Source organism: Arthrobacter sp. NQ4, from assembly GCF_029077345.1.
Lineage (GTDB): Bacteria > Actinomycetota > Actinomycetes > Actinomycetales > Micrococcaceae > Arthrobacter.
Map to the genome: position 1 here is coordinate 1 of NZ_JARETC010000011.1, position 113,042 is coordinate 113,042.

Below are 113,042 nucleotides of genomic sequence, written 5' to 3' on the forward strand. Positions count from 1 at the left end.
CTCTTCACCCCCGCCCAACGCACCGCCCTCACCACCCGCGACCAAGGCTGCGCCTTCCCCAACTGCACCATCCCCGCACCCTGGTGCGAAGCCCACCACATCACCTACTGGTCCCACGGCGGGCCCACCACCACCAACAACGGCGTCCTGCTCTGCAGCCACCACCACCACCTCGTCCACAAAGAACAATGGACCATCACCACCACCCCCGGCACACCGGCCTTCATCCCCCCACCCCACATCGACCCCACCCAAACACCCCAACAAAACCACTACTTCAAACCACCCCCGCCACCCCACCCACCACGCGAAGAGTGTCCAAAGACAGTCCGTTAGGCTTCACCCATGACCGAAAACAGCAGCGCAAAAGCCTCCGAACTTCTCCACCTCCACCAGGCCCCTGAGATCCTCCAGGTGGTCAACGTCTGGGATGCCATCACGGCCAAAGTCATCACGGACATCCCGGGCACCACTGCCCTGGCAACGGCAAGTCACTCGATCGCCGCGACGCTGGGCTACGAGGACGGCGAGAACATTCCCGTCGACGAGATGGTCAGCTTTGTGGGCCGCATCGCCGCAGCCACCCACCTGCCGGTCAGCGCTGACCTTGAGTCCGGCTACGGGAACCCTGGGGAGACAACCCGGAAGGCCATCGGAGTCGGAATCGTTGGCGCCAATATCGAGGACCAGATGCGCCCGCTCGAGGACGCGGTGAACCAGATGGCAGCCGTTGTGCATGCGGGCGCTGCAGAGGGAATCGACTTCGTCCTGAACGCGCAGACCGACGCCTTCCTCAAGGGCAAGGACCGGGACCCCGAAGACGTTCTTGCGGATGCCATCGCGCGCGGCAAGGCCTTCCTGGACGTCGGCGCCACCACGGTCTTCGTCCCCGGCCTTTTGGACGAGCCCACGGTTACTGCCCTGGTGGAAGGCATCGGCTGGAACAAGGTCTCGGTCATCAATGTGCCCGGGTCCCTGCCGCCGGCGACGCTGCAGGAACTGGGCGTGGCCCGTATTTCGTATGGTCCCTGGACCCAGAGGGTGGCGCTGACTGCCCTGGCTGACACCGCTGCGAAGCTTCTCGCCGGTGGCCAGCTTCCCGAAGACACACGCCCGCTGAACTGAGAGCTGCGGGGCGGAAGCCAGGAGCTTCGTCACCCAAACCGAGCGAAGGAGTGGGAGGACCTTGACCGGAAACCTATATGCCGCGGGAGTGTGGCCGCGGCCGCCGGCACTTCCAAGGCCGGTATTTTCCGACCAGCGGTGGCTTGATGCCGTCTTCCTTCACTGGCGCATTCCGGAGGCCACTGCCGCGGCGTTCATGCCGGACGGGGTTCAACCCGATGTGTTCGACGGCAGTTCCTGGGTTGGCCTGATCGGCTTTCGCATGGAGCAGGCAGCGCTTGGGCGAGGCCCCGGCATCCCGTATCTGGGGAGCTTCAACGAGGTGAACGTCCGGCTTTACTCCCGCGAGCCGGACGGCACCCGCGGAGTGGTGTTCCTCAGCCTGGATGCAGACCGGCTGCCCGTTGTCCTCGCGACCCGGGCTGCCGGGATTCCCTACGTGTGGTCGCGCATCCGGCAATGGCCTCCCTTTCCGGGGTACGGCGGGGGACGGCAGCACGCCACCGGCGCGGCCGGAACACCCGGCGGCGAGAATGGATCTGCCGTTGGTTACTCCGTACGCCGGCTGGGCGCCACTGCCGCCCGCAGCACCTTTGGGGTCATCCCCAAGCTGCACGCCGCGGCAGCCGACCCTTTATCCATCTTCCTGACCGCCAGATACGGCATGCATGGCCGCTTCTACGGCAGAACCATCTACGTTCCAAACACGCACCACGAGTGGCCGCTCTTCGGCGCTGAGGTCCACCAGCTCAGTGATGGGCTGGTAAGAGCCGCCGGGATCAGTGTCAGCGGTCCGCCAGAGTCCGTCCTTTACTCCCCGGGAGTCCGGACAAGGTTCGGCAGGCCGCGCGTGCTGGAAACTACCGGCTAGAGACCTCGGTACCGCCAAAAGACCCGGTGGAAACTACTTGCCCAGGCCGGCCTTCCGAAGCGCCTCGGCCATGGCCGTGTTGACGGGTTGGGGTGCGGAAGTCGACCTGGCACTCCCACCGGACGTGCCCGATTCCTGCTTCCCCTGCTGTTGGCGGTCCGGACGCCCGGCACGCTCGGTCTTTCGGCTCCCGGAATCGCGCCGGCCGGACCCTGAATCGCGCCGGCCTGAACTTGCGCCGCCGCCGGCGGGTTCGTCGTCGAGCCTCAACGTGAGCGAAATCCGCTTCCGTTCCGGGTCAGCCTCAAGTACCTTCACCCGGACCACCTGGCCGGACTTCACCACCTCGCGCGGATCGGACACAAAGCGGTTAGACAGGGCGGAAACGTGGACCAGGCCGTCCTGGTGGACTCCAACATCCACGAACGCCCCAAAGGCCGCGACGTTGGTTACCGTTCCTTCGAGGATCATGCCCGGCACCAGATCCGAGATCTTCTCGACGCCTTCCGAGAACGTGGCGGCGGCAAAGGCGGGCCGTGGGTCACGCCCGGGTTTGTCCAGTTCAGCGAGGATGTCCTTGACGGTGGGCAGGCCGAACGTGCCGTCGACGAACTTCTGCGGGTCCAGGGAGGAAGCCGGGGCGGAACCGGCGGCCACGAGGATCTTCCTTGCCACGGCGTAGGACTCCGGGTGCACGCTTGATGCGTCCAGCGGCTCGGCCCCGCCGGTGATCCTGAGGAATCCTGCGCACTGCTCGAACGCCTTGGCGCCCAACCGCGGCACTTTCTTGAGGTCGGTCCGCTTGTTGAAGGGTCCGTGCTCGTTCCGGTACGCCACGATGTTTTCGCTCAACAGGGGCCCAACGCCGGCAACCCGGCTAAGCAGCGCAGGCGAGGCAGTGTTGACGTCAACACCGACTGCGTTCACGCAGTCCTCCACCACCGCGTCCAGGCTCCGGTCCAGTTTCGAGGCAGTCACATCATGCTGGTATTGGCCTACGCCGATGGACTTGGGATCGATCTTGACGAGTTCGGCGAGGGGATCCTGCAGGCGGCGGGCAATGGACACGGCGCCGCGAAGCGAAACGTCCATTCCCGGCAGTTCAGCGGCGGCGAGCGCGGAGGCGGAATAGACTGACGCGCCGGCCTCGGACACCACGATTTTCTGGGGTTTCCGGTCCACCTCGGGAAGCAGCTTGATCAGTTCGGCAGCGAGTTTGTCCGTTTCGCGTGAGGCGGTCCCGTTGCCGATGGCCACAAGTTCGACGGCGTGCTGCCGCGCCAAACGCACCAAGGTGGCCAGCGCTTCGTCCCATTTCCGCGCCGGGGCGTGCGGGTAAACGGTCTCGGTGGCCACCACTTTCCCGGTGCCGTCCACTACGGCGACTTTCACCCCGGTCCGCAGTCCCGGGTCGAGGCCCAGCGTGGCACGGTTTCCGGCGGGGGCGGCAAGCAGGACGTCCCTGAGGTTGGCGGCGAACACCCGGACCGCTTCGTCCTCCGCTGCGGCGAACAACCTGGTGCGAAGGTCGGACGTGAGGCGGGCCAGCACGCGTGAACGCCAGGCCACCTGGGCTGTCTGCATCAGCCATGCGTCGGCGGGACGGCCACGGTCGGCGACCCCGAGGAACCTGGCAACTGCGGACTCGTAGCGGGCGCGGGCGGCGGTCAGGGCGTCGTCGTCCGATGGGTCGGCTTCGGCGAGGTCCAGCTCAAGGACGCCGTCCTTCTCCCCGCGGAACAGCGCGAGCACTCGGTGGGATGGCATCCGGTCCGGCGCCTGCGCGAACTCGAAGTAATCGGCGAACTTCTGGCCTTCGGCTTCCTTGCCCTTTTTGACGCGGGAGACCATCCGGCCCTGCGTCCATATCCTGTCCCGGAGGGTTGCGGCGAGGTCAGGGTCCTGGGCCACGCGCTCCACAAGGATGGCCCGGGCACCGGCGAGCGCGGCGGCGGGGTCACCGATGGCGTGGTCACTGTTGAGGTACTTCCCCGCCTCGTGTTCGGGGTCCAGGTCCGGCCGCTTCAGCAGCGCATCGGCGAGCGGCTCCAGCCCGGCCTCCCGGGCAATCTGGGCCTTGGTCCGGCGCTTGGACTTGAACGGGAGGTAGATGTCTTCGAGCCGCGATTTGGTGTCCGCGGCCAGGATCGCCTTGCGCAGTTCAGGCGTCAACTGGCCCTGCGCCTCGACCGCTTCGAGGACTGCGCGACGGCGGTCTGCCAGTTCGCGGAGGTAGCGCAGGCGTTCGTCGAGGTCACGGAGCTGGGTGTCGTCCAGCGTGCCGGTGGCTTCCTTGCGGTACCGGGCGATGAACGGAACCGTTGCCCCGCCGTCGAGCAATCCAACCGCGGCCTTTACCTGCCAGGCCGTGACCCCCAATTCGGCAGCGATCTGGGCGAAGATCGCATCGTCCTCCGATGCGCGGGAGGGGGCGGAGGCAGCGGAAGGTGCAGGCAGTTGAGTCACCAGAACATCTTGCCTTACCGCGCTGCAGGGCTCCACCGGGCGCCGTGCGGTTGGGGATTCAGCAGGGGACGGGAGGGTATTCCGCTGGGCCCGGCAAAGTGCTGTAGTGGACATGCCGTTACTGGCGCCCATGCTCGAGGAAGAGGCCATCATGCGGGAACTGCTTGTGGTGTTTCAGGAGGGATTCGATGAGGCTAACGTCACCGTGACCGTCAACGGCAAGGAGGTGCGGCGGGACCTGGGAATCTCGACCAATCCGCTGCTCGGCATTGCATCCGAGGTGTCCGTGGAGTTGCCGGCAAAGGGCGCACAGGTGGGAGTTGAGGTCACGAATCGGGGGTTGAAAGCCATTACCAAGGTCAGCGGGAAACCCAAGAGCGTGCTGGTTTCGATCGAGGATGGGCGCCTGCTGATGAAGGAAGGCACAGGCCGCGAGGCCGTTCTGTAGCTAACTTCCCAGGTGGCAAAACTGGCTCTGGTAAGAGTCCATTCGATGGAGTAGCATCTGATCACCGCCGGCTTCCAGTGGAGTCCGGCGGGCCACACAAGTCTTCAGCCGGGGGTCGTCGGATGGCCTCCGGCGCCGCTGTCCGGGACCAGCACCCCTGACAGCCAACGACGGCGGCACCCATGATGGGTGCCGCCGTCGTTGTTTCATCCGGGTTGGCCGGTAGGCCGCCGCTTAGCCCTGGTACAGAGGGTAATCCGTGTAACCGGTGGCGCCCTCCGCGTAGAACGTGGAGGCGTCGGGCTCGTTGAGCGGGAGGCTTTCCTTCCAGCGCCGGGCAAGGTCCGGGTTGGCGATGGCGGGGCGTCCCACCACAACGGCGTCTGCGTGGCCTTCCGCCACCAGGTTCACGGCTTCTTCGCGCGTGGTGATCACGCCGAAGCCGGTGTTCACCAGGAAGGTTCCGCCGAAGCGTGCACGAAGGTCCTGGACAAGTTCGCCGGTGGGCTCGTGGTGCAGGATGCTCAGGTATGCCAGGTTGAGCGGTGCGATGCTGTCCACGAGGACCTCGTAGGTGGCCCGAACGTCCGCTGCGTCCGTCTCGGCGATGCCCTGCACGTTGTGCTCGGGGGAAATGCGCACACCCACGCGGTTCGCGCCAAGGGCTGCCACCACGGCGTTGATGGTTTCGATGACGAAGCGGGCGCGGTTTTCCGGTGAACCGCCGTAGCTGTCCGTCCGGACGTTGGAGTTCGGCGCCAGGAACTCGTGCAGGAGGTAGCCGTTGGCCGCGTGCAGTTCCACGCCGTCGAACCCTGCCTCGATGGCGTTCAGCGAAGCGTTGACGAATTCCTGGATGACCATGGGGAGTTCGTCCGTGGTGAGGGCGTGCGGCACGGGGTACGGCTGCTTGCCGGCCGGTGTCCGGACCACGCCGTCGATGGCTACGGCGCTGGGAGCGACGATAGGCAGCCCACCGGTGATGTCGGAGTGGGAAACGCGGCCGCCATGCATGATCTGTGCGAACATGCGTCCGCCTTCGGCGTGGACGGCTTCGGTAACCGTCTTCCACCCGGCAACCTGTTCTTCGGTGACGATACCGGGCTGGCCCGGGTAGGCCTGGCCGGCCGGGGTGGGGTACGTGCCCTCGCTGACGATCAGGCCCAGGGAGGCGCGCTGGCGGTAGTGCTCGGCCAGGAGCGGTCCGGGGATGCCTTTCTCACCTGCGCGGAGGCGGGTGAGGGGTGCCATCACCAGGCGGTTGGGAAGTTCAAGTTCGCCGAGGGTGAGTGGGGAAAACAGCATGCGCAGTTCCTTTCGAAGGCTTAAGACGTACTGTCTTTGCCAACTGTGGGGCGCGTGCAACTATTCCGTACTTCCGCCGGTGCGACGGGGATCACAGGTTTCCTTCGGCCCCGCGCTATCCTCCGACCCCGGGGCAGCCCTGGCCCTGCGGATTGGCGTTGCAGTCGTCGGCATAGTTGCGGGTGAGCGAACGCCACACACTGATGCTTTGCGGTGGGGCGTTGAACTGGCCTTGACCGGGGATCGGCAGCGGCGGCCCGGAGTTCACCGAGTACGTGCCCTGGAACGAGGTGGTCAGGACAACCTGGAAATCGCCTGTGGAGGCATACGCGTGGCTGGTGCGGGTCTTTTCGCCCCACCGGTCCTGCGGCAACGGGCCGCCCATGGAAGGCTGCGGGCCGAAGACTGTGCCATCTCCGTAGTTCCACGTGTACTGCACCGGAGTGGCCACCACGTGGACTTTCTGGCCGAACATGGTGATGTCGAACTGCTGTTCAGCCGCTTCCGCGTAGAAATTCGTCTCAGCGCCCCGGAGGGTGTTGGGGCTGGGCTGGGCCACGACCGCCCCGGCACTGACAGGGAGGTTCTGGAACTGCCGCTGGATATCCGCGGCGATCCTGGGCAGGAGGTCCTCGGGCTTCGGATCGTAAAGGCAGGTGGGGCCCGAGTGATGCGCCCAAACAGCCCCCGGCACACCCCGGGGCCGCGACAGCCACATGACCGGAATGCCCTTGGCGCCGTCCTCACGGTCTTTGCAGTCGAGCTGGCGGGCGAGGCAGGGCGTATCGAAGTCGCCTCCGCCAAGGTGGCACTGAAGTTCGTACTTGTATTCGTTGGGGTCGGTACTCACAGTGCCGGGTTCAGGCCTCGAAAAGTCGCCTGTCCCAGGATCTAATTGCCATCCAGAGACGTCCGCTCCTCCGGAATTCCAATGACCCTTCGGTGGTGCGCTTCCCATTTTCGGCGGGGATGAACCATCGTTTTCGCGACCGATTATGGGCGCGTTGCCGTGCTCTGTAGCCGCACTTGCTGCGGCCGGTACGAGGAAGGACCCCAGTAGAAAGCCCAGCACGCAAAATTGGAACAGGACTTTCATATCGTCAACCGACGATCGGCTCAACAGTTTGGACGAACCATGACCCCTCGCGGAACACGACCAACATCAGGCTGCCCGAGTCTGCAGGCTTGGGATCAGTACTATCGAGGGACTTGTCTGCGTTGTAGTAGCTCAGCGCTTCCTGCGACACCTGCACGGCGACTTGGTAGTTACCATCAGGCGCCACGACAAATGTCGTGTTAACGGATGGCGTTGTCACCCTGCCACCGACCAACCACCGCCCCTCTTGATGCCAGCCTTGTTGAACCTGCTTTGCTCGTTCGCACATGGTGCACGCCGGACTGGTGAGCGCGGATACGGGCTTTGTATCCCCGGTTTCGTATCCATAGCTGAGGAGCTGGAACCAGTACTTAGCGAACGCCTCGAGCCCTTCCTTCGTCTCGGTCTTAGCTACCTCGGGCAGCACGGGCACGGGAACGTTCTGGGCGGGTCCGGAGGCGTCGGCAGGCTTGTAGACGGCACTCGGCGTTGGGGTGGGAGTGGCCGTGGCGCTGGCAGTAGGCTTTTCCTCCGCTACCTGGGACGAAGTGCCGCCCGGCCCCGGCGACCCTCCGGAGTTACAGCCGGACAAAGCGAGCGCCAAACCAACAAAAAGGGCTGCTGCTCCCGACGGCACAGCGCGGGACGTAAAGGAGTTCTGTGATGTCATGGGCCGCTATTCCCCCAGTAGTTTCAAGACGGCTTGCTCCGAACAGTGCCTTAAGGGTAGCCCACGTCACAATATGGCGATCAAACTTATCCACAGGCACCGCCCACCGTTCTACCACCGGGTCCGGCCAGCAAAAAGTCATAAAGGGAGCCGGTGCATAAAGCGCACCGGCTCCCCCGTCAATAAAGAATCAAGAAAGCAAAACCCTACTTCTGTGCGGGCAGGACCAACTCCCCCGTCTTATCCGTGGACAAGGCGAGCGACGAAACATACTGCGGTCCACCGTCGGACGCGTCCTGTGTGGACCGCACCATGTCCGGACGTTCGAACTCCAACCCCGTCACGTGGCACAGGAGCTTGGCGTCGCTGGGGTTCCCGTCGGCGTCGAACATGGGCAGGTCGATCCCGTCGTCGGTCCGGCGGAGGTAGTAGCGGCCGCGGGTCAGGACCGCGAGCGCCGGTGGCAGGACCAGCGCCAAACCCACCGCGAAGATGGGCGAGTACGGCTGGATCGCAGTTCCAAATGCCCCGAAGAACACGGCAATCGAAATTCCTGCGGAGACCAGCATGGACACGAAGCCAACAGGGTTCACGGCGTACAGCATGCCGCGGCGGAACTCAGGCACCTTGGGTGAAATCTTGAGCAGGTACTTGTTGATGGCAATGTCGGACGCCACGGTGACAACCCACGCCATGGCGCAGTTGGCGTAGAACCCGAGGATGGTGTTGAGGAAATCGAACATGTTCGCTTCCATCAGGACCAGCGCGATCAGCAGGTTCACCACCACGAACACCATCCGGCCCGGGTAGGTCTTGGTGATGCGCGTGAAGGAGTTGGTCCAGGCCAGCGAGCCGGAGTAGGCGTTGGTGACGTTGATCTTGATCTGCGAGATGACCACCATCACCACGGCCAGCGTCATGGCCAGCCACGCGGGCATCATCTCCTGGTACACGCCCAGGAACTGGTGCACGGGCTCATTGGCCGTGGCGGAGGCGGCAGGATCCAGCGTGGCGATCAGGTAGATGGCGATGAACAGGCCCACGATCTGCTTGAGGGCCCCGAAGATCACCCAGCCCGGGCCGGCCAGGATCACTGCGCGCCACCAGGCGCTCCGGTTGGCCTCGGTGCGCGGCGGCATGAACCGGAGGTAGTCGATCTGCTCGGCAATCTGCGCCATCAAGGACAGGCACACCCCGGCGGCGAGCATCACGGACGCAAGGTTCGGACCGCCGTCGCCCGTTGCTCCGGTGTAGGCGAAGAAGCTGTCGATGCTCTCCGGGTGCGAGACCAGCAGGTATCCCACAGGTACCACCATGAGGAGCAGCCAGAGCGGGGTGGTCCACACCTGGAGTTTGGCCAGCGTGTTCATGCCGTAGATGACCAGCGGGATGATGATCACCGTGGACGCGGCGTATCCCATCCACTGCGGAATGCCGAGCCCCAGCTCCAGCCCCTGCGCCATGATGGAGCCCTCCAGCGCAAAAAAGATGAAAGTGAACGTGGCAAAGATGACGTTGGTGACCACCGACCCGTAGTATCCAAAGCCCGAGCCCCGGGTGATCAGGTCCAGGTCGATGTTGTAGCGCGCGGCGTAGTACGCCAAGGGAAAGCCGGTGGCGAAGATGACCACGGCCGCCACCAGGATTCCCAGGATCGCGTTGACCGTCCCGTAGGAGATGCCGATGTTCGCCCCGATCGAGAAGTCCGCCAGGTAGGCGATGCCGCCCAGCGCACTCGTGGCCACCACGCCCGCACTCCACTTGCGGTAGGACCGCGGCGCGAACCGCAGCGTGTAATCCTCCAGGCTTTCCTTGGTGGCGTTGAGGGCGGCAGTGTTGCCCGCCGTAGGGATTGCCGGAGAACGTCCGACGACGGCGGCACCAGCGGGTGCCGCCGGTTCCAGCAGTTGCGTTGTGTCTGTGTCGTTGCCCATTGGGTGCGTCGCTTTCGTTTGCCTTCAGCCGTCATGGCCCTGCGTGCGACGCTATCCAGCGGGAAATACAGCCCGGTCACAGACCTGTTTCCGAACTGTTAAGCCTTGACTCTGCTGTCATAAAGCGGGGGAAATGGGGGCACAAAGCCTCTGGCGTATTTCTACTCCACGTAGAAGAATGGCCGCATGATGTTTGAACACGCGGACGGCAATCCTGTCCTTGAACTCGATGATGAGCAGTCGTGGCGGCTTCTGGCGGCAACGCAGCATGGCCGGCTGGTGGTTTCCGTCGCAGGGGAACCGGACATCTTCCCGGTGAATTACGTGACCTCCAACCGGAAGCTCTACCTGCGCACGGCACCTGGAAACAAACTGGCACAACTCACAATCAACGCCAAGGTACTGTTCGAAACCGACGGCATCCTGTCGCAGGAGGCCTGGTCCGTTGTCCTCCGGGGGACGGCAAGGGTCCTCAGCAACTCGGACGAGCTCGCTGCCATCGAAGAACTGGGCCTGAAGACCTGGGTCCCCACGCTCAAGGACTTCTACGTGGAGATCGACCCAACCTCCGTCAGCGGCCGGCACTTCGTGTTCGGCGAACAGCCGGAACGGGAGATCTAGGCCCTCCTAGACTGGAAGGATGCCGGACGATTCCAGCGCTGCCAAGCCCACTGCAGACAGGCTCACTCCTGAGCAGCGCAGCTGGAACATGTCCCGGATCCGCGGGAAGAACACCAAACCCGAGCTGCTGGTGCGGCAGCTGCTGCACGCCAGGGGCTACCGGTACCGGCTGCACGGCAGGTCCGGCAGCACCAGGCTGCCAGGCAATCCTGACCTCGTCTTCGCCTCCCGGCACAAGGTGATCTTCGTCAACGGCTGCTTCTGGCATTTCCACGACTGCAGGGTGGGTCTGCACGCTCCAAAAGCCAACGCCGAGTTCTGGGCAGCGAAACGGAGCCGGACCCGGGAACGCGACGCCGGCCAGCGCCGGAAGCTGGAAGACGCCGGCTGGGAAGTGCTGACGGTCTGGGAGTGCGAACTGAAGGATCGATCAGCACTCGAAGCCCAGTTGGTGCATTTCCTCGAAGCCGGCGCATGAAGGCTTGTAAACAGCCAATCTTGAGGAAATCTTTCGCTGCTCCGGCCACTGTCCTTGATCCTGGCGCGGCAGGATAAACGGGTTGCCGGCGATCAGGCAGCCGCCACTGACAGTTTCGGAGCAGCTATCCCCTATCCCCTAGCTTCTTCGAGCCAACAGGGCGGACTTGAACGCCGACGCCGACGAGTCACTGCTGTTGATGCGCCAGTCTGTTTCCTTTTGCATATGGAACCAGACAAAGCCCATCACGTCCGGCTGGGCGGCAAGGTAGGACACCAGGTCCGTATTCCAGGTCGCTTTGGAACCGCCCAGTTCGCTGGACGCCGTTTCCGCGATCAGCACGGGTTTCCCGGGGGCCAGGCTGCGGAGCTGGGAGATGCCGGGGCCGAGGAGGTCCACGGGGGAAACCCAGCTGCTCCAGGTTTGCGAGGTGCCCCAGTTGTAGCCGTCCAGGGCCACGATGTCCGCGTAGCCCGGGCCCGGGTACAGGCCTGCCAGGTCAGTGGAGCCCCAGTAAGGCACGTTCGGCGACCAGACCCACTGGACGTTCGCGGCGCCCGTGCCGGCAACGACGTCGTGCACGTGCCGCCAGGCGGCTATGTAATCTCCTGGCTGGTTGCCGTTGACGCCTTCGGCCCAGGGATACCAGTTGCCGTTCATCTCGTGGGCAAAGCGCAGCATGACCGGTTTGCCCCAGGCCGCGAGGGACTGGCCCCACTGGCTGATGTACCCGTCGAAGTCCCCGGCAGTAATCCGGGCAAGCGAATACGCCGGCTGGTTGACGCCGCCTCCCCATGCCCACGGCTCCCAGGTCACCAGGGGCGTGGCTCCGCGGGAGCGGACAGCGTCCAGCTCAGTGATGGGCGGGGACTGTAGGAAATCCTTGTAACTCATCACGATGGAAGGGATTTCCCCGGACACGGTGGCAACCTCGTCCAGTTCCGAACTGGCCAGGGGTCCCCCCGGCGTTGCCGCTCCAAAGCGCAAGGCGGCGGAACTGATGGCCGGCGCCGGTGCGGGCGCCGGAGCCGGCGCCGCCTGGACCACGAATGTGGCGGATGCCTTGATGGACGACGTCTTGGCGGTGATGGTGAGGTTCCCGGTAGCCGCCGCCGGAATGGTGATGCCTGTGCTGAACGCACCCGTCGAGGTTGTTTGGAACGCGAACGTGGTGGACCCGACGATCACGGTGCCTGTGGTGGAGGCCCTGAACCCGGTTCCGGCGACCGTCACGGCGGAACCGGCCGGTCCGGAGGTGGGATTGAGCGAAACTTGCGGTGACGTGGCTGCTGCGCTGGCCGGCTGGATGACGGAAACCGCCAATCCAACCCCGATTATGAGCGCGACAAATAAGGACCTAAGCATTCGGAACACGGCAATCTATCCCCAGATTGAGAGGCGGCCGCGGCCGCCGGTGGCGTCAATGCAGAAAGCACTGGCCTTGATTTTATGGGCAAAAATCCGCACTCCCATCAAGAAAACCACAATTCTTGCCGAGTCTTCTGCGAGGTCCTGGGAACAGTCCTAACCTGAAAAAGAGCAAGCGTTCCGGGCTCAGCGCCCAGATTCCCGAGTCTACAAAACCAGCAGAAAGGAGTGTCATGAGCACATCAGATGATGCCCCCAGGCCGCTGGTAGACCAGTCCGTCCTGGACCGGCTGCGGGATGAACTCGAGGAGGAGGAAGGCTACAGCCGCGTCTTCGTGGGGAACTTCATCGAGTACCTGCCCCAGCGGCTGGGCCGGTTGCGGCTGGCCCTGACCACGGGGGACCTGGAGGGCTCCATGGACGCGGTCCTGAGCCTGAAGACGTCAAGCCAGATGGTGGGAGCAGAGCGCCTGGCCGGACTGGCTTTGGAGCTGGAGAACGAGATCCGGGCCGAGGCTCGCCACGCTGACATGGCGGTGGCGCTGCCCAGGCTGGCCGCCACCTACCTGCGGCCCATCACCCAGTGCAGCAGGCAGACCATGCACCGGCTGCAGGCTCAGTGCTGCCCCGGGGCCAAACGGTAACCCACCCCGCGAACGGTTTGCAGCCACCGTGGCTGCTGCGGTGAGTCGCCCAGCTTTTTGCGCAGGTTCCCCATGTGGACCTCCACGGAACGTTCGTCTGCTTCGCTGATGTAGCTGCCGACGTCGTAATCCTCGTCGCGGAGCCGCCGCACCAGGTCGGACTTGGTCCTGACCGTCCTTCCTGCTTCCAGGAGCGCGTAAAGGAGTTCGAACTCCGTACGGGTCAGGTTCATCTCTATGCCGTCAACGGTGACGGTGCGGGAGGCGTAGCTGAGCTCCAGGCCGTTGTGGGTGAAGTTTCCGCGCTCCGGATGGGCCGCGCTGTCCGCGGAGGCATCCACCGAAACTTCGTGCGGGTCAGGAACGGACCGCGGCCGGCGCATCATGGCCGCAACCCGGGCGCGGAGCTCCCGCGGGCGGAACGGCTTGGTGAGGTAGTCATCGGCCCCCGATTCGAGCCCGATCAGGGTGTCCAGTTCCTCGGTGCGCGCCGTCAGCATCACGATGTACGCATCCGAGAACTCGCGGATCTGCCGGGAGACTTCAAAGCCGTCGATGTCCGGCAACCCCAGGTCCAGGGTAATGACATCGGGATTAAGGCTCTTGGCCATCAGGACGCCCTCGGCGCCGCCGCTGGCGACGGTTACCTCAAATCCAGCCTGGGTCAGCACAGTGCGAACCAGTTCCCGAATGTCGTGGTCATCTTCGATGACCAGACCCACACGTGCCTCACTCATAGAGCCCCCTCAATGCCAACGTCTGAAGTATAGCTGGCTGCGGATATCCTGCTGGTATGGTCCCGCACACCCCCACATCCGCGTCCCCCGCGCCATGAGCGACCCCACTGCCTGGTCCTCGGGCCGGCTGCGGTTTTTCAAGCGGCCCTTCCATGAGTACCGGCTGACGGACCGGGTGGCCCTGAGCCAGATGCCGTTGTTCGTGACCACGCTCCTCACGGCTTTCCTGGTGTGGGCGTTCTTCCCGGACACCATGGGCAATCCCCTCTTTGTTACGTTCCTTGTTTCGCAGCTGGCCATCATGGCGCTCTGCTATGTGATCCCCTGGGACCGGCTGCCCTACACCAGCTTCCTCGCCATCCCGCTGCTGGACTTCATCTCCATCGGCGCAGGCCGCGAAGGTGGCCAGGAAAGCCTGACGGGAATCAGCCTGCTGGCCGTGTTTCCCGTCATTTGGCTTTGCGCGTCCGGCTACTATCCGAGGGCCGCGTTGTGGTTCTCCTTCCTTGGACCGCTGGCCATCATCTGGGTGCCGCTGCTCCTGAAGGGCAACTTCACGCCGCAGGACTTCGCGCGCTCACTGCTGCTGCCCGTCATGATGCTGGGCATCGGCGTGTCCGTGAGCGTCCTGACCTTGAGCATGATGCGCCAGCAGAAGCAGCTGGAAGAAAAGGACGAGCAGCTGCGGGCCAACCTGCGGACCAGCAAGCGCCAGGAATCGCTGCTGAACACTGTGCTGGATACCGTGCATCTGGGCGTGCTGGCTATTGATGCCGACGGCCATGACATCCTGATGAACCGGAAGCAGCGGGCCAACCATGAACTGGCCCGGCCAAAGAACATTGCGGACCCCAACGAATCGCAGCTGCTGGTCTACGGCCCGGACCGGAAAACCCTGATCCCCGTCCAGGAGCGTCCCGTGCGCCGCGCCGTCCTGGGCGAAACCTTCACCGATTACCTGGTCTGGCTGGGTGACGGGAAGGACCAGCGGGCACTCGTGACCACGGCCCGGGCCATGAAGGACTCCGACGGCAACTTCACCGGCTCGGTGATTGTCTTCAGCGACGTCACGGACCTGGTGAACGCGCTCACCGCCAAGGACGACTTCGTCTCCAGCGTCTCGCACGAATTCCGGACCCCGCTGACGTCCATCCTGGGCTACGTTGAGATCCTGCTGGCCGATGATCCGGACGAGCCTGAGCGGGAGATGCTGGAGATCATCCGCCGCAATTCCGAGCGCCTCCTGACCCTGGTGTCGGACCTGCTGGCCAGCCGGAACGGCCAGCTGATCGTCTCGCCCGACGCCGTGGATGTTGCCGAACTGGTTCGCAGCAGCGTGTCCTCGGCGTTGCCCCGCGCAGCCGCAGCCGGCGTGGAACTGCGGGCTGAAACCCCGGAACGACTGGAGGCCCGCGTGGACAGCGCCAGGATCTCCCAGGTCCTGGACAACCTGGTGTCCAACGCCATCAAATACTCCCCTGACGGCGGCGAGGTGGTGGTGTCGCTGGCGCGGGAAAACGGCCATTTGGCCTGCCGGGTCAAGGACACGGGGATGGGCATGAGCCCGGAGGACACCTCCGAGGTGTTCGCCAAGTTCTTCCGAACCAGCAACGTCCGGCGCACCGCCATCCCGGGCGTCGGCCTGGGCCTGCCCATCAGCAAGGCGATCGTGGAAGCCCACGGCGGGACCATCGACGTCGAGAGCATGCTGGGCGAGGGAACGACGTTTACGTTCCGGGTTCCGGTGCAGCGGTCCTGAGCACCTCGCCCCAGGATTGGGAGGCAAGGTCCCGTATGGATTCCAGGATGGCCGACGGCGGCTGGCTGAGATCCAGCGGGAACTCCACGATGTCGATGTCGGTGTTCAGGATGCGGCGGAGCTTCATCTCGCCTTTGCCCGCGTAGACCAGCCAGGCGGTGGGCACGGCGAGCGCGGTGCAGTGGGCCAGCATTTGGTAGTGGTCGGCAGTCAGCGACGCGCCGGCATCCGAGGCCGCCCGGTACTTGGCGTTGTAGGCAACCACCGGGCGTCCGCCGAGCATGTGGACGGCATCAGGGCGCACGGACAGCCGGTCGGAATCGCGCACCGCCTCGCTGAGGAGGGCGTTGTAACGCAGCCGCAGCTCCCCCGGATATGACGCCATCGCACTGCGCAGTGCCGTTCCCACGAAGTCTTCGAAAACCTGGGCCATGTCCACCACGAACGACGCTGTCTGTTGCCTGCCCTCCCCCGCCTCGGCGGACGCGTTGCGCAGGACCAGCTCCGCGAGGCGCAGCACTGCGTGGTAGCGCAGGTTCATCCTGGTGGGCGTCCACGGCGGCACCGGGGCGCCTGCTGGAAGGCGGGTAACGGCGTCGAGCTTTCCCTTCAGCTGGCGCAGCCGCCCCAGCACCTCGGGCCGGACGCCGGGCACCTGCCCCATCCGTTCCAGGGCGGCGCGCAGGATCCGGTTCTCGGCGATGTCCTCGGTGAACTCGTCGTAGGAGACCTCCAGCGGGACCAGCATGCCGGGGCGGCGGGATATCTGGTCCGAGATCCGGATCCGGCCCTTGACCGTGCGCAGGGATTCATCCACGGTGAGGTAGCCCTGCAGGACCCCGCGGCCCAGGGCACGCTCGGCCAGCTGCGCCAGGGACTCCGCCAGCGCACTCCACAGCTCCCGGTCCTCGTCCGCCGCCACCAGCTCCGGGCGGAACCCCTGCTCCCCCGCGTAGCTGAGCAAAAACAGGAGCCGGCTGAGCCCCAGCCGGTCCTTGGGCCGGACGTCCAGCTGGAGCGTGGGGGTGCGCACCGAGCCCACCTTGCCTACCGGCTCGATCCGGTACAGCCCCATGCCCATGGGCGAGGCCTTGGCCAGGCCACTGGAATTCAGGAAGGAAGCGCTTGGCGCATCCAGCCGCTCAACCAGCCCGGTGGACAGCTCGTCCAGGACCAGGTGCCGCACGGACGCCCTGGGGTCAGCGCGCTGCAACGCGTCCCAGCAGCTGGTCCAGCCCGAACCGCTCCTCCAGCTGCGCCCGCGTCAGCTGGCCGTGGTAATGCTCCTCCAGCAGCGGCATGAGCTCGTACTTCCAGATCCGGCGCAGACCTGCAGGGGTTTGGGCTGCCGGCTTCATGAAGTAGGACGGGCCGATCATCAGGTCCCGGTCCCACTCGTCAATCGCCCCGTTGAGCGCGTCCAGCAGCAGTGCCGGGGTGGTATCCAGTTGGCGGGCCTCCAGGAACCGGAGCAGGGAGCCCTTGACCGGCTCCGTCTGCGGGTGCAGCTCGATGAAGGAGAAGCGCCGGCGGATAGCCGCGTCCATCATCGCGATCGACCGGTCAGCGGTGTTCATGGTGCCGATGATGTAGAGGTTGTCCGGCAGCGTGAACGGCTCGTTGGGGCTGTACTGCAGGTAGATCCGGTCATCGCGGTACTCCAGCAGGAAGTACAGCTCGCCGAACACCTTGGCCAGGTTGGCGCGGTTCATCTCATCGATGATCAGGAAGTACGGCTTTTTCTCGTTGCCGGGCTTGGCGGCTTCCTCGGCGAGGCGGCGCAGCGGACCGGCCACCAGCTTGAAGGACACCTGGCCTTCATCCGTCTTGTCCGGCCGGTAGCCCTCGAAGAAGTCCTCGTAGGCGTAGGACGGGTGGAACTGGACCAGCTTGACGCGTTCGTCCGTGGTGTCGTCCGCCAGTTCCGCGGCGAGGTGCTTGGCCAGGTAGGTCTTGCCCGTGCCGGGAGGGCCGTAGAGGACCAGCTGGCGGTTTTCCTCCAGCAGGTCGGCGATCTCCTGGAGGGGCTCCAGTTCCATGTGCAGCGAGGCTGCGAATTCCTGCGTCAGAGGGCGGAAGCCCTCCTGGACAGGGGGGACGACGGCGGCGCCGTCAGTATCGCCGTCGGGCTCGGTTTCCGCCTCCGCCGGAAGCAGCGCCTGCAGCGCCTGGACCACGCGGGTCACGTCCACCACGATGCCGGGGGTGGCGAGCTGTCGCTGGACGTGCCGGGGAAGGCTGGTGGCGGTATGGCCGTCGTCGAACCAGCGCACCTTGCGGCGCAGGCGCCGGTTGTCGTCGTTGTACTGGGGCTCCCCCAGCACGCCGCCCAGCCGTACGGTTCCGGCGTGCTGGTACAGCACCAGGTCCCCGGGCTTCATGACGGTCAGGAAGGCAAAGACCGCGGTTTTGGTGTCTTCGCGTTCCACGTAGCCGAGGTGCTTGTAGTCCTCGTCCACGGCGTGCTGCACCAGGCCGGCGGTGACGCCGGGGTCCAGCGTGCGGAGATGCTCGACGTCGAGGGTCACCTTCTCCTCGCCGTGCCAGGCGGTGAGCAGCTCGGCATGGTCGCTGTGGGTCCGGAGCAGCCAGGCGCGCCGGCCGGGGTCACCCACCTTGCGCCACTGGCTGACCAGCTGGCGGGAGTACCAGTCGATCCGCTGGCCGGCCTGCTCGTCCAGGTACAGCCGGATGCGGTGGATGTCCGCGGTGATGTCCTCTTCCCCGTCGCCCTTCGCGCCGCCCACCAGGGAGGCGAAGGCGTCGCGGATCTCCTGCCGCTCCACGTCCGCCACGACTGGCTCGAAGTAGCTGGGCCACGCCAGGAATTCGATGCTCCGGCGGATGGCGGGCTGGTCGTCGGGGGTGGATGCGGCGAGGCGGTGGAACTGGAGGGGGTCCTTGATGGCCGCCTGCACCACGGCAGCCGGCCGCTGGGCAACGTTCCGCACGAACCGGCACAGCCACTTCAGGTGGTCCCAGATGGTCCAGTTGAATTCGGCGGTCCGGTCCCGGATTACGCCGTGGTCGGTCATCCCGGCGTACAGCTCCTCTGGCAGTTCCAGCGGCGGTTCCAGCCAGCCGGCGGCTTCGGCCACGCGGGCGCGCTTGACCTTGAGGGACTTCACTTCGTGGGCCAGCGGAAGGGACTGGAGGAAGAGCAGCTCCACGGCCAGCTGTTTTGCTCCGCGGGTGGCACCCTCCAGGTTTTCGCGGAGGTTCGTCATCATCGGGGCTTTGGGGTCAGCGATGCCGCGGTCCAGCCGGTCGAGCAGCTCCGCGGCCGCCGGAACGGACCATGTCCTGGTGCGGCCGTCCAGGGGCGAGGCCTTGCCTTGGAGGCCGGGACCCAACACGAACCATGCCGCGTCCTCGATCTCCCTGGAGATGCCGAGGGCGCGGGTCATGGCAACAGTGGCAGTGGGGGTCATGCCCTCAAATTTACAGGGTCAAGCTGGGCGGCCGCTCCACGGGTGCCGGCCGCCCTCCTGCCAGCGGGGACTACTTGCCCGTGGCGGAGTGCTTCCGGCCGAAGATGAAGTAACCCATGGGGCCGATGAAATTGACGAAGGACGCCGCCCGCCACGCGGCCTTGGGCCCGTTGATGAGTTCTGCCGGCCGCCGGGAGATGTCGCGCTGGGCGGCAACCAGCAGGGACACCTGAACCAGGCCCGTCACAATGGTGCCCATCTTGGCACCCGGTGACATTTCCTTCCAGGTCTTCTTTTTCCGGGCGGTGCGGTTCTTGTTGCCGGCCATGAGCGCTTCCTTTCGGTGTACAACGTGGTTCCAGTCCAGTAGGTCCGGTGCCGGCTGTCCAGAGTCTTAGTGCCTGTAGGGGGCCATCCGGTCTTTCTGTTCCTGGCTGAGCCTTTGTACCCGGCCCGTGGCTTCATCCACGAACGCCAGATGGCTGCTCGCCTTCACGCAGTCCTCCCGGGTAACGGGGTCCTGGAGCAGGTAGTGGATGTCGAAGCTGGCGCCCTTGACGGCACCGATCCATACCTGGACCACCGCAGGAACGTTGCGGTACTCCAGTGTCCGGACGTAACGGATCTTGTGGTCCACCACCAGGGCAAGAGTCCCGGCCGGGACGTCGTTGAACAGCGACACCGGGGGCTCAATGCCCGGAAGGCCCGCGCCCCGGGGCGGTCCGAAGGCTGCGATGCGGGCTTCCTCCAGCATCCGCACGATCTGGACGTTGTTGATGTGGCCATAGGCGTCCATGTCGCCCCAGCGCATCGGCACCAGCACCTCGATCCGCTGGCCGCCGTGCGCGCTCAGCTGCGCACCGCCGTCGAATCGTCAACCGGGAAGTCCCCGGCGTCCGCCCCGGCAAACTGCGACATGTAGAGGCGGTGGTAGGCCCCGCCGGCAGCGAGCAGCACCTGATGGTTGCCCTGTTCCACGATTCGTCCGTTCTCCATAACCAGGATCGTATCCGCATCACGGATGGTGGAGAGACGGTGCGCGATGACGAAGCTGGTCCGGTCTGAGCGCAGCGCCGCCATGGCCTTCTGCACCAGGAGCTCGGTGCGGGTGTCCACGGAACTGGTGGCTTCGTCCAGGATCAGCAGCGACGGGTTGGCCACAAATGCGCGGGCAATGGTGATCAGCTGTTTCTCGCCGGCACTGACGTTGTTGCCCTCTTCGTCGATCACGGTGTTGTAGCCCTCGGGGAGCGCCCGGACGAACCGGTCCACAAAGGTGGCCTTGGCGGCCGCCATGACCTGTTCCTCTGTGGCGTCGAGGTTGCCGTAGCGGATGTTGTCGTAGATGGATCCGCCGAACAGCCAGGCGTCCTGCAGCACCATGCCCACCTTGGAGCGCAGTTCGGAGCGGCTGAGGTGGGTGACGTCCACACCATCCAGCATGATGGAGCCCGAGTTGAGCTCGTAAAAGCGCATCACCAGGTTCACCAGGGTGGTCTTGCCGGCTCCCGTGGGCCCGACGATGGCCACGGTGTTGCCAGGCTCCGCCGTGAAGGACAGGTTCTCGATGAGCGGCTTGTCCGGGGTGTAGCTGAAGGTGACGCCCCTGAAGTCCACGTGCCCGTCGGTTTTGGCCGGCAGGTGTTCGGTGGCGGTTTCGGCATCCTGTTCGTCGGCGTCCAGGAATTCGAAAACGCGTTCCGAGGACGCTACGCCGGTCTGGAGCATGTTGGCCATTCCGGCCATCTGGCCCAACGGCTGGGTGAACTCGCGGGAGTACTGGATAAACGCGGTGGCATCGCCCAGGGACATGGCGCCGGAGGCCACCCGGAGTCCGCCCACCACGGCGATGCCCACGTAGCTGAGGTAGGACACGAACTGCATGACGGGGAAGATGATCCCGGAGACGAACTGCGCCCCGAAGCTTGCCTTGTACAGGGCCTCGTTGCGTTCCTCGAACCGGGCCAGCATGTCAGCGTCCCGGCCGAAGACGCGGACCAGGTCGTGGCCGGAAAAGGATTCCTCGATCTGGCCATTCAGCGACCCGGTGTTTTTCCACTGGGCTGCGAACAGCTTCTGGCTCCGGGCCCCGATCACCCCGGCCGCCACCCCGGACAGCGGGAGCGCCACCAGGGCGATCAGCGCCAGTTGCCAGGAGACGATGAACATCATGATCACAATGCCCACCACGGTCAGCACGGAGTTCACCAGCTGCGCGAACGCCTGCTGGAGCGCCTGTTGGATGTTGTCGACGTCGTTGGTCACGCGGGACAGCACGTCGCCGCGCTGCCGGGTGTCGAAGTAGTTCAGCGGCAGGCGGTTCAGCTTGCTTTCGGTATCGTCGCGGAGCCGCCGGATCACTTTCATGACGATGCGGTTCAGCACGTACCCCTGCAGCCACATGAAGATGTTGGCCACGAAGTACATGAGCAGGACGATGGCGATGAGCATGCTGAGCCTGCTGAAGTTGATGCCGGTGCCCGGTACCAGTTCCATCCTGGAAACCATGTCCGCGAAGTTGTCCTGGCCCTGCTGGCGCAGGCCTGCCACGAACTGCTCCTTGCTGGCGCCGGCCGGCAGCTGCCTGCCGACTACCCCGGCGAAGATGACGTCCATGGCCTGGCCCAGGATCTTGGGAGCTATGACGTTCAGGACCACGGAGATGACCACCAGGCCCACCACCGCGTAGATGCCCATGGCCTCGGGCTTCAGGAGGCCCATGAGGCGTTTCGCGGAAGGCCAGAAGTGCTGGGCCTTCTTGGCGGGCATGCCACCGAACATGTCCCCGTCCGCCTCGGAGGGCGTGAATTCCTCTTCGAAGTAGTCGTCGTCCTGCGGCGGGGCGGGCTGTGTGGCCTGTTCCACGGAATCGGCATCCTTCCTGCGGGGACTCATGCCACTTCCTCCACGCTCAGCTGGGATTCAACAATTTCCTGGTAGGTGGGCGAGGTTTCCAGGAGTTCCTCGTGCGTGCCGCGGTCCACGATCCGCCCGTTGTCCAGCACCAGGATCTGGTCGGCCTCGGTGATGGTGGAGATCCGTTGGGCCACGATGATCACGGTGGCGTCCGACGTGGTGCGCTTGAGGGCTGCGCGGAGCCGGGCGTCAGTGGCGACGTCAAGGGCGGAGAAGGAGTCGTCGAACAGGTAGACCCGCGGCTTGGTCACCAGGGCGCGTGCGATGCAGAGGCGCTGGCGCTGTCCGCCGGAGACGTTGGTGCCGCCCTGGGAGATCCGGGAGTCCAGGCCGTGCTTCTTCTCGCGGACGAACGACTCGCCCTGTGCGACCAGGAGGGCGTCCCACAGTTCCTGGTCTGTGGCCTCGGTCTTGCCGAACCGGAGATTGTGCCCGATGGTGCCGGAGAACAGGTAGGGGCGCTGCGGTACCAGGGCCACGCGCCGAGTGATCTCTGCACGGTCCAGCCTGTCCACGGGGACCCCGTCCAGCAGCACCTGGCCTTCCGCGGGGTCATACAGCCGCGGCAGGAGGGACAGGAGGGAGGTCTTGCCGGCGCCTGTGGAGCCGATGATGGCGATGGTCTGGCCGGGCCGGGCGGTGAAGCTGATGTTGCTCAGTACGGGCGACTCGGCTCCGGGGTAGGCGAAGGTCACGTTGCGGTACTCCACCACCCCGGCAAGGGCGGCCGGGGCCTCGGGGTTTAGGGGGTCGTGGATGGAGGGCTCGACGTCGAGCACCTCGCCGATGCGGTCGGCGCAGACGGAGGCGCGCGGGATCATCATGGCCATGAAGGTTCCCATCATGACGGCCATCAGGATCTGCAGCAGGTACTGCAGGAACGCGGTCAAAGACCCCACTTGCATGGCACCGGCGTCCACGCGCTGGCCGCCAAACCAGAGCACGGCGGCGGTGGACAGGTGCAGGATCATGCTGATGGCCGGGAACATGAGGACGAACAGGGCACCGATGCGGAGCGAGACGTCCGTGAGTTCCTTGTTGGCGCCGCCAAAGCGGTCCGTCTCATAAGGTTCCCGCACGAAGGCCCGGACCACCCGGATGCCGATGATCTGTTCGCGCAGCACGGCGTTGATCCGGTCGATTTTCCGTTGCATGGAGCGGAACAGCGGCATGAGCCGGACCACCAGGTATCCCACCACCACGGCCAGCAGCGGGACGGACACCCAGACCAGCCAGGACAGGTTCAGGTCCTCGCGCAGCGCCATGATGATGCCGCCAATGCACATGATGGGCGTGGCCACCATGAAGTTCAGTCCCATCAGGAGGAGCATCTGCACCTGCTGGACATCATTGGTGCCCCGGGTGATCAGCGTGGGCGCGCCGAACGCATTGACGTCCTTGGCGGAGAAGCTGGTGACCTTGCCGAACACGGCGCGGCGCAGGTCCCGGCCAACGGCCATGGCTGTCCTGGAGCCGAAATAGACGCCGGCGATGGCCGCAGCCACCTGGGCGAAAGCCACAAGGAGCATCAGCGCACCGGTTCGCCAGATGAAATCGGTGTCTCCGCGCGCCACGCCCTGGTCGATGATCTGGGCGTTCAGGCTGGGCAGGTAGAGCGCGGCGATGGTGGCGGCAAGCTGGAAAATGACCACGGCGGCGATATACGGCAAATACGGTTTGGAGTAGCGCCGTATGAGGGTGAGGAGCATGGACTCAACTCTAATAACGCCCACCGACATTTGGGCTCCGGCGGAGCATCTTTTCCCGCGCCCACCCGCTGGTGACGGCGGGGGCCCGGCACACCGCCCCGGGCCGGCATGATGCAGGAAAGCCGCAGCCCCCACCCGGAGGGTTTTCCGGGTGCGGGCTGCGGCTTTGTTGCTATCCGTCGGGGGCTTGGCCGGCCCCGGCAGGGACGGCTTACTGCTGGCTTGCAGGCCGGCTACAGTCCCTGGTTCGGCTCCGAAGAATCATCGGCGGACGGAGTGGCAGTCGGGGCTGCGGCACTGTGCCGGCCGTGACCGGCCAGGTACAGCGCGGCTGCTGCCTGGATCTTGCGTTCCTTCAGCAGCTTGCGCTGCAGCCGGCTGAGCTCTGCCGCCGTGGCGGCCTGCCTGGCAGCCACCTCCTGCTGGGAGCGCAGCTGTTCCTGGATGTCCAGCACCATGGTTCCCAGTTCGGCCTGCTGGCGGGCCAGAAGATGCTGGGTGTCCTGCAGCTTCTGCAGGGTGTCAGCGGCGCTGGCAATCGCGTTGGCGGCTTTGTCCACGTTGTCCGCGGACCGCAGGTCCAGCTCTTCCGAGCGGAAGCTGCGTGCAAAGACTTCCTCGAAGTCTTCCGTGGCAACCCTGCCGGACGCTGCTGCCGCCGCGGCAGCACCGGCGTCGTACATTTTTGCGGGAGCCGCGGCAGTCCGCACGGCGCTCCGGGGGGTGATCTCCCCGGCGGGGGCGCCTCTGTCCGGCGCGGCAGCGGAGACCATGGGCAGCTGGCCGGTCATGGCCGTCATGCCCGCTTCACCGGCCGCGTTGGCCTGCAGCGTGGCCTCGGGGGTGATGTCCACCGTCTTGCGCAGCGGCACTTCGTTGATGAAAATCACGGCGATGAGGGCAACGGCGCTCACCACGGCGGAAATCATGAAGATGCCGGCCGTGGCATCACCGTAGGCGGCGCGCATGACCTCCGCGATCGGTGCAGGCAGGTCCTTGAGGTCCAGGGTGGCACCGCTGTTGCCGCCGGGCTGGATGCCCAGCTTGGCGAGCCCGTCGGTGGCCAGGTCCTTGACGTGGTTGGCCATGACGGCGCCCAGGACGGACACGCCGATGGCACCGCCCACGGAACGGAAGAAGGCCACGGAGGCGCTGGCGGAGCCGATGTCCTTGGCCTGGACGGTGTTCTGGACCGCGAGGACCAGGTTCTGCATGAGCATGCCCAGGCCGATGCCGAAGATGCCGGTGTAAAGGCCGGTCAGCCAGAGTTCGGTGGTGTGGTCCATGGTGCCGGCGAGGGCCAGGCCGCCGATCAGCAGGATGGTGCCGCCGATCAGGAAGCGCTTCCACTTGCCGTAGCGGCTGATGAGCTGGCCGGAGACCACCGAGCCGACGAGGTTGCCGGCGATCATGGGCAGGGTGAGCAGGCCGGCCTCGGTGGGCGTTGCACCGCGGGCCACCTGGTAGTACTGGCCCAGGAAGGTGGAGGAACCGAACATGGCAACGCCGACGGCCACGGAAGCCACGATGGCCAGCGCCGTGGTGCGCTCGGAGATGATCTTCAGCGGGATGATCGGTGCGGACACCTTGGACTCAACCAGGACCAGCAGTGCGAGCAGCAGGACGCCGCCGCCCACCATGACGGCCGACTGCCAGGACCACCAGTCGTAGTAGTCGGCCTTCCCGGCGAAGGAAACCCAGATCAGGAGCAGGCTGACGCCGGAGGTCAACAGGATGGCGCCGAACCAGTCGATCTTGGCAGGACGGCGGACGTGGGGGATCTTCAGCGTGACCTGGAGCAGGATCAGGGCGACGACGGCGAGCGGCACGCAGACGAAGAAGGTCCAGCGCCAGCCGAGTGAGCTGTCCACGATGAAACCGCCCAGCAGCGGGCCGCCGGCGGTGCCGACGGCCATGACGGCGCCCATGTAGCCGGAGTATTTGCCGCGTTCGCGCGGCGGGATGATGGAGCCGATGATCGCCTGGGCCAGGGCGGTGAGGCCGCCCATGGCGATGCCCTGGATCACGCGGGCGGTGAGCAGGAACGGGATGTTTTCGGAGAAGCCTGCCATGACCGAGCCGGCCACGAAGATCACGATGCTGAGCTGGACCAGGACCTTCTTGTCGAAAAGGTCTGCCAGCTTGCCCCAGATGGGGGTGGTGGCCGCGTTGGCCAGCAGTGCCGCCGTGATGACCCACGCGAAGTCCGTTTGCGTGCCCTTGAGCTCGGACATGATGGTGGGCAGCGCGTTGGCAACGATGGTGCTGCTGAGGATGGCGGTGAAGAAGGCAGCGAGGAGGCCGGTCAGGGCCTCCATGATCTGCCGGTGGTTCATGGGCGCGCCCGGTTCGTGGCGCTTGGATTGCCGCGATTCCTGTCTGGCGGTGCGTTCGCGCTGGCGCTCCTGCTCCTGGTCCGCGGCGGCGGCGGTGACGTTAGCCATTAATGGACTCCTGCGTTTTCTGTTCGGTGGTGGTTCCGGCCGCCCTTGCCCGGATGGAATTCTTCAGGGATGCAGTGAGCTTGTTCAGCATCGCGGCTGTTGCAACGGCATCGTCCTCGTTCCAGTCCGACAGGTACGCCTGGAGCGTTTCCGCCCGGTGCCGCACCAGCTCCGCCAGCTTCTCCTTGCCCCGCGGGGAAAGTGCCAGCAGCTGGGCCCGGCCATCGTCCGGATCCGGCATGCGAAGCACCAGGCCTGCGTCAGCCAGCTCGGCCACGTGCCGGCTGAGCACCGGCGCGCTGACCCCCAGGCGCTCGGCCAGGTGCGCTGCGCGGGTCTCCCCTTCGCCGATGAACCTGAGTACGCCCTGGAGGGCGATCCCGGTGTCCTGGCCTTTGACGTTGATCATGGTCACGCAGCGCAGTGCACGCTGGAGGTCATAGATGTGGCTGACGAGGTCGGCTGCGGTGGCCGGTGCGACAGACATGATGCTCCCTAAAGAATTAGTTGCTGCAAGCAACTGTATCAGGAAAAGGTTGCTTAGGGAAACGAAGTTAGTGGCGTTGCCGGCTTAAACGCCAAGCTCCCCCACTTCAGCCGGAGGTGATCCGGTAAGCGGGGGAGCTTGCAGGCGGCGTTGGAGTCAGGGCGCCAGATGGGTGGGGCCGAACATCTTCAGGAGGGTTTCGACCACGACGACGTTGGGGCCGTCCGCAGCGAATCCGGCCCTGAGCGCGTCCCCCACATCTTCCGGGGCAACCCGCGTTGCAGGCACACCAAAGGATTCGGCGAGCTTCACGAAGTCGGGCCGGGCCAGTTCGGTGGCGGTGGCCTTGCCGAACGCACCCACCATGTATTCGCGCAGGATGCCGTAGCCGCCGTCGTCCACAATCAGCCAGGTGACCGGCACGTTGTGCTGCTTCGCGGTGGCCAGTTCGGCAATGGAGTACATGGACGAGCCATCGCCGGAGACAGCGAGGACGCGGGCAGAACCAGCCGGCTTGCCCAGCGTCTCCAGCCCCACGGCAGCACCGATGGCCCCGGGAAACGCGTAGCCCAGGCCGCCGGCGCCCTGGGCGGAGTGGAACTGGCCTTCACGGGCGTCCCAGCAGGACCAGCCCCAGTACGCGGCGATGGTCATATCCCAAAAGGTCTGCATGTCCGCCGGCACGGCCTCGCGGATATCCGCCATGAACTTCAGCTCCTTGGCCAGGTCCTGCGATTCCAGCCGGGCGCGGACCTTGGCAAGTGACTCTTTGACCAGCTCTTCCGGGGTGCTGCCGTGCCAGTCCGGCGTGGTTGTCCTGCCCGGCTCGAGGGCCGCGTCAAGAGCCTCGTCCAGCGCCGCGAGCGCCTGGCCGGCGTCGGCGCGGATGCCCAAGCCTGGCCGGTTGGACTCCAGGACGCGGGGTTCGGCGTCGATCTGGATGATCCTGCCGCGCGGCTCAAAGGTGAAGTAGTTGGAGGTGACCTCGCCCAGGGATGACCCGATGACCACCAGGACGTCGGCGTCCTCGAGGAGGTCGGTCATGTACCGGTCCTCGATCCAGGACTGCAGGGACAGCTCGTGGTTCCAGGGGAATGCGCCGTTGCCGCCCGGGGTGCAGATGACTGGAGCCCGCAGCTTCTCCGCAATGGAGAGCAGCGACTTCTCGGCCCGGCCGCGGCGCGTGCCGCCGCCGGCGATGATGGCCGGGCGCTGTGCTGATTCCAGCCACTTCACGGCCTCGCGGACCAGCTCGATGCGCGGCGGGTTGTCAGCCGCCTCTGCCAGGGCATCCTCCACCGGCGGGACCATAATGGGGTCCAGCAGCACGTTCTGCGGGATCTCCAGCCATACCGGGCCCTGCGGGGAGGAGATGGCCTCGGTCCAGGCGTCCTGAATGGCCGAGGGGATGCCTGAGGCGTGCTGGATCAGCCGCTGGCTTTTGGTGACGTTGGCCGCGGAGGCCTTCTGGTCATCGAGCTGGTGCAGCATCCCTTTGCGGCGTGCACCCAGCCCCTCCAACGGGATCTGGCTGGCCACCACCACCATCGGAACGCCGGTGGCGTAGGCTTCCTGGAGTCCGGCCAGCGAGGTCAGCGCGCCGGGGCCGGTGGACAGGAACAGCACGCCCACCTCGCCTGTGGCGCGGGAGTACCCGTCCGCGGCGAAGGCGCTGTTGTTCTCCACCCGGGAGGAGACAAAGCGAAGGTTCCCGCGGCCCATGGCGTCGAAGAGTCCCAAGGCGTGCTGGCCCGGAATGCCGAACACAGTCTTGGCTCCCAGCGCTTCCAGGGTTTCGACGACGAGGTCCCCGCCGTTGCGGGCACCGCTCCCCTGCGCCGGGACAGGGGCAGCGCCGGATTCCGTCATGGCCCTACTCCTTGCCGGCGGCCGCGAAACCGGCGGGGCGCCGGGCCTCCTGGCCGAGCGCCTGGGCCTGGTACCCGGTCTCTGCCCCGAACCGGCTGCCGGGGACTGCGTTGTCCGCCATGAGGGTCACCAGTTCGTACGCGACGTGGCTCGCCGCCACACCCGTGATCTCGGCGTGGTCATAGGCGGGCGCGACTTCGACGACGTCGGCGCCCACCAGGTTCATTCCACGGAAGCCCCGGATAATTTCCAGGAGTTCACGGCTGGTAATGCCACCCGCTTCGGGGGTGCCGGTACCGGGCGCGTGGGCCGGATCCAGGACGTCGATGTCCACCGAGATGTAGAGCGGGCGGCTGCCGATGCGGTCCCGGACCTTGGCCACGGTCTCCAGGACACCCTGGTAGTAGACGTCCGCGGAGGTGACAATGCCGAAGCCGAAGCGGTGGTCGTCGTCGAGGTCCTTCTTCCCGTACAGGGGGCCGCGGGTGCCGATGTGGCTGATGGCTTCGGTGTCCAGGATGCCCTCTTCCACTGCGCGGCGGAAGGGCGTGCCGTGGGTATATTCGGCGCCAAAGTAGGTGTCCCAGGTATCCAGGTGGGCGTCGAAGTGGAGCATGGCGATGGGTCCGCCGGCACGCTCGGCGGCGGCACGCAGCAGCGGCAGGGCGATGGTGTGGTCGCCACCCAGGGTCAGCAGCTTGCTCCCGGCCGCCGTGAGGTCCAGTGCGTTCTGCTGGATGGTCTCAATGGCTTCGTTGATATTGAACGGGTTCACCGCCATGTCCCCCGCGTCAGCCACCTGGATGTTCTCGAACGGGCTGACGTCCCAGGCGGGGTTGTAGGGGCGCAGCAGGCGGCTGGCCTCGCGGACGTGGTTTGCGCCGAAGCGGGCGCCCGGACGGTAGGAAACGCCCGAGTCGAAAGGCACGCCCACCACCGTCACATCAGCCTTGGCCACCTGGTCCAGCCGCGGAAGGCGGGCATACGTGGCAGCTCCGGCATAGCGGGGGATCCGGGATGAATCGATGGGGCCAAGGTTGCCGTTGGCTTCAATGCGCAGCTCTTCCAATGGAGGCCTCTCCTTCGAGGAGTTGAGGGGACTGTGTGACTGCCATCATACACCGCGGTTTTCTAATGAGCATCAGGTGTTTACTAAGCCATCCCCGCCCTGGGATGCCCCGTCACGCAGAGCACGTTTTGGGCAGCCGAAAGCTGCGGGAAACCCGGATTCTAAAGGAAAGCCAGGCAGGCAACGGCTTAAAGAGTGTTCCACGTGACGCCGGACCAAAGCCGGCAGGAGCGTGCAATCAGCGGGTCAGCGGCTCGCGGCGGGCACCAGGACCCAGAGCACCTCGACCGGCTTGTCGCTGGGGTTGACCCAGGTGTGTGGTTCCCGTCCCGGGAAGGTCACGGTGTCGCCCGTCTCGAGGTCGTATTCCTCGTTGGTGAGGATGAGCTTGATGGAACCCTTGATGACGTGCAGGACATCCACGTCGCAGTCCACGGCGTAAAGCTCGGACTCACCGCGGCCGTGCGGCTCGATCACCGCTTGGATGATTTGGACCCGCCGCTCCGAGCGGGCCGTCAGGAGCCGCTCCACGATGCCCTGGCCGCCAAGCGAGATCCGGGGACCGTCGTTGCGTTTGGTCAGGTGGGTTTCGGGTGCCACGAAAAGGTCGCCGATGGAGATGGAGAGCACCTGGCACAGCGTCACCAGGGAGGCAACGGACGGTGATGTCAGGTCCCGCTCCACCCGACTGAGGAAGCCTTTGGTCAGGCCGGTGGCATCCGCTACCTGCTCGATGGTGAGCCGCTGGGACTGCCTGGCGGCCCGGATCCTGGAGCCGATGGCAACGGGGACATTGCTCGGCTCAACTGGCAGTGCCTTCATCTACGAACCTTTCACGGCCGGCAGTCCGGCTCCACTCTCGAGCCATACTAATCGGCACCGCTTTTGTGACGCGCGCATGCCACACCCGCGCGGCTGCAGGCGCGGCCTCCTTGACTGTCACGCACGTCACACCCTAGTCTTTGGAAACTCCTGTTGCCTATAAGGCAATTGCAGGACCCTCTCCGTATTCGTCCGCGGCGGTTCCGGGCGTTCCTGCCCAAGGTCCCACACCCGGCCCCAACAGCTCCAAGGAGCCATTTATGGATGCAAGTGCCATCAACATCGCCATTGTGGTGGTGTATCTTCTCGCGATGCTGGCCTTCGGCTGGTGGGGCAAGTCCCGCACCAGGAACAACAGCGACTTCCTGGTGGCCGGACGCCGCCTGGGCCCGTTCCTGTACACGGGAACCATGGCCGCCGTCGTCCTGGGCGGAGCGTCCACCGTGGGCGGCGTGGGGCTTGGCTACAAGTTCGGCATCTCCGGGATGTGGCTGGTGGTGGCCATCGGTGCGGGCGTCCTGCTCCTGAGCCTGCTCTTTGCCGGAACCATCCAGAAGCTGAAGATCTACACGGTGTCCCAGATGCTCACGCTCCGCTACGGAAGCAGGGCCACCGAGGCGTCCGGCATCGTCATGCTCGCCTACACGCTGATGCTCTGCGCCACCTCCACGGGCGCCTACGCCACCATCTTCGTCGTTCTTTTCGGCCTTGACCGGGCACTGGCCATCGGCATCGGCGGCGCCATCGTGCTGGTGTACTCCACCATCGGCGGCATGTGGTCCATCACGCTGGCGGACCAGGTCCAGTTCGTCATCAAGACCGTGGGCATCTTCTTCCTGATGCTGCCCTTCACGCTGAACGCCGCCGGCGGCCTGGACGGGATCCGCAGCCGGGTGGACGCCAGCTTCTTCCAGATCGACGGCATCGGCATCCAGACGATCATCACCTACTTCGTGGTCTACACCCTGGGCCTGCTGATCGGGCAGGACATCTGGCAGCGCGTGTTCACCGCCAAGACCCCCAAGGTGGCCCGCTGGGGCGGCGCCACTGCAGGCATCTACTGCATCCTCTACGGTGTTGCCGGCTCCCTGATCGGCATGGCCGCCAACGTTGCACTATCCAACGTCAAGATCGCCGCGAAGGACGACGTCTACGCCGAGGTTGCCCAGAACATCCTGCCCATCGGCATCGGCGGCCTGGTCCTGGCGGCTGCCGTGGCGGCCATGATGTCCACCGCCTCCGGCGCCCTGATCGCCGCCGCCACCGTTGCCCGCGCCGACGTCCTGCCGTTCGTGGCCGGCTGGTTCGGCAAGACGGTCAACACCGGAGACACCGAAAACCCAGAACACGACGTCAAGGCCAACCGGATCTGGGTCCTGGCGCTGGGCATCGTGGCCATTGTCATCGCCATCGTCACCAAGGACGTTGTCGCGGCCCTGACCATTGCGTACGACATCCTGGTGGGCGGCCTCCTCGTGGCCATCCTCGGCGGGCTGGTGTGGAAGCGCGGCACCGGCCCGGCGGCCGCGGCATCCATGGCGGTCGGCTCCGTGGTGACCCTGGGGACCATGATCATCCTTGAGATCAATGCCGAGGTTCCGCTGGACGGCATCTACGCCAACGAACCCATCTACTACGGCCTGCTCAGCTCAGCCGTTGTGTACGTTGCCGCCTCGCTGCTCACGCGCCCCACCGATCCCGCGGTCATGCGCGCGTGGCAGCGCCGCGTTTCCGGGCAGGAACAGGAAGGCACTCCGGAGGAAGTCCTCGCCGGCCGCTGACCTGCAGGGATTGAAGCACGACGACGGCACCTCCTTTCGCCCTGCAGCGAAAGGAGGTGCCGTCGTCGTAAGTCCTACTCCCCCGTGTCGCGCTCGTAGTCATCCAGCGGGACCTCACGGTCCTCGGCGTCGATGACTACCGGGGCCGGCTGGACCACCGGCTCTTCCTCGTCGATGAACTCGTCCTCCGCGTCCCAGTCCGCGTCGTCTACCGGTGCATCCTCGGCGTAGTCGTAGGCGGGGTCCGCTTCGACGGCGTCCAGGTGCGGCATGTCCGGGTGCTGTCCGGTGGTGCTCATGATTCAACCTCCGTATATTCGCCTGACGTGCTCTTTCAGGTAGGGCGCAGCCTGCGCCACACCTTCATCAGAGCACCGGCCGGGCGGACGGGTCAATAGCCGCAGCGGACCCGGAGAAGAGCCTGCAACCCGGGCGCGGGCACCGCCGGTTTTAAGGTAAACCGAAACTTCCCAGCGAGGTTTGCCAGCCAAAAAACCGCGGAAATCCGCAGTAGGCTGGCAGGGCAAAGGCGCGAGTTCATGCCCTTTCCAGCCCAGGAGTTACAGTGTCGCAGCACGCCCAGCCCGAATCCCATGCCACGCCCCCGGAGGCCGCCAACCCAACCCAGCCCTCGCCGTCGAACATCAAGCGGTGGCGCCAGTACCTGGCCGATGAGCGCGCCGAAGCCGCCGTCTACCGGGACCTGGCCCAGAACCGCGAGGGCGAGGAACGGTCCATCCTCCTGGCCCTGGCCGAGGCCGAAGGCCGGCACGAGGCCCACTGGCTCGCACTGCTGGGCGAGCACGCCGGCAAGCCGAAGAGTGCCTCCGCCCGCAGCCGGTTCCTCGGCTTCCTGGCCCGCCACTTCGGCTCCGTGTTTGTCCTGGCCCTGGCCCAGCGCGCCGAGGGCCGCTCCCCCTACGCCAAAGACCCCAACGCCACCGCTGCGATGGCCGCCGATGAACAGATCCATGAGGAAGTAGTGCGGGGCCTGGCCACCCGTGGCCGCAACCGCCTGGCCGGCACCTTCCGCGCCGCGGTCTTTGGCGCGAACGATGGCCTGGTCAGCAACCTCTCCCTGGTGATGGGCATGGCCGCGTCCGGCGTGGCCAGCAGCGTGGTGCTGCTCAGCGGCATCGCCGGGCTCCTGGCCGGCGCCATGTCCATGGGCGCGGGCGAATTCATTTCCGTCCGCTCCCAGCGGGAACTGCTGGCGGCCACCCGGCCCACGCAGGTGACGCTGGCGGCCGCGCCGCAGCTTGACCTCGAGCACAACGAGCTGCTCCTGGTGTACCTGGCCCGCGGCATGTCCCGGGAAGCGGCCGAACACCGGGTGGCCGAGCGCATGGGCCTGCTGCCCTGCGACTGCGATCCCAGCCTTTCCCTGCAGCCGGACCTGCCGGAGGAAGAGGACCAGCATGAAGCAGTGGGCACGGCCTGGGGTGCGGCGCTGTCCAGCTTCTGCTTCTTCGCCTCCGGCGCCATCGTTCCCATCCTGCCGTTCCTGTTCGGCCTCACCGGTGTCGCTGCCCTCGTAGTGGCGGGCGCCCTGGTGGGAATCGCGCTCCTGGCGACCGGTGCCGCCGTCGGCCTGCTGTCCGGCACGTCCCCGCTCACCCGCGGCCTGCGGCAGCTTGCCATCGGCCTGGGCGCGGCAGCCATCACGTACCTGCTGGGCCTGCTCTTCGGCACGGCCGTCGGCTAGCACCAGGCAAAGGACCCTTCGTGGAGGTCCTCCGGCAGCGTTCAGCGCTGCCGGAGGACCTCCACTGCTTCATCCACCGTGTCCACCAGGTGGATGTAGTCCGCCATGGCCCTGCCTGCAGCCAGGCTCCTGAGCATGGGCCAGGCCGGGTACTCCTGCTCCCAGTGCCGGCGGCCCACCAGCACCATGGGTGCGACCTTTTCGCGGGCACCGTAATAGTTCTCGCAGGCGTCCTGGAAGATCTCCTGGACGGTGCCGGCCGCTCCCGGCAGGAAGACGATTCCGCCATGGCACAGCTCCAGCAGGATGGCCTCGCGGATGGCATTGGCGAAGTACTTGGCGATGTGCGTGGCGAAGTAGTTGGGCGGTTCGTGTCCATAGAACCAGGTGGGGATCCCGAGGGACGGCGTCCCGTCCGGATGGCGTTCGACGACGGCTGCCGCCGCACGCGCCCACGCCGACACCGAGGGACGGAAGCCGGGAACAGCGGCGAGCGCGGCAAGTGCTGCCTGCACCTCGTCGTCCGAGGCCCGGCTGAGGTACGCCCCGAGGTTCGCCGCCTCCATGGCCCCGGGGCCGCCGCCCGTTGCCACCGAGTGGCCGTCGAGGGCAAGGAGCCTGCCCAGCCGGGCAGCGTCCGCAAATTCCCGGCTGCCGCGGGGCGCTGCGTGGCCGCCCATCACGCCGACGATTGAGCGGCGGGGCCACGCTGCAGACCGGGTCAGCTCATCCAGCGCATCACCGATGGCGTGGTCATGCAGGGCCGAGGCCAGCGTTGAGTCCACACGGTGGCGCTGGCCAGGCTGGATGCTCCAGTGATAGATGCGCGCATCCGGCAGCTCCTCATACGGCGCGGTTGCCAGTCCCGCGTACAGCTCGGCCGGCGAGTACAGGACGGCCCGGTACGGGTCGAAGGGGACGCCCTCCAGGCGCGGGAAGATCAGGGCGCCGCGGCTGCGGAGGTTGGCTTCCATGCCGTCGTCGAAGAGGCAGCCCAGGAACATCGCGCCCTCGACGCTGACGTTTTTGAGTGCCGCCGACCGGCCCCGCAGGTCCAGCGACTGCGCGTGCCAGCCGTGCAGGTTGACCGCACCGCCGGCCACCAGGCTGTCGAAGCTGGCAAGGTCCTGGACTTCGAGGTTGCGGGGGCGGGGACCAAGGCTTCCGGCGAAATTCATGGTTGCTGCCCCGCGCTCCACATCATGGAGCCAGCCTAGGCCACCCCACGCAAAAAGCGGGGCCGGACCGTGCCCGTCCGGTTGATACCGGACGGGCACGGTCCAACCCCGCCGTGAGCCGCGCGATGCCGCGGTAAGGCGTCGCTAAGCGGAGACCTTTGCCGGAACCTCACCATCGCGGAAGTGCGCTTCGAGGTCCTCAAGGGAGTGGCCCTTGGTTTCCGGCACGAACTTGATGACGAACGCGAGGGAGGCCAGGTTGACCAGGACGAAGAGTCCGAACGTACCGGTGGATCCCAGGGCATTGACCACGATCGGGAACAGGAAGGAGATGGCCGCGTTCACGGTCCACAGCGCGAAGACCGCAATGCCCATGGCGAAGCCGCGGATGGCCAGCGGGAACATTTCGGAGAGCAGGAGCCAGACGCAGGTGCCGATGAAGCACTGGACGAAGGCAACGAACAGCATCATCGCGGCCAGGATGGTGTAGCTGGCAAGGTCGGACTGCGGGAGGAGGAAGACGATGGCCAGCAGGGCCTGGGAGCCGACCACACCGGAGAATCCGATGACCAGCATCCGGCGGCGCCCGACAAAGCCGAGCAGCCAGATGCCCAGGATGGTCATGAGGACTGAGGTGACGCCGACGCCGATGGTGGCCACAAGCGAGGCACTGACGCCAAGCCCGCTCTTTTCCAGGATGGTGGGGGCGTAGTAGTTCACGGTGTTGATGCCTGTTGCCTGCTGGACGGTGGCCAGGCCAATGCCGATCCAGAGCAGCCGGCGCATCCAGGGGTTGTTGCGGAGGTCGCGGAGGGCGTGGCCGCGTTCTTCCTTGGCGGTGCGTGCTGCGAGGGCAATTTCCTCGAATTCGGCCGCTGCCTCTTCCGGGCTGCGGCTCAGGTTCAGGACGCGGCGGCTGTCTTCCAGGCGGCCGCGGATGGCGTACCAGCGCGGGGATTCTGGAAGCAACAGCATGCCGGCGAGCAGTGCGAGTGCAGGGATGGACGCGATGCCCAGCATGCTGCGCCAGACCTCATTGTCGTGGATCAGGGCGTCGAGAAGGGCGTTGATGGCAAAGGCGAGCATCTGGCCGGTGACGATCATGAGTTCGTTGATGGTGACCATCCGGCCGCGAAGATGGGCGGGAGCCATCTCGGCCAGGTACAGCGGGCATGTCACGGCGGCGGCACCAACCCCGAGGCCCAGCACGATGCGGGCGGCAATCATGAAGGTCACGGTGGGCGCAAGGGCGCAGCCCATGGCACCGAGCAGGAAGAGCAGTGCGCAGACCAGCAGCGAGCCGCGGCGGCCCAGCTTGTCGGCCATGCGGCCGCCGGTGAGGGCGCCGACGGCGGCACCCGGGAACAGCAGCGCGCTCACCACGGTTGCTTCCTCGACGGCGCTCATGTTGAGGGAGTCGTTCATGTACAGCAGGGCGCCGGAGATCACGCCGGTGTCGTACCCAAAGAGCAGGCCGCCCAGGGTGGAGATGACAGTGAGCCGGGCGAGGTACCCGCGGCGCTTGCTGCCGGTGGCGCCCATGGTGTGTTTCTGCAACAGCATTGTTGCCTCTCAAATTCTCTCGGGGACCGGAAGACCCGGTCAGGAATGTGATGCGTGCCACTAACGTTAGAGCGCTCTAATTGTTCCCGTCAAGAGAAAGTCTTAATGTCAGCACAATTTAATTTCGCCCCTCCTTCGCCCCTCCTTACTGACACCCCTCTTGACCCCCCTGACCTGCCTGCTACGATCGAGAAGGAAAGTATGTCCTATCAAGCGAACATATAGCGGCAAAGTGTCCGCTGGCGCAGCCTCCCACGAGGGGAATGCGCAGACACCGAAGACAAGGGAACGCACCGTGGCGAACAACCTGGGACTCAACATCGACCGCTCCTCCCCCGTGCCCCTGTACCACCAGGTGGTCCAGGGCATTGAGGCGGCGATTTACAGCGGGGTGCTGGAGCCAGGCAGCAGGCTGGACAACGAGATCGACCTTGCCGCCCAGCTCAACCTGTCCCGGCCCACCATGCGCAAGGCCATGGATGAACTGGTCCGGTCCGGCCTGCTGGTCCGCAAGCGGGGCGTAGGAACCCAGGTGGTGTCCAGCCAGGTCCGCCGGCCGTTGGAGCTGTCCAGCCTCTACGACGACCTGACCAACAACGGCAAGAAGCCCACCACCGAGGTGCTGAGCTTCTCGCATCTGGAGGCGGACGACGCCACGATCACCACGCTGCAGCTTCCCGCGGGCTCGAAGGTGTACCACTTCACCCGGCTGCGGAGGGTGGGCGGCAAACCCCTGGCCCTCATGGAGAACTGGGTGCGTGATGACATCGCGGAGATGGATGAGGCCATGCTCAAGGCTGAAGGCCTCTATTCGATCCTTCGCCGCGGCGGCGTGAACTTCCGGCTTGCCACCCAGCGCATCGGTGCCATGACCGCCAATGACTACCAGGCATCCATGCTGGACACCCCGGAGGGCTCGGCGCTGGTCACCATGGAACGCACCGCCGTGGACGATACCGGCCGCCGGGTTGAAACCGGCCACCACGTGTACCGCGCCGATTCCTACAGCTTTGAAATGACACTCGTACAGCGCTAACCAAGGAGCCAACTCCATGACCAATTGGGTCTATCCCCTGGGCACCGCCGCCGACGGCGCCTGGGACGTGTCCATCGGAACCTCCGATTCCTCCCTTGCCGTGGACGGCTGGGCGCACACCGGACTGAAGGTGGCCACCCTGTCGGCGGGCGCCGCCGTCGAACTTCCCGCCGCGGATGAGGAGCGGATCGTGGTGCCCCTCAACGGGTCCTTCACGGTGACCGTGGACGGCACGGACTACCCGTTGGCGGGGCGCCGCTCGGTGTTCGCCGGCCCGACGGATGTGCTGTACTGCGGCACCGGCCGCGCCGTCAGCATCAGCTCGGCCGACGGCGGCAGGGTGGCGGTTGCCACCGCGCCGGCCCAGGCGTCCCACCCCACCCGCCTGGTGTCCGCGGCGGAAACGCCGGTGGAGCTGCGCGGGGCGGGCAACTGCTCGCGCCAGGTCCACAACTTCGGCACCCCCGCCGCACTGGAAGCCGACCGTTTCATCGTGTGCGAGGTCCTCACCCCGGCCGGCAACTGGTCCTCCTACCCTCCGCACAAGCATGACGAGGAGAAGGACGGCGAGACCTCCCTTGAGGAGATCTACTATTTCGAAACCCAGGTGGGAGCTGGATCCGGCGCACCTGCCGACGCCGATGCCATCGGCTACCAGCGCGTCTACGCCTCCGATGAGCGCCCCATCGACGTTTCCGCAGAAGTACGGACCGGGGATGTTGTCCTGGTCCCCTACGGCTGGCACGGCCCGGCCATGGCCGCACCCGGCTACGACCTCTATTACCTCAACGTCATGGCCGGCCCTGGGCCGGTACGGGAGTGGCTGATTAGCGACGACCCACACCACGGCTGGGTCCGGCAGACGTGGGAGAGCCAGAACATCGACCCCCGGTTGCCGTTCGGGGCGTAGGCAGCCCGGCAGGCTGCCAGCGACTGGCATAGTGGAGTTCTGTGAAACAGATTTCCCCTTCGCCGCGGTCGGTGACCATGGAGGACGTGGCACGCGACGCCGGGGTGAGCCGCGCCTTGGTGTCCCTGGTGATGCGCGATTCCCCCAAGGTTTCGCCCGCAAAGCGGACGGCGGTGCTGGAAAGCGCCGCCGCCCTGGGCTACTCCCCCAACAGGCTGGCCAGCCGCCTGGCGAGCCACCGCACCAACACGCTGGGCGTCCTGTTCCTGGACCTGCACAACTCCGTCTTCGCCGATATTTATGACGGCATCACCGACGGGCTGGCGGGCAGCGGCAACCAGGTGATGGTCGCCGTCGGCTCCGCTGATCCCGGAACGGAACTGGAGGCCGTCCGTTCCTTCGTGGACCTTCGCGTGGACGGCGTGCTGCTGGCCGGTTACACCGGCAGCTCGGAGGAGCTGGCCGGGGCCCTGCGCGGGACGCCCGCCGTCGTCATCACCCGGGAGCTGGAGGCCGACGGCGTGGATTCCGTCCTGACCGACGACTTCCGTTCCGGGTCGCTCGCCGTGGAGCACCTGTACCACCTGGGGCACCGGCGGATTGCCCACGTGGACATCTCTGACTGGCTCCCCTACACGGCCCGGCGGGAGGGCTACCTGCACGCCATGAAGCAATTCGGACTGGAGCCGCAACTGGTCCACAGCGACATGACCGAACGCGGCGGCCGGGCCGTGATGGAGCAGTTCCTCGATTCGGGTGCCACGCCTCCCACGGCAGTCTTTGCACACAATGACCTCACCGCCATTGGCATCATGGAGGCCCTGGCGTCCCGGGGACTGTCCGTCCCGGGCGACATGGCGATCGTTGGCTGCGACAACATCGAAGTGGGCGCCTCACCGCTGATTGGCCTGACGTCCATCGACCAGCATGCCGGACAGTTGGGCCGGCTGGCGGCGCAAACCATGCTGGAGCGGATTGCCGGGACGGCCGGACCAGCCGTGACCCGGAAGCTTGAACCCGCCCTGATGGTGCGCCGCTCGTCCGACCCCTCCGCCTAGCGGCTGACCAGCTCCTCCGCGGCCTGGACCGTGCCGCGGCCACCGCGGCGCTGTTCGCTCCGCCTGGCGCCTGCCGCGGCGAACGCCATGACGGCAACGCCCGCAAGGGTGATGAGGGCGCCGGCCCAGATGGGCGACGTGTAGCCGAACCCGGCGGTGATGGTGACGCCGCCCAGCCAGGCGCCCAGGGCGTTGCCCACATTGAAGGCACCGATATTGGCGCCGGAGGCGAGTGTGGGAGCACCGGAGGCGTACTTCATGACCCGCATCTGCAGGCCCGGTACGGTGGCAAACCCGAAGCCGCCCATCAGGACCAGCGAGATGACCGTCAGGACGGGATTGGCCGCCGTCAGGGCAAAGGCCACCATGACCACGGTCAGCGCGGCGAGCACCACGAGCAGCGTCCGGTCCACGTTGCGGTCGGCGGCCTTACCGCCCAGGGTGTTGCCCGCGAAGAGGCCCACGCCGAAGACGATCAGCAGCCACGGCACCGTGGAGGCAGCGAATCCTGATACCTCCGTGAGGGTGTAGGCGATGTAGGTGAACGCTCCAAACATGCCGCCGAAGCCCAGGACGGTGACCACGATGGACAGCCATACCTGCCCGGAGCGGAAGGCGCGAAGTTCGGAGCGGAGGCTGCCTGCCTCGTCGGATGCACCAGCCGACGCGGGGACGAGTGCAAGAATGCCGGCGAGCGCGGCTACGCCAATGACGGTGATGGCCCAGAAAGTGGCACGCCACCCGGCGGCCTGGCCCAGCAGGGTTCCGAACGGTACTCCCAGGACATTGGCCGCCGTCAGCCCGGTGAACATCAGCGCTATGGCACCCGCCTTCTTGCTGGGCGGAACCATACCGGCCGCCACCACGGCCCCAATTCCAAAGAAGGCGCCATGCGAAAGGGCTGCGATGATGCGCCCCAGCATCATGGCCCAATAACCGTCCGCGGTGGCGGAGAGCAGGTTTCCGGCAATGAACAGGACCAGCAATGCAGCCAGCACGGGTTTGCGCGGGAAGCGGGTCACCGCGGCGGTTAGGCCCAGCGCTCCCACCACCACGGAGAGTGCGTAGCCGGAGATGAACCAGCCTGCGGACGCTTCACCGACTGCAAAGTCCGCGGCAACCTGCGGAAGGAGGCCGGCGATCACGAATTCCGTGAGTCCAATGCCAAACCCGCCCAGGGCGAGTGCTATCAGGCCAACAGGCATGAGAATGCTCCTTTGAGCTGTTCGTGGTTGTTCCCGAGGCGGGAAGGCGCCTAAGATAGTTGCAGACGCGGTATTTATTGTTGCACATGCAAATATGCCGCGCAAGCAACTATCTATGACCGGAGCAATGGATGGCGTCCTACGCCATCTTCGAAGGAGCAACCATGGGCATCAAGGACGACGCCGTTGAGGTCCGTGCCCAGGGCTGGCGCACCCTCGCAGCCCTGCACGGGCTGATCGAAAACGAACTGGAACGCAGCCTGCAGGCGGAGTCGAAGCTCTCCGTGGTGGAGTACACGGTGCTGGATGCCCTCAGCCGGCAGGACGGGTGGCACATGCGGATGCAGCAGCTGGCGCGCGCCACGGCGCTGAGCCCCAGCGCCACCACCCGGCTGGTCAACCGCCTGGAGGACCGTGGCCTGCTGACCAGGATTCTGTGCGACGACGACCGCCGCGGCATCTACACCGAGCTCACCGCCAGTGGAAGCAGCCTGCTCGCGGAAGCGCGGCCGGTCCACGACGCCACGCTGGAGCGTGCCCTGGACGCGGCCCTGGCCATTCCGGAACTGGCACCGCTGGTGGATGCGCTGCCGCGGCTGCACGCACGCGCCTAGGACAACAACAACGCCCCCGCGAGGATCCTCATGGGGGCGTTGCTGTGGGGAACCGGGCGTGCTGGTCCGGTCAGGAAACCTGTGCGGCGGACACCTCAGCTTTGCCGCCGGCTACGTTCTTGAAGTAGTGCTCCAGGTCCTCCAGGCTCTTGTCCTTGGTCTCGGGAACGTATTTCGCGGCGAAGGCAATGGCCCCCACGCCCAGGACTGCGAAGACGAAGAACGTGTTGGAGATGCCGATGGCGGCCAGCAGCTGCGGGAACCCGAACCCGATCAGGAAGTTCACGATCCACAGCAGGAAGGCCGAGGCTCCCATGCCCAGGCCGCGGATCTTCAGCGGGAAGATTTCCGAGAGCATCAGCCACGTCACCGGGGAAATGGCACCCTGCTGGAACGCCAGGAACGTTACGGTCAGGGCCAGGATAACGAAGCCCCGGGCGGAGCCTTCGGGCAGGATCAGCGAGAAGAAGCCGATGAGCAGCAGTGCCGTGGTGGTTCCCACCTGCCCGGTGATCAGCATCCTGCGCCGCCCCACCTTGCCCAGCAGCCAGATCCCCACGAACGTGGCCAGTACCGAGATGACCCCGTTGGCGATGTTGGCCGTCAAGGCAGCTTCCCGGCCGAAACCGGACTGCGAGAGGATCTGGGTGCCGTAGTACATGATCGAGTTCACGCCCGTGATTTGCTGGATCACCGCGAGGCCCAGGCCCACCACGAAGATCCGGCGGAGCCACGGGATGCCCAGGTCCTTCCATGAACCCATTTTGGACTTGTAGTCCTCCACGGCCATGGCTTTGACTTCCTCGAACTCCTTACGGGCCTCCTCCTGCGACCGGATCCGCTGCAGCACGCTGAGCGTCTCGCCGAAGCTGCCGATGGAAGCCAGCCAGCGGGGACTCTCGGGCATGAAGTTCATCCCGATCCACAGCGCGATGGCCGGCAGGGTGGCAATGACCAGCATCCAGCGCCAAATGCCGTGCGATTCACCGAACGAGTTGCCCAGGTAGGCGTTGAAGATGAACGCGAGCAGCTGTCCGGTGACGATCATGAGTTCGTTTTGGGTGACGATCCGGCCGCGCCGGTTGCTCGGCGATACCTCCGCCAGGTACACGGGCACGGTCACCGATGCCCCGCCCACGGCGAGTCCCAGGATGAAGCGGGCGGCGATCATTACCTCGGTATTGGGCGAGAACGTGCAGCCGATGGTGCCCGCGAGGAAGATGACCGCCAGCACCATGATCATTTTGCGCCGGCCGTTGCGGTCTGCCAGGCGTCCGCCGAACAGGGCGCCGAAGGCGGCGCCGAACAGCAGGGATGAGGTGACCAGGCCTTCGGTCAGCGGAGTGAGGCCCAGGTCCTCCTGCATGTACGGCAGGGCGCCGTTGATCACCCCGGTGTCGTAGCCGAACAGCAGGCCGCCGAAGGTGGAGATGATGGTGACGGTCCGCAGGGCCCGCTGATGGTTGCCTGGCTGCTTGACAGCTGCCTTCCCGGAAACAGGCGAACTCATAGGCTTACCTTTTGGACGTACTGCTTCATGGTCTCCAGCTGGTAGCGGGACACTTCTTCGGCGTTCTCGTCCTCAGCGAAGACGCTGGACACCATCACCGTGTCCTCCCGGTCGAGGAAGCCGATTTCCTTCAGGCCGCCGAAGAATTCGTCCCAATTGACGTCGCCGTCGCCGATCTTCAGGTGCTGGTGGACGCGGACCGGGTTGCCCGGCGGGTTGGTGATGTACCGCAGTCCGTGCGAGGCGTGGTGGTCCATGGTGTCGGACACGTGGACCAGGCGCAGCTTGTCCCCCGCGGCCCGCATGATGTCCAGCGGAGAGTTCTTCATGTGGAAGCTGTGCGAGGCCACGTAGACCATGCCCACGTTCTTCGAGTTCACGCCCCGGATCACGCGGATGGCGGCCAGGCCTTCCTCCACGAAGTCGTCCGGGTGCGGGTCAATGAGCAGGTCGATGCCTTCACGCTCGATGATCGGCAGCAGTTCCTCCATGGACCGGTAGAACGCCCGCTCGGACTCCTCCGCCTTCTCGGGCCGGCCGCTGAACTCGGTGTTCATGGTGCTGACCCCCAGGTCCACGGCGATCTGGATGGCGCGCTTCCAGTAGCGGACGGCGGCTTCGCGGGCGTCCTCGTCGGGCCCGGACCAGCGGAGCACGGGGAGGATGGAGGCGATTTCAATCCCGGCGTCCTTGCAGGCCTTGCCCAGCTGGCCCACCAGTTCGTCGTCCGCTTTGGGATGGTTGTAGAACGGGATGAAGTCCGCGTGCGGGGTCATCTGCATGTACTTGTAGCCGAGGTCGGCCACCACCTTGGGGAACTCCAGCAGGCTGTGCGAGTGATGGAACGGGGTGGGGTCAAGTGCGATTTTCACGTAAACACTCCATTGTGGATCAGGAAGGGTGGAGACACGAAAGGGGACGGATGGCTCCGCCCCCTTTCCGGTCCTGGTTACTTGTAGAGGTCGGGTTTCGGAGCCAGCTTCACGGCGACCTTTTCGCCGTTCTTCTGCGCTTCGACGCCTGCCTCGCAGCAGGCGGCGGTGGCGTACCCGTCCCAGGCGGAGGGGCCGCCGATTCCGCCCTTAAGTGCCGCGTCCACCCAGGACTGGATTTCGACGTCGTACGCCGCTCCGAAGCGCTCCTCGAAGCCGGGGGTGACGTTGCCGCCCCAGCGGCCGGAGCTGCGGGTGTAGGGGCCCTTGTCGCCGCCGATGCTGACGATGCCGTCTTCGAAGGAGGCCTGGGTAGCCACCTCATAGCCAAACTTGGCGTTGACGTAGATTTCGACGTCGGCCAGGACGCCTGATTCGGTCTCCAGCAAGACGTGCTGGGGGTCGTGCTGGCCGGACGGCGCGTTCTTGGTGGCCTTGCCCAGGCGGACCTGGACGCTGGTGATTTCCTCGCCGGTGAAGAAGCGGATGGCGTCGAACTCGTGGACCACGGAGTCGTTGATGAGCATCTCGTTGGTGAAGCCCTCAGGGGTGCTCGGGTTGCGGTGCTGGTGGTGCAGCATCAGCAGCTCGCCGAGTTCGTGGTTGCGGATGATCGAACCCAGCGTGGCGTATTCGGCGTCGAAGCGGCGCATGAAGCCCACCTGGATCCGCTGGCGGCCCAGCGCCACCTCGGCTTCGACGATCTTCCAGGACGATGCGGCGTCGGGCGTGAGCGGCTTTTCGCAGAGGATCGGGATGTCCCTGGCGAGGGCCTTGAGCAGGATGTCCTCGTGCAGGAATCCGGGGGTGGCGATCAGGACGGCGTTGACGTCGCCGTTGTTCAGGGCCTCGTCAGCGTCCGCCAGGGCCACGGCGCCCGGGATGCCTTCAATAGCGGCCTGGGCGCGGGCAAGGTCCACGTCCACGACGGCGGCAACTTCGGCTCCGTGGATGCGCTTGCTGATGCGCTGGATGTGGTCGGCGCCCATGCGGCCTGCGCCGATGACGGCAACGCGGAGGGTTTCAGTCATTGTTCTGTCCTTTGTGGTGTCTGTGGGGCGGGTTAGCTGACGGCAGTGCGGGAACCGCAGGACAGCAGGTAGTTGCGGGTGCGCTTGGCGATGGGCATCGGTACATCGAAGGCCACGGGGTACATGTCCTGTTCCACGATGCCGAAGATGGGCCGGTTGAGCGCTTCCACGGCTTCGATGACCGCGCGCAGGTCAGGGAGTCCGTTGGGCGGTTCGGTCATGACGCCGGCCAGGTTGGCAGCTGCCCAGGTCATGTTCTCCTCGTTGACCTTCCTGAGGATGTCCGGGTTGATCTGCTTCAGGTGCAGGTAGCCGATCCGGTCCGGGTAGTTCTTGATCAGTTCCAGGCTGGAGGCGCCGCAGTACTCGGCGTGGCCGGTGTCCAGGCAGAGGTTCAGGTACTGGGGATCGGTGGCGGCCAGCAGCGTTTCGATGTCCGTCTGCGCGCCAACGTGGGAGTCGGCGTGGGAGTGGAACTGCTGCTTCAGGCCGAAGTCTTCCAGCAGGGTCTTGCCCAGGCGGTTGTGGCCGGCGAACAGGTCGTCCCAGGCCTTTTCACTCAGCGTGCCGCTCTCCACGGCTTCGCCGGTGACGTCGTCCCGCCACATGGCCGGGATGACCACGATGTGGCCGCCGCCCATGGCCGCGGTGAGCTCGGCAACCTTGCGGGCCGGTTCCCAGGCGGTTTCCCACTGGTCCAGGCCGCGGTGGAAGGCGGTGAAGACGGTGCCGGCGGAGATCTGCAGGTCGCGCTGCTTCAGTTCTTCCGCCAGGCGGGTGGGGTCGGTGGGCAGGTAGCCGTACGGGCCCAGTTCGATCCACTTGTAGCCGGACTCGGCCACCTCGTCGAGGAAGCGTTCCCACGGGGTCTGCTTGGGGTCGTCCGCGAACCAGACGCCCCAGGAGTCCGGCGCCGTGCCGATGATCAGCTTGTTCTCAGTCATTGTCTTTTCCTTTGCATCGGCTGCTCCGTAATTGTCGTTTTGGACGCTCAAAACGACAATTACGGAGCAATCGACGGGTAGGGCCCACGCCGCCAGGGTTCCCTGGCCGAGCTTGCGAGGCGAGGGCGGCGGTGGGGACTAGTTGGAGGGGAAGTTGTAGGAGGCGCCGGAGGCGTGGTGGGTTTCGGGCCAGCGGGAAGTGACTACCTTGCCGCGGGTGTAGAAGCTGACGCCTTCGGGTCCGTAGATGTGCTTATCGCCAAAGAGGGAGGCTTTCCAGCCGCCGAAGGAGTGGTAGGCCACCGGCACCGGGAGGGGGACGTTGATGCCGATCATGCCCACCGTCACGGAGCGCTGGAACTTGCGGGCGGCCGCGCCGGAGGAGGTGAAGATGGCGGTGCCGTTGCCGTAGGGGTTGGCGTTGATCAGCGTGATGCCGTCCTCAAGGGTGTCGACGCGGACCACCACCAGGACGGGTCCGAAGATTTCCTCCCGGTAGGCGCTCATTTCGGTTTTGACGTGGTCCAGGACGGTGGGGCCAACCCAGAAGCCGTTTTCGTGGCCGGGGACCACCAGGTCGCGGCCGTCCACCACCATGGCGGCGCCCGCGGTTTCAGCTTCGGTGACGATCTTGACGATGCGTTCCTTGGAGGCGGGGGTGATGACCGGGCCCATTTCGGCGCCGGGTTCGGTGCCGTTGTTGACCTTGACGGCTTCGGCGCGTTCCTGGACCTTGGCGACCAGGGCATCGGCGGCGTCTCCGACGGCGACCGCGACGGAGATGGCCATGCAGCGTTCCCCGGCGGAGCCGAACGCGGCGGCCGCGAGGTGGTCGGCGGCGTTGTCCAGGTCGGCGTCGGGCAGGATGATCGCGTGGTTCTTCGCACCGCCCAGGGCCTGGACGCGCTTGCCGTGCTTGGTGGCGGTTTCGTGAACGTACTGCGCGATCGGGGTGGACCCAACAAAACTAATGCCGTCCACGTCCGGGTGGGTCAGCAGCCCGTCAACGGTTTCCTTGTCGCCGTGCAGGACCTGGAACACACCGTCCGGCAGCCCGGCTTCCTTCCACAGCTTGGCCAGCAGCAGCGAGGCGGAGGGGTCGCGTTCGGAGGGCTTGAGGATGAAGGCGTTGCCAGTGGCGATGGCCATCGGGGCCATCCACAGCGGCACCATCACGGGGAAGTTGAACGGCGTGATGCCGGCGACCACGCCGAGGGGTTCGCGGAAGGAGAAGACGTCGATGCCGGTGGAAACCTGGTCGGAGTAGTCGCCCTTGAGCAGGGTGGGGATCCCGCAGGCGTACTCGACCACTTCCAGGCCGCGGCCGATCTCGCCCTTGGCGTCGGAGAGGACCTTGCCGTGCTCGGCGGTGACCAGCTGGGCGAGTTCGTCCACGTGGGCGGCGACGAGTTCGCGGAACTTGAACAGCACCGCGGTGCGCTTGGCCAGGGAAATGTCACCCCAGGTGTCGGCGGCCTTGCGGGCGGCGGCGACGGCGGTGTCCAGGTCAGCGCGGTTGGCCAGGCGCAGTTCGCCGGTCACGGCGCCGGTGGCCGGGTTGTACACGTTCGTGGTGCGGTCGCCTTCGCCGGCGGTCTCGGTGCCGTTGATGAAGTGGTTGATGACCGTTGTTTCGGTGGTGGTGGCAGTCATGGGACTCTTCCTTGAGTAGTGAAAAAGCGTGGTTAGCCGAGCAGTTTGCGCTGGCGTGACTTGTGGTCGACGTAGGTCTGGAAGGCCTGTTTGGTGGAGTCCAGTTCGGAGACCTGGGAGACAGGGACGTCCCACCAGGATTCGGAGGACGGTGCGTCCAGGAGGGGGTCGGATTCGACGTGGATCAGGATCGGGCCACTGTTCTCGGGGGCGGCCTTCGCATCCCGGATGGCCTGTTCGAGTTCGGCGATGACCTTTTCCCCCGGTTCGATCCGGATGACCTTCACGCCCAGGGACTCGGCGTTCAGGGCCAGGTCCACGGGCAGGGTCTCGCCCTCGTCGAAGCTGTGCTGTTCCTCGTTCAGCGCCCGGTACTGGGTGCCGAACCGCTGTGAACCGAGGGATTCGGACAAGGAGCCGATGGAGGCGTAGCCGTGGTTCTGGATCAGGACCACGATCAGCTTGATGCGTTCGGCGACGGCGGTGACCAGTTCGGTGTGCATCATCAGGTAGGAGCCGTCCCCCACCATCACGACGACGTCCCGCACCTGGGCCGCTTCCCCACCAACTCCGCCTGCCGCCGTCGTGCCGGCCGCTTCGGCGATTGCTGCACGCTTGACGCCCAAGCCGCCGGGGATCTCGTAGCCCATGCAGGAGTAGGCATATTCGACGTGGTAGCCGAACGGGTCCCGGACCCGCCACATCTTGTGCAGGTCACCGGGCAGGGACCCGGCGGCGCAGATGACCACGTCGCGGGCGTCCATGGCCCGGTTGGTGGCGCCGATGATCTCGTTCTGGGCCGGCAGCGGGGTGTAGCGGGTGTCGAAGGCTTCGTCCACCGTGGCGTTCCAGCGCTTCTTCTCCGCGGCGATCTTCTGTTCCAGGTCTGCGCCGACCCGGTAGCCGCCCAGGGCGGCGTTGAGCTTGACCAGGGCCTTGCGGGCGTCGGCGACGATCGGCAGCGTGGTGCCGTGCTTGTACGCGTCGATGGGGGCGACGTTTATGTTCACGAAGCGCACGTCCGGGTTCTGGAACGCGGTCCGGGACGCGGTGGTGAAGTCCTCGTAGCGGGTGCCGATGCCGATGATCAGGTCCGCCCCGGCAGCGATGGCGTTGGCCGCCGTCGTGCCGGTGGAGCCAATGGCACCGAGGGAGAACTGGTGGTCCCACGGCAGGACGCCGACGCCTGCCTGGGTGTTGCCCACCGGGATCCCGGTCAGTTCGGCGAACTTCGCCAGTTCGTCGTTGGCGTAGGCGTAGAGGACGCCGCCTCCGGCGATGATGAGCGGGCGCTTCGCGGCCCGGATGGCTGCGGCGGCGCGGGCGATGTCCTCGTCGTCGGCGTCCGGGCGGCGGATCCGCCACTCACGCTCGGCCAGGAACTCTGCCGGGACGTCGAAGGCCTCGGCTTGGACGTCCTGCGGCAGGGAGATCGTCACCGCGCCCGTTTCGGCCGGATCGGTCAGGACGCGCAGGCCGTGGTGGAACGCCGAGAACAGCTGCTCCGGCCGGTTCACCCGGTCGAAGAACTTGGACAGCGGCCGGAACGCGTCGTTGACGGTGATGTCGTAGGCGTACGGCTGTTCGAGCTGCTGAAGCACGGGGTCGGCGGCGCGGGTGGCGAACGTGTCGGACGGCAGCAGCAGGACAGGCAACCGGTTGGTGGTGGCCAGCGCGGCACCGGTCAACAGGTTGGAGGAACCCGGGCCGATGGAGGTGCTGATGGCGTAGGTCTGTCGGCGGCGGGTGTGCCGGGCGTAGCCCACGGCCTGGTGGACCTGGGCCTGTTCATTCCGGCCCTGGTAGTACGGCATCAGTGCCGGGTCCAGCTGCTGGTACTGCTTCAGCGCTTGGCCCACGCCGGCCACGTTGCCGTGCCCAAAGATCCCGAACGTGCCCGGGATGAGCCGCTCACGGTAGTCAACGCCGCCCACCGTGTCCACGGTGTACTGCCGGGAAAGGTATTCGACGACGGCCTGCGCCACCGTCATTCTGCGCGTTCCTGTTGGTGTGCCCATGGCTAGTTCTCCGGAAGTTCTGTGGTGTGGTGCAGGAGCGAGGCTGCCGCGGCAACGGCGCCGGCGACGTCCCCGTCTGCGGGGTAGAGCAGTGTCCGGCCCACCGTCAGGCCCTGGACACCGGGGAGGGCCAGCGCGGCACCCCAGGTGGCGAAGACCTCGTCCTGGGACCCGTCCGGGTCACCGCCCAGCAGGACGGTGGGCATGGTGGTGGCGGCCATGACGCGTTCCATCTCCGCCACCACGGGAAGCTTCATCCAGGTGTAGGCGCTGGTGGATCCCAGGCCCTCGGCGATGGCAATGGACTTGATGACGGCGTTGGGCGACAGATCGTTGCGGACCCGGCCGTTCTCGCGGACCGACAGGAACGGCTCCACCATGGCGATCAGCTTCCGCTCCGCCAGCGAGTCGATGGCCTTGGCGGTCGCTTCCAGGGTCACCACGGTGTCCGGGTCGCCCAGGCAGATACGGGTCAGCATCTTGCCGCCGTCCGCACCCAGGGCCGCCAAAGCGGCGGCGGTGTGGCCGGTGAAGCGGTCATCGAACTCGTTGACCAGGCCGGACAGCCCGCCGCGGTTCATCGATCCGAACACCAGCTTCCCGTCCAGGGCGCCCAGCAGGAGCAGGTCGTCCATGATGTCCGGGGAGGCCAGGACACCGTCCACGGCCGGGTTGGCCAGGGCGATCTGCAGCCGGTCCAGCAGCTGCCGGCGGTCCGCCATGGCCACCGGATCGCTGCCGACAGCCAGGGCGCCGCGGGCGGGGTGGTCGGCGGCGACGATGAAGTTCTGGCGGCCGGCCTTAACACCGGGGTGGCGGCGGCGTGCCTTCGCGGCACGGGCCACGGCGTCCGGGTCTTCGAGGCGGATGGTGCTCAGGTGCTCATAGCGGCGGGGATCATCATCCACGGCGTGGTTCGAGGCGAGGGGTGTGAGGGTCACAGTGCTGCTCCTTCGGGAATGGAAGCGCCGGAGACCGTACCCGGCACGGTACGTCCGCGTTCGGCCAGCAGCGAGGTGACCTCGTCCGGCGTCGGCATCGCATCGGCGCAGGACAGGCGGGAGGCCACAATGGCGCCGGCGGCGTTGGCGTAGTCCAGTACCTGTTCCAGCGGCCAGCCGGACAGCAGTCCGTGGCAGAACGCGCCGCCGAAGGAATCGCCGGCGCCGAGGCCGTTAAGGGTTTCAACCGGGACGGGGGCGGAGACCACGCGCTCGGTGCGCGTCTTGGCCATCACGCCTTCAGCACCAAGCTTGACGACGGCGATTTCCACGCCGGCGGCCAGCAGCCGGTCCGCCTGCTCGTCAGGGGTTCCCTCCCCTACGGCGACGGCGCATTCCTTGTCATTGCCGATGGCGACGGTGACGTGCGGGAGGACCCTGGCCACTTCTGCGCGGGCTTCCTCTTCGGACGCCCAGAACATGGGACGGTAGTCCAGGTCCAGGACGGTGAACTGCCCTTCGGCCAGTTCGGTGCGGGGACGGGCCTGGTGCGCGGCGATGTGCGCGGACCGGGAAGGCTCCTGGCACAGGCCGGTCACGGTGGACCAGAAGATACCGGCCCCGCGGATGGCCTCCAGGTCCAGTTCTCCAGCCTTGATCTGCAGGTCCGGAGCGGTGGGGAAACGGCCGTAGAAGTACAGAGGGAACTCGTCCGTGGCGGGCTTGATCGCGCAGAATGTCACCGGTGTCTGCAGGCCGGCGACCGGCGTAACGAAGGTGTCGTCGACGGTGAACTTGTGCAGTTCCCGGTGGAGGTAAGTGCCGAACGCATCGTCCCCGGTGCGGGTGATGACGCCGGTCCGGCGGCCGTGCCGGGCAGCGGCAACGGCGACGTTGGACGGTGAACCGCCAAGGTATTTGCCGAAGGAATTGACGTCCTCCAGGCCAACCCCGATGTCGTTCGGGTAGATATCAACGCTGATGCGCCCGATCGTAAGAAGCTCGTGGGTCACGGGAATCGTGGACCTTTCTGGTGTGGAACTCGGATCCTTTGAGGAGCAGGAGTTCCGGGACTGGCAGGCCGTGGCGTGGGCCACAGGAACTACTTTGCCCTAGATCGAATGTCCTGTCAAAGGTTTGTACTGACATACTTACAACAAGCGTTTAAACGTGCCCATCCCGCCACGGATGGGCACGCCCGCACTACTTCCGGGGAACGGCCAACTCGCCGGTCACGTACTGGGCGCGGCCAAACCCGAAGGACCAGTCGCCGGCAGTGTTTTCGACATAGCCAATGAAGACGTCCTCGCCGGCGACCCCCGCTGCTGCAAGCTTTTCAGCCACCGCGGCAAAGAGCCGCTGCTTTGCCCCCTGGGACCGGCCACCCTGAGTGAAGATCTGGATCATCACCACTCCCCCGGTGCGCTCAAAGCCGAGGCCGGCGTCCTGGGCGAAGATCTGGCCCTGCGGGTGTTCGGTGAGGATGTGGAAGTAGTCCCGCTCCGGGATGCCGTACTCCGCAAGGATGGCATCGTGGATGCCGCGGCTCAGCTGCTGCAGCTCATCGGCAGTGCGGCCTTCGTTGACGTCAATGCGAACCAGTGGCATGAAGCTTCTCCTCTAATAGTTTGTACTGACATACTAACAAACTTAATTTTGACACCGCAAGATCCCCTTGCGCAGGTAAACGGAGCGGGCGTAGTCTTAATCAATCAAGAGGTTGATCAAGTTCTAGGTTGATTAGAAGAAAGGCGGGAATGGTGGCAGATGACGACGCGGCTTTGGACGGGGCTTTCCTTGCCCTGGCCGACCCCGTTCGTCGACGCATCATTGCCCGGCTAAGCCGTGGCCCGGCCACCGTTAACGAGCTGGCCGAGCCGTTCGAGATTTCCAAGCAGGCAGTCTCGAAGCACATCCAGGTACTCGAGCAGGCGAATCTGGTCACCCGCAGCAGGGACGCCCAGCGCAGGCCCGTCCACCTGAACCCCGCACGGCTGGAGGCGCTCACTGCCTGGATCGACCAGTACAGGCTGGTCCGGGAAGGGCAGTTCCGCAGCCTCGATGCGGTGCTTGAATCCAGCGCCGGGCAAACGGCGCCTAAGGCAAAGGACAGGAAATGACCAACCAACTGAAGATCACGGCCCCCGAGGGACTCCCCTACATCGACTTCGAGCGGGAGTTCGACTTTCCGGTGGCGGACGTGTTCCGGGCTCACAAGGACCCGGAACTGGTGGCCCAATGGCTGGGTCCGCGGGGCATGAAGATGGAAATGGACCACTACGACTTCCGTACCGGCGGGAGCTACCGGTACATTCACACGGGTCCGGAGGGGGTGCCGTACGAGTTCCGTGGCATCTTCCACACGGTGCGCGAGAACGAGTTCGCCCTGCAGACCTTCGAGTTCGGCGGCTATCCGGACTCGGTCAGCCTGGAGTCCATGACATTTGAGGAGCTCGACGGCGGCCGGTGCAGGCTGCGCGGCCACGCCATGTACCAGAGCATGGAGGCGCGGGACGGCATGCTGCACTCAGGCATGGAGGGCGGCATGTCCGAAGGCTATGAGCGGCTGGACGAACTGTTGGCGGGCGCGTCGGTCTGACGCAGGAGGAGGGCTTCGTCCAGCACGCGGCCAAGGTTGGCGGCATCGTGGGCGAAGCGGCCCAGGAAGAGTCCGTCCGCGGCCGGCAGCCGGGGAAGCAGCCCGGGCCCAGCGCTGCCGCCGTAGATCAGCGGGCAGGCAGGGCCAAGGGCTGCGCGGATCTGCGCCAGGACGGCGTTGACGTGATGCGGTGGGGCGGGCTCCTGCGCACCGATGGCCCAGACCGGTTCGTAGGCCAGGACCAGGCGGTTCAGCAGGGCCGGGTCGCCGTCCGTGGCGGCACGGACCTGCTGGACGCAAAAGGCGGCGGCAGCTCCGGCGTCGAGCCTGTCCGGCTCGCCGATGCAGAGCAGCGGGGTGAGGGAATGGCCGACGGCGGCACGCACCTTGCGTGCCACCACGGCGTCGTCCTCGCCAAACAGCCGGCGGCGTTCGGCATGGCCGATCTCGACGAGTGAGACGCCGAGTTCGGCCAGCATACCGGGGCTGACTTCACCGGTCAGCGGCCCGTCGCCCCAGGCGCAGTTCTGGGCGCCGAGGAGTACGGGCGAACCTGCCAGGATCCGCGCGGCGGGCTCCAGGACAGGGAAGGACGGGATGGCGAAGACCCGGACCGGGGACTCCTTGGCGGATTCCATGCCCAGTCCGGGCCTGTCATCGACGATGGAACGCACCTCCGACAGCCAGCGCAGGCTTGCCTGGTAGCCCAGGTACATCTTGGTGCTGACACCGATGTAGAGGGGACCCGTGCCTGTGCTGCTGCCGGAGGTGCTCATGGTTTCCTTGCGTGGGTGGTGGTGTGCTCAGTCGAGCAGGTCGTCGGCCTTGTTCTTGAACCGCCTGGTGGCGAACATCATCGCTGCCGCCACGAACGGCAGGACACCCAGGGCATAGACGCCCATGGACCCCGTTGGTGATTGCGTGGCTTCGTTGACTGCGGTCCGCAGGATGGGCGCCACAAAGCCGCCCAGGTTGCCCAGCGAGTTGATCAGCCCAATGCCTGCCGCGGCAGCGGAACCGGCGAGGAACGCAGTGGGATAGGACCACACCACGGGGCCGACCGCCAGGAAGCTGCAGACTGCCAGGGTTATGAAGATCATGCCCAGGACCGGCTGGTGGTTGGTTCCCGCCCAGGCCGAGCCGAAGATGCACAGGCCGGTGGAGATGAACAGGATGGTGCCGAATTTGCGTCGCTTGGCCACGGTGTTGGCCGCCTTGCCGATGAAGTAGCAGGCAAAGATGCCGAAGAACCACGGGACGGCGATGAGGAGGCCGACGGCGAGTCCTACCTTCTGCCCGGTCAGGGAGGACACCTGCTGCGGCAGGAAGAACGTCACACCGTAGACGGCGATCTGCAGGCAGAAGTAGATGACGGTGAAGTACCAGACGCGGCCGTTGCGCATGGCGGCGAGGATGCCGCGGGGGCCGTGCTCGTCCTTGATGTTGTCCTCAAGTGCCATGACCTCCTTCAGCGCGTACTTTTCCTCGCGGCTGAGGAACTTGGCCTTCTCCGGTCCGTTGATCAGGAAGAAGAACGCCGCAATGCCTGCCAGGACGGCGAGCATGCCTTCGACGAAGAACATGACCTGCCAGCCGCGCAGGCCCGGCACCTGGTCACCAATGTTGATCAGCCAGCCGGACAGCGGGTTGCCGATCATCTGGGAGAACGGCTGGGCCAGGTAGAAGATGGCGAACATCTGGACGCGCACCTTGTTGGGGAACCATTCGGCGAGGTACATGATGACGCCGGGGAACAGCCCGGCCTCGGTGACGCCCAGGAGGAAACGCAGGATCACGAACGAGGTCTCGCCCTGCACGAACGCGAAGCACGCGGAGACGATGCCCCAGGTGATGGCGATGCGCGCCAGCCAGATCTTGGCACCGACCTTCTTGAGCAGCAGGTTGCTGGGGATCTCGAAGATGGCGTAGCCAATGAAGAAGATACCGGCGCCCAGGGCGAAGGCCGCGGCGGACACCCCCTTGTCCGCCCCCAGTGCCGCCTCGGCGAAGCCGACGTTGGTGCGGTCCAGGAACGAAACGACGTAGAGGATGACCAGCATCGGCATGAGCCGGCGGGCCGCCTTGGAAATCGCGGACTTCAGGACCGGACGGGCCAGGAGTTCCTTGGATGTTGCGGTGGTTTCTGACACAACACTCTCCTTCGAGTGGTGACGTTGGTGGTTCCCCGCAGGCCGGCGGCCTGCGGGGCTTGTGGCATCCGGGGCGGATGCCGTCAGTGCATGTACAGGCCGCCGTCGACGTTCAGCGTCTGGCCGGAGATGTAGCCGGCGTCCTCACCGATGAGGAAGGAAATGGCCGCCGCGATGTCGCGGGTGGTGCCTACCCGGTTCACCACCAGGTCCTTCACGAGTTCATCCTTGCGTTCCTCGCTGAGGGTGCCGCCCATGATGTCGGTGTCGATCGGACCGGGTGAGATGGCATTGACCGTGATGTCGTACTCGCCCAGTTCGCGGGCGGTGGCGCGGGTCAGGCCGATGACGCCGGCCTTCGCCACGGAGTACGGGGTCTTGCTGAAGGTTCCGCCGCCGCGCTGCGCGGAGACGGAGGAGATGTTGACGATCCGTCCCACCCGGTTCCTGGCCATCGATTCGGCCGCGCGGCGGGTGGCGTAGTGGACGCCGTTCATGTTGATGTTCACGACGCGGTCCCACTCGGCGCTGTCCAGCTCCAGGTAGGGAACCGGGGAGCTGACGCCCGCGACGTTTGCCAGTGCCACCAGTTGGGGAAGCTCGGCTTCGATCTCGTCGATGGCGGCACGCACCGAGGCTTCGTCGCCGATGTTGGCGCCGGCGCCGTGGGCTTTGACGCCGTACTTTTCGGCCAGTTCCCTGGCCAGGTCCTTGCTGGCGGCGTCGTCGAGGTCGATCACGCCGATGTTCCAGCCGCGCTCGGCAAGGTAGTCCGCGGTGGCACGGCCGATGCCGCGTTCAGAGACTGCCCCGGTGACGATCACCGTGCGCTCTTCGGGGAAAACTGTCATGGAATGTTCCTTCTGGTTGAGGAAAGCAGGGCTAGGACAGCGGGGCCGGGCCCAGGTCCTCGATGAGCTTTTGCATGGCGACGTAGGCCTTGTTCCGGTAGGCAACCAGGGCGGCGGTGCGCTCTGCCGGGACATCAAGGAAGCCGGAACCGGTCTTGGTGCCCAACTGGCCGGCGTCGACCTTTTCCTGGAGGATCTGCGGGGTGGCGAACCGCTCCGGGAAGCCGGTCTGCAGTGACTTGTAGCAGAAGGCGTACACGTCCAGGCCTGCCATGTCGGCGATGGCGAAGGGGCCGAAGAACGGCAGGCGGAAGCCGAAGGTGGTGCGGACCAGGGTGTCCACGTCCTCGGCGGTGGCGATGCCTTCCTCCACCACCTGCGCGGCTTCGTGGAAGAGGGCGTACTGGAGCCGGTTCAGCACGAAGCCGGTGACGTCCTTGACGGTGGCGGTTTCCTTGCCGGTCTCCCCCACTATGGTGCGGGCGGCCTGGACGGTTGCCTCGGAGGTCCCCTCGTGCGGGATGACTTCCACGCCGGGGATGAAGGGTGCCGGGTTGGAGAAGTGGACGCCCAGGAAGCGCTCCGGGTTGTCCACCACTTCGGCGAGCTTGGCGATGGAGATGGTGGAGGTGTTGGAGCCGATGATGGCGTCCGGCCGGGCGGCGGCGCTGATCCTGCCCAGGGTGGCGTGCTTGATTTCGAGGACTTCAGGCACGGCCTCCTCGATGTATTCGGCGTCCGCTACGGCTTCTTCGATGTCCTTGGCTGCCCAGAGGTTTTCCTTGAGCAGGTCCGTCGCGTTGGCCGGGAAGAGCCCTGCTGCCACAAACTCGTCAGATTCCTTCAGCAGCCGTTCGTAGTTGCTTTGGGCGACTTCGGCGGAGACGTCTGCCAGGGCCACGCGGGCTCCGGCAAGTGCCAGGACCTGGGCGATTCCGCCGCCCATGTAGCCGGAGCCGACGACGGCGATGTTACGGGTGCTCATGTGGTTTCAAGTCCTTCCGACGCGCCCTCATAGGAGCAGATGGCGTCTACTTTGGCCGCGGATGCGGAGTTTTCATCGAAGCGGTAGTTGAGCCACTCGCCCACCAGCTTCTTGGCCAGTTCCAGGCCGATGACGCGCTGGCCCATGGTCAGGACTTGGGCGTTATTGGACAGCACGGAGCGTTCCACGGAGTAGCTGTCGTGCGCGGTGACGGCCCGGATGCCCGGTACCTTGTTGGCGGAGATGGCGACCCCCAGGCCGGTTCCGCAGATCAGGAGGGCGCGGTCCGCTTCGCCGGCGGCCACTTTGCGGGCGGCGGCGACGGCCAGGTGCGGATAGGCGGTGGCGTCGTCGGCGCCGACTCCCACGTCCTCCACCGAGGCGACGCGGGGGTCCGCCTCCAGCAGTTCGCGCAGGGCGTTCTTGTATTCGACTCCGGCTTCGTCATTGCCGACGACGATGCGCCAGCCTGGCTGGGATTGCTCAGTCATAAGGGTTCTCCTTTAGTGGCTTTCGATGGTGGCGGCGTAATCGGCCACCCTGCGGGCGATGAGGCCGAAGGAAACAGCACCGGGGTCGGGGTGGCCCAGGCTCTTTTCAGCCAGGGGGCGGGCACGGCCCTTCTTCGGGCTGAGCCCGGCGGTCTCGTCAGCGGCTTTTGCTGCCGCCTCCGCTGCCGCACGGAGGCTCCCGGCCAGGCTGCCGCCGTCGTCTATTGCCCGGTTGAAGGTCTCGGCGAACGGAAGCAGCGCGTCCACCATGGTCTTGTCCCCGGCTTCGGCCTTGCCCAGGGTGATGATGGCGTCGCGGAGGGCGTTGACAGCGGCGGCTGCGTCCGCCGCGGTGTAGGAGTCCTTGCTGCCAAGGGTCCTGCCGACGGCGGTGACGGCAGCGCCCCAGAGGGCCCCGGAGGTGCCGCCGGCGCGTTCGGCCCACTGCTCCCCCGCTGCGGTGAGGAGTTCCTCGAGTCCCGCGCCGGCCGCGTGGGACTTCTCGGCGGCGGCGACGGCGGCATCAACGCCGCGGCGCATGCCGATGCCGTGGTCGCCGTCCCCGGCGATGGCGTCCAGTTTCCCAAGCGCGTCCTCATGTTCGACGACGACGGACCGGGCTTCCTTCAGCGCGCCCACCGCCGTGGCGGCCAGGGCTGTCGACGCCGGGGTGGCGGCCAGCGCCGGCGCCGTTCCCGCCTCGGCGAGGGACTCCACGGACCGGGCACGGCGCGGGGCCAGGTTGCCTTTGCGGAAGGCAGGGGTGTCAGCCGGCGCGGCCCAGAATTTCTCCAGTTCCGCGTCCAGCCAGAACAGCGTCAGGGACAGCCCGGACATGTCCAGGCTGGTTACCAGTTCGCCGCACTCCGGCTCCACGATCTCCAGTCCGGCCCCGGTCAGCAGCGCCTCGATCTTGCCGAACAGCAGGAAGAGTTCGTCGTACTTGACCGTTCCCAGGCCGTTCAGGATCGGCACCACCCTGGTGCCCGCGGCGTCCGGCTTGTCCTTGAGCAGCCCGTCCACCAGGAGCCGGGCAAGTTCGCTGGCGGTGGGCAGGGGCTGCTCGGAGATGCCGGGTTCACCGTGGATGCCGAGCCCCACGGACATCATGCCGTCGGGCACGGTGAACAGAGGTTCGGCTGCTCCGGGCAGGGTGCAGCCGGCAAAGGCAACGCCGAGCGAGCGGGTGTGGTGGTTGGCCTTGATGGCGAGGCGCTCCACCTCGTCCAGGTCCAGGCCGGCTTCCGCTGCCGCGCCGGCCACTTTGAAGACTGTCAGGTCCCCGGCGATACCGCGGCGCTTGGCGATTTCCTCCAGTGGAGCGCTGGCGATGTCATCGGTGACCAGGACGGTCCGGGTTTCGATGCCTTCGGCGTTCAGTTTGTCCTGGGCCTGGCCGAAGTGGAGGACGTCGCCGGCGTAGTTTCCGTAGCTGAGCAGGACTCCCCCGCCGGCCTGGGATGCCTTGGCCACGCGGTACACCTGCCCCGCTGACGGGGAGGCAAACATGTTGCCGCAGGCGCTTCCTGCCGCCAGCCCGGCACCCACCAGGCCGGCGAAGGCCGGGTAGTGGCCGGAGCCCCCGCCGATGACCAGTGCCACCTGGCCGGCGGGTGATTCGGTGGAGCGGACAACGCCGCCGTCAACGCGCGCAACATACTGGCGGTTGGCGGCCACGAAGCCGTCGAGGGCGTCGTCTGCGAACTGCGCTGGATCGTCAAATATCTTTGTCATGATTCCTCGTTGAACCGGTTGTCTCGGTTGGGGTGCCTGCCGGCTAGCGTGCGGGGACTGCCGCCGGAGTTTGCCGGCCCTGGGCCACCAGGCTGGTGCCCAGGGCATAGCCGTCGCGCTTGGGGAGGACCTGGCGGCGCAGGTAGTCCTGGTTGGCGGCGGTGACGCTCAGGCCGTCGCCACCGTAGTGCTCCGTGCAGATGACGCCCTGGAAGCCGACGGAGATGGCGAACTGGAAGGCCTCGCGGTAGCTGATAAGGCCTGATTCCATGGGTGCCGGCATGGCGACATACTGGTTCCGGGCCTGGTTTTCATCGCGGATGTAGTTCTTGACGTGCCAGTAGTTGGAGTACGGCAGGGTCTTGTGCACCAGTTCGCGCCAGTCCTCGATGGGGCGGTGCAGCCGGATCAGGTTGCCCAGGTCCGGGTTCAGCCCCACGTTGGGCAGGTCGATGTCCTGGACCAGCTGCACGGAGGAATCGCCGGTGCCCAGGTAGGTGTCCTCGTACATTTCCAGGGACACCAGGAGGCCAAGTTCGGCGGCGTGCTTGCCCACTTCGCGGATTCGGGTGACGGCGTTGTTCCAGCTTTCCTTGTCACCCACCGGATCCTTGTGGCCCTCTACGGTCCAGAACCACAGCTGCTTCCGCTGCTCGGGGGTGATGGCCTGGTGGAGCCCGATCGAGACAACCTCGCAGCCAAGCTGTGCTGCGGCTTCGAGGGTGCGGTGGGTGTAGGCCAGGTTGTCTTCCCAGTTGCCTTCCTCGATCACGCTGCGGCGGATGGCGGAGATGGAGGGAAGTCCGAGGCCGGCGGCCGTGGCGGCGGCCTTCAGTTCGTCCAGCCGGGCGCTGGAAAGGTCGCCGGGGCGGACCCAGCTGTCGGTGAGGTCGGCGTTGGTGAAACCGGCGTCGGCCACTTCCTCGAAGACCTGCTGCCAGTCGCTGGCGGGGGCATCTTGGACGGTGGTTCCGTCCTGCCTGGTTCCGGGGAACTGCAGCAGGGCGGCGGCGATGGGCCAGTTTTCAGCGGTGTACGGCATTGTCACTCCAGATCATGAATCGCATTTCCTATAGGATCTACGTTGCTTATGGATCCTGTCAAGGGCTCTTTTGTGGACTCCCCGGGGTGGAGTCGGGGATGAGGGGGCCTGCCGGCCCCTGGGCGTGCTGCTAGCTGCGCACTTCGCTGTCGTGCTGCGAGCGCTGCTTGACGCCCTCGATGTGGTCGATCATTTTTTGCCGGGCGAGTTCGGCGTCGCCGGCTTCAAAGGCCTTGAGGATCTCGGTATGTTCCGCGATGGCGTAGTCCGCGTCCGTTACACCCAGGCCGCCAAAAAAGCGGAAACGCTGCACTTGGCCACCCAGTGCGTTGTATGCCGACAGCAGGAACTGGTTGTCCGCCGATTCGGCGATGAGCCGGTGGAACCGTTCATCCGCTTCCCAGTACGCGCGGAACTCGGCGAACGACGGGCCGCGAGGCGCGGCCTTGAGGTCCTCTATGGCCTGCTGGAGCTGCCCGGTCAGCTCCCGGTCCGCGTGCTTGCAGGCCATGAAGGCGTTCGCCGGTTCGATCACCAGCCGGGCGTCCATCAGGTCCGCCAGCTCTTCCGGAGAGAACAGCGGGGCTACCCGGTAGCCGCGCAGGGCCATCCTTCGAACCATGCCGGTGGCTTCCAGCCGGGCAAGCGCCTCCCGCACGGGCGTTGGTGAGACGTCCAGTTCCCTGGCCATCCCGTCGATACTGACCGGGGTGCCTGCTTCCAGCCGGCCGTCCATGAGGGCAACCAAAAGCGCCTCATAGACGTGGTCCGCGAGGACCTGCCTGCTCACCCCGCCGGTGGCCTGGTTCTTGGTTGCCATGTAGAAATCCTATAGCCGCTGCAGGGCGGGACGTTGCGGATGACGCGCCCCGGGCACGGTACCGTGCGGCCGCTGGGCCGTGCGGCACCGTGCCCGGGGCGCCGGGAAAGCAGGGGCGTCAGGAAACCTGCAGGCCGCCATTGATGTCATAGGTCGCGGCCGTGATGTAGCCGGCATCCTCGCTGAGGAGGAACCCGATCAGGGCAGCCACTTCCTCCCGGGTTCCCACCCGGCCCATCATGATCCCCTCGGACATCTGGGCCTTGCGCTCATCGCTCAGCGTTCCGCCCATGATGTCCGTGTCGATCGGGCCCGGTGCGATGGCGTTCACCGTGATGTTGTGCTCACCGACTTCACGTGCCAGGGCGCGGGTGAACCCGAGGATGCCGGCCTTGGAGGCACTGTAGGCAACCTTGGAGTAGGTTCCACCGCCACGCTGGGCGGAGATGGAGGAGATGCTGACGATCCGCCCCAGCTCCCGCTCGATCATTCCCTTGAGCACGCGCTGGGACACCACGAAGGTGCCACGCATGTTGATCGCGAAGACCTTGTCCCATTCCGCCACGGTGGTTTCCATGAAGGGCGTGGGGGAACTGATTCCGGCCAGGTTGACCAGCCCCACGATGGGCGGAAGGGACTGCTCGATTTCCGTGATGGCACGGTCCACCGACGCCTCGTCCGAGACGTCGGCGCCCACGCCGACGGCCTTGACGGCCCAGCTGGAGCCAATTTCCGCCGCGGCCGCCTTGGCGTCTTCGGCGTTGATGTCCAGGATGGCGATGGACCAGCCCTGGCTGGCCAGCCGGTCTGCGGTGGCGCGGCCAATGCCCCGGGCGGATGCCGCCCCGGTCAGGACCGCGGTACGTTCTGTGGGGAATTCGTGCTCTGTAGTCATTGCAGTTTCCTAATGGGTTTCGGCGGCAGGAGCGGTGGCTGCGGGGGCGGAGACACCTTCAGGCCGGTTGCGTGCATAGAGGTAAGTGGCGACGGCGGTCACCGCGAGGCAGGCAGCCAGGAACACCAGGCCCGTCTGGCTGTTTCCGGTCGCGTCCTTGAGGATGCCGACGATGTAGGGGGCCACGAAGCCGCCCAGGTTGCCGAGCGAGTTGACCATGGCCAGTCCGGCTGCTGCCGCGGCGCCGGTGAGCGCGGCGGACGGCATGGCCAGGAAGGGCGCAATCGCGGAGTAGATGCCCATGGCTGCCAGGGTCAGGAAGACCATGGCGAGCAAGGCATTGACGGGAAGCAGGAAGCCGGCGCCCAGGAGGCCGACGGCGGCAAGCACCATGCTGACGCTGGCATGCCACACGCGGTTGCCTGTACGGTCGGACCGCTTGCTCCAGAAGTAGACGAACACCGCTGCGATGGCGTACGGGATGAAGACAATGAACCCCACCTGCGTTGAGTCAAACTTGCCCAGCGCCTTGACGATGGTGGGCAGCCAGAGTCCCAGGCCGTAAATGCCGCACACCAGGCCGAAGTACAGCGCCGAGTAGGCAATGGTGCGGGGGTCCTTCAGGCCGGCCAGGAAGTTGTGGTTTCCGGACTTTTGCTTGTGGGCCAGTTCAGCGGCCATGGTGGTGGAGAGCCATTCACGCTCTTCGGGCTTGAGCCACTTGGCGTGTTCGGGGCGGTCCGTCATGACGAACGGCGTGATGATGCCCAGGATGATGGCCGGGATGCCCTCGAGGATGTAGAGCCACTGCCAGCCGTGCAGGCCTGCGACGCCTTCCAGGTTCAGGAGCATGCCCGATACCGGTGCCCCCAGGGCATTCGAGATGGGCTGGGCGAGGATGAAGATGCCCAGCACCGTCACGCGCTGGGCCGCCGGGAACCACAGCGTCAGGTAGAAGAGGATCGCCGGGAAGAAGCCGGCCTCTGCCGCGCCGAGGAGGAAGCGGATGACGTAGAACGTGGTTTCACCGTTCACCAGGAACATGGCAGTTGCGAAGATTCCCCAGGTGATGAGGATCCTGGCGATCCATTTGCGGGCACCATACCGGTACATGCCGCCGTTGCTGGGGATCTCAAGCAAGGCGTAGCCAAGGAAGAAGATGCCGGCGCCGAGGCCGTACGCGGCTTCGGTCAGGCCGATGTCGCCCTGCATGCCGAGCTTGGCAAAGCCGACATTGTTCCGGTCGAGGTAGGCGATGAAGTACAGCAGGACGATCAGGGGCATCAGCCGGCGGCGCACCTTGCGGAGGGTGGTCTCGCCCAGCTGGCTGAGTGCGGGGGCAGTGGTGCGGGAGGTCATCGCAGGCCTCCAGGAGTGGTGTGGGGACCCTCAAAAGGGGAATGCGCGCGCATGAAGACTCCTTTGGCTGGCGGCATTTTGGGGGGTGATATCAGATGTCTGATGTCTGACTGAGATTCTAATCACAGGTGGTTGTGGGCGTCAACATAATCGCCGTGCACGCGGACAGGGAGGCAGGCCACCGGGTCCCGGGCCTGCCGGGCGGGGTTCCTGGCGGGCGAGCCTCTAGCTGTACTCAGCCAGTAGGTTGGTTGCACCTGCTGATGGGTGGCTTGCCTCCGAGGCTCCCGTGGGGCCGGTGGTTGTTGTAGAAGTTTAGCCAGGGCTGCAGGGCGTCTGTCCGGGCCTGGTTTGAGGTGAATGGCTGGCGGTAGGCCCAGCCTTCCTGGAGCATGCGGTTGAAGCGTTTTGCTTTGCCGTTCTGCCAGGGGTGGCGGGGTTTGATCAGGATGTGTTTAGCGCCCAGGGCAGCGAGTGCGTCCTGGAAGTCGCGGGAGAGCCGGTAGGCGAAGGCGTTGTCGGTCATGACGCGTTTGACGGGCGCGCCGCCGTTCGCTGCCATGGCGGCGGCGGCCCGGGTGAGGAACCCGGCGCAGGTCGGGCCTTTCTCGTCGGGCAGAACCTCGGCGTAGGCGAAGCGGGTGTAGTCGTCCACGGCGACGTGGACGTAGTCAAAGCCCATCCTCTGATGCGACTTGCGGTGGTTTGCCGCGCTCTGGGAAGGGTCGGCCCGCCAACCGCCGCCGTCAGGGATCCGGCCAAGTTTCTTGACATCGATATGGATCATGTCCCCTGGGGCGTCGCGTTCGTAGCGGCGGTCGGTGGCCCGGGACGCGCGGATCCGTTGCCCGGTCACCGGGTCCAGATCCCACAACCTGGGCATGCCCGCCCTGGCCAAAATCCGGGAGACCGTCCGGGCGCTCGTGCCGCAGCGCACGGCCAGGTCCGCTGGTCCCTCGCGGTACTCCACGCGCTGGATCAGAACATCGGCAACGACTTCCGCCGAGGTGGCGTGGGGGCAGGATCTTGGTCGGGAGCTGCGGTCCTCGAGGCCGTCCCAGCCGTGGGTACGGTACCGGCTGAGCCAGCGGTGCGCGCAAGTCCGCGAGACGCCCATTTCCTTCGCCACGTGAGCGACGGGACGGCCGGCGAGGACGCGCCTACCATTCCGGGTCAGGCGGGCATTACGGTGGGACATGAGGACCTCTTAGTCGTTGGCTGTGTGTGGTAACCACCAACCTAAGAGGTCCTCACCTCTTCACGATGTAACCAACGTCCTGACTCAGTACATCTAGCGGCCGGTGGTTCCGCTGCGGCTGGACATGGCAAGGAACTGCTCGTAGTCCTCAAAGGTCTGGGTGATGTGGGCATCCATGGTGGACCGCGCCGTGGCGGGATCGCCCGCCGCGATGGCCGCCAGGACCATCTTGTGGTGGTGGATCGCGTGGCGCTGCACGTCCGGGAAGGCCGAGGTTTCCCGCCGCATGGCGTACAGCAGGGTGGAAAGCTGTCCCAGCAGGGCGGGTACGAACGGGTTGCCGGATGCACGCAGCACGGTGTCATGGAAGGCGATATCGGCCACGGTCAGTGCATCGACGTCTCCGGCCAGGTGCGCGGCTTCCATTTGCTCCACGCTGTCCTGCAGCGCAGCGAGGTCAACCGGCCGGTGGCGGGAGGCAGCGAGTTCGGCGGCCCCGGTCTCCACCATGCGGCGGACCTCCAGCAGGCGGAGCGCCACCTGGTCCGAGGCCACTCCCCTGGAAGCTGCACGCATGATGGCGTCCAGCCCGGTCCAGCGCTCGGGCGGGTTGACGAAAGTGCCCCGGCCGCGCTTTACGTAGACAACGTCCTGCGCTTTGAGCACCTTCATGGCTTCCCGGGCCGTCAGCCTGCTGACTCCCGATTCCTTGGCGATGTCGGCCTCCGGCGGCAGGGCGTCGTCGGCCTGTATTTCTCCGCTGATGATGTGCTCAAGGACCTTGTCCACGACGGCGTCGACCAGGGTGGGTCGCTTTTCTGCCATCGTCAATCCCCTGCCTGTGCGCCCGGGGCGCCCTGTTTTTCCTGTCCCAACATTACTCGACCGGGTTGGGCAGGCACCGCCCGCCGCCGTCGTCATCCGTTAAACAGCGAACGCGGGGCCACCCGCAGGTCCGTCCCATCACTGGAAACGGACCGGGGGTGGCCCCGCGTCGTGAAGTGCTGCCTAGAGGGCGGCGTAGACCTCGCGGAGCAGCTTGGCGGTCTCGGACGGCGTCTTGCCGACCTTCACGCCGGCAGCCTCGAGGGCTTCCTTCTTGGCCTGGGCGGTACCGGCGGAGCCGGAGACGATGGCGCCTGCGTGGCCCATGGTCTTGCCTTCGGGGGCCGTGAAGCCGGCAACGTAGCCGACGACCGGCTTGGTGACGTTGGCCTTGATGAAGTCGGCTGCGCGCTCTTCGGCGTCGCCGCCGATCTCGCCGATCATGACGATGGCCTTGGTCTCGGGGTCAGCCTCGAACGCGGCCAGGGCGTCGATGTGCGTGGTGCCGATGATGGGGTCGCCGCCGATGCCGATGGCGGTGGAGAAGCCCAGGTCGCGCAGTTCGTACATCATCTGGTAGGTCAGCGTGCCGGACTTGGAAACCAGGCCGATGGGGCCCTTGCCGGTGATGTTGGCCGGGGTGATGCCAACCAGTGCTTCGCCGGGGGTGATGATGCCGGGGCAGTTCGGGCCGATGATGCGGGTGACCTGGTTGCCGTCGGCGTCCACCTTGGACTGGGCCAGGGCCCAGAATTCGGCGGAGTCCTGGACGGGAACGCCCTCGGTGATGACCACGACCAGGCCGATGCCGGCCTCGATGGCTTCGACAACGGCGTTCTTGGTGAATGCCGGCGGCACGAAGACGATGGAGACGTCGGCGCCGGTTTCAGCCATGGCTTCCTTGACGGTGCCGTAGACGTTGATTTCCTTCTCGCCGTGCAGGACCGTGGTGCCGGCCTTGCGGGCGTTGACGCCGCCAACGATGTTGGTGCCGGCCTTGAGCATCAGGGCGGTGTGCTTGGTGCCTTCGCCGCCGGTGATGCCCTGGACGATGACCTTGGAGTCTTTGTTCAGATAGATAGACATGGTGCGTCCCTTTACTTCGCTGCGTTGGCGAGCTCGGCGGCCTTGTCGGCGCCCTCGTCCATGGTGGCGGCCAGGGTAACCAGCGGGTGGTTGGCCTCGTTGAGGATGCGGCGGCCTTCCTCGACGTTGTTGCCGTCGAGGCGGACTACCAGCGGCTTGTTGGCGGTGTGGCCCAGTTCGGCCAGTGCGCCGACGATGCCCTTGGCGACCGCGTCGCATGCGGTGATGCCGCCGAAGACGTTGACGAACACGGACTTGACCTGCTCGTCACCCAGGATGACGTCCAGGCCGGCGGCCATGACCTCGGCCGAGGCGCCGCCGCCGATGTCCAGGAAGTTGGCGGGCTTGACGTTGCCGTGGTTTTCACCGGCGTAGGCGACGACGTCCAGGGTGGACATGACCAGGCCTGCACCGTTGCCGATGATGCCTACTTCGCCGTCGAGCTTGACGTAGTTGAGGTCCTGCGCCTTTGCCTTGGCCTCAAGCGGGTCTGCAGCGTCCTTGTCCTCGAGCTGCGCGTGCTTGGCGTGGCGGAAGTCGGCGTTCTCGTCCAGGGAGACCTTGCCGTCCAGTGCCACGATGTCGCCGGCGCCGGTCTTGACCAGCGGGTTGACCTCCACCAGGGTGGCGTCTTCCTTCTTGAAGACATCCCAGAGCTTGAGGATTACGGCGGCGACCTTGCCGCGCAGTTCCTCGGCGAAGCCTGCGGCTGCGACGATTTCGTCGGCCTTGGCCTGGTCGATGCCCACGGCGGGATCTATGGCGATCTTGGCCAGCGCTTCGGGACGTTCGACGGCGAGCTGCTCGATCTCCATGCCGCCTTCAACCGAGCACATGGCCAGGTAGTTGCGGTTGGCGCGGTCCAGCAGGACTGAGAAGTAGAACTCCTCGGCGATGTCCGCACCCTGGGCAATCATCACCTTTTTGACGGTGTGGCCCTTGATGTCCATGCCCAGGATGTTGGTGGCGTGCTCAAACGCCTCATCAGCGGACTTTGCGACCTTGACGCCGCCGGCCTTGCCACGGCCGCCTACCTTGACCTGTGCCTTGACAACGGTCACGCCGCCGATCTTCTCGGCAGCTGCCTTTGCTTCTTCTGGGGTGTACGCCACGATGCCGGCAAGCACGGGTACACCGTGCGCCTCGAACATATCGCGCGCCTGGTATTCAAACAGGTCCACGGTTTAGTGTCCTTCTACGTCGAAGTAGTTTCTGTACAGTCGGACACCATCTGTACGACGATGACCGGGCTGCGGATTGCACGCACCGGCGGCCTGTCTGGAAACGAGCCACGCGGCGTAATGCTCCATGGGGAACTCTAGTCCTTTGGAGGGACCGGGCCGTCCCAGACTACCCCTTATGTGAGTAAGCACACTATTCTATGGGGCGTAGAAAAACCGCGGAATTACGGGGTTTTTTGGCCCTCCTGTTGCGGCGGCTGGCCGCTTTTGGCCGGCCCCTGAATCAGCTCGTAACGTTTGGGCGAAACGAAGAATCCGACGCCGGCCGAGACGTTTCCGCATGCCACGCCGCCGTTGTACGCGGAGCAGCGCAGCCCGTTGCGTTCCAGGTTCTGCCCGTCCGCAAGCACGGGCAGCTGGGTCAGTGTTCCCGCTTTGCTCCCCTTGGGCCCGTAGGTTCCTTCCATGGATGTGACGCCGGAGCGGCATTCACCGTAGCGGGCGGTGTCCGGCGACAGGAGGGCCACTCCGCCCAGGTATCCAAGATGGGTTCCGGCGCAGTCGTCCATGATATCGCCTGGCTCGGGCGCCGGGTAGGAGGCGAGCTCGCAGTGGGCCACAGGGACGATGGGCAGCCTGTTGTTGGCGGCGTCGCTGTAGCGGTTCTGCTCGTAGGGCAAGTTGAGGTGTTCCCCGCGGGCGGACGTGAGCGAGCACGCGATGGTCCGGTCGGCGGTGATGAAAGAGAGGACATCTGCACCGCTGGAGAACGTCTTCGCATCGGCCAGTGGCGCCTTTTCCAGCTGTTCCATGGGTTGCAGCGGAGCCGGCGGAACGTAGGCCGGGTCTTTGGTGGTCACCGTGCAGCCCGTGGCGGTGATAAGGAAAAGGGCGGCGAGCATCCCCCATACAGTCCGTCGCATGGCCTCCATTATGCCCGTCCGCGGGCGTTCCTAGGCGTCGAGTTTGGTGAGCGGGGCGTAGCGCAGCAGCAGGCGCTTTTCACCGACGTCGAACTTCACCTTTGCCACGGTCTTGTCTCCTGCGCCTTCGAGGGCCAGGACCGTTCCGTTGCCAAAACTGGTGTGGTTGACCTTGTCCCCCACGCTGACGGCGATGATTTCCTTCTGCGGCTGCACCCGGTTCTTGGCGATGAATGCCGGGACGTCGGCATTGAAGCCGGCGGAAGAATCCGCCGCGGCTCCGCGGGCGGTACCGGCGCCCCAGAACGATCCGCTGTACCGGCCCGAGCCGATTGAACCGCCGCCGGCCCACGACTGCCGGCTGGTTCCTTCCCGTTTCCATTCCAGGAGCTCGGCGGGGATTTCCTCGAGGAATTGGCTGGCCGGGTTGTATTGGCTCTGGCCCCACATGCTGCGTACCTCGGACCGGGTCACGTACAGCCGCTTCCGGGCACGGGTGAGGCCCACGTAGGCCAGCCGGCGTTCCTCAGCCAGTTCCTTGGGGTCGGTGGCGGAGCGTTGGTGCGGGAAGAGCCCGTGCTCCATGCCGGTGAGGAACACCACCGGGAACTCCAGTCCCTTGGCGGTGTGCAGGGTCATCAGCGTCACCACGCCCAGCCGTTTGGCCTCGGCGACGGCGGCGTCAATGTCCGCGCCGGGGGCATCCGGGATCTGGTCTGCGTCTGCCACGAGGGACACCTGTTCCAGGAATGCGCCGAGGCTGCCCTCGGGATTTTCCTGTTCGTACTCGCGCACCACGGCCACGAGTTCGGCGAGGTTTTCCACCCGGGACTCGTCCTGCGGATCGGTGCTGGAGCGCAGCGCGGCGAGGTAGCCGGTCTGTTCGAGGACCGCTTCGAGTGCCGCGGCAGCCCCGGACCCGGCGGCCACCTCGGCGAGGTCGTCCAGCATTTTCACGAAGCCCAGGACGGCGTTGACAGAACGGGTAGCCATGCCCGGAGCCTGGTCCGCGCGGCGGGCGGCCGCCATGAAGGACGTGCGTTCGCGGCTGGCGAGGGCCGCCACGGCGCCTTCGGCACGGTCGCCGATGCCCCGCTTGGGTTCGTTCAGCACCCGGCGGAGGTTGACGTCGTCGTCCGGGTTTACCAGGACGCGCAGGTAGGCCAGGGCGTCCTTGATTTCCTTGCGCTCGTAGAAGCGAGTGCCGCCCACCACCTTGTAGGGCAGGCCCACGCGCACCAGCACGTCCTCGATGGAACGGGACTGGGCGTTGGTGCGGTAGAAGATGGCGACGTCGCCCGGGCGGAGGTTCTCCTCGTCCTGGAGCCGGTCGATCTCCTTCGCGATGAACTGCGCTTCGTCGTGTTCGTTTTCGCCGACGTAGCCGATGATTTTGTGGCCTTCGCCCTCAGCGGTCCACAGCCGTTTCTCCGGCCGGTTGGGGTTGCGGGAGATGACCGAGTTGGCGGCACTCAGGATGTTCTGGGTGGAACGGTAGTTCTGCTCCAGCTTGATGGTGCGGGCCTCCGGGTAGTCCTTTTCGAACTCCACGATGTTCCGGATGTCCGCGCCGCGGAAGGCATAGATGGACTGGTCCGAGTCGCCAACAACGGTGAGCTCCGAGGCACCGGGGCCCTCCCCCACGATCTCCCGGACCAGGGCGTACTGGGCGTGGTTGGTGTCCTGGTATTCGTCCACCAGGACGTGGCGGAACCGGCGGCGGTAGGACTCCGCCAGCGCCGGAAAGGCTCGGAACATGTAGACGGTCTCGGCGATGAGGTCGTCGAAGTCCATGGCGTTGGCCTGGCGGAGCCGCTGCGTGTAGCCCTTGTAGACGTCTGCCACCGCATGTTCGAAGGGGTCGTTGTAGTTGGCTGCCGAGGCAAAGGACTCGGCGTCGATCAGTTCGTTCTTCAACGCCGAAATCTTGTGCTGGATGGCTTTTGGCGCGAACTTCTTGGGGTCCAGGTCAAGGGTTTTTGAAACCTGCGTGACCAGGCGGAGGGAGTCGGCGGAGTCATAGATGGAGAAGTTGGATTTCAGGCCGACGTTGGCCGCTTCCTGCCGCAGGATCCGGACGCAGGACGAGTGGAACGTGGAGATCCACATGATTTTGGCGCGGCCACCCACCAGCGCCTCGATGCGCTCCCGCATTTCCGCGGCCGCCTTGTTGGTGAACGTGATGGCCAGGATTTCGCCGTGGTGGGCACGGCCGGTGGCGATGAGGTACGCGATCCGGTTACTGAGCACGCGCGTCTTGCCGGATCCGGCGCCGGCGACGATCAGCAGCGCCGATCCGCCGTGCTTGACCGCTTCCTCCTGCTGCGGGTTCAGTCCCTCCAGCAGCTGGGCGGCGCCGGGGCGGCGACTGCCTTGGTGGCCGTCACCGTGGTGCCGGTTGCCGGCGTCGTGGTTGGACTGTTGCCAGCCCCCGGAGGTGTTGTGCCCGCCGGCGTTTGGCTCCGGCATTCCGCCCGGCCCTGCCGTGGTGGCAACGCCCTCAGGCTCCGTCCTTGTCCGGGCGGTGGAGGCGGGAGCGGCCTTGAACGGTCCGTCAGAGTACGGGTCAAACAACATATCCATGGTGCCTACAAGTCTAGGCGGTGGGACCGACAACGCCTTCCAGCCTGTGGATTACTCCCGCTGCGCGGGCAATTGCTTCAGGACACCGAGCCTGACTCGAGGGCCGCACGCAGCTCGCGGACCGCCGTCGTTCCTCCTGCGATGAACCACTCCAGCCCGTTGACCCGGACGGTGTCCACGGCGCCCCCGGCCGCAAGGACGATCGCCTTTCCCGGCAGCCAGTCCCATTCCGGGCAGCTGTGCTGGAACCAGCACCCCAGCTGCCCGTCGGCAACCCGGCCGAGGTCGCAGGAACCGGATCCCAGCATGCGGAGGGATGCGGCGGAGGTGGCTGCAGCGTGCCACGGCATGGCACACATCGGGTCCATCAACCAGGTGGGGTGGATGTAGGTGGCAGCGCCGAGTTCGGCGACGCTGGTGGTGTTGCGCCTGCCTTCGTCGACGGCAAACGAGGTCAGCGCTTCACCGTTCAAGGTGGCCTGCCGGTCATGCCCGCCCAGCCACAGCTTGTCCTCTTCAGGCTGGAAGACGGCGCCCAGCAGCACATCGCGGCGGTCCTTGAGGGCGATGGCTGAGCACCAGTACGTGGAACCGTGCAGGAAGTTGTAGGTGCCGTCCACGGGGTCGATCACCCACGTCCGGCCGCTGGTGCCCTGGACGGAAGCACCTTCCTCGCCCACGATCCCATCGTCCGGCCGGCAGCGCCGCAGTTGTTCCAGGACGTAGGCTTCAGCGGCGTGGTCGGCCGCGGTGACGACGTCGGACACAGAAGTCTTTTGTTCCGACTCCAGCCCGGCCATGCGCATCAGGAGCGCCAGCTGCCCGGCTTCCCGGACCAGGGCGGCTGCCAGGTCGTAGTCATCCAATGAGGGGTCAAGAACAGCTGCGCTGTGTCGGCCAGTGGTCATGGGTTCAGTTTATGGGGCGGGATAATGGTGCCATGGCCAAAACCCCTGCCCAGCGGATCAAGAAGCACGGCGCCAACGCGGCTGTGCCGCAGCACCACCTGCCGCCGGTGGTCAACCCCACCACGTCGCGCACGCCGGAAAAGGCGCAGGGAAACAGCAACCTGATCGTCATTGCCGGTGTGGTGGCCAGCCTGTTCCTGTTCTGGTACCTGCACCTGCTGACCCTGACCCAGCTCACGCAGCTGTCCCAGGACATGGCCATGCCGGATTCCCTGGTCGGCGGTTTTGACGCCGGATACATCGGCAGGCTCCAGGGCGTTATGAACGGCGATGCCCTGGGCCAGCTGAGTTACGTCCACAAGACCGCCGGGACGCTCTTCCCACTGATTTTCGGCTTCACGTGGCTGCTGCTCATCGGCACCAACGTGGCGAAGAAGTCGTTGCGTTGGGCACTCTGGGCCCTGCCCATGCTGTTCGTGGTGGTCCGGCTGTGGGGCAACGTGGCCATTGACGCCATGATGGGCACGCCGGGTCCCGACGCCGGCCAGGTGGCCTTGGCGTCCACCCTCACCATTGCGGGCTGGGTGCTTTTGGTGCTGAGCCTTCTGGCCGGGGGCGCGGCGGTGTTCCTCAACAGCCGGAAAAGGAAAGAGCCCTAAACGCCAGTTGTCCTTGCGGCAGCGGCCGCAGCCCGGCGTTGCTTCCGGTGCCGGTGCACCCGCTGGGCAATGACCAGCCCCGCGGCGGCCATCCCCACCGTGACCGGGTAGCCCATCAGGCGCTCCAGCGTGCCGGGCTCGGGAACCTTCATGCGGGTGAGCCCTCCAGTGGCCGTGGCCGCCAGCGATACGCCTCCGCACACCAGCAGGAACCACGCCATCCCGGTCTTCCGCAGCCACAGGATGCCCAGCACCAGCAATGCCAGCCCACCGGAGATGAAGTACGTGATGGCCCCGGCGTAGTGCCAGGGTGAGCCAGCGTCCTCCGGCACCAGCCCCACCACCATGGTCCCGGCCCCGGCTGCTCCGGTGAGCAGCCGGACGGCGGAGGCCGCAAGCCAGGGTTCCCGGCGCCGCCAGTCCACCCGTGTACCGGGCCGGGCGGCCACGCGCAGCAGCCCCGACGTCAGCAGCACCGCGCCCACCAGCAGCCCCAGGCCCTGGACCACGAAGGACGCATTCATCAGCCAGTTCAACGGCGAACAGACATCCCTGCCGGAATAGATTCCGCAGTGGAGCGCCCCCAGGTCGCTGATGTACCCGGTCCGCAGGTTGTACGGACGGGGCCCCGCCCACGCCATGGCCACGGCAGCCTCGGCCGCGAAGTACTGCAGCACGCTCAGTACTGCCCACGCCCCGATGTACTGCCGGGTGGACGCTACGTTCGGGGTGAAGGCAGTGGCGGGAGCGGCAGTGGGGGCTGGACTCATGCCTTGAGCGTAGTACGGCGCGGCACCTTGTATGCTTGTAACCGTGTCCGGACGGACCGGCCCCGCCGAGCCCCACCGGACACCCGCCCTCGTAGCTCAGTGGATAGAGCACGGCTCTCCTAAAGCCGGTGTCGTTGGTTCGATTCCAATCGAGGGCACTTGAATTCTCCTTCCCCGGAGCCAAGCCTCCGCGCCTACCTACTGGGCGTCCACGAACCCCACATCGCCGGCCAGCCTGGCCGTTGGCGGCTTGAGCGGGACCTGCTAAACAGGGCGGACGGCACCCGCGGAACCTTTTCCGGCGTCGTGATTTTCACGCCAACGGACGACGACGGCCTGGCCCTTCGCGAGGAAGGCACCATGCGCTGGCCTTCTTTTACCGGTCCCGCCTCGCGGGAATACGTCCTGAAACCCGTGCCGCAGCCCGATGCGCTGGACGTGTTCTTTCCCGACGGGAGGCCGTTCCACCGCATGAGCTTCACTCCTGACACCAGCCAGGACACCCACTGGTGCGACCCCGACACCTACCGCGTGTCCTACACCCGCCAGGGCCCGGACGCGTTCAGTTACAGCTGGGACGTCACCGGCCCCCGCAAGGATTTGCTGCTCGTCTCGCGCCTGGCAAGGATCACCGCATGAAGGACCGGATCGTGGTCTCCGCTGTCTGCGTGTTTGACGACGCCGGGCGCCTCCTGACCGTACGGAAGCGCGGGACCGGCATGTTCATGCACCCCGGCGGCAAGCCGGAGCCGGGCGAAACCGCTGTGCAGGCAGCCGCGAGGGAACTCGCCGAGGAGGTAGGGATCGTGGTCCGCCCCCAGGAGCTTGAACTGATGGGGGTGTGGATCGCCGACGCCGCGAACGAGGCCGCCACTGATATCGAAGCCACCGTCTTCATCGCCCCGGGCACATGGGAGGCCACTCCCGCGGCTGAGATCGCCGAGATCCGGTGGCTGGACATCAGCAGGCCGGCGGACGCGGCCCTCCCCCGGGACCTCGCGCCGCTGCTGACGGACCACATCCTGCCCCTGCTGGCCTCGCGGGCCCTCTAGGCAGCGGCCGGGCGTCCAGCCCTTAGAACTCGGGGACGGATTCCTGTGCCACTGCCGTGGCCTCGGCGAACTGCGTCTGGTAGAGCTCGGCGTAGCGGCCGCCGGCTGCCAGCAGTTCGGTGTGGGTTCCGCGTTCCACGATCTGGCCGCCCTCCACCACCAGGATGGCGTCCGCCGCGCGGACGGTGGAGAGCCGGTGCGCAATCACGACGGCGGTCCGCCCCTCGAGTGCGGCGCCCAGGGCTGCCTGCACAGCGGCTTCGTTCGTGGAGTCGAGCGCGGCAGTGGCCTCATCGAGGATGACCACCCGAGGCTGGGCAATGAGGAGCCGGGCGATGGTGAGCCGTTGGCGTTCGCCGCCCGAAAGCCGGTAGCCGCGCTCCCCCACCACTGTCTCCAGGCCGTCCGGCAGGGACCTGATCATGGTCTCCAGCCGGGCCTGGCGCAGGACGTCCCACATGTCTTCGTCCGTGGCGTCGGGCCGGGCCAGCCGAAGGTTGGAGGCGATGGTTTCGTGGAACAGGTGGCCGTCCTGGGTGACCATGCCCAGGGTGTCCCGCAGCGAATCGAAGGTGGTGTCCCGGACGTCCAGCCCCGTCCCCGGCGCGGTGCCGCCAAGACGCACGGCCCCCGAGTCGACGTCGTACAGCCGCGACAGCAACTGGGCGATGGTGGACTTGCCGGCGCCGGAGGAGCCCACCAGGGCCACTGTCTGGCCTGGTTCCACCCGGAAGCTGACGCCGTGCAGCACTTCCTCGCCGCCCCGCGTGTCCAGGGTGGAGACCTCCTCCAACGAGGCCAGGGAGACCTTGTCCGCGGAGGGATAGGCGAAGCGGACGTTGTCGAACTCCACGGACACGGGCCCGGCAGGAACGGGCACGGCGTCCGGTTTCTGCTGGATCAGCGGTTTCAGGTCCAGGATCTCAAAGACCCGTTCAAAGCTGACCAGCGCGCTCATGACTTCAACGCGGGCGTTGGACAGTGCCGTGAGCGGAGCGTAGAGCCGAGTCAGGAGCAGCGCCAGGACCACCACATCGCCGGGCGCGAGCTGGCCGCCCAGGGCGAGCCAGCCGCCCAGTCCGTAGACCAGCGCGAGTGCGAGCGCGGAGACCAGGGTCAGGGCCGTGACGAACGTGAACTGCAGCATGGCCATGCGGACGCCGATGTCACGGACGCGGCCCGCGCGGGCAGCGAATTCGCGGGATTCCTCATCCGGGCGGCCGAAGAGTTTCACCAGTGTGGCGCCGGGCGCGGAGAACCGCTCCGTCATCTGGGTGCCCATGGCGGCGTTGTGCGCAGCGGCTTCGCGGCGCAGGTCCGCCAGTTTGGAGCCCATGCGCCGGGCCGGGATCAGGAAGATCGGCAGCAGGACCATGGCGAGCACGGTGACCAGCCAGGACTTGTTGAGCATCACGATCAGGGTCAGGGCCAGCGCCACGGAGTTGCTCACCACACCGGAAAGCGTGCCGGCAAAGGCCGACTGCGCTCCGATGACGTCGTTGTTGAGGCGGCTGACCAAGGCTCCCGTCCGGGTGCGGGTGAAGAAGGCAATGGGCATGCGCTGCACGTGGTCGAACACCCGGGTGCGCAGGTCCACGATGACGCCTTCGCCGATGGTCGAGGACAGCCAGCGGGTCAACAGCCCCACCCCCGCTTCGCCCACCGCCACGATGGCGATCAGCACGGCCAGCCAGATCACGGTACCGGCATCTGTCTTGGCGATGATGGCGTCAACCACCTGGCCGGCAAGCACCGGGGTGGCGACGGCAAGGAAGGCCGCTGCGATGGAGGAGAGTACGAAGGCGACGAGCTTGCCCTTGTGGGGAGCGGCGAAGGCCAGCACCCGCTTCAGGGTTTCCTTGGAGAACGGCTTGGAGCCGCTCTTGGCGGTGCTGATGTTGTAGAGCGAGCTCCACGCCACGCGGTCCATGCTCATGGTTATTTCTCCTGGCTTGCAGTGTGGTGGAGCTCCTGGACCGTGCCGTTTTCCAGGTGCCACCGGTAGTCGAGTCGGACGTTTTCGAGCAGCCGGCGGTCGTGGGTGACCAGCAGCAGCGCTCCGTCGTAGCTTTCAAGGGCCTCTTCCAGCTGCTCGATGGCCGGCAGGTCGAGGTGGTTGGTGGGTTCGTCAAGCACCAGCAGGTTCACGCCGCGCGCCTGGAGCAGGGCCAGGGCTGCCCGTGTCCGCTCCCCCGGCGACAGGGAATCCACGGTCCGCGACGTGTGGTCCGCCTTGAGGCCGAACTTGGCCAGGAGGGTACGGACGTCCGCGCTGTTCCAGTCGGCCAGCACGGCTTCGACGGCGTCGCCCAGTGGCTGGGCACCGTCCAGCAGTCCCCGGGCCTGGTCGATTTCGCCGACGGCGACGGTGGCACCCATGGAGGCGTCGCCGTCGTCCGGTGCCTGGGTTCCCAGCAGCAGGCGCAGCAGGGTGGACTTTCCGGCACCGTTGGGGCCCGTGATCCCGATCCGCTCACCACCGTTGAGCTGGAGGTTCACCGGTCCCAGCGTGAAGCTGCCCTGGCGTGCCACGGCGTTGCGCAACGTGGCGACGACGGCGCTGGAGCGCGGTGCCTGGCCGATGCTGAACTGCAGCTGCCATTCCTTCCGGGGCTCCTCCACCACGTCCAGCCGGGCGATGCGGGATTCCATCTGCCGGACCTTCTGGGCCTGCTTCTCGGAGGACTCGGTGCTGGCGGCGCGCCGGATCTTGTCGTTGTCCGGGTTCTTCTTCATGGCGTTCCGGACGCCCTGCGAACTCCACTCACGCTGGGTCCGTGCCCGGGACACCAGGTCTGCCTTGGTGGCGGCGAACTCGTCGTACTTCTCGCGGGCGTGCCGGCGGGCCACTGCGCGTTCCTCGAGGAAGGCGTCGTAGCCGCCGTCGTACACGGCCACGCTGTTCTGTGCCAGGTCCAGCTCCACCACCCTGGTCACGCAGCGGGCGAGGAATTCACGGTCATGGCTGACCAGCACCACCCCGCCGCGCAACCCTGTCACGAAGCTTTCGAGGGTGGCCAGGCCGGCGAGGTCGAGGTCGTTGGTGGGCTCGTCCAGCAGCACCACATCGAAGCGGCTCAGCAGCAGGGCAGCCAGTGCCACCCGTGCCGCCTGGCCGCCGGAAAGGCCGGTCATCAGCGCGTCCGGGCCCGCGTCCAGGCCCAGCTCCGCAAGCACGGCAGGGATGCGGTCATCCAGGTCGGCGGCGCCGGAGGCCATCCAGCGGTCAAAGGCCCGCGCGTAGGCATCATCTGCGCCGGGAGCACCCGAACCAAGGCCCTCCGCGCTGGATTCCATCTCAAGGGTGGCTTCTGCGCAGCCGGTCCGGCGGGCGATGTAGGCTGCCACCGTTTCACCTGGAACACGTTCGTGTTCCTGGGGCAGCCAGCCGACGAAGGCATCGGCCGGGGCAAGGCTGACGGAGCCCTCATGGGGCTGGTCGACGCCGGCAAGGAGTCGCAGCAGCGTGGATTTCCCCGCCCCGTTGGCACCCACGACGCCCACCACGTCCCCGGGCGCCACTGTCAGCGAGAGCCCGGAAAAAAGCGTGCGGTGCCCATGGCCACCGGAGACGTCCTTGGCAACAAGGGTTGCAGTCATCGATTCGTCCTTTCGCCGCTGCCCGGACAGCCGTCGACGGCCGGCAGAGGCGGCACAATTGCGGCCGCGGCGCCGCTGGGGCTGCAGGACATAGAAGAACCCGCTGGTCCGGACTTGGGGGGTGTACGGACCAGCGGGCTCGACCAACAACTATAGAGGAAAGTGGCCCTGGGGCAAAATCCGCGGCATGGCGGGCACGAGCCGGCAGGGCAGGCGGGCACGGTAAAATCGTCGTCACCACCCGTTCTGCAGAGAGCACCCCATGACCCTTTCCGCCAAGGCGTTCCAGCGCTGGCTGCAGGGCATCGCACCCGATGCCAGCACTGCCGACGTCTGCCGGGTCTCGGGGATCAAACGGACCACGTTGGCCCAGCAACTGGTCCGTGGCAAGGTCTCGGTGAGTACGGTGGTCAGCATCAGCCGCGCCTACAAAATCAACCCGGTGGCAGCGCTGGCCGGGTTCGATGCCTACAGCGCCCTCGCCGGTCCGCCCCGCCCGCCCACCAGGAACGAGCTGGTGAGCCAGATCTCCAGCGCAGACCTCCTCCGGGCCCTCCTGGCCCGTCCGGCCATGGACGCCGCGCGGGGGGCGGCCGCTCCCGCCCTCAGCGCTGCCCCGCACGCCACCTCCGTGAAGAACTGGGTTGACGCCATTGACGACGGCGAGGTGCGGCACCGTGTTTCGGCCGCCACCGGCGTGGCCCCACAGAATTATTCCGCCCAGCTGACCGCCAACCGCTTGTCCCCCGAGCTTGCCATGGCCACGGCGTTGGCTGCAGGGGTGGGACCAGCCGGCGGGTTGGTGGCCACCGGCCTCATCACGGAGGAGGAGGCCGGCTGGCCCCCGGGAGCCCGGCAGGCGGCGTTGGACAGCCTTTCTGACGGAGAACTAACCGCGCTTGCAGGAGACAGACTCCAGGCACTGGGCAAAGTATTGCGCCGGCAGGAGCAGGACCAGGCGCAGACAGAGAAGATTTGGGAGAACCTGGGATGATCGAGACCCTTCAATGGACCACGCTGGCCGTCTGCGCATTCGTTGCGGCGGCACGCATTCCCAGCACCCTCCGCGGTGAGAACCGCTCCCTCTTCGGCATCTTTGCCATGATGACCCTGGCCATCCTGTTGAGCATCCAGGGCCCGTACCTGGTGATCGACCAGGCGCTGGGGGGTTTCAACCTGGCCAATCTGCTGCTCCGTTTCGTGATCTTCGGTGCCATCTTCTTCATGGGCATCCGCATCTCCAAGGGGTTTGATGCAAAGGACGCCTACCGGTTCATCACCGGGCGGACAGGAATGACAGTCCTCGCAGTCATATCCGCGGTCGCTGTGACACTGTTCTTCCTGATGGACACCAGTGGTTCCTCCGCAGGTCTTACGGGCGTGGTGGGCACCGATCCCTGGAACTCCGCGCTGCTCGAATATTACGGGGCTGCGGGCAGGGCGTACCCCGCCTATGTTGCGTTGGCCCTGCTTCCAGCCATGGTCCGCGCCGTGTCGAGTCGCCTGCCCGGTTTAGTCCGGGCTGCCGCCGCCCTGCTGGGCCTTGGCGCCGTGGCGACGGGGCTGAGCTTGTCGTTCCCCCTGATCCCGCCGGCCCTCGGCCAAATTGAGTTCATCATCAACTACACCGCGGTGCTGTGCTTCGTCGTTGGACTGGCGCTGATCTGGGCGGCCAAGGTGGTCAACGCGCGTACGGTCCGCAGCCGCAGGACATCTACCGAAACGTAACCTTCGCGGGCTTTCACAAAATCATTAGTGTGTGACACAATCATGAATGTGTGAAGGCGGGGCTGCCAAGCGTTTTCGAACGGGGATAAATTCCAAAACGCGGGAGTCCCGGAGGCCTTTGCACACATTGGGGGGATGAGTGGTGGCGGATCGTTGGGGACCGCCCCCACTCAGCCTGTTTAAGGCCCTTTTCGGCAGCCCGCGGCCTGCACGCCGCGCATCTACGCCCGGGCAAACCTCAGTGTCACCAGCTGGAACGGCCGGAGCCTGAGTACGGCACCCGCGCCGGTGGGCTGGACTCCAGCAGCTTCGGTGGTGCGCTCCAGGAGGTCCGTAGGCACAACGTCCCGCACCGGGAAGTTCGCCGTAATGTTTCCTTGGGAGCGCTGCCCCAGCGACTCATACAGCCGGACCACCACGTCCCCGGATCCGTCCTGCGCCAGTTTCACCGCTTCGATGACCAGGGCAGGATTGCTGACGGAGAACAGCGGCTCCACGCCGGCGCCTCCGCTGACCAGCCGGGGCGCCAGGTTTGTCCGGTACCCTTCCTCGACGGCATCGGCAATGTCAGCACCCGGGCGGATGGTCACGGTCAACTCGTGCCGCCCCCGGTCTGCGTCCGGGTCGGGGAACTTGGGCGCCCGCAGCAGGGACAGGCGCACCGTGGTGGTGGTTCCGCCGTCGGATTCCCTGATGTTCCTACCCACGTCATGGCCATAGGTGGAGGAGTTGGACACGGCCACGCCGTAGCCGGGTTCACCCACGTGGATCCAGCGGTGGGCGCAGATTTCGAACTTCGCGGCCTCCCACGAGGTGTTGGTGTGGGTGGGCCGGAAAACGTGGCCGAACTGCGTTTCGGCAGCCGACCTGTCAGCCCGGACGTCGAGGGCAAAGCCGAGCTTCAGCAGCTTTTCGCGCTCCTGCCAGTCCACTGACGTGGTGATCTCCAGTGACGGGCTGCCGGGGGCAAGCGTGATGCGCTGGGTCAGCGGGGAGGCGCCGGCCACCCGTTCCACCACAACGACGGCGCTGCCGCCTTCGGTGGCAAGCCGGACCGATTCTGCGTGGACCAGCTGCGTAACGTTGCGCCGGTAGAACTCGTCGATATCCCAGGCATCCCACTCATTGGGGGTATCCCGGTGAAGCTCCAGCAGATTGCCGTGCTGGCCCGGAGCGATTGCCTCACGGCCGCTGGCGTGGTCGCACAGGGAGGAGAGCAGTCCGTCGGCATCCACCACGGCGCGGATGATCCCGTTGTCCAGGATGTAGCCACCTTCATGCGGTGTGGCCTGCACCGGCTCCCGGTCCACCGCCGCTTCAGCCGCCGCCAGCGCGGGAACTCCATCCCGGGCATGCGGTGCGGCGTTCAGCAGGAACCGGCGGTCGCCCGGGCCCAGCATGGCGGCGGCAGCACGGCCGATCAGCGACTCGAGGGCGGCCTCGATGGACTGGTAGTTCCGCTCGGCATCCTGGTGCACCCAGGCAATGGAGCTGCCGGGAAGAATGTCATGGAACTGCTGCAGCAGGACCAGCTGCCACAGGCGCTTGAGCTCGGCGCCGGGATACTCGTAGGCACCGGGGGCGCGGACGGCAGCCGTGGCACACCACAATTCGGCTTCACGCAGAAGGTGCTCGCTGCGCCGGTTGCCCTTCTTGGTGCGCGCCTGGCTCGTGTAGGTGCCGCGGTGCAGCTCCAGGTACATCTCGCCCACCCAGACCGGCAAGGCTGGATAGTCTTCCTCGGCCTGCCGGAAGAAACTTTCCGCGGAGCCGATCCTGACCTTTGGCGATCCTTCCAGGTCCGCCGTGCGTGCAGCGGCGGCAAGCATTTCGCGGGTGGGGCCGCCGCCGCCGTCGCCATACCCGAACGGCACCAGCGACACGGTGCCGCGGCCGTGGTCCCGGTAGTTGCGCTCGGCGTGTGCCAGGTCCCTGCCGCTGAGGTCGGAGTTGTAGGTGTCCACCGGGGGGAAGTGGGTGAAGAGCCGGGTGCCGTCGATCCCCTCCCAGTTGAACGTGTGGTGGGGCATCCTGTTGGTCTGGTTCCAGGAGATCTTCTGCGTGAGGAACCAGCGGCTGCCCGCAGCCTTCACGATCTGGGGCAGGGCCGCGCTGTAGCCGAACGAGTCCGGGAGCCACGCCTCCCTGCATTCAATGCCGAATTCGTCCAGGAAGAAACCCTTGCCCTCCACGAACTGCCGGGCCATGGCTTCGCCGCCGGGCATGTTGGTGTCCGATTCGACCCACATGCCGCCGACCGGGACGAACTGCCCGGCGCGGACTTTTTCCCTGATCCGGCCGAACAGGTCCGGGTACAGCTCCTTGATCCAGGCCAGCTGCTGCGCGGAGGAGCAGGAGAAGACAAAGCCGGGGTCCTCGTCCATAAGGGCCACCACGTTGGAGAACGTCCGGGCGCATTTGCGGATGGTTTCCCGGACCGGCCAGAGCCAGGCGGAGTCGATGTGCGCATGCCCGGTGGCAACCAGTTGGTGCGCGGAGGCATAGGCGGGCCTGGTCAGGACGTCGGTAAGCGCCCGCCGCCCTGCCGCCGCGGTCCCGGCAACATCGTCAGGGTCCATCACGTCCATCATGTGTTCGAGCGCCCGGAGGATCTCGTGGCGGCGCGGGAGCTCCAGCGGAAGCTGCTCCATGAGGCCGGCAAGGGTCCAGATGTCCTGCTGGAGTTCCCACACGGTCTGGTTCAGTTCGGCGATGGCGATGTTTCCCAGCCGGTACTGCGGGGCTTCCCCAGCGGTCGCCCTGTCCCCCAACGGGGTGGCGGCAAACGTCCAGCCCTGGGCCATGTCCGGGTTTGCGGCCGCCTCAACGTAGAAGTCCACGGCCATGCCGCTGCCCAGCAGCTTGAGCGGGATGTACTGGTTGCGGGGTGATATTGCCTTGATAATGCTGCCATCGGAGCGCCAGGCGATGCCCTCGCACTGGAACCCCGGGGCCTCGGTGGTGAACCCCAGGTCCACCACCACCTCCACCGTGGTGTCCGGGCCGCCGCCCCAGGATTCGGGCACTTCCCCCTGCAGCCGCAGCCAGGTAGTACCCCACGGCCTACCCCAGGGGGCACCGTGCTCCTGCGGCTGGAACTCCTGCCTCATCGCCTCGAGCGCGGGGACCGGCTCACCGGGCACTTCCCAACTGCTCAGGGCAAGCGGGACTGTCCTGCTGTAAACGGCAGGGACAATGCGCTCCCGCACAAACCTGGCCAGGCGGACTTCCGTGATCCTGCGGTCGTCATGCAATATAGGTCCTCTTTAAGCTGGAGACTGGATCATCGAGTCCATTCGATGGACAAATCTACCCGCTGACAGCACTGCAACCAACCCCCTGCGCCCAGGCAGCGGGCCGGCCCGGGCGTTGGCGCCGCTACGTCCTTGGGACGGCGGGTTCGGGCCTCAGGATCCGGGAGTCCCCGGCATAGATGTTGAAACTGGTGCCGCGGCTGAATCCCGCCACGGTCAAACCGTTCGCTTCTGCCAGTTCCACGGCGAGGCTGGACGGGGCACTGACGGCGGCCAGGACGGGAATTCCGGCGAGCGAGGCTTTCTGCACCAGCTCGAAGGATGCCCGGCCGGACACTTGGAGGACCGTCCCGGTCAACGGCAGGAGCCCTTCGCGCAGCGCCCAGCCCACCACTTTGTCCACCGCATTGTGCCGCCCCACGTCTTCGCGCAGGCACAGGAGCCGTGGCGCGCCGTCGTCGTCGATCCTGAACAGGCCCGCCGCGTGAACGCCGCCCGTGTCATCGAAGACGCGCTGGGACTCCCGCAGCAGGTCCGGCAGGGAGGCCAGGACCTTGGCGTCCACCGTCAGCGGGTCCGCCTGCGGGCTGTGGTGCGAGGACTTCTGCACGGCTTCGATGGAGTCCGTTCCGCAAATGCCGCAGGAGCTGGACGTATAGACCCTGCGGCCGGTGTCGGGGAGTGGAACGTCCGGCCGCAACTGGGCCTCCACCACGTTGAATGTCTGGACGCCGTTTTCGTCCTCGCCGGCGCAGAACCGCAGCGACACCAGCTGTTCAGGGGTCCAGATAACACCTTCGGACACCAGGAATCCGGCCACCAGGTCAAAATCGTCGCCGGGCGTGCGCATGGTGACCGAATAGGACAGCCCGCCCAGCCGGATTTCCAGCGGTTCTTCCACGGCGAGGACATCCTCGCGGTGGCGGACCGGGTACTCCAGGGCACCCGGAGAACCATCCAGGAGATATTTGTGCACCTTGCGGCGCTGGGTTACTCGTCCCATGTTCCACCCTGCCTGTTCATTACTCCATCATGGCACCAACAGAGCCTGCCCCGGCCCACGGGACCAACCCAGGACCGGCTTAGCCCAGGAGGGCGCTCCAGTCCACGGGTCCACTGGGTGCCGGCTTGGCCTTGGGCTGGCCGGTCCGGGCAGTGCTCCGCGGTTTGGCTTTGGCCTCCCAGTCACCGCGGCGCGGAATGGGCGGCCCCCAGGGCAGCGCGAAGGCCGGCACCAGTTCGCCCAACTGCACTCCGTGCGGCGGCACCACCAGGACCCCATCGGCAGCGGCCAGCCCGCGCATCATGCCCGGTCCCGTATGCTGCGCCGGAGACGCCATGCCGTACAGCAGCCGGAACGGCATCAGCCTGGTGCGTCCGGGGTCCGGCTCAACCATCGTCCCGCAGGGCACTTCCTCCACGGGCGGCATGGGGCGGTGCCCCAACGCGGCCAGCAGCGGAGCACCCACGGTGGAGAGGGCCATCATGGCCGCCAGCGGGTTGCCAGGAAGCCCCAGGACGAAGCGGCCGTCCGGAAGTTCGGCGAGAACCGCGGGGTGTCCCGGACGCATTGCCACGCCGTCGATGATGAGCCGTCCGCCGAGCTCCGCCACAGCCCGCCGCAGGTGGTCCGTTCCGGAGCGCCCGGTACCCCCGGTGGTGATAACGACGTCGGCGGGCAGGTCCGGCGCGCCGGGCACCTCCGGCAGCACGTCCTCAAGCGCCGCCAGCCATTCGTCGTAGGAATCGCCGATCCGCTGCTGTCCGCCGGTGATGCCGCCCAGCATGGCAACGACGTCGGGCAACTGGGGGCCGAACGTGTCGCGCACCTGGCCCGGGGCCGGCGTGCCCTGTTCCACCACCTCTGACCCCGTAAGCACCAGGCGGACCACCGGCTTCCCCTGGACCTGGACTTCGTCGTAACCGGCCAGGGCGGCCAGCGCCAGGTGTGCCGGGTTGAGCTCCACCCCTGCCTTGACCAGGGTGTCCCCTTCCAATGCTTCCTCCCCGGCCTTGCGGATGTGCTCTCCGGCGCGGGGCTCACCGGGGCGCGCCTTGCCGCCGGTCATCAGGATGGGGAGCCCCTCATCGTCCGTGCCGAGGACAGCATTTTCGGTGCGAAGAACTGCCTTGGCACCGGGCGGGATGAGGCCTCCCGTGGCGATGGGACTGGCCTGGTGCGGTGCCAGCCGCGTTCCGGGCTCCACGGGGATCCACGGGCCGCTGCCGTTGACCGCCCAGCCGTCCATGGCTGAGGACGCGTAGTGGGGCATGTCCTGAAGGGCCACGATGTCCCGGTCAAGCCGTCGGCCCAGGGCTATCCGGAGCGCCACCGGCCCGGGGGGTATGGGGGTTGCTGCATCGAACGCAGCTTGCCGGGCTTCTTGCCAGGTGTGGGCCGCATGATGGTGGGCATCATGCGGCTGTTCAGTTTTGTGCGCCTCTGCATCACTGCCCGGTGGCGCCTCCGGATCGCTGTGGGGTTCTGCTGTCATTCGCCGGGAGTCCCGGCGGCTTCAGCGTCGTAGTCTTCGGCCAGGGAACGGGCAACGGCCAGCGCCGCGTCCATCGATGCCGCGTCCATTTCCCTGCCGGGAGCAGCCGCCAGTCCCGCGGCGAAGCCTGCGATGAAGGTGGTCAGCGGCGCGGCCGGCCTGACAACCGCATGGGCAGCGACGCCGGCCAGCGCCAGCACGGCGTTGACATCCACCTGGACATCTTCAAGCTTGTAGGCCTGGAGAAGCGCCCTGCACCACTCTTCCAGCGTCTCGTCCTGGCTTTTCACGACTTGCCTCCCACGTTAGCTCCGCCCATGAACCGGTCCTGGCCCGCGCGCTGGTTCCCGGCGGAAATCCCCAGCGCGGCAGCATCGTCCCAGGTATCCACATCGGATGTGGACCCGGCGGGGACCGTGACAAGCTGCACGTCCAGACTAGCAAGGAGCGCCCGCACAGATCCGTTGACCAGGGCGTTGCGGGCTGCCAGGTCCGCGCAGGCTTTTGTTAACCCAGCCATGCTGTAAAAACCTGCCAGGGGCTGGGCCCTGCCATCCCCGGAACAAGCCATCACGCCGCCCCCACCGTCCGCCACATCGGTGCGCGCCAGGGCATCCTTCAGCACAGCCACCGCCTGGGAGGCCAGCGGCATGTCGCACGCCAGCACCAGGCAGTAGGGCGCCCCTTCGCCTCCCTTGGCCAGCGCGGCCAGGCCTGCGGCTATTGCGGCAGCAGGCCCGGCGAACCGCGGCTCCTCGCGGCACATCAGCAGGGTGGACGGCCGGGTGGACGGGGCCGGCAGACCCGCGGCCCCGGACTCCCCCGGCAGGGATCCCGCATCACCGACCACCACGGTGTGGCGGGCGCCGGCTGCCGCGGCCACGGCACGCTCGAGGAGGGTCTGGCCCCGGTAGACCAGGGACTGCTTGGGTACCCCGCCCAGCCGGGATGACCGTCCCCCGGCGAGGATCAGGGCGTCGAAAACCAACATGCTCTTTTGCACTCCCCCAGCCTAGCGATCAGCTGGGCTGCCGGGCAGCGCGAGGGCGTCAGGCGGCGCGCTCCGGGAGCAGGAACGGATCCCACGCCGGCGTCGGCTTCTCCAGTTCCTTGATCTGCCAGATCGTTCCGTGCGGCGGCTCGGGCACGAACCGAAGGGTCCAGCCCATTTCCGCGGGAGTGTGGTCGCCCTTGACGTTGTTGCACCGCAGGCAGGCGGCCACAAGGTTCTCCCATGAATCGGCACCGCCCCGGGACTTCGGGTGAACGTGGTCGATTGTGTGCGCCGCCTTGCCGCAGTAGGCACATTTATGTCCGTCGCGCCGGAGCACACCCCTGCGGCTGACTGCCGTCGAGTGGTTGTACCGGGGCCGGATGTAGCGGTTGAGGAGGATCACGGAAGGGCGGCCCAGGACGTCGGTGGGCCCTACCACCGGGTCATCCCCTTCGGCCACCACGCTTGCCTTGCCCGTGAGCACAAGCACCAGCGCCCGGCGGAAAGTGATAACCGCCAGCGGTTCATATCCAGCATTCAGAACGAGAGTGCGCATGCACTTACCTCTTCACGGCCGCACCCGTCAGGGGCACGAGGGCCGGCTGCCCCCGGCATGTCCGGGCTATGGATCGACATCACAAGAGTAAACAAAGAAATGCAGAATCAGGTAATCGCCGCCCCGGAGCCTAATCGGGTCCGAAGACGGGAAAGGCAAGGGCTCCACTTGAGAAGCCCGCTAAAGCGCAAGGGACCCCCGCCTGGTGGCGGGGGTCCCTTGCCCAATTCGCGGCCTGCGCTGGATCAGGCCGCCACTGGAATGCTTAGTTGACGCGGATGAAGACGGGGCCGGAACCCACGTTCGCGCTGAAGACCACGGTCTGGTTTCCGTTGTAGCCACCGTGGACGGCCATGCCGTTGCCGGCGTACACAGCGATGTGGGCCATGCCCGAGCCGCCGTTGGCGTAGTAGATAAGGTCGCCCGGCTGCGCTTCGGCTGCACTCACGGTGCGGCCCAGGGACAGGTAACCGGCCGGCCAGTCGTGGAAGTGGATGCCCACGGCGGCCAGGGAGTTGGTCACCAGCATGGTGCAGTCCTGCATGACACCGAGCTGCGCGTAGGCTGCGGACAGGATGGCAGCACCCTTGCCGCTGGCCGAAGCCTGGGCTGCAGGGGCGGCCGGAGCGGCAGCCGTGGCAACCTTGGCGGTGACCTTGGGAGCAGCCGGCTGGGCGGCAGGTGCAGCTTCCTGTACCTGAACCTCGGGCTCAGGCTCGGCGACGGGAGCCGGCGTGGTGGTAACGGCAGGCTTCTCGTAGCTGATGGCAATGGTGGAAGCCGCGGAGATCGGGGCGTCGACGACGGATTCAACTTCCATCTGGGATGCGGGAGCGGAATCGCGCTTGACGTTGGTGTCGGCAGCGTTGGCCGCAATGCCGCTGGTCAGGACCAGGCCGGAAGCAGCAGCGATGACAGCAGCCTGGCGGCCCATGCCACCGGCGTTGTCGCTGACAGCTTTGGCAATGACAGAGATCGAGTTGGTTTTGGTGACCTCGGCGCGGTGCCGTGCGGTAGCACGAGTCGTCATCAGTTCTCTCTTTCGTTTTTCCTTCGAACCGCGTGTAAGCAGGCAAAGGGAAGCTGGATGCGCCGGCATCTTGGGGGTACGCCGGCGCATCCCGAACGGGGATGTGGTTTCTAGCGAAAAAGCTTTGGGCAAAGAAATAGCCCTTGGAGCGTGAAGCCCAAGAACTACTTGTTGAGGTGGTAGTACGACGAGGTACCGGTGGCTGCAGGCGAGTGGAGCAGCGTGCCCTGGGAAGGGTTGAGTGCGCTGACCATCATGCCGTTGCCGACGTAGATGCCCACGTGCGCGCCGCCGTTCTGGACCACAAGGTCGCCCGGCTGCGGGGTGGAGGTGGGGGTCATGATGTTCCACGCGTTGGTGCGGGGGATGCTGATGCCGGCCTGGGCGTAGACCCACTGGACGAACCCGGAGCAGTCCCAGCCGGTAACGGGGCTGGTGCCGCCCCAGACGTAGGAGTGGCCGATGCCGGTGTAGGCGATTGCTGCAATACCGGAGGTTGCGGCGGAGACAGTCTCGGCAGCCTTGGCGGCAGGGGCCGCGTCCTGGCCTGCGGTGGCAGCGGCGTCGCGCACGGCCGGGGCGGTGGACTGGGGACGCACCGCTTCCACCTTCGGAGCTGCGGTGGTCTTGACGGCGGGACGCTCGAAGGAAACCGTAGCCGTGGGGGCGGCGGTGACGGCGAGGGCCATCTGGGCCGAACCGGACTCGGTGGATGCGGAGACACCGGCGGTGGTGTCAGCTGCGGTGGCGGGCAGGCCCATGCTCAGGATAAGGCCCGATGCGGCTGCCACAACGGCAGCCTGGCGGCCTACGGTCCCGGCATTTGCACTGACGGCCTTGGACACGGCGTCCAGGGGGTTGGTGCGAACCGTTTGCGCACGGTGGCGCGCAGAATGATGGCGTGAAGACACGAAGGTAGCCTCTCCCAATGCCTGCGAGGTGAGCTGTCGGATTCGGATGGGAGTCACCCGGCCACTCTGCTTCCTGGGAAGCTCATGACTTAACCCCAAGGCCTTCAGGAAATGAAGGCCAAAATTGGTTCCCCCGCCCCTGCCAGACGATGAAATGCGAACGGACCTTGAGCGGTGGCAGAGTTAGGCAATCCACTCAAGAGCGTCAACTTCGGAAAAGTTGACGCGAGTTAGACGGTACAGCAGTTTTGTTTCAATGTCACATTCAGGTCACGGCAGGTCGCTGCGATCTGAGAGTGCACACTCATTCGGTTACAGCCAGCCCATGGGATCGACCACTTCGCCGTTGACCTGGACCTCAAAGTGCAGGTGGCAGCCGGTGGATGCGCCCGTGGTGCCGCTGAGCGCCACGACCTCGCCGCGGGAGACGGTCTGTCCCACCTTGACGTTGAACGACGACAGGTGGTTGTAGGTGGTCTCCAGCCCGTTGCCGTGGTCGATGACCACCCGGTTCCCACCGCCGTACTGGTGCCAGCCTGCGAAGGTCACGGTGCCGGTCGCGGCCGCCAGGACGGACGTTCCGCACTGCGCCACGAAGTCCTGGCCGCGGTGGAAGTCTCCGGAGCCGCCGGTGATGGGGCTCACCCGGTAGCCAAAGGGCGACGCGGTGGTGAGGGATGCCAGCGGTGCGGCCAGGGTGCCGGCCGAGGCTGCCCGGGTGACGGAGCCGGCGGACTGGGCGCTCAGGAGCTGCTTCAGCTTCCCGTCGGGGTCGGCCTGGGTCACCACTGCCGAACGGCTGAAGTCGATCTGGGCGCCAATATCAGCGGAAATCTGGGGCTGCGGACTGACGGCGGAGGCTGCCAGTGGCGCGTTGCCGGCGGCATCGGTGGCCATGACGGGGCTGGTGGCGGGCACCGTGACCGTCAGCACCAGGCCGGTGGCGGCCAGGGCGATTCCGGCTTTCTGGCCAATGCCGCTGGCGGCGGCAAACTCCGTCACCTGCCGGAACGGACCCCGGCGGCGGCGCGCGTCACGATGCAGATCGCGGGGGCGCTCCGCTGCGACATCTTCGACAACCCGGGGTGCCGAAGGGGGGCCTGCCGCGCGGCGGCGGCCCCGGGAGGTCTGCATGGTCAAGAAGGGTTCCTCTCTGGAAAAGCCTGCGGAGTTAGCTGTCGGATTCGGGTCAGAGAGATCAAAGACCCGGCCCGTCATGGGCAAGCTTCTGCACAGGGGTATTCCCGGAAGAATCCTTCACTGGAGAGGCTTGCTGCTGACGGACTTCACCCCAAGGCAGTCCCCCGCTGCCAATTGTGGTTCCCCCGCCTCTGCCAGTAACGACTCATGCACCCGATCCGCTGGCAGAGCTCGGCTCCGGATCGGGTAACGCTTAAGTATCAACGATTGGTTCCACTATAGGGCCTTAAGACCCTAGGTAACAATTCCGTTATCTTTGCGTGGAAGCGCTTCGCCGGGGTATGAGGCGCGGCTCAGGGCTGGGTGACGGCGACAAAAACATGCGCGGCAACCTCGGGCGGCAGCTCCAGTGCCCCTTCGATTCCGGACACCCGCACGGAGATGTAATCTCCCACGCGTTCCAGCGCAACGGCGGCGCCGGGCCGGATCCCGCCTTCGTCCAGCTGCGCCAGCAGTTCGGGCTCCACCTGGATGGGTTCGGCCAGCCGGCTGATGGTCACGGCAGAGGCGGGGCCGTAGCCCTTCATGGCCTCCACCAGGCTGATGACCGCGTCGGCGGAGCCGGTGGCCGGCTGTCCGCCCAGGGCGGCGAGGCCGGGGATCGGGTTGCCGTAGGGCGATTCGGTGGGGTGGTCCAGCATCTCGTAGATGCGCCGCTCAACGCGCTCGCTCATGACGTGTTCCCAGCGGCAGGCTTCGTCGTGCACGTAGGCCCAGTCCAAACCGATGACGTCAGCCAGCAGGCGTTCGGCCAGCCGGTGCTTGCGCATGACCTCGGTGGCCCGCTTGCGGCCCGTGTCCGTGAGTTCCAGGTGCCTGTCGCCGGAGACGACGACGAGTCCGTCGCGTTCCATCCTGCCGATGGTCTGGGACACCGTGGGGCCGGAGTGGCGCAGACGCTCGGCGATACGGGCCCGAAGGGCAACGATGTTTTCTTCCTCAAGCTCCAAGATGGTCCTGAGGTACATCTCCGTAGTGTCGATCAGATCCGTCATCCAGCTCAGCTCCTCGAGCGCAGTACCTTGCGTTGTCCCACCGTACCGCTCTGTTCCCGTGAGGTAGTCCGGGGGCTAGCTTAGCCTATTTTGACTTTGTCCGAATAGCTGCCCCCTGCGCAGCCACCCCTGGACGGGACCGTCTCATTGTCTGGACTTTGCCCGCACCGGCTCCCGCACCCACTGCCCTTCAGGCAGAATGGAACAGGCCTGCCACGCAGCCACCGCGCGCTGCCGGCCACCCCTTACCCGCCCGTCCGGACCAAAGTTTTCGTCCCCGCCGAATTGGAGCACCTGTGAGCGACACCAGCATCACGATCCCCGCCGACCTCCTGCCCAAGGACGGGCGGTTCGGCGCCGGCCCGTCAAAGGTCCGCCAGGAACAGATTGATGCCCTGGCAGCAGCGTCCAAGACCATCCTCGGCACCTCGCACCGGCAGGCGCCGGTCAAGAACCTGGTCGGATCCGTCCGCGACGGGCTGAGCCAGTTCTTCCGTGCCCCGGAGGGGTATGAGGTGGTCCTCGGCGTTGGCGGCTCCACGGCGTTCTGGGACATCGCAAGCTTTGGCCTGGTGGAGAAGAAGGCCCAGCACCTCTCCTTCGGTGAATTCGGGTCAAAGTTCGCCGCAGCCACCAACAAGGCGCCCTTCCTGGAGTCCTCCTCGATCATCAAATCCGAGCCCGGCACCCGTCCGGCGGCGCAGGCCGAGGCCGGCGTGGACGTCTATGCCTGGCCGCAGAATGAGACCTCCACCGGCGTGGCGGCCCCGGTCACGCGCGTCTCCGGGGCCGACGAGGGATCGCTGGTGCTGGTGGACGCCACCTCGGCGGCCGGCGGCCTGGACGTGGACGTTGCCCAGAGCGACGTCTACTACTTCGCCCCGCAAAAGAACTTCGCCTCCGACGGCGGCCTCTGGCTTGGCCTGTTCTCTCCCGCCGCCATCGAGCGTGCCGCGCGGATCAAGGCCAGCGGCCGGTGGATCCCGGATTTCCTGGACCTCCAGACCGCCATCGACAACTCCCGCCTGAACCAGACGTACAACACGCCTTCGCTGTCCACGCTGGTCACCCTGGACGCCCAGGTCCAGTGGCTGAACTCCAACGGCGGCCTGGACTTTGCCGCCGCGCGCACCGCTGACTCCGCAGGGCGCATCTACAGCTGGGCCGAGGCCTCCGATTTTGCCACCCCGTTCGTGGCCAACCCGGAGGAACGCTCCAACGTCATCGCCACCATCGACTTCGACGAATCGGTTGATGCGGCAGCTGTTGCCAAGGTCCTGCGCGCCAACGGCATCGTGGACACTGAGCCCTACCGGAAGCTGGGCCGCAACCAGCTGCGCATCGCCACCTTCGTGGCCATCGAGCCGGACGATGTCTCGGCCCTGCTGTCCAGCATCGACTACGTGGTGGGCGAGCTGCGGAAGTAGGCACGGCCTGCACGTACGCATAACGTACGACGGCGCCGCCCGGGTTCTTCCCGGACGGCGCCGTTTTTCGTTGTCCAGCCAAGGGGTGGCCGGTTTCCCGACGGAGGTGCGGTCAGGCTCCTGCCTGGGTGCCGGCGTCGTCCGTCGAATCCCGGGCCTCTTCCGCTGATTCCTGGCCATTCTCTGCAGGGACGTCAACTTCAGGGCTGTCCGTTTCAGGGGCATTCGCTTCAGGGGCGTCTGCTTCGGACTCCTGCTGCTGGTCCTCAGGGCGGACGCGTTCGGCCCAGGGCACCCACTCGGGGGCGAGGATCGAATTCTCGGACGGCAGCAGTCCCAGCTCATTGACCGTAACCACCTTGGAGCGCGAGTTGCGGGTCAGCACCGCGTACCACTGCCACCCTGCGTAGCCGGGCAGCCTCGACTCGAACAGGTGCGTGACCAGCCGGTCGCCCTCGCTCTTGGCCGCCAGGTGCGGGCCAATGGTGGCCGCCGGCGTGATGCCCTCCAACGCGGTCCGGGCGGTGTCCACCGCCGCGGCCAGGAAAGCGTCCGGCTTGCCTGTGCGCCACACGGGCACCCCGGCCTTGCGCTTGGCCGGAGTCTTGGCGGCCTGCTCCTGCACTGGGGTGCCCAGCTGTTCAGAATCGGGAGTCATGGGCGCCTAAACGTCCAGCTCGTCGGCGACCTTGCGCAGGGCGGCAGCAATGGCCTTGCCCTTGTTGCCGTCCGGGTACTTGCCCTTGGACAGGGTCCCGGACAGGTTGTCGAGGACGGTCACCAAGTCCTGCACCAGCGGGGCGAGGTCCTTGGCGCTGGGACGCTTGGCCTTGGCAATGGATGGCGTCTTGTCCAGCACCCGCAGGCCCAGTGCCTGGGCGCCCTTGCGCCCGTCAGCTACTCCGAACTCCACCCGGGTGCCGGCCTTCAGCTCCGTGACGCCCTCGGGCAACGATGACTTGGGCAGGAAAACCTCCTGGCCGTCTTCGCCCGCGAGGAACCCAAAGCCCTTGTCCTTGTCATACCACTTGACCTTGCCGGTAGGCACGTAATCAACCTTCTTCGTTCTGCTGTCATGAGACACGGCCGGCTGCCACCGCATCCGCATTGTTGTGCGGGTTCAGGGTATGGCAAACGGAAACCGTGTTGGTCTGTATGCTTCAAGGTTATCCTGCCGCATGGCCTATTGATGCTTTGGGCAGCACTGTTCCGCCGCAGGCGCAAGGCCCCGGCTTTTACCCGCACCGCTGCGGGCGCGGTAGCGTTGCGTCCATGACTCCCTCGCGTTACCGGCGGCCGTTGATGGTCCTCGCAGCAGTTGTTGCCGTGATGTCCCTGATAGCCGTGGCGGCTGTCATGGCGCTTGCCTTCGCCGGCTCGGTAGCTCCTGCCTGGATCACCTACACCGCGCTTTACGGCCTGCCGGTGGCCTTCATCCTGATGCTCCTGCTGGTCCTGGACGGTGTTGCCGCCCGGCGGCGGGCGGGAAGGGCGCAGCAGCGGTAACGTTGGACTGATGTCCCTCATTCGCGCGCTTGGCAAGGACCTGGAGGCACGCAGCGACGATTCGTTGCGGGCCCTGTTCGCCGCGCGGCCGGACCTCATATCCCCATCCGTGCCGGACTTTGCCGCACTGGCGGCACGCGCCAGTTCCCGCGTCAGCGTCCAGCGCGCCCTGGAGCGGCTCGACCGGCCGCACATGCAGGTCCTGGAAACCCTCCATCTGTGCACCAACACCGACACCGGACACAGCGCCTCCGCTGAAGGAGTGCACAGACTGATCCACGGCTCCGCCCTGGCTACCGTCACTCAAATCCTGGGCACCCTGCAGGAGCTGGCCCTGGTGCACCCTGCCCCTCCCCCGCACGGCACCCCTTCCCCGGCCGCCGACCAGCCGTTCTACCTCCCGGTGGGCTCCCTCAAGGACGTGGTGGGGATCTATCCGGCCGGCCTGGGCCGCAGCTATACCGAGCTGGTCCGCCTGCAGCCGGCCTTCGCCCAGCGCGCCGTGCAGCTGGTCTCGGAGCTGCACCACAGCGGGTTCGCAATCCAGGAAGCCACCACGCCCATGGAGGCGGCCCTGGCCCTTCAGCACTGGACCTCCTCCCCGGAGGCACTGCGGGACATCCTCGCCGGCGCCCCGGAACGGACGACGGCGCTGCTCGCCAGGTTCCGGAACTGGGCCATGGGTGCCGTCCCCCAGGCGCAGCGGAAAGCGTCGGTCACCACGGAGGGCGCCGACGTCGGGCCCGTTGACTGGCTCCTTGCCCGCGGGCTGCTGGTTCCACTGGACGCCGCCCACGTAGAACTGCCCCACAGCGTGGGGCTGGCCCTGCGCGGTGGCGCGATCATCAACGATTTCACCCTGGCGCCACCGGTCCCCGAGCTGGGCCGGACCACGGCGGCGCTGCGCAGGAATGCGGCCCTGAGCTCCATCTCGGAAACCCTGCGGCTGGTCTCGGAACTGCTGTATGCCGTCAGGGAACACCCGCTGGCCACGCTGCGCAGTGGAGGTGTGGGCGTCCGCGAGATACGCCGCCTGGCCGAGCACCTGCGGATTGACCAGGGTGCGGTAGGTCTGCTGCTGGAACTGTGCGGCCTGGCCGGGCTGATCCGGCTCGACGTCGACTCCTCATCGTGGGTGCAGCCGCCGCAGCTGGAATGGCTGGTCCTTCCCCGGCAGGAACAATGGCTGTGGCTGGTGAACGCGTGGCTGGCCAGCGAGCGCGTGCCGTCCATGGTGGGCCAGCCGGTGAATTCGGCGCCGAGCGCGGCGGCCGGCCGGTCGGCGTCGGGAACCACCATCGCCGCACTGTCCGCCGGGGCGCAGCGGCCCGACGCCCCCGTCGTCCGCAAACGGATCCTGGAGATCCTGCACGAGCTCACCCAGCAGGCGGCCGCGTCCGACGGCGACGCTCCCGTCCTTGACGCCGCCGCTGTCCTGCAGCGTGCGGAGTGGTCGCAGCCTCGGATGGCCCGGCGGTTCAGCTCACTCATCCGCGGGGTCCTGGCCGAAGCGGAGATGCTGGGCCTGGTGGGTTCGGGTGCCCTGAGCCAACTCGGCAGCGCCGTCGCCGAGGACGAGCCTGATGCCGCCCTTGCCATCCTGGGCGAGCACCTGCCTGCGGCCCTGAACCATGTGCTGCTGCAGGCGGACCTGACCGCTGTGGCCCCCGGCTACCTGGCACCGTCGCTGACCGAAAAGCTCCTGGTCATGGCCGACGCCGAGGGGCAGGGCCCGGCCACCATCTACCGCTTCTCCGAAGAGTCCATAAAACGGGCACTCGACCACGGCTACGACGCCGCGGCCCTGCTGGCGTTTCTTCGCGAACACTCAGCCACCGCCGTGCCGCAGCCGCTGGAGTACCTGGTGGAAGACACAGCGTCCCGGCACGGCCGGCTCCGCGTGGGCCAGGCCGCCAGCTTCATCCAAAGCGACGACGAAGCAGCCCTGCGCGAGCTGCTGGCAGGTCCGAAAGCCGCCCAGCTGGGCCTGGCCGGCCTGTCGCCCACGGTTGTGACCTCATCGGCGCCGCCGCGCGAACTGGCCGCCGCACTCCGGAGCCTGGGACTGTCCCCGTCCGTGGACGGGGCCGAACCCGCGGCCCACCTGCGCCGGCCTTCCACGCCGCAGGAAAGCTCCCGCCCCGTCTACACCGCCCCGCGGATGGCGCCCCCGGCGGAGGAGGTTGAAGCCCAGCTGGGCGTCCTGCGGCAGGCGGGCGCCGGCGTCGGACACCACCCCGGCGCCGTTGCCGGCAGCGAGGCAGCCACCCAGCTGGGGCTTGAGGCCCTGCAAAGGGCCATCCGGCTGAAGCAGCGGATCCACATGAACGTGGTGGACAGCCTGGGGAATGCCAGCCTGGAGGTCGTTGTTCCGCTATCTGTCAGCGGGGGCAGGGTCCGTGTCTTCGATCCCGCCAAGGACACAGAACGGGTCCTGTCCGTGCACCGCATCATCGATATCGAGGCCGCAGAGGAACTGCGCCAGTGAAGGATCTCCCCGCGTGACCGACGGACCCCTGATCGTCCAAAGCGACAAAACCATCCTCCTTGAGGTGGACCACGAGCTGGCCACCGAAGCGCGGCACGCCATCGCGCCTTTCGCCGAGCTGGAGCGGGCACCCGAGCATATGCACAGCTACCGGCTGACCCCGCTGGGCCTGTGGAACGCACGGGCCGCCGGGCTGGACGCCGAAAAGGTGCTGGACGCCCTGCTGAAGTACTCCCGCTTCCCCGTGCCGCACGCCCTGTTGATTGACGTCGCGGAAACCATGTCCCGGTACGGCAGGCTGCGGCTGGAAAAAGACCCCCGCCACGGGCTGGTCATGCGGACGGACGACTACCCCGTCCTGGAGGAAGTGATCCGGGCCAAGAAGATCGCGCCGCTGCTGGGGCCCAGGATCGACGGCGAGACGGTGGTGGTGCACGCCTCCCAGCGCGGCCAGCTCAAGCAGCTGCTGCTGAAGATCGGCTGGCCGGCGGAGGACCTGGCAGGCTACGTGGACGGCACCCCGCACCTTATCTCCCTCAACGAGGACGGCTGGGAACTGCGGCCATACCAGCGCCTGGCCAGTGAAAACTTCTGGGCGGGCGGCAGCGGCGTGGTGGTCCTGCCCTGCGGTGCCGGCAAGACCCTGGTGGGAGCGGCGGCCATGGCCACTGGGTCCACCACCACGCTGATCCTGGTCACCAACACGGTGGCTGCCCGGCAGTGGAAGGACGAACTGATCAGGCGCACCTCCCTCACGGAGGATGAGGTGGGTGAATACTCCGGCGCCCTCAAGGAGGTCAGGCCGGTGACCATCGCCACCTACCAGGTGCTCACCACCAGGCGCGGCGGCATCTACCCCCATCTGGAACTGGTGGACGGCCACGACTGGGGCCTGATCATTTATGACGAAGTCCACCTCCTCCCGGCACCGATCTTCCGGATGACCGCCGACCTGCAGGCCCGCCGCCGGCTTGGGCTCACCGCCACCCTGGTCCGGGAGGACGGGCGCGAGGGCGAGGTCTTCAGCCTGATCGGGCCCAAGCGCTATGACGCCCCATGGAAGGACATCGAGTCCCAGGGCTATATCGCGCCCGCGGATTGCGTGGAGGTCCGCGTGGACCTGCCAGGTGATGAACGCGTTGCCTATGCCATGGCCGATGATGCGGACAAGTACCGGCTCTGCGCTACCTCGGAGTCCAAGACCCAGGTAGTGGAGCAGCTGGTGGCACGGCACGCCGGGGAGCAGCTGCTGGTGATCGGCCAGTACATCGACCAGCTGGATGACCTTGGCGCACGCCTGAAGGCACCCGTGATCAAGGGCGATACCCCGGTCAAGGTACGGCAGAAGCTTTTTGACGCATTCCGTTCCGGGGAACTGCAGACCCTGGTGGTGTCCAAGGTGGCCAACTTCTCGATCGACCTGCCCGAAGCCTCGGTGGCCATCCAGGTGTCCGGCTCCTTCGGGTCACGGCAGGAGGAAGCGCAACGGCTGGGCCGGCTGCTGCGGCCCAAGAAGGACGGCCGCGCCGCCCGCTTCTACTCCCTGGTGGCACGGGACACCCTGGACCAGGATTTCGCCGCCAAGCGCCAACGGTTCCTTGCCGAGCAGGGCTATGCCTACCGGATCATGGACGCCAAGGACGTGCAGGCCGCGGAATAGCCCGCGGCCTGCACGTCCTCAGCTGATGCCCTCGGAGCTGTCACGCTCCATGGTTCCCGTCCGTGGGTCCAGCTGGGGGCGTTCGTAGGCCAGTTCGCCGCCGCTCCGGCCGCCATAGGGGCGGCCGTGGTCGGCGAATTCCTCCCGGAAGAAGGCAAGGCACCACTGCCCCATTTGGATCCTTGCCCCGGTCCGCAGTACGGAAGGCCCTGTCCTGGAAACACTTCCGCTGACCGGCCCGTAAGGTACCAGGACGTACTCATCCTGCTCGTCGTGCCTGATTTCGGCGTGGAGTGCATCCAGGCCCTCCAGCTGGACATCCGACCCGGGGCTGCCGCCTATGGTCGTGACCTCCCCGGAGAGGGCCACCTCCCGCGGGATCTGGCCGGTCCAGGTGGCGGCATCCTGAACAAAGATCAGCCGCGGCCGGCCGCCACCCCTGGCGTAGTGGGTGGTGGTGATGCGCCGGATGATGTTCCGCTGGACTGTGGGGACCAACGGCAAGGGCGTGGCTGGGGGCAGCAGTGGCATACCCCTGGGCCTCCGCCTTCCCTGCCTGACCAGCGGCAGCAGGGAGCCGAGCTTGCCCAGTTTGATATGGGGCGAGCGCGTCACCAGCCGCTGTGACGCCGGGCTGTCCACGTTGCCCAGGCTGAGGATGGTTCCGTCAGGTCCGGCAACGGTGACGCTGATCCCCTTGCGGGCCAGCAGCTCCGCCAGCGGTTTAATCTCTTCAAGCGATGGCAGGCCGCCGCCGGTCAGCGGGGCGAGGCCTTCCAGTGACAAGGTCACCTCCGTACCGGCGGCCTTGGCACGGCCGTTGGTGACAGCACCCGACCCGTCCGTGTACGAAAAGTCCAGATCGATGTCCAGACGGTTCTCCGCCATGTCCGTCAACCGCGGTTCGAGTCCGCTCCGGCGGCGTCCCGGTCACTGGTGGTGACGCGCAGGCTTCCGTTGAGCTTCCAGGTGGCACGCGGTGCGTCGGGGCCGATGTCACGCGGAACCTCAACGGTCATGTCGATGAACTGGTAGTTGATCGCGGCACCTTTGCCGGTGAGATAGGACCACATCTCCTCGGCAAGGTCCGCCCAGTCCCGGATGCTGCGTTCATTGGCAGCTGGTTTGTCAGTCGCACTCAGGTCAGTCATGATGGTCAATCCCCTTCGATGGGCCAGGAGCTATCGGAAAACTACCGGTGGTGGGGTGGAGCCACGGGGGTGCGGAAAAACGGCTGCCGGTGCTCCGTTGGAACGCTGGTGCCGGGCTTGGCCGCCCGGCAAGCATCACTGTATTCCCGCAGCAGGGGCGGGGGAAGACGCGGGACGCGGAACGTTCTTGCCGCGAATTGGGTTCCCGGGTGCGGAACGCCGCGTCCGGACGCACACTGGAAGCATGACTACAAGAATCGTCCCTGCCACGCCCGGACCCGGGCAGGAGTCGGTCTGGGACTATCCCCGGCCGCCGCGGATCGAGCCCAGCACTGAACGGATCCGCATCGTCCTGGGCGGTGAGCTGATCCTCGATACCACCGATTCGCTGCGCGTCCTCGAAACCAGCCACCCACCGGTGTACTACATCCTCAAGTCAGCATTCGCCGCCGGTTCCCTGGAGCCCGCCTCGGGCAGCAGCTTCTGCGAGTTCAAGGGTTCCGCGAAGTACCTGACCGTGCGTGGCGGCGGCAAGGAAGCGGACAGCGCCGCCTGGTCCTATCCCGAGCCGGCCTCCGGCTTCGAGGCACTCGCTGACCGGGTGGCGGTCTACCCCGGCCGGATGGATTACTGCGAAGTGGATGGCGAACGGGTGACGGCCCAGCCCGGCCGCTTCTACGGTGGCTGGATCACCAGCCGGGTGGTGGGCCCGTTCAAAGGCGAGCCGGGGACCATGGACTGGTGACCGCAAGCCCACCATCACCATGCTCACAACGAATATCCAGACAACTCCCAGAGACTGGGAGCATGATGGGAGCATGAACAAGAACGGTCCAGAAGCCCGGCTGCTCGTCGTTGATGATGAACCCAACATCCGCGAGCTCCTCTCCACGTCGCTCCGGTTCGCCGGCTTTGAAGTGGTTTCCGCCGCGAACGGCCGCGACGCCCTCGCCGCGGCCGATACCCACGCCCCCGACCTGGCCGTGCTGGACGTCATGCTCCCTGACATGGACGGCTTCACCGTGACCCGGCGGCTTCGTGCCTCCGGCAAGCACTTCCCCGTTCTCTTCCTGACCGCCAAGGACGACACGGAGGACAAGGTAACGGGCCTGACCGTGGGCGGCGACGACTACGTCACCAAGCCCTTCAGCCTCGACGAAGTGGTGGCCAGGATCCGTGCCGTGCTCCGCCGCACGCAGCCCCTGCTCGACGACGACGCGGTCATCCGCGTGGACGACCTCGAACTCGACGACGACGCCCATGAGGTGCGCCGTGGCGGCACCGTCATTGAACTCTCCCCCACCGAGTTCAAGCTCCTGCGCTACCTCATGCTCAACCCCAACCGGGTCCTGTCCAAGTCGCAGATCCTTGACCACGTCTGGGAGTACAACTTCAACGGGGACGCGTCCATCGTGGAGTCCTACATCTCCTACCTGCGGCGGAAAGTGGACATCGACCCCGAGGCGCCGGCCCTGATCCAGACCAAGCGCGGCGTGGGCTACGTCCTGCGGACGGCCGAAAAGCGCTGACCTTGCTGAAGCGGTGGAAGTCGGCCTCACTCAGGTCGCAGCTGGTGGCCATGATCATGGCCCTGCTGATTGTGGCCCTGACAGTGACCGGTGCGGTGACTCTGACACTGCTGCACAGCTACCTTCAGGGCCAGGTGGATGACAAACTGAACGCCGCCGTCGACTCCGCCCGGAAACAACGCTCCTTCACCCAGCTGCAGGCTCCCAGCTCCATACCCACCGACTACTCGCTGATGCTCTTCGCGCCGGGCGAGCAGCCGTACACGTTCGGCGGTGATCCCGACGACCACCCGGACATCAGCTCCATGACGGTGGAACAGGCGCAGGCCCGCGACCTGGCCCCCTTCCAGGTCCGCGGGACGGACGGGGAGAACTGGCGCGTGGTGGCCGTGACGGTCCAGAACGGCCAAACCACTGCCGTGGTGGTGATTGGGCTGCCGCTGGAGAGCGTGGACGACGTCCTCAAGCATGCCACCCTGGTGGTCACCGGGGTGGGCCTGCTGACGCTGCTGCTGGCCTCGCTCATTGCGAGCTGGACCGTGTCGCGTTCCTTCCGGCCTCTTGCCAGGGTGGAAAAAACGGCCGCCGCCATTGCCGCCGGCGACCTCTCCCGCCGCGTGGAAGTGGAGAACCCCACTACCGAGCTGGGCCGGCTCAGCAGTTCGCTGAATGCCATGCTGGCGCATATTGAAACCGCCTTCGCAGCGCGGACCGCCTCCGAAGCCAGGATGCGCCGCTTTGCCGCCGACGCCTCCCACGAGCTGCGTACCCCGCTGGTGACCATCCGCGGGTTCTCCGAGTTGTACCGCCACGGCGCCCTGGCCACGGACGAGGACGTGGCCACAGCCATGGGACGGATCGAAAGCGAAGCCAAGCGCATGGGGTCGATGGTTGAGGACCTGCTCCTGCTGGCCCGCCTCGATGAGCAGCGGCCCCTGCAGCAGAAGCCGGTGGACCTGCAGCTGATCGCGCACGATGCCGTGGTGGACACGCAGGCGAGCGACCGTTCCAGGGTGATTTCACTGACCGGGCTCGACGGCGGACCGGCGGCACCTGCCCCGGTGCTCGGGGATGAGGCCAAGCTGCGCCAGGTGGTGGGAAACCTTGTGGGCAACGCCTTGCGCTACACCCCGGAGGGCAGTCCTATCGAACTCGCCGTTGGGGTGCGCAGTGCCGACGGCGGGGAGCGCTCCGTCATCGAAGTGCGGGACCACGGACCGGGCATTTCCGAAGAGGAGGCGGCCAAGGTCTTCGAACGCTTCTACCGTGCGGACACCTCCCGCACCAGGGAGACGGGTGGCAGCGGCCTGGGGCTCGCCATCGTGGCGGCAATCGTGGGATCCCACGGCGGCTCGGTGCGGGTTGAGAAGACCGACGGCGGCGGCGCCACCCTGGTGGTCAGCCTGCCGCGGCGTGAAGACCCACCCCGGGATGGCGGCGCAGACGGCCAGGAACCAGCCGGAAGCACCGCCGGCGCCAGGGGCAGCGACGGATCGGTTATCCACATATAGCCGGCCGGCAATGGCTCCGGCCCGCCGCCGCTCCATAGGCTCGTCCCAGCAGCCGGAACCGCCGGGCGCGGGGGCCACTCCCCCGCCCTATCTGAGAGGCACAGCCATGAGCATCATTTCCGTCGACACAGAATTACTTCAGCTGAAGTCCGCCAACGTGCAGGCCACGGTGGACCGGATCAGCGCCGACGTGCAAACCATGAAACGCGGACTGGATGAACTCCAGGGTTCATGGCGGGGCTCCGCCGCCACCAACTTCCAGGCACTCGTCACCGAATGGACCATCACCCAGGGCCGGGTGGAGGCTTCACTGGCATCCATCAACACCGCCTTGGCCTCTGCCGCCGCCACCTATGCCCAGGCGGAGCAGGGGAACGCGCAGCGGTTCAGCTGACACCTGGGCTCAGGCCTCCGGAGTCCCCTGGTGGAACCGCAACCGCCAGCGGTCCCCATCGAGGACCCACAGCGAACTGCGGAGCGTAGTGCCGGATCGCGTAAAGCTTCGGTACGTCAGCAGGACCGCACTGGTGCCGATGCGCTCCGCACCCAGGATTTCCATGTCGGTCCGTTCCCCCGGGTCCTCTTCCAGGGCCATCATCATGGCGTCCCGGGTCCAGACCCTTCCGGAACTCCCGATTTCCATGAAGTCCGGGTGAAGGAGGACGGCGGTCCGCCCGATATCCCCCCGCACCAAGGGACCCAGCAGCTCACGTTCGAGCTCTTCCACCAGCGCCTCGGGCGGGACTGAGCCGGCCTGCTGGGTTGCCTCGGCCACTTCGAGGGCTTCGTTGTCCAGTTCGCTGAACAGGTCAAGTTCCTCGAAGGCCGGGACGGGCGCCGGAGTGGCCCGCGGCCTCCCCGAAGCATCAGCGCCACGGACTGCCTGAACGTCGCCAGGCGCCGCTGCAGGACGGGCCGGTGCGGCGGGCGGGATGTCCAGCGTGGCGGGCGGAAGGCCCGCGCCGGAGGCAGGCTGCGGGGCCGCGGCGCGCCCGGAGGTGCCCGGGTGCTGGCCGCCGGGGAAGCCTGGACCCGACCTTGCTGCCACTCCCTGCTGGTAGGCGGTTGCCGCAGCCCTGGCGCGCTCGTCGGCTGCCTCATTGAGGTCGTGGCCGGCGTGCCCCTTGACCCATTCGAAGGTGTAGGTCCTGCCGGCCAGTTCGCGGTCAAGTTCCTTCAGCAGTTCCACGTTCAGGACAGGCTTTCCATCGGCCTTGCGCCAGCCTTTGCGCTTCCATCCCGGCATCCATTTGGTAATGGAGTTGATCACGTACTGGCTGTCGCAAAGGATGCGCAGGTCTTCCCCGGGCAGGTGCGCTGTAGCGCGCAGGAGGTCAAGGACAGCCATCAGCTCCCCCTGGTTGTTGGTCCCGTGGGGCCATCCGCCGGCGCGCCAGCAATCGTCATTCACATACCAGGCCCATCCGGCCGGGCCGGGGTTTCCCAAGGCCGAACCATCAGCCGCTGCAGTAATCGTCACCGGTCCATCCTGCCAGAAGCGGCCGACAGCGGCCCGGCGAAGATGTGGGAAAACGTTTACCGAAAATTCTTGACGGGGGTGCCGGATGCGCGAAACAATCACAGCATCACATGAGAAAGCGGTTTCTCTCATCCTTGGACTACGCCGGGCGACCGTGCTGGGCCGCGCCGGAGAAGCCAACCCGGAAGGAACATCAATGACGATTCCAGTCGTAAGCCGCCGCAGTTTCCAGCTTGGCGCTGCCGCCCTTGCCCTGTCCATCCTGGCCACAGGCTGCGGAGCCCCGGGCGGATCGGGCGACAACGGCCAGGTAACCCTGCGGTTCGCATGGTGGGGCAACGAGTACCTCAACGGACAGACAGACAAGGTCATCGCCGCGTTTGAGGCGTCCCATCCAAACATCAAGGTCAAGGCCGAGCCCGGCGAATGGTCCAGCTACTGGGACAAGCTGGCCACAAAGACCGCCGCCAACGATGCGCCCGACGTCATTCAGATGGACCAGAAGTACATCGCCGAATACGGCGGCCGCGGCGCCCTCATGGACTTGTCCAAGCAGGACGGCATCGACACGTCGAAACTGGACAAGGAAGCCCTCGCGTCCGGCCAGTACAGCGGCGCACAGTATGGCCTGAGCACAGGCCAGAATGCCTACGTCATCATGGCCAACACCAAGGTATTTGAAGCGGCCGGCATACCCGTCCCGGATGACAAGACGTGGACGTGGAAAGAATTCATGGACACCGCCGCGAAGCTCAGCGCCGCGAGTGACGGGAAGACCTATGGTGCCGCCTACGGCAGCAACGAGGCCGACCTGATCATCTGGCTGCGCCAGCACGGGGAAAACCTCTACTCCGCTGACGGCAAGCTCGGCTTTGAGGCCGGCACGGCCGCCTCCTTCTGGGAACGGCTCAAGGAACAACGCGATTCCAAGGCCAGCCCGCCGGCGAACGTGGCGACGGAAGACGGCGGGGCCAGCCTTGAGCAAAGCCTCTTCGGCACCAACCGGGTGGGTATGGCCTGGTGGTGGACCAACCAACTTGGATCGCTTGAGGCCACCACCGGCAGCAACATCAAAATGCTGCGCGCTCCGAGCGTCGACGGCGCGGCGGCCAGTAACGGCATGTACTACAAGCCGACGATGTTCTGGTCCGCCTCATCCCGTTCAAAGCATCCCAAGGAAGCCGCGGAGTTTATCAACTACCTCACCAACCGCCCGGAGGCCGGGGCCATCCTGATGACGGACAGGGGGGTACCCACCAACAGCGACATCGTTTCCAGCATCACGTCCTCGCTCAAGCCGGCAGACACCACCGTGGTGGGGTTCCTGAAGGACATTGCGCCGGATATCAAGGACGCGCCCCCGGTTCCTCCTGTGGGTGCGGGAAGCGTCCAGAATGTCATCAAGCGCTACACGGATGAAGTGCTGTATGACCGGCAGACCCCCCAGGCTGCCGCCGAAGCCTTCAAGAAGGAAGTCCAGGGGATGCTGGATTCGGCCAGGAAGTAGATCCCGGCAGCGGGACAAAAAAGTGCGGCCCCCTCCGAAGAGGGGGCCGCACTTTCGTAACTGGCGGGGCAGGTCCCGGCCGGGAGGCTTAGAAGCCGCCCATGCCGCCCATGCCGCCCATGTCGTCGCCACCGGCGGGGGCAGAAACCTTCTCCGGCTTGTCAGCCACCACTGCTTCGGTGGTGAGGAACAGGCCGGCGATCGAGGCAGCGTTCTGCAGAGCAGAGCGGGTCACCTTTACGGGGTCGTTGACGCCGGCAGCCAGCAGGTCGACGTACTCGCCGGTTGCTGCGTTCAGGCCGTGGCCTGCGGGCAGGCCGCGGACCTTGTCGACAACTACGCCAGGCTCCATGCCGGCGTTGAAGGCGATCTGCTTCAGCGGAGCGTCGATGGCAACGCGGACGATGTTGGCGCCCGTTGCTTCGTCGCCGGAGAGCTGAAGGTTGGCAAATGCCTTGGCACCGGCCTGGATCAGGGCCACGCCGCCACCGGCGACGATGCCTTCTTCAACTGCAGCCTTGGCGTTGCGCACGGCGTCTTCAATGCGGTGCTTGCGCTCCTTGAGCTCAACCTCGGTTGCAGCTCCGGCCTTGATAACTGCAACGCCGCCGGCCAGCTTGGCCAGGCGCTCCTGCAGCTTCTCGCGGTCGTAGTCGGAGTCGGAGTTCTCGATCTCGGCGCGGATCTGGGACACGCGGCCGGCGATCTGGTCGGCGTCGCCGGCACCTTCGACGATGGTGGTCTCGTCCTTGGTGACAACAACCTTGCGGGCCTGGCCCAGGAGCTCCAGGCCGGCAGTCTCCAGCTTGAGGCCAACTTCCTCGGAGATGACCTGGCCGCCGGTGAGGACGGCGATGTCGGCGAGCTGGGCCTTGCGGCGGTCACCGAAGCCCGGAGCCTTGACGGCGACGGACTTGAAGGTGCCGCGGATCTTGTTCACGATCAGGGTGGCCAGGGCCTCGCCCTCGATGTCCTCGGCAATGATCAGCAGCGGCTTGTTGGACTGCATGACCTTTTCCAGGACAGCAACCAGTTCCTTGACGTTGGAGATCTTGGAGTTGACGATCAGGATGTACGGATCCTCGAGGACCGTTTCCTGGCGCTCAGCGTCGGTGACGAAGTAGGCGGAGATGTAACCCTTGTCGAAGCGCATGCCTTCGGTGAGTTCCAGCTCCAGGCCGAAGGTGTTGGACTCCTCGACCGTGATGACGCCTTCCTTGCCCACCTTGTCCAGGGCTTCGGCGATAAGGGCACCGATCTCGTCGTCACCGGCGGAGATGGAGGCGGTAGCCGCGATCTCTTCCTTGGTTTCGATTTCCTTGGCGGAGTTCAGCAGCTCGGCGGTGACGGCCTCAACAGCCTTTTCGATACCGCGCTTGAGGGACAGCGGGTCGGCGCCGGCGGCAACGTTGCGCAGGCCTTCCTTGACCAGGGCCTGGGCCAGGACGGTTGCCGTGGTGGTGCCGTCACCGGCAACGTCGTCGGTCTTCTTGGCAACTTCCTTGACCAGCTCTGCGCCGATCTTCTCGTAGGGATCGTCCAGCTCGATCTCCTTGGCGATGGAAACACCATCGTTGGTGATCGTGGGGGCGCCCCACTTCTTTTCGAGGACGACGTTGCGTCCACGCGGGCCGAGGGTGACCTTAACGGCGTCGGCGAGGGTGTTCAGGCCACGCTCAAGGCCGCGGCGTGCCTCTTCATCAAATGCAATGATCTTGGCCATAACGGCAGTAGTCCTTTCGGGACAGTCGTTAAGAATGAACCTTCGCTGCAGTGCCCGCGACGGACGATCCTTTGCCGGCGGCCTCTGTATGCCTCCGGGCGGGGATCTCACTGAAGTGAGGTGTTTCTTTCGCTCCTCGACCGGTGCCGTGCGCTGCCGGCCGGAACCAGGCGGTGCTTTAGCAGTCGGTGCGTCAGAGTGCTAAGTCAATAATTAGCACTCCCCAGGTGAGAGTGCAAGCGAAAAGACGCGTAACACCCTGCAGGACGGGGCCGCTTCGCCCAGGGCGATCAGCCGGAGTGTCCGGCTGTCTCCCGGCCCGACAGGGTGGGGTTGTTGTCGGGTCCGAAGGTGTACACGGAGAAGAGGGCCTTGGTGATGTCGCCCTTGGCATCGAAGGCCACCGGGCCGGATTCGCCGTCATAGTTGATGTCCGGGCCGGCAGCAAGGCCGCCCAGGCACTCCTTGTAGCTCAAGCATGGGGCGGTTGGCACTCCGGCGCCGGGGCCGGCTGCCCCTCCGGAGACGGCAATCAGGTTGCCGGCAATGGAGCGTCCGGCGTCATCCTGGGCACGTGCTGCGGCGAGGGCCGCCAGCGTGACGGCGTCGTAGGTTTCGGCAGCGTAGGAGACGTCCTTGAGGGCAGGGTCCACCGCCAGCAGTTTTGCCTGGAAGGCAGCGGTGGGCAACTGTCCGGGGACGACGGCGCGTGTGCCCTCGAGGGTGCCGGAGGCGAGCCTGGAGCCGTAGCGGGCAAACGCGCCGTCGCTGAGGATGATCCGTGAACCGGTGAGGCCGGTGCTGTCCAGCCCGGCCAGGGCGTCCTGCGCGCCCTCGCGGGCAATCAGGACGACGGCGTCAGGCTTGGCCTTTGCGGTGGAGCGCGCGGCTTCGGCGGCGGCACCGTCCTTGAAGCCGGCCCCGGGCAGGACCGTGAGTCCGGACTTTGTCGCAGCGTCCGTGACGGCAGCGGAGAGGTCCTTGCCGTAGGAGCCCTCCTGGTACAGCACAGTGATGGTGGCCGCCCCGGAGTCCTTGGCGAGTTTTGCCAGCACGGGGCCCTGGGCGACGTCGGCTGCGGCGGTGCGGAAATAGTAGCCTCCGCTGGCGAGCCCTGACAGGCCTGCGGCGGTGTTGGCCGGCGAGATGACCGGTATGCGCGCGTGGGACAGAACGTCCACCGCGGCGGCCGCATGGCTGGAATCGGTGGGTCCGATCACCACATCCGCTTTGGCGGCGGCGAGGTCCTTCGCCTGCTTTCCCGGGTCCTGGTCCGGGTGCACCGGGAGGAGCTCCACCGGCCGGCCTTTGTGTCCGCCGGCGGCGTTGATGTCCTGGACGGCGAGCTTGGCGGCAGCCAGCTGGGGAGCGTTAAGGAAGGCATTGTCACCGGCATTGTCCAGGATCATCCCCACCCGCAGCACGCCGTCGCCGGAGGCCTCCGCCGTTTCCACCCTGGCGTTGCCGCCGGTACCGGCGCATGCCGTCATCGAAAGAACTGCTGCCGCGGACAGGGCGAGGGCCGCCCGGACGCGGCCATCCCGCCGCAGAGCAGGCATCACTGGGCCGGCCGGACGTTTTCCGCCTGCGGACCCTTTTCACCCTCGCCCACATCGAGCTGCACCCGCTGCCCCTCGGCCAGGGCACGGTACCCCTCCCCCTGGATTGCGGACCAGTGGACAAAAATGTCATCACCGGAGCCGTCAACGGTGATGAAGCCGTATCCCTTTTCAGCGTTGAACCATTTCACGGTTCCCAGTGCCATGATGAACAACTCTTTCCGTTTGGGGCCAGGTGGAGACCGGACCGGCGTTACTGGACGGCGTGCGGCTACCGGTAACCCGGGCCCAGGACCACAACGAGCGGCGACTGGAATTCGGTACTGTCCACCACAGTGGGGATGTTCAGCAGACTGGAAAGCGCCTGGGCGCTGGCCAGATGCTGGGGGCCCGCGTAGAAAATCACGGAGGACTTTTGCGGGGCTCCGGACCAGTTGCCAACCTGGCCGAGCCGCCAACCGTCACCCTGGACGGTTCCGCCTACCCGGCTGGCCAGCCCCGCCGTACCGGCGGCATTGTAGATGGCAACGGCCTGGGTCCTGTCGACGACGGCCTGCTGGCTGGCAGGGGCCGTGGACTCCGGAGCGGGGCCGGCGTCCTGGGTTGGCTCGGAAGAAGCGGAGGGCACCGTGGAAGCCACGGGCGCGGAAGCGGAAGGCGTGGCCGAAGGGGCTGTGCCGGTGCCGGCCAGCGGAGCTGACTCCACGCTGGCCGAGGCCTGGCTGGCGGTAGTGTTGAAGCCAAGTTTGGGAAGGATCAGGAAGGACACCAACCCTATGGCCAGGGCCGCCACTCCCATCGCCAGGATGGGCCACAGCCGCACGCGGGACGGGGCCGAGGCCGTCCGGTGGACACCTTGTCGCGACGCAGCCTCCGGGACTTTGTCGAATTCATCGCGGGCGTATCTGGTCATGGTGGAAGGACATCCTTGTTGATTGCGGCTGTTGTCCCGGCCTGGGGCGTCTTAAGCGTCGGATCCCAGGCGCCGGGCAGTACGTGCACGGTGGCGCGACGTACGTAGTCTACGCAATCTCTTGACCAGCATGGGATCGTGGGCCAGCGCATCCTCGCGGTCAATTAATGCGTTCAGGAGCTGGTAGTAATGGGTGGCGGAGAGGTCAAACAGGTCACGGATGGCCTGCTCCTTGGCTCCCGCGTACTTCCACCACTGCCGTTCCAGCGCCAGCATCTGTTGTTCACGCTCGGACAGGGAGGACTCACGAAGGGTGAAATCCGCCAGGAGGGAGTTCCCTGGATCCTGCTCCGGCAGGTGTTCCCGGGCCGGTTCCGCCACGGCGCACTCCTTCGCTGGTAAGGGTCAATGTCTTACCCCTATGCTAGCCGCCGAATAACAAGGGTGTCATTTACGCCCGCCCGGCTGGATGTTCCCGGCCGGCCCTGCTCCGTCCCTGCAACAATGGAACGATGGTTGAATCGGACGCCCTCTTCGAGCTGCAGCAGGACCCTGCGGACGCCGCCGGCTTCGCCGATCTGGCGCAGCTGCCACTGGCAGAGCTGATGGCTCCGGACTGGGCCGCGGCGCTGCAGGGCGTCGAAGCCCAGCTCCGGAAGGTCCTGGCGTTCCTCGCAGACGAAGAGGCGGCCGGGCACCAGCTCCTGCCGCCGCCGTCGAACGTCCTGCGCGCCTTCCGCCAGCCCTTCGCGGACGTGAAGGTCCTCATCGTGGGGCAGGACCCCTACCCCACGCCGGGACACGCCGTCGGCCTGTCGTTTTCGGTTGACCCGCACGTCCGCCCCCTCCCCCGCAGCCTGGTCAACATTTACCGGGAGCTGGAATCGGACCTTGGTATTCCCCCGCGCGTCCATGGGGATTTGTCCGCGTGGACGGAGCAGGGGGTGCTGCTCCTGAACCGGGTGCTCACCGTCCGGGCCGGCGCGGCGGGCTCCCACCGGGGCAAGGGCTGGGAGGAAATTACGACGGCGGCAGTCACCGCACTGGCCGCCCGCAAGTCCCCGGACAGGTCAGGGATGCCGCTGGTGGCGGTGTTGTGGGGCAAGGAGGCTGAGGGCGTCCGGCCGCTCCTGGGCGGGGCCCCTGCGGTCACCAGCCCGCACCCCAGTCCGCTGTCCGCTTCCCGCGGGTTCTTTGGTTCCAGGCCGTTCAGCCGCGTAAACCAGCTGCTCCGGGAACAGGGTGCGCGGGACGTAACCTGGGAACTCCCGCCGCTGCCCTAGCTAGGCTTGCCTTATGAGCACTGTCCCCGCCGCCACCAGCGCAACCAAGAAGAGCCGTCCGCAGGTCAACCTCACCGTGCTGCGGAAGGAACAGCTCTCCCCGCACATGGTCCGGATCGTGGCCGGCGGAGAGGGCTTCGGCGATTTCGTCAACAACGGGTTCGTTGACCGTTACGTGAAGATCGTCTTTCCACAGCCCGGCGTGGAGTACCCCTCCCCGCTGGATCTCTGGACGGTGCGGGAAACCATGCCGCGTGAGCAGTGGCCGTTCACCCGCACCTATACGCTGCGCTGGGTGGATCCCGGGGCCCGGGAGCTGGCCATCGACTTCGTGGTCCACGGCGATGAAGGGTTCGCCGGTCCGTGGGCGGCCAACGCCCAGCCGGGTGAGCCGTTGATCTTTACCGGCCCCGGCGGCGCGTACAACCCCAACCCCGAGGCCGACTGGTACCTCTTTGCCGGTGACGAGGCGGCCCTGCCCGCCGTCGCCGCCTGCATCGAGTCACTGCCGGCAGGGGCAACCGGGCTGGCCTTCCTCGAGGTCGGATCCGAGGCGGACATCCAGCCGATTGCCGCCCCGGCAGGACTGCACATCACCTGGCTGCCCCGCAACGGCGCTCCGGCGGGTTCCAGCGACCTGCTGGTGAACGCAGTGGCGGACGCGGAATGGCCCGATGGCACGGTGGATGTCTTCGCGCACGGCGAACGCGGCTACATGAAAGCCCTGCGCGAGGTCCTGTTCAAGCAGCGCGGACTGGAGCGCCGGCAGGTGTCCCTCTCCGGGTACTGGGCGCAGGGCCGGGTAGAGGACGACTTCCAGGCCGAGAAGAAGCTTCCGGTCGGCCAGATCTAGCCTGGACAGGCGGCCGTGGCCTAGCGGCGGCGGGCCCGGCGCCGCTCGTTGCTTGCCAGGCTGCGGGTCAGTGGACGGGCCAGCACGTCGCCCAGCACAATCCCGCCCGCCGTGCCCAGCACAATGGCGCCGGCGCTGAGCATCCCGCCGGCACCGGCCAGGACTTCAGACTCCTCAACAGTGAGCACATACATGGACCGGAAAATCGTGAGGCCCGGCAGCAGGATGAGTGCCGCGGGGACTGCCACCACCAGCTGCGGTGCGCCCATGCGCAGGGCTACCACCCGTGCCAGCAGGCCAATGACGACTGCGGCCATGGCAGGTGCAAACCGGTCCCCGATGCCCAGCTGGCCGCAGCCGAGCAGCACCAGGTAGCCGGCCACGCCCACGGCTGCCGTGGGCAGCAGGAGCTTCCACGTGGTCTGTTCCGTGATGCCGATGGCCATCACAGCGGCGGCCACGAAGAGGATCAGGACCCACAGATCGTAGGCGGGCGGGAAGGTCTGCGTGACGTCGATGCGCTGCAGCCCGGTCAACTCCCCCACCACGAAGGCAACGGCGATTCCCGCCACGATGGCGCCGAAGGTCAGCAGGGTGGACAGGAACCGGCCCGCCGCGGTCACGGGGAAGCCGTTGATGGCGTCCTGCACGGAGGACACCAGGCGCCCGGTGGGCAGGAGGAGCAGGATGCCGCCCACCACCACGATGGACGGCGACGTGGTGAGCCCCAGCTGCCAGAGCAGCAGCGCCAGCATGGTGACCACGAAAGAGCAGCTCGCGGTGATGAAGAAGTCGGGAACCCGCCAGCGTCCCAGCTGCCGGGCCAGCAGGCTGATGCCGATATTGGCCACGAACGCGATCACCGACGACACCGGCCCGCCGCCCAGGACCCCCACGAACACCGCGGCGAAAATGCCGAACGCCACGGTGACCATCCACCGCGGGTAGGGCTTGGGGCTGGTGATGGCCTCGTTGAGCCTGCGGATTGCTTCGTCACGGCCCACACCCCCGGCCACGATGTCGGTGACCAGCTGGTGCACCTTGGCCAGCCCGGCGTAGTTGTTGGTCCAGGACCGCACCACGCGCAGCAGGGCGATGGGGGTCTGGTCCTTGGGCGCGTAGTTGATGCCCACGGACTGGTTGGTGATGTCCACTTCGATGTTCTTCAGCCCCAGGGCCGCAGTGACCGCGATGATGCTGGTTTCGACTTCCAGGGCGCCCGCGCCGTAG

Annotated in this window: 104 protein-coding genes, 1 tRNA gene and 2 riboswitches (1 of these 107 running past the window's edge); of the genes, 33 read left to right on the top strand and 72 right to left on the bottom strand. The window is 66.4% G+C overall.

The annotated features are described in order from the left end of the window. The 3 genes from PUN51_RS16385 to PUN51_RS16395 all read left to right on the top strand — a co-directional run. Positions 1-336 (top strand): HNH endonuclease signature motif containing protein (locus tag PUN51_RS16385; protein ID WP_275181805.1); only part of this gene is annotated, 336 nt, incomplete at its 5' end. A gap of 9 nt (positions 337-345) precedes the next feature. Then, a complete protein-coding gene (locus tag PUN51_RS16390; protein ID WP_275181806.1) occupies positions 346-1,125 on the top strand; it encodes an isocitrate lyase/PEP mutase family protein in 780 nt (259 codons plus the stop codon). Positions 1,126-1,186: 61 nt separating this feature from the next. Next, positions 1,187-1,996 carry a YqjF family protein gene (locus tag PUN51_RS16395; protein WP_275181807.1) on the top strand — a complete coding sequence of 270 codons (810 nt, stop codon included), beginning with the start codon at positions 1,187-1,189 and terminating at the stop codon, positions 1,994-1,996. 33 nt (positions 1,997-2,029) lie between these two features. Here PUN51_RS16395 and PUN51_RS16400 read toward each other — a convergent pair whose 3' ends face one another. After that, the gene (locus PUN51_RS16400; protein ID WP_277999636.1) at positions 2,030-4,453 is read right to left on the bottom strand and encodes a Tex family protein; all 2,424 of its coding nucleotides are present in this window, start codon (positions 4,451-4,453) and stop codon (positions 2,030-2,032) included. Between the two features lie 139 nt (positions 4,454-4,592). On the opposite strand from PUN51_RS16400, the gene PUN51_RS16405 reads away from it, so the two are divergent. Then, the gene (locus PUN51_RS16405; protein ID WP_141157959.1) at positions 4,593-4,910 is read left to right on the top strand and encodes a hypothetical protein; all 318 of its coding nucleotides are present in this window, start codon (positions 4,593-4,595) and stop codon (positions 4,908-4,910) included. Positions 4,911-5,144: 234 nt separating this feature from the next. On the opposite strand, the gene PUN51_RS16410 is transcribed toward PUN51_RS16405, so the two are convergent. The 4 genes from PUN51_RS16410 to PUN51_RS16425 form a co-directional block, all read right to left on the bottom strand. Continuing rightward, a complete protein-coding gene (locus PUN51_RS16410; RefSeq protein ID WP_224025142.1) occupies positions 5,145-6,215 on the bottom strand; it encodes an alkene reductase in 1,071 nt (356 codons plus the stop codon). A gap of 115 nt (positions 6,216-6,330) precedes the next feature. After that, entirely contained in the window at positions 6,331-7,065 is a 735-nt protein-coding gene (locus PUN51_RS16415) for a PKD domain-containing protein (RefSeq protein WP_275181813.1), read from the bottom strand. A 250-nt stretch (positions 7,066-7,315) separates the two neighbouring features. Next, positions 7,316-7,981, bottom strand: coding sequence for a DUF6318 family protein (locus PUN51_RS16420; RefSeq protein WP_275181815.1), 666 nt, complete (start codon positions 7,979-7,981; stop codon positions 7,316-7,318). A 206-nt stretch (positions 7,982-8,187) separates the two neighbouring features. Then, positions 8,188-9,915, bottom strand: a complete 1,728-nt coding sequence (locus tag PUN51_RS16425) for a purine-cytosine permease family protein (RefSeq protein WP_275181816.1) — start codon at positions 9,913-9,915, stop codon at positions 8,188-8,190. A 186-nt stretch (positions 9,916-10,101) separates the two neighbouring features. Here PUN51_RS16425 and PUN51_RS16430 point away from each other — a divergent pair, with 186 nt between their 5' ends. Together PUN51_RS16430 and PUN51_RS16435 are read left to right on the top strand one after the other, a co-directional pair. Next, positions 10,102-10,536 carry a pyridoxamine 5'-phosphate oxidase family protein gene (locus PUN51_RS16430; RefSeq protein WP_224025138.1) on the top strand — a complete coding sequence of 145 codons (435 nt, stop codon included), beginning with the start codon at positions 10,102-10,104 and terminating at the stop codon, positions 10,534-10,536. Between the two features lie 19 nt (positions 10,537-10,555). Then, positions 10,556-11,014, top strand: coding sequence for a very short patch repair endonuclease (locus PUN51_RS16435; RefSeq protein WP_275181817.1), 459 nt, complete (start codon positions 10,556-10,558; stop codon positions 11,012-11,014). Positions 11,015-11,152: 138 nt separating this feature from the next. Here the strand turns inward: PUN51_RS16435 and PUN51_RS16440 are convergent, their stop codons facing one another. Beyond that, complete coding sequence (locus PUN51_RS16440) at positions 11,153-12,379, bottom strand: glycosyl hydrolase (protein WP_275181818.1); 1,227 nt, start codon at positions 12,377-12,379, stop codon at positions 11,153-11,155. A gap of 236 nt (positions 12,380-12,615) precedes the next feature. On the opposite strand from PUN51_RS16440, the gene PUN51_RS16445 reads away from it, so the two are divergent. Further along, positions 12,616-13,026: an Hpt domain-containing protein gene (locus PUN51_RS16445; protein ID WP_159632795.1), complete on the top strand. Its 411-nt coding sequence runs from the start codon at positions 12,616-12,618 to the stop codon at positions 13,024-13,026. Here the strand turns inward: PUN51_RS16445 and PUN51_RS16450 are convergent. Next, positions 12,999-13,763: a response regulator transcription factor gene (locus PUN51_RS16450; RefSeq protein ID WP_275181819.1), complete on the bottom strand. Its 765-nt coding sequence runs from the start codon at positions 13,761-13,763 to the stop codon at positions 12,999-13,001. The two genes, PUN51_RS16445 and PUN51_RS16450, sit on opposite strands and share 28 nt — an antisense overlap. Positions 13,764-13,857: 94 nt before the next feature. Here PUN51_RS16450 and PUN51_RS16455 point away from each other — a divergent pair, with 94 nt between their 5' ends. After that, a complete protein-coding gene (locus PUN51_RS16455; protein WP_275181820.1) occupies positions 13,858-15,522 on the top strand; it encodes a sensor histidine kinase in 1,665 nt (554 codons plus the stop codon). On the opposite strand, the gene PUN51_RS16460 is transcribed toward PUN51_RS16455, so the two are convergent. From PUN51_RS16460 to PUN51_RS16510, 11 genes are all read right to left on the bottom strand, one after another. Beyond that, positions 15,491-16,735: a 5-methylcytosine restriction system specificity protein McrC gene (locus tag PUN51_RS16460; RefSeq protein WP_275181821.1), complete on the bottom strand. Its 1,245-nt coding sequence runs from the start codon at positions 16,733-16,735 to the stop codon at positions 15,491-15,493. The two genes, PUN51_RS16455 and PUN51_RS16460, sit on opposite strands and share 32 nt — an antisense overlap. After that, entirely contained in the window at positions 16,722-18,953 is a 2,232-nt protein-coding gene (locus tag PUN51_RS16465) for an McrB family protein (protein ID WP_275181822.1), read from the bottom strand. The genes PUN51_RS16460 and PUN51_RS16465 overlap by 14 nt, the downstream gene beginning before the upstream one ends. A gap of 70 nt (positions 18,954-19,023) precedes the next feature. Beyond that, complete coding sequence (locus PUN51_RS16470) at positions 19,024-19,281, bottom strand: PLD nuclease N-terminal domain-containing protein (RefSeq protein ID WP_159632798.1); 258 nt, start codon at positions 19,279-19,281, stop codon at positions 19,024-19,026. A gap of 66 nt (positions 19,282-19,347) precedes the next feature. Then, on the bottom strand, positions 19,348-19,764 hold the full coding sequence (locus tag PUN51_RS16475; protein ID WP_224025132.1) for an acyl-CoA thioesterase: 417 nt from the start codon (positions 19,762-19,764) through the stop codon (positions 19,348-19,350). 38 nt (positions 19,765-19,802) lie between these two features. Continuing rightward, positions 19,803-21,848, bottom strand: a complete 2,046-nt coding sequence (locus PUN51_RS16480; protein WP_275181823.1) for an ABC transporter ATP-binding protein — start codon at positions 21,846-21,848, stop codon at positions 19,803-19,805. After that, positions 21,845-23,578 (bottom strand): ABC transporter ATP-binding protein, encoded by a 1,734-nt coding sequence (locus tag PUN51_RS16485; protein WP_159632801.1) that lies wholly within the window; start codon positions 23,576-23,578, stop codon positions 21,845-21,847. Before PUN51_RS16485 ends, PUN51_RS16480 begins: the two co-directional genes overlap by 4 nt. Before the next feature lie 233 nt (positions 23,579-23,811). After that, positions 23,812-26,022 carry an MDR family MFS transporter gene (locus PUN51_RS16490; RefSeq protein WP_275181824.1) on the bottom strand — a complete coding sequence of 737 codons (2,211 nt, stop codon included), beginning with the start codon at positions 26,020-26,022 and terminating at the stop codon, positions 23,812-23,814. Further along, positions 26,015-26,509: a MarR family winged helix-turn-helix transcriptional regulator gene (locus PUN51_RS16495; protein WP_275181825.1), complete on the bottom strand. Its 495-nt coding sequence runs from the start codon at positions 26,507-26,509 to the stop codon at positions 26,015-26,017. Before PUN51_RS16495 ends, PUN51_RS16490 begins: the two co-directional genes overlap by 8 nt. A 156-nt stretch (positions 26,510-26,665) precedes the next feature. Next, the gene (locus PUN51_RS16500; RefSeq protein WP_275181826.1) at positions 26,666-28,378 is read right to left on the bottom strand and encodes a thiamine pyrophosphate-binding protein; all 1,713 of its coding nucleotides are present in this window, start codon (positions 28,376-28,378) and stop codon (positions 26,666-26,668) included. A 4-nt stretch (positions 28,379-28,382) separates the two neighbouring features. Next, positions 28,383-29,447, bottom strand: coding sequence for an agmatinase (speB, locus tag PUN51_RS16505; protein ID WP_275181827.1), 1,065 nt, complete (start codon positions 29,445-29,447; stop codon positions 28,383-28,385). Between the two features lie 246 nt (positions 29,448-29,693). Then, positions 29,694-30,269 (bottom strand): helix-turn-helix domain-containing protein, encoded by a 576-nt coding sequence (locus PUN51_RS16510; RefSeq protein ID WP_275181828.1) that lies wholly within the window; start codon positions 30,267-30,269, stop codon positions 29,694-29,696. A 260-nt stretch (positions 30,270-30,529) separates the two neighbouring features. Between PUN51_RS16510 and PUN51_RS16515 the strand changes: the two genes are divergently transcribed. Further along, on the top strand, positions 30,530-32,050 hold the full coding sequence (locus tag PUN51_RS16515; RefSeq protein WP_275181829.1) for a sodium:solute symporter: 1,521 nt from the start codon (positions 30,530-30,532) through the stop codon (positions 32,048-32,050). 74 nt (positions 32,051-32,124) lie between these two features. Here PUN51_RS16515 and PUN51_RS16520 read toward each other — a convergent pair whose 3' ends face one another. Further along, on the bottom strand, positions 32,125-32,349 hold the full coding sequence (locus PUN51_RS16520; RefSeq protein ID WP_275181830.1) for a hypothetical protein: 225 nt from the start codon (positions 32,347-32,349) through the stop codon (positions 32,125-32,127). 266 nt (positions 32,350-32,615) lie between these two features. On the opposite strand from PUN51_RS16520, the gene PUN51_RS16525 reads away from it, so the two are divergent. Further along, positions 32,616-33,755 (top strand): VIT1/CCC1 transporter family protein, encoded by a 1,140-nt coding sequence (locus PUN51_RS16525; RefSeq protein WP_275181831.1) that lies wholly within the window; start codon positions 32,616-32,618, stop codon positions 33,753-33,755. Between the two features lie 41 nt (positions 33,756-33,796). Here PUN51_RS16525 and PUN51_RS16530 read toward each other — a convergent pair whose 3' ends face one another. Together PUN51_RS16530 and PUN51_RS16535 are read right to left on the bottom strand one after the other, a co-directional pair. Continuing rightward, positions 33,797-34,933: an LOG family protein gene (locus PUN51_RS16530; protein WP_275181832.1), complete on the bottom strand. Its 1,137-nt coding sequence runs from the start codon at positions 34,931-34,933 to the stop codon at positions 33,797-33,799. A 144-nt stretch (positions 34,934-35,077) separates the two neighbouring features. Then, positions 35,078-36,496 carry a sugar porter family MFS transporter gene (locus tag PUN51_RS16535; protein WP_275181833.1) on the bottom strand — a complete coding sequence of 473 codons (1,419 nt, stop codon included), beginning with the start codon at positions 36,494-36,496 and terminating at the stop codon, positions 35,078-35,080. A gap of 295 nt (positions 36,497-36,791) precedes the next feature. Between PUN51_RS16535 and PUN51_RS16540 the strand changes: the two genes are divergently transcribed. From PUN51_RS16540 to PUN51_RS16550, 3 genes are read left to right on the top strand one after another with little or no spacing between them, the layout of a single operon-like run. Further along, positions 36,792-37,532, top strand: coding sequence for a GntR family transcriptional regulator (locus PUN51_RS16540; protein ID WP_275181834.1), 741 nt, complete (start codon positions 36,792-36,794; stop codon positions 37,530-37,532). Positions 37,533-37,548: 16 nt separating this feature from the next. Further along, positions 37,549-38,442 carry a 5-deoxy-glucuronate isomerase gene (gene iolB / locus PUN51_RS16545; protein WP_275181835.1) on the top strand — a complete coding sequence of 298 codons (894 nt, stop codon included), beginning with the start codon at positions 37,549-37,551 and terminating at the stop codon, positions 38,440-38,442. A 41-nt stretch (positions 38,443-38,483) separates the two neighbouring features. Further along, positions 38,484-39,500: a LacI family DNA-binding transcriptional regulator gene (locus PUN51_RS16550; RefSeq protein ID WP_275181836.1), complete on the top strand. Its 1,017-nt coding sequence runs from the start codon at positions 38,484-38,486 to the stop codon at positions 39,498-39,500. Here the strand turns inward: PUN51_RS16550 and PUN51_RS16555 are convergent. Then, a complete protein-coding gene (locus PUN51_RS16555; protein ID WP_275181837.1) occupies positions 39,497-40,705 on the bottom strand; it encodes an MFS transporter in 1,209 nt (402 codons plus the stop codon). The two genes, PUN51_RS16550 and PUN51_RS16555, sit on opposite strands and share 4 nt — an antisense overlap. 164 nt (positions 40,706-40,869) lie before the next feature. Here PUN51_RS16555 and PUN51_RS16560 point away from each other — a divergent pair, with 164 nt between their 5' ends. Continuing rightward, a complete protein-coding gene (locus PUN51_RS16560) occupies positions 40,870-41,319 on the top strand; it encodes a MarR family winged helix-turn-helix transcriptional regulator (protein WP_275181895.1) in 450 nt (149 codons plus the stop codon). Positions 41,320-41,389: 70 nt separating this feature from the next. On the opposite strand, the gene PUN51_RS16565 is transcribed toward PUN51_RS16560, so the two are convergent. From PUN51_RS16565 to PUN51_RS16605, 9 genes are all read right to left on the bottom strand, one after another. Then, complete coding sequence (locus tag PUN51_RS16565; RefSeq protein WP_275181838.1) at positions 41,390-42,829, bottom strand: sugar porter family MFS transporter; 1,440 nt, start codon at positions 42,827-42,829, stop codon at positions 41,390-41,392. Next, a complete protein-coding gene (locus PUN51_RS16570; RefSeq protein WP_275181839.1) occupies positions 42,826-43,701 on the bottom strand; it encodes a sugar phosphate isomerase/epimerase family protein in 876 nt (291 codons plus the stop codon). The genes PUN51_RS16565 and PUN51_RS16570 overlap by 4 nt, the downstream gene beginning before the upstream one ends. A gap of 77 nt (positions 43,702-43,778) precedes the next feature. Then, positions 43,779-44,792, bottom strand: a complete 1,014-nt coding sequence (locus PUN51_RS16575; RefSeq protein WP_159632818.1) for a Gfo/Idh/MocA family protein — start codon at positions 44,790-44,792, stop codon at positions 43,779-43,781. A gap of 32 nt (positions 44,793-44,824) precedes the next feature. Further along, on the bottom strand, positions 44,825-45,736 hold the full coding sequence (locus PUN51_RS16580; RefSeq protein WP_159632819.1) for a sugar phosphate isomerase/epimerase family protein: 912 nt from the start codon (positions 45,734-45,736) through the stop codon (positions 44,825-44,827). 138 nt (positions 45,737-45,874) lie between these two features. Then, positions 45,875-47,389, bottom strand: a complete 1,515-nt coding sequence (locus PUN51_RS16585; protein ID WP_275181840.1) for a CoA-acylating methylmalonate-semialdehyde dehydrogenase — start codon at positions 47,387-47,389, stop codon at positions 45,875-45,877. 32 nt (positions 47,390-47,421) lie between these two features. Then, complete coding sequence (gene iolD, locus PUN51_RS16590) at positions 47,422-49,380, bottom strand: 3D-(3,5/4)-trihydroxycyclohexane-1,2-dione acylhydrolase (decyclizing) (RefSeq protein WP_275181841.1); 1,959 nt, start codon at positions 49,378-49,380, stop codon at positions 47,422-47,424. 29 nt (positions 49,381-49,409) lie between these two features. Next, entirely contained in the window at positions 49,410-50,348 is a 939-nt protein-coding gene (locus PUN51_RS16595) for a Cgl0159 family (beta/alpha)8-fold protein (RefSeq protein WP_275181842.1), read from the bottom strand. Continuing rightward, a complete protein-coding gene (gene iolC / locus PUN51_RS16600; RefSeq protein WP_275181843.1) occupies positions 50,345-51,361 on the bottom strand; it encodes a 5-dehydro-2-deoxygluconokinase in 1,017 nt (338 codons plus the stop codon). Before iolC ends, PUN51_RS16595 begins: the two co-directional genes overlap by 4 nt. Positions 51,362-51,551: 190 nt before the next feature. Beyond that, the gene (locus PUN51_RS16605) at positions 51,552-51,956 is read right to left on the bottom strand and encodes a tautomerase family protein (protein WP_275181844.1); all 405 of its coding nucleotides are present in this window, start codon (positions 51,954-51,956) and stop codon (positions 51,552-51,554) included. A gap of 149 nt (positions 51,957-52,105) precedes the next feature. On the opposite strand from PUN51_RS16605, the gene PUN51_RS16610 reads away from it, so the two are divergent. Then, complete coding sequence (locus PUN51_RS16610) at positions 52,106-52,468, top strand: ArsR/SmtB family transcription factor (protein WP_275181845.1); 363 nt, start codon at positions 52,106-52,108, stop codon at positions 52,466-52,468. Beyond that, entirely contained in the window at positions 52,465-52,947 is a 483-nt protein-coding gene (locus PUN51_RS16615) for an SRPBCC family protein (protein WP_159632825.1), read from the top strand. The genes PUN51_RS16610 and PUN51_RS16615 overlap by 4 nt, the downstream gene beginning before the upstream one ends. Here PUN51_RS16615 and PUN51_RS16620 read toward each other — a convergent pair. The 17 genes from PUN51_RS16620 to PUN51_RS16700 form a co-directional block, all read right to left on the bottom strand. After that, positions 52,905-53,723, bottom strand: coding sequence for a triose-phosphate isomerase family protein (locus tag PUN51_RS16620; protein WP_275181846.1), 819 nt, complete (start codon positions 53,721-53,723; stop codon positions 52,905-52,907). The genes PUN51_RS16615 and PUN51_RS16620 overlap by 43 nt on opposite strands. Before the next feature lie 27 nt (positions 53,724-53,750). Beyond that, entirely contained in the window at positions 53,751-55,097 is a 1,347-nt protein-coding gene (locus PUN51_RS16625; protein ID WP_159632827.1) for an MFS transporter, read from the bottom strand. Between the two features lie 83 nt (positions 55,098-55,180). Continuing rightward, the gene (locus PUN51_RS16630; protein WP_275181847.1) at positions 55,181-55,948 is read right to left on the bottom strand and encodes an SDR family NAD(P)-dependent oxidoreductase; all 768 of its coding nucleotides are present in this window, start codon (positions 55,946-55,948) and stop codon (positions 55,181-55,183) included. 31 nt (positions 55,949-55,979) lie between these two features. Beyond that, entirely contained in the window at positions 55,980-56,933 is a 954-nt protein-coding gene (locus PUN51_RS16635) for a 3-hydroxyacyl-CoA dehydrogenase family protein (protein WP_275181848.1), read from the bottom strand. Further along, positions 56,930-57,424, bottom strand: coding sequence for a ribose-5-phosphate isomerase (locus tag PUN51_RS16640; RefSeq protein WP_275181849.1), 495 nt, complete (start codon positions 57,422-57,424; stop codon positions 56,930-56,932). The genes PUN51_RS16635 and PUN51_RS16640 overlap by 4 nt, the downstream gene beginning before the upstream one ends. A 12-nt stretch (positions 57,425-57,436) precedes the next feature. Further along, the gene (locus PUN51_RS16645; RefSeq protein ID WP_275181850.1) at positions 57,437-59,158 is read right to left on the bottom strand and encodes a dihydroxyacetone kinase family protein; all 1,722 of its coding nucleotides are present in this window, start codon (positions 59,156-59,158) and stop codon (positions 57,437-57,439) included. Positions 59,159-59,201: 43 nt separating this feature from the next. Continuing rightward, positions 59,202-60,200, bottom strand: a complete 999-nt coding sequence (locus PUN51_RS16650; RefSeq protein WP_224025089.1) for a sugar phosphate isomerase/epimerase family protein — start codon at positions 60,198-60,200, stop codon at positions 59,202-59,204. A 130-nt stretch (positions 60,201-60,330) separates the two neighbouring features. Continuing rightward, positions 60,331-61,020, bottom strand: a complete 690-nt coding sequence (locus tag PUN51_RS16655) for a GntR family transcriptional regulator (protein ID WP_275181851.1) — start codon at positions 61,018-61,020, stop codon at positions 60,331-60,333. A gap of 118 nt (positions 61,021-61,138) precedes the next feature. Further along, positions 61,139-61,915: an SDR family NAD(P)-dependent oxidoreductase gene (locus tag PUN51_RS16660; RefSeq protein WP_275181852.1), complete on the bottom strand. Its 777-nt coding sequence runs from the start codon at positions 61,913-61,915 to the stop codon at positions 61,139-61,141. Between the two features lie 9 nt (positions 61,916-61,924). Continuing rightward, positions 61,925-63,274 (bottom strand): MFS transporter, encoded by a 1,350-nt coding sequence (locus PUN51_RS16665; protein ID WP_159632835.1) that lies wholly within the window; start codon positions 63,272-63,274, stop codon positions 61,925-61,927. A 235-nt stretch (positions 63,275-63,509) separates the two neighbouring features. Next, on the bottom strand, positions 63,510-64,472 hold the full coding sequence (locus PUN51_RS16670; RefSeq protein ID WP_275181853.1) for an IS481 family transposase: 963 nt from the start codon (positions 64,470-64,472) through the stop codon (positions 63,510-63,512). A 93-nt stretch (positions 64,473-64,565) separates the two neighbouring features. Further along, the gene (locus tag PUN51_RS16675; RefSeq protein WP_159632836.1) at positions 64,566-65,297 is read right to left on the bottom strand and encodes a FadR/GntR family transcriptional regulator; all 732 of its coding nucleotides are present in this window, start codon (positions 65,295-65,297) and stop codon (positions 64,566-64,568) included. Between the two features lie 183 nt (positions 65,298-65,480). Continuing rightward, positions 65,481-66,383, bottom strand: coding sequence for a succinate--CoA ligase subunit alpha (gene sucD, locus PUN51_RS16680; protein ID WP_104996906.1), 903 nt, complete (start codon positions 66,381-66,383; stop codon positions 65,481-65,483). A gap of 11 nt (positions 66,384-66,394) precedes the next feature. Beyond that, a complete protein-coding gene (gene sucC / locus PUN51_RS16685; RefSeq protein WP_159632837.1) occupies positions 66,395-67,564 on the bottom strand; it encodes an ADP-forming succinate--CoA ligase subunit beta in 1,170 nt (389 codons plus the stop codon). 224 nt (positions 67,565-67,788) lie between these two features. Next, a complete protein-coding gene (locus PUN51_RS16690) occupies positions 67,789-68,496 on the bottom strand; it encodes a hypothetical protein (protein WP_275181854.1) in 708 nt (235 codons plus the stop codon). Positions 68,497-68,517: 21 nt separating this feature from the next. After that, positions 68,518-71,064: a DNA helicase PcrA gene (pcrA, locus tag PUN51_RS16695; protein ID WP_370871817.1), complete on the bottom strand. Its 2,547-nt coding sequence runs from the start codon at positions 71,062-71,064 to the stop codon at positions 68,518-68,520. Positions 71,065-71,147: 83 nt separating this feature from the next. Then, positions 71,148-71,978, bottom strand: coding sequence for an inositol monophosphatase family protein (locus tag PUN51_RS16700; RefSeq protein ID WP_224025082.1), 831 nt, complete (start codon positions 71,976-71,978; stop codon positions 71,148-71,150). A gap of 32 nt (positions 71,979-72,010) precedes the next feature. Between PUN51_RS16700 and PUN51_RS16705 the strand changes: the two genes are divergently transcribed. Continuing rightward, positions 72,011-72,637, top strand: a complete 627-nt coding sequence (locus PUN51_RS16705) for a hypothetical protein (RefSeq protein WP_224025081.1) — start codon at positions 72,011-72,013, stop codon at positions 72,635-72,637. Here PUN51_RS16705 and PUN51_RS16710 read toward each other — a convergent pair. Then, on the bottom strand, positions 72,634-73,407 hold the full coding sequence (locus PUN51_RS16710) for a DUF998 domain-containing protein (RefSeq protein WP_224025080.1): 774 nt from the start codon (positions 73,405-73,407) through the stop codon (positions 72,634-72,636). The two genes, PUN51_RS16705 and PUN51_RS16710, sit on opposite strands and share 4 nt — an antisense overlap. A gap of 85 nt (positions 73,408-73,492) precedes the next feature. Here PUN51_RS16710 and PUN51_RS16715 point away from each other — a divergent pair. The 3 genes from PUN51_RS16715 to PUN51_RS16725 all read left to right on the top strand — a co-directional run bounded on the left by PUN51_RS16715 (position 73,493) and on the right by PUN51_RS16725 (position 74,459). Next, positions 73,493-73,565, top strand: a tRNA-Arg gene (locus tag PUN51_RS16715). Between the two features lies 1 nt (position 73,566). After that, complete coding sequence (locus PUN51_RS16720; RefSeq protein WP_224025079.1) at positions 73,567-74,046, top strand: DUF6314 family protein; 480 nt, start codon at positions 73,567-73,569, stop codon at positions 74,044-74,046. Further along, positions 74,043-74,459 (top strand): NUDIX hydrolase, encoded by a 417-nt coding sequence (locus PUN51_RS16725; RefSeq protein ID WP_224025078.1) that lies wholly within the window; start codon positions 74,043-74,045, stop codon positions 74,457-74,459. Before PUN51_RS16720 ends, PUN51_RS16725 begins: the two co-directional genes overlap by 4 nt. Positions 74,460-74,481: 22 nt before the next feature. Here PUN51_RS16725 and PUN51_RS16730 read toward each other — a convergent pair whose 3' ends face one another. Continuing rightward, positions 74,482-76,395: an ABC transporter ATP-binding protein gene (locus PUN51_RS16730; RefSeq protein ID WP_275181856.1), complete on the bottom strand. Its 1,914-nt coding sequence runs from the start codon at positions 76,393-76,395 to the stop codon at positions 74,482-74,484. Between the two features lie 2 nt (positions 76,396-76,397). Further along, on the bottom strand, positions 76,398-78,059 hold the full coding sequence (locus PUN51_RS16735) for an ABC-F family ATP-binding cassette domain-containing protein (protein WP_275181857.1): 1,662 nt from the start codon (positions 78,057-78,059) through the stop codon (positions 76,398-76,400). Positions 78,060-78,321: 262 nt separating this feature from the next. Here PUN51_RS16735 and PUN51_RS16740 point away from each other — a divergent pair, with 262 nt between their 5' ends. Continuing rightward, positions 78,322-79,053 carry a hypothetical protein gene (locus PUN51_RS16740; protein WP_159632845.1) on the top strand — a complete coding sequence of 244 codons (732 nt, stop codon included), beginning with the start codon at positions 78,322-78,324 and terminating at the stop codon, positions 79,051-79,053. Beyond that, positions 79,050-79,787 (top strand): hypothetical protein, encoded by a 738-nt coding sequence (locus PUN51_RS16745; RefSeq protein WP_275181858.1) that lies wholly within the window; start codon positions 79,050-79,052, stop codon positions 79,785-79,787. The genes PUN51_RS16740 and PUN51_RS16745 overlap by 4 nt, the downstream gene beginning before the upstream one ends. A gap of 221 nt (positions 79,788-80,008) precedes the next feature. On the opposite strand, the gene PUN51_RS16750 is transcribed toward PUN51_RS16745, so the two are convergent. The 10 genes from PUN51_RS16750 to PUN51_RS16795 form a co-directional block, all read right to left on the bottom strand. Beyond that, positions 80,009-83,041 (bottom strand): alpha-mannosidase, encoded by a 3,033-nt coding sequence (locus PUN51_RS16750; RefSeq protein WP_275181859.1) that lies wholly within the window; start codon positions 83,039-83,041, stop codon positions 80,009-80,011. 124 nt (positions 83,042-83,165) lie between these two features. Beyond that, positions 83,166-84,044 carry a formate dehydrogenase accessory sulfurtransferase FdhD gene (gene fdhD / locus PUN51_RS16755; RefSeq protein ID WP_159632848.1) on the bottom strand — a complete coding sequence of 293 codons (879 nt, stop codon included), beginning with the start codon at positions 84,042-84,044 and terminating at the stop codon, positions 83,166-83,168. A 79-nt stretch (positions 84,045-84,123) separates the two neighbouring features. Continuing rightward, positions 84,124-85,536, bottom strand: a complete 1,413-nt coding sequence (locus tag PUN51_RS16760; protein WP_275181860.1) for a molybdopterin molybdotransferase MoeA — start codon at positions 85,534-85,536, stop codon at positions 84,124-84,126. Beyond that, the gene (locus PUN51_RS16765; protein ID WP_275181861.1) at positions 85,533-85,826 is read right to left on the bottom strand and encodes a DUF6457 domain-containing protein; all 294 of its coding nucleotides are present in this window, start codon (positions 85,824-85,826) and stop codon (positions 85,533-85,535) included. Before PUN51_RS16765 ends, PUN51_RS16760 begins: the two co-directional genes overlap by 4 nt. After that, positions 85,823-86,539: a molybdenum cofactor guanylyltransferase gene (gene mobA / locus PUN51_RS16770; RefSeq protein ID WP_308209024.1), complete on the bottom strand. Its 717-nt coding sequence runs from the start codon at positions 86,537-86,539 to the stop codon at positions 85,823-85,825. The genes PUN51_RS16765 and mobA overlap by 4 nt, the downstream gene beginning before the upstream one ends. Before the next feature lie 46 nt (positions 86,540-86,585). After that, the gene (locus PUN51_RS16775) at positions 86,586-87,086 is read right to left on the bottom strand and encodes an HNH endonuclease (protein WP_056331149.1); all 501 of its coding nucleotides are present in this window, start codon (positions 87,084-87,086) and stop codon (positions 86,586-86,588) included. Positions 87,087-87,351: 265 nt separating this feature from the next. After that, positions 87,352-88,116: an NlpC/P60 family protein gene (locus PUN51_RS16780; protein WP_224025063.1), complete on the bottom strand. Its 765-nt coding sequence runs from the start codon at positions 88,114-88,116 to the stop codon at positions 87,352-87,354. 164 nt (positions 88,117-88,280) lie between these two features. Continuing rightward, positions 88,281-88,961, bottom strand: coding sequence for a C40 family peptidase (locus tag PUN51_RS16785; protein WP_275181897.1), 681 nt, complete (start codon positions 88,959-88,961; stop codon positions 88,281-88,283). A 70-nt stretch (positions 88,962-89,031) separates the two neighbouring features. Beyond that, a riboswitch (cyclic di-AMP (ydaO/yuaA leader) is annotated at positions 89,032-89,211 on the bottom strand. Between the two features lie 128 nt (positions 89,212-89,339). After that, complete coding sequence (locus PUN51_RS16790) at positions 89,340-90,161, bottom strand: M23 family metallopeptidase (protein ID WP_224027277.1); 822 nt, start codon at positions 90,159-90,161, stop codon at positions 89,340-89,342. A 10-nt stretch (positions 90,162-90,171) separates the two neighbouring features. Next, positions 90,172-90,383: riboswitch (cyclic di-AMP (ydaO/yuaA leader) on the bottom strand. Positions 90,384-90,520: 137 nt separating this feature from the next. After that, positions 90,521-91,222, bottom strand: coding sequence for a metal-dependent transcriptional regulator (locus tag PUN51_RS16795; RefSeq protein ID WP_159632851.1), 702 nt, complete (start codon positions 91,220-91,222; stop codon positions 90,521-90,523). Positions 91,223-91,518: 296 nt separating this feature from the next. Here PUN51_RS16795 and serC point away from each other — a divergent pair, with 296 nt between their 5' ends. After that, positions 91,519-92,649 carry a phosphoserine transaminase gene (gene serC, locus PUN51_RS16800; protein WP_275181862.1) on the top strand — a complete coding sequence of 377 codons (1,131 nt, stop codon included), beginning with the start codon at positions 91,519-91,521 and terminating at the stop codon, positions 92,647-92,649. A 112-nt stretch (positions 92,650-92,761) separates the two neighbouring features. Here serC and PUN51_RS16805 read toward each other — a convergent pair whose 3' ends face one another. After that, positions 92,762-93,307, bottom strand: coding sequence for a DUF3027 domain-containing protein (locus tag PUN51_RS16805; protein WP_275181863.1), 546 nt, complete (start codon positions 93,305-93,307; stop codon positions 92,762-92,764). A gap of 6 nt (positions 93,308-93,313) precedes the next feature. Then, the gene (locus tag PUN51_RS16810; RefSeq protein ID WP_018762148.1) at positions 93,314-93,697 is read right to left on the bottom strand and encodes a cold-shock protein; all 384 of its coding nucleotides are present in this window, start codon (positions 93,695-93,697) and stop codon (positions 93,314-93,316) included. A 224-nt stretch (positions 93,698-93,921) separates the two neighbouring features. On the opposite strand from PUN51_RS16810, the gene PUN51_RS16815 reads away from it, so the two are divergent. The 3 genes from PUN51_RS16815 to PUN51_RS16825 are packed head-to-tail and all read left to right on the top strand — an operon-like array spanning position 93,922 to position 98,303. Next, a complete protein-coding gene (locus tag PUN51_RS16815) occupies positions 93,922-94,155 on the top strand; it encodes a hypothetical protein (protein WP_275181864.1) in 234 nt (77 codons plus the stop codon). A 10-nt stretch (positions 94,156-94,165) separates the two neighbouring features. After that, positions 94,166-96,643 carry a helicase-associated domain-containing protein gene (locus PUN51_RS16820; protein ID WP_275181865.1) on the top strand — a complete coding sequence of 826 codons (2,478 nt, stop codon included), beginning with the start codon at positions 94,166-94,168 and terminating at the stop codon, positions 96,641-96,643. A gap of 13 nt (positions 96,644-96,656) precedes the next feature. Continuing rightward, entirely contained in the window at positions 96,657-98,303 is a 1,647-nt protein-coding gene (locus PUN51_RS16825) for a DNA repair helicase XPB (protein ID WP_224025055.1), read from the top strand. A gap of 18 nt (positions 98,304-98,321) precedes the next feature. On the opposite strand, the gene PUN51_RS16830 is transcribed toward PUN51_RS16825, so the two are convergent. Both PUN51_RS16830 and PUN51_RS16835 read right to left on the bottom strand, forming a co-directional pair. Beyond that, positions 98,322-99,191 carry an FHA domain-containing protein gene (locus PUN51_RS16830; protein WP_275181866.1) on the bottom strand — a complete coding sequence of 290 codons (870 nt, stop codon included), beginning with the start codon at positions 99,189-99,191 and terminating at the stop codon, positions 98,322-98,324. Between the two features lie 5 nt (positions 99,192-99,196). After that, a complete protein-coding gene (locus PUN51_RS16835; protein WP_159632858.1) occupies positions 99,197-99,454 on the bottom strand; it encodes a hypothetical protein in 258 nt (85 codons plus the stop codon). A gap of 244 nt (positions 99,455-99,698) precedes the next feature. On the opposite strand from PUN51_RS16835, the gene PUN51_RS16840 reads away from it, so the two are divergent. The 4 genes from PUN51_RS16840 (at position 99,699) to PUN51_RS16855 (ending at position 102,888) form a co-directional block, all read left to right on the top strand. After that, the gene (locus PUN51_RS16840; protein WP_159632859.1) at positions 99,699-100,199 is read left to right on the top strand and encodes a DUF427 domain-containing protein; all 501 of its coding nucleotides are present in this window, start codon (positions 99,699-99,701) and stop codon (positions 100,197-100,199) included. A 73-nt stretch (positions 100,200-100,272) separates the two neighbouring features. Further along, positions 100,273-100,983, top strand: a complete 711-nt coding sequence (locus tag PUN51_RS16845) for a response regulator transcription factor (protein WP_056331118.1) — start codon at positions 100,273-100,275, stop codon at positions 100,981-100,983. A gap of 2 nt (positions 100,984-100,985) precedes the next feature. Beyond that, positions 100,986-102,494: a sensor histidine kinase gene (locus PUN51_RS16850; RefSeq protein ID WP_275181867.1), complete on the top strand. Its 1,509-nt coding sequence runs from the start codon at positions 100,986-100,988 to the stop codon at positions 102,492-102,494. 106 nt (positions 102,495-102,600) lie between these two features. Next, entirely contained in the window at positions 102,601-102,888 is a 288-nt protein-coding gene (locus tag PUN51_RS16855) for a WXG100 family type VII secretion target (protein ID WP_159632861.1), read from the top strand. A 9-nt stretch (positions 102,889-102,897) separates the two neighbouring features. On the opposite strand, the gene PUN51_RS16860 is transcribed toward PUN51_RS16855, so the two are convergent. Next, a complete protein-coding gene (locus tag PUN51_RS16860; protein WP_275181868.1) occupies positions 102,898-103,974 on the bottom strand; it encodes a ribonuclease HI family protein in 1,077 nt (358 codons plus the stop codon). 196 nt (positions 103,975-104,170) lie between these two features. Here PUN51_RS16860 and PUN51_RS16865 point away from each other — a divergent pair, with 196 nt between their 5' ends. Then, positions 104,171-105,481: an ABC transporter substrate-binding protein gene (locus PUN51_RS16865; RefSeq protein ID WP_275181869.1), complete on the top strand. Its 1,311-nt coding sequence runs from the start codon at positions 104,171-104,173 to the stop codon at positions 105,479-105,481. An 88-nt stretch (positions 105,482-105,569) separates the two neighbouring features. Here PUN51_RS16865 and groL read toward each other — a convergent pair whose 3' ends face one another. The 5 genes from groL to PUN51_RS16890 form a co-directional block, all read right to left on the bottom strand. Continuing rightward, complete coding sequence (groL, locus tag PUN51_RS16870) at positions 105,570-107,204, bottom strand: chaperonin GroEL (protein WP_159632864.1); 1,635 nt, start codon at positions 107,202-107,204, stop codon at positions 105,570-105,572. A gap of 290 nt (positions 107,205-107,494) precedes the next feature. Continuing rightward, a complete protein-coding gene (locus tag PUN51_RS16875; protein ID WP_275181870.1) occupies positions 107,495-108,763 on the bottom strand; it encodes an ABC transporter substrate-binding protein in 1,269 nt (422 codons plus the stop codon). Beyond that, positions 108,763-108,969, bottom strand: coding sequence for a cold-shock protein (locus PUN51_RS16880; protein ID WP_141180812.1), 207 nt, complete (start codon positions 108,967-108,969; stop codon positions 108,763-108,765). Before PUN51_RS16880 ends, PUN51_RS16875 begins: the two co-directional genes overlap by 1 nt. Before the next feature lie 65 nt (positions 108,970-109,034). Further along, complete coding sequence (locus PUN51_RS16885) at positions 109,035-109,676, bottom strand: LytR C-terminal domain-containing protein (RefSeq protein ID WP_275181871.1); 642 nt, start codon at positions 109,674-109,676, stop codon at positions 109,035-109,037. 51 nt (positions 109,677-109,727) lie between these two features. Further along, positions 109,728-110,057: a DUF3263 domain-containing protein gene (locus tag PUN51_RS16890; RefSeq protein WP_159632867.1), complete on the bottom strand. Its 330-nt coding sequence runs from the start codon at positions 110,055-110,057 to the stop codon at positions 109,728-109,730. Between the two features lie 131 nt (positions 110,058-110,188). Between PUN51_RS16890 and PUN51_RS16895 the strand changes: the two genes are divergently transcribed. Both PUN51_RS16895 and PUN51_RS16900 read left to right on the top strand, forming a co-directional pair. Then, complete coding sequence (locus tag PUN51_RS16895; RefSeq protein ID WP_275181872.1) at positions 110,189-110,959, top strand: uracil-DNA glycosylase; 771 nt, start codon at positions 110,189-110,191, stop codon at positions 110,957-110,959. Between the two features lie 13 nt (positions 110,960-110,972). Continuing rightward, positions 110,973-111,812 (top strand): siderophore-interacting protein, encoded by an 840-nt coding sequence (locus PUN51_RS16900; protein WP_275181873.1) that lies wholly within the window; start codon positions 110,973-110,975, stop codon positions 111,810-111,812. A 20-nt stretch (positions 111,813-111,832) separates the two neighbouring features. Here the strand turns inward: PUN51_RS16900 and PUN51_RS16905 are convergent, their stop codons facing one another. Next, positions 111,833-113,042, bottom strand: partial view of a threonine/serine ThrE exporter family protein gene (locus tag PUN51_RS16905; protein ID WP_159632870.1) — the 3' portion only. Its footprint extends 278 nt past the window's final position; only the last 1,210 of its 1,488 coding nucleotides appear in the window; its start codon lies beyond the right edge, outside the window; its stop codon occupies positions 111,833-111,835.

What these genes read in the sequence shown, in the direction of transcription:
- PUN51_RS16605 (WP_275181844.1), bottom strand. Translation starts at nt 51,956, where the DNA reads ATGCCACTGGTTCGCATTGACGTCAACGAAGGCCGCACTGCCGATGAG.
- PUN51_RS16780 (WP_224025063.1), bottom strand. Translation starts at nt 88,116, where the DNA reads ATGACGACTCGTGCTACCGCACGGCACCGCGCCGAGGTCACCAAAACC.
- pcrA (WP_370871817.1), bottom strand. Translation starts at nt 71,064, where the DNA reads ATGTTGTTTGACCCGTACTCTGACGGACCGTTCAAGGCCGCTCCCGCC.
- PUN51_RS16840 (WP_159632859.1), top strand. Translation starts at nt 99,699, where the DNA reads ATGACTACAAGAATCGTCCCTGCCACGCCCGGACCCGGGCAGGAGTCG.
- PUN51_RS16390 (WP_275181806.1), top strand. Translation starts at nt 346, where the DNA reads ATGACCGAAAACAGCAGCGCAAAAGCCTCCGAACTTCTCCACCTCCAC.
- PUN51_RS16700 (WP_224025082.1), bottom strand. Translation starts at nt 71,978, where the DNA reads ATGACCACTGGCCGACACAGCGCAGCTGTTCTTGACCCCTCATTGGAT.
- PUN51_RS16435 (WP_275181817.1), top strand. Translation starts at nt 10,556, where the DNA reads ATGCCGGACGATTCCAGCGCTGCCAAGCCCACTGCAGACAGGCTCACT.
- PUN51_RS16560 (WP_275181895.1), top strand. Translation starts at nt 40,870, where the DNA reads ATGGGCATCAAGGACGACGCCGTTGAGGTCCGTGCCCAGGGCTGGCGC.
- PUN51_RS16690 (WP_275181854.1), bottom strand. Translation starts at nt 68,496, where the DNA reads ATGGAGGCCATGCGACGGACTGTATGGGGGATGCTCGCCGCCCTTTTC.
- PUN51_RS16515 (WP_275181829.1), top strand. Translation starts at nt 30,530, where the DNA reads ATGGATGCAAGTGCCATCAACATCGCCATTGTGGTGGTGTATCTTCTC.
- PUN51_RS16630 (WP_275181847.1), bottom strand. Translation starts at nt 55,948, where the DNA reads ATGACAGTTTTCCCCGAAGAGCGCACGGTGATCGTCACCGGGGCAGTC.
- PUN51_RS16430 (WP_224025138.1), top strand. Translation starts at nt 10,102, where the DNA reads ATGATGTTTGAACACGCGGACGGCAATCCTGTCCTTGAACTCGATGAT.
- PUN51_RS16640 (WP_275181849.1), bottom strand. Translation starts at nt 57,424, where the DNA reads ATGACTGAGCAATCCCAGCCAGGCTGGCGCATCGTCGTCGGCAATGAC.
- PUN51_RS16775 (WP_056331149.1), bottom strand. Translation starts at nt 87,086, where the DNA reads ATGCGCACTCTCGTTCTGAATGCTGGATATGAACCGCTGGCGGTTATC.
- PUN51_RS16615 (WP_159632825.1), top strand. Translation starts at nt 52,465, where the DNA reads ATGACCAACCAACTGAAGATCACGGCCCCCGAGGGACTCCCCTACATC.
- PUN51_RS16575 (WP_159632818.1), bottom strand. Translation starts at nt 44,792, where the DNA reads ATGACTGAAACCCTCCGCGTTGCCGTCATCGGCGCAGGCCGCATGGGC.
- PUN51_RS16815 (WP_275181864.1), top strand. Translation starts at nt 93,922, where the DNA reads ATGACTCCCTCGCGTTACCGGCGGCCGTTGATGGTCCTCGCAGCAGTT.
- PUN51_RS16645 (WP_275181850.1), bottom strand. Translation starts at nt 59,158, where the DNA reads ATGACAAAGATATTTGACGATCCAGCGCAGTTCGCAGACGACGCCCTC.
- PUN51_RS16610 (WP_275181845.1), top strand. Translation starts at nt 52,106, where the DNA reads ATGGTGGCAGATGACGACGCGGCTTTGGACGGGGCTTTCCTTGCCCTG.
- PUN51_RS16805 (WP_275181863.1), bottom strand. Translation starts at nt 93,307, where the DNA reads ATGACTCCCGATTCTGAACAGCTGGGCACCCCAGTGCAGGAGCAGGCC.
- sucD (WP_104996906.1), bottom strand. Translation starts at nt 66,383, where the DNA reads ATGTCTATCTATCTGAACAAAGACTCCAAGGTCATCGTCCAGGGCATC.
- PUN51_RS16535 (WP_275181833.1), bottom strand. Translation starts at nt 36,496, where the DNA reads ATGCTGTTGCAGAAACACACCATGGGCGCCACCGGCAGCAAGCGCCGC.
- PUN51_RS16875 (WP_275181870.1), bottom strand. Translation starts at nt 108,763, where the DNA reads ATGCCTGCTCTGCGGCGGGATGGCCGCGTCCGGGCGGCCCTCGCCCTG.
- PUN51_RS16530 (WP_275181832.1), bottom strand. Translation starts at nt 34,933, where the DNA reads ATGAATTTCGCCGGAAGCCTTGGTCCCCGCCCCCGCAACCTCGAAGTC.
- PUN51_RS16845 (WP_056331118.1), top strand. Translation starts at nt 100,273, where the DNA reads ATGAACAAGAACGGTCCAGAAGCCCGGCTGCTCGTCGTTGATGATGAA.
- PUN51_RS16410 (WP_224025142.1), bottom strand. Translation starts at nt 6,215, where the DNA reads ATGCTGTTTTCCCCACTCACCCTCGGCGAACTTGAACTTCCCAACCGC.
- PUN51_RS16835 (WP_159632858.1), bottom strand. Translation starts at nt 99,454, where the DNA reads ATGACTGACCTGAGTGCGACTGACAAACCAGCTGCCAATGAACGCAGC.
- PUN51_RS16745 (WP_275181858.1), top strand. Translation starts at nt 79,050, where the DNA reads ATGATCGAGACCCTTCAATGGACCACGCTGGCCGTCTGCGCATTCGTT.
- PUN51_RS16450 (WP_275181819.1), bottom strand. Translation starts at nt 13,763, where the DNA reads ATGAGTGAGGCACGTGTGGGTCTGGTCATCGAAGATGACCACGACATT.
- PUN51_RS16620 (WP_275181846.1), bottom strand. Translation starts at nt 53,723, where the DNA reads ATGAGCACCTCCGGCAGCAGCACAGGCACGGGTCCCCTCTACATCGGT.
- PUN51_RS16725 (WP_224025078.1), top strand. Translation starts at nt 74,043, where the DNA reads ATGAAGGACCGGATCGTGGTCTCCGCTGTCTGCGTGTTTGACGACGCC.
- PUN51_RS16790 (WP_224027277.1), bottom strand. Translation starts at nt 90,161, where the DNA reads ATGCAGACCTCCCGGGGCCGCCGCCGCGCGGCAGGCCCCCCTTCGGCA.
- PUN51_RS16445 (WP_159632795.1), top strand. Translation starts at nt 12,616, where the DNA reads ATGAGCACATCAGATGATGCCCCCAGGCCGCTGGTAGACCAGTCCGTC.
- PUN51_RS16675 (WP_159632836.1), bottom strand. Translation starts at nt 65,297, where the DNA reads ATGGCAGAAAAGCGACCCACCCTGGTCGACGCCGTCGTGGACAAGGTC.
- PUN51_RS16580 (WP_159632819.1), bottom strand. Translation starts at nt 45,736, where the DNA reads ATGACTGAGAACAAGCTGATCATCGGCACGGCGCCGGACTCCTGGGGC.
- PUN51_RS16565 (WP_275181838.1), bottom strand. Translation starts at nt 42,829, where the DNA reads ATGAGTTCGCCTGTTTCCGGGAAGGCAGCTGTCAAGCAGCCAGGCAAC.
- PUN51_RS16465 (WP_275181822.1), bottom strand. Translation starts at nt 18,953, where the DNA reads ATGACCCCCACTGCCACTGTTGCCATGACCCGCGCCCTCGGCATCTCC.
- PUN51_RS16520 (WP_275181830.1), bottom strand. Translation starts at nt 32,349, where the DNA reads ATGAGCACCACCGGACAGCACCCGGACATGCCGCACCTGGACGCCGTC.
- PUN51_RS16470 (WP_159632798.1), bottom strand. Translation starts at nt 19,281, where the DNA reads ATGGCCGGCAACAAGAACCGCACCGCCCGGAAAAAGAAGACCTGGAAG.
- PUN51_RS16885 (WP_275181871.1), bottom strand. Translation starts at nt 109,676, where the DNA reads ATGACCAGATACGCCCGCGATGAATTCGACAAAGTCCCGGAGGCTGCG.
- PUN51_RS16895 (WP_275181872.1), top strand. Translation starts at nt 110,189, where the DNA reads ATGGTTGAATCGGACGCCCTCTTCGAGCTGCAGCAGGACCCTGCGGAC.
- PUN51_RS16655 (WP_275181851.1), bottom strand. Translation starts at nt 61,020, where the DNA reads ATGGCAACCAAGAACCAGGCCACCGGCGGGGTGAGCAGGCAGGTCCTC.
- iolD (WP_275181841.1), bottom strand. Translation starts at nt 49,380, where the DNA reads ATGACGGTGGCGCAGGCCGTCGTCGAATACCTTTCCCGGCAGTACACC.
- PUN51_RS16500 (WP_275181826.1), bottom strand. Translation starts at nt 28,378, where the DNA reads ATGACGGAATCCGGCGCTGCCCCTGTCCCGGCGCAGGGGAGCGGTGCC.
- PUN51_RS16705 (WP_224025081.1), top strand. Translation starts at nt 72,011, where the DNA reads ATGGCCAAAACCCCTGCCCAGCGGATCAAGAAGCACGGCGCCAACGCG.
- PUN51_RS16555 (WP_275181837.1), bottom strand. Translation starts at nt 40,705, where the DNA reads ATGCCTGTTGGCCTGATAGCACTCGCCCTGGGCGGGTTTGGCATTGGA.
- PUN51_RS16865 (WP_275181869.1), top strand. Translation starts at nt 104,171, where the DNA reads ATGACGATTCCAGTCGTAAGCCGCCGCAGTTTCCAGCTTGGCGCTGCC.
- PUN51_RS16855 (WP_159632861.1), top strand. Translation starts at nt 102,601, where the DNA reads ATGAGCATCATTTCCGTCGACACAGAATTACTTCAGCTGAAGTCCGCC.
- PUN51_RS16635 (WP_275181848.1), bottom strand. Translation starts at nt 56,933, where the DNA reads ATGAGCACCCGTAACATCGCCGTCGTCGGCTCCGGCTACATGGGCGGC.
- PUN51_RS16760 (WP_275181860.1), bottom strand. Translation starts at nt 85,536, where the DNA reads ATGACAGCAGAACCCCACAGCGATCCGGAGGCGCCACCGGGCAGTGAT.
- PUN51_RS16475 (WP_224025132.1), bottom strand. Translation starts at nt 19,764, where the DNA reads ATGCGCTGGGGCGACATGGACGCCTATGGCCACATCAACAACGTCCAG.
- PUN51_RS16735 (WP_275181857.1), bottom strand. Translation starts at nt 78,059, where the DNA reads ATGACTGCAACCCTTGTTGCCAAGGACGTCTCCGGTGGCCATGGGCAC.
- PUN51_RS16440 (WP_275181818.1), bottom strand. Translation starts at nt 12,379, where the DNA reads ATGCTTAGGTCCTTATTTGTCGCGCTCATAATCGGGGTTGGATTGGCG.
- PUN51_RS16485 (WP_159632801.1), bottom strand. Translation starts at nt 23,578, where the DNA reads ATGCTCCTCACCCTCATACGGCGCTACTCCAAACCGTATTTGCCGTAT.
- PUN51_RS16425 (WP_275181816.1), bottom strand. Translation starts at nt 9,915, where the DNA reads ATGGGCAACGACACAGACACAACGCAACTGCTGGAACCGGCGGCACCC.
- PUN51_RS16670 (WP_275181853.1), bottom strand. Translation starts at nt 64,472, where the DNA reads ATGTCCCACCGTAATGCCCGCCTGACCCGGAATGGTAGGCGCGTCCTC.
- PUN51_RS16795 (WP_159632851.1), bottom strand. Translation starts at nt 91,222, where the DNA reads ATGACGGATCTGATCGACACTACGGAGATGTACCTCAGGACCATCTTG.
- PUN51_RS16820 (WP_275181865.1), top strand. Translation starts at nt 94,166, where the DNA reads ATGTCCCTCATTCGCGCGCTTGGCAAGGACCTGGAGGCACGCAGCGAC.
- iolB (WP_275181835.1), top strand. Translation starts at nt 37,549, where the DNA reads ATGACCAATTGGGTCTATCCCCTGGGCACCGCCGCCGACGGCGCCTGG.
- PUN51_RS16420 (WP_275181815.1), bottom strand. Translation starts at nt 7,981, where the DNA reads ATGACATCACAGAACTCCTTTACGTCCCGCGCTGTGCCGTCGGGAGCA.
- PUN51_RS16830 (WP_275181866.1), bottom strand. Translation starts at nt 99,191, where the DNA reads ATGGCGGAGAACCGTCTGGACATCGATCTGGACTTTTCGTACACGGAC.
- PUN51_RS16660 (WP_275181852.1), bottom strand. Translation starts at nt 61,915, where the DNA reads ATGACTACAGAGCACGAATTCCCCACAGAACGTACCGCGGTCCTGACC.
- PUN51_RS16455 (WP_275181820.1), top strand. Translation starts at nt 13,858, where the DNA reads ATGAGCGACCCCACTGCCTGGTCCTCGGGCCGGCTGCGGTTTTTCAAG.
- PUN51_RS16710 (WP_224025080.1), bottom strand. Translation starts at nt 73,407, where the DNA reads ATGAGTCCAGCCCCCACTGCCGCTCCCGCCACTGCCTTCACCCCGAAC.
- PUN51_RS16900 (WP_275181873.1), top strand. Translation starts at nt 110,973, where the DNA reads ATGAGCACTGTCCCCGCCGCCACCAGCGCAACCAAGAAGAGCCGTCCG.
- PUN51_RS16495 (WP_275181825.1), bottom strand. Translation starts at nt 26,509, where the DNA reads ATGTCTGTCGCACCGGCCACCGCAGCCGACCTCGTCAGCCACATCTAT.
- PUN51_RS16740 (WP_159632845.1), top strand. Translation starts at nt 78,322, where the DNA reads ATGACCCTTTCCGCCAAGGCGTTCCAGCGCTGGCTGCAGGGCATCGCA.
- PUN51_RS16665 (WP_159632835.1), bottom strand. Translation starts at nt 63,274, where the DNA reads ATGACCTCCCGCACCACTGCCCCCGCACTCAGCCAGCTGGGCGAGACC.
- PUN51_RS16480 (WP_275181823.1), bottom strand. Translation starts at nt 21,848, where the DNA reads ATGAGTCCCCGCAGGAAGGATGCCGATTCCGTGGAACAGGCCACACAG.
- PUN51_RS16650 (WP_224025089.1), bottom strand. Translation starts at nt 60,200, where the DNA reads ATGCCGTACACCGCTGAAAACTGGCCCATCGCCGCCGCCCTGCTGCAG.
- fdhD (WP_159632848.1), bottom strand. Translation starts at nt 84,044, where the DNA reads ATGGGACGAGTAACCCAGCGCCGCAAGGTGCACAAATATCTCCTGGAT.
- groL (WP_159632864.1), bottom strand. Translation starts at nt 107,204, where the DNA reads ATGGCCAAGATCATTGCATTTGATGAAGAGGCACGCCGCGGCCTTGAG.
- PUN51_RS16880 (WP_141180812.1), bottom strand. Translation starts at nt 108,969, where the DNA reads ATGGCACTGGGAACCGTGAAATGGTTCAACGCTGAAAAGGGATACGGC.
- PUN51_RS16730 (WP_275181856.1), bottom strand. Translation starts at nt 76,395, where the DNA reads ATGAGCATGGACCGCGTGGCGTGGAGCTCGCTCTACAACATCAGCACC.
- PUN51_RS16490 (WP_275181824.1), bottom strand. Translation starts at nt 26,022, where the DNA reads ATGGCTAACGTCACCGCCGCCGCCGCGGACCAGGAGCAGGAGCGCCAG.
- PUN51_RS16405 (WP_141157959.1), top strand. Translation starts at nt 4,593, where the DNA reads ATGCTCGAGGAAGAGGCCATCATGCGGGAACTGCTTGTGGTGTTTCAG.
- PUN51_RS16510 (WP_275181828.1), bottom strand. Translation starts at nt 30,269, where the DNA reads ATGAAGGCACTGCCAGTTGAGCCGAGCAATGTCCCCGTTGCCATCGGC.
- PUN51_RS16585 (WP_275181840.1), bottom strand. Translation starts at nt 47,389, where the DNA reads ATGACTGCCACCACCACCGAAACAACGGTCATCAACCACTTCATCAAC.